Annotated in this window: 107 protein-coding genes, 2 tRNA genes and 1 riboswitch (2 of these 110 only partly in view); of the genes, 48 read left to right on the plus strand and 61 right to left on the minus strand. The window is 64.2% G+C overall.

Going from position 1 to position 112,520, the window contains the following annotated elements; all coding sequences use genetic code 11:
• From coaA to hisB, 7 genes are all read right to left on the minus strand, one after another.
• Positions 1–902 carry the 5' portion of a type I pantothenate kinase gene (coaA, locus tag GGD62_RS11955; RefSeq protein ID WP_018323521.1) on the minus strand. 55 nt of this gene lie to the left of the window's left edge, so only the first 902 of its 957 coding nucleotides appear in the window; the start codon lies at positions 900–902; the stop codon falls past the left edge of the window.
• A 27-nt stretch (positions 903–929) separates the two neighbouring features.
• Positions 930–1,250, minus strand: coding sequence for a phosphoribosyl-ATP diphosphatase (locus GGD62_RS11960; protein ID WP_018323522.1), 321 nt, complete (start codon positions 1,248–1,250; stop codon positions 930–932).
• Positions 1,251–1,340: 90 nt separating this feature from the next.
• Positions 1,341–2,114 carry an imidazole glycerol phosphate synthase subunit HisF gene (gene hisF, locus GGD62_RS11965; RefSeq protein ID WP_183708592.1) on the minus strand — a complete coding sequence of 258 codons (774 nt, stop codon included), beginning with the start codon at positions 2,112–2,114 and terminating at the stop codon, positions 1,341–1,343.
• 3 nt (positions 2,115–2,117) lie between these two features.
• Positions 2,118–2,855 (minus strand): 1-(5-phosphoribosyl)-5-[(5-phosphoribosylamino)methylideneamino]imidazole-4-carboxamide isomerase, encoded by a 738-nt coding sequence (gene hisA, locus GGD62_RS11970; protein ID WP_183708594.1) that lies wholly within the window; start codon positions 2,853–2,855, stop codon positions 2,118–2,120.
• 166 nt (positions 2,856–3,021) lie between these two features.
• Positions 3,022–3,672, minus strand: a complete 651-nt coding sequence (hisH, locus tag GGD62_RS11975) for an imidazole glycerol phosphate synthase subunit HisH (protein WP_183236541.1) — start codon at positions 3,670–3,672, stop codon at positions 3,022–3,024.
• A complete protein-coding gene (locus tag GGD62_RS11980) occupies positions 3,669–4,199 on the minus strand; it encodes a DUF2628 domain-containing protein (RefSeq protein ID WP_018323526.1) in 531 nt (176 codons plus the stop codon). Before GGD62_RS11980 ends, hisH begins: the two co-directional genes overlap by 4 nt.
• 67 nt (positions 4,200–4,266) lie before the next feature.
• Positions 4,267–4,860: an imidazoleglycerol-phosphate dehydratase HisB gene (hisB, locus tag GGD62_RS11985; protein ID WP_183708596.1), complete on the minus strand. Its 594-nt coding sequence runs from the start codon at positions 4,858–4,860 to the stop codon at positions 4,267–4,269.
• A gap of 191 nt (positions 4,861–5,051) precedes the next feature.
• Here hisB and hslV point away from each other — a divergent pair, with 191 nt between their 5' ends.
• From hslV to GGD62_RS12010, 5 genes are all read left to right on the plus strand, one after another.
• On the plus strand, positions 5,052–5,612 hold the full coding sequence (gene hslV / locus GGD62_RS11990; RefSeq protein ID WP_018323528.1) for an ATP-dependent protease subunit HslV: 561 nt from the start codon (positions 5,052–5,054) through the stop codon (positions 5,610–5,612).
• 3 nt (positions 5,613–5,615) lie between these two features.
• On the plus strand, positions 5,616–6,098 hold the full coding sequence (locus GGD62_RS11995) for a GNAT family N-acetyltransferase (RefSeq protein WP_183708598.1): 483 nt from the start codon (positions 5,616–5,618) through the stop codon (positions 6,096–6,098).
• The gene (locus GGD62_RS12000; RefSeq protein WP_018323530.1) at positions 6,095–6,712 is read left to right on the plus strand and encodes a DUF2585 domain-containing protein; all 618 of its coding nucleotides are present in this window, start codon (positions 6,095–6,097) and stop codon (positions 6,710–6,712) included. Before GGD62_RS11995 ends, GGD62_RS12000 begins: the two co-directional genes overlap by 4 nt.
• Before the next feature lie 49 nt (positions 6,713–6,761).
• On the plus strand, positions 6,762–8,066 hold the full coding sequence (gene hslU, locus GGD62_RS12005; RefSeq protein WP_092251328.1) for an ATP-dependent protease ATPase subunit HslU: 1,305 nt from the start codon (positions 6,762–6,764) through the stop codon (positions 8,064–8,066).
• A 212-nt stretch (positions 8,067–8,278) separates the two neighbouring features.
• Positions 8,279–9,403 (plus strand): hypothetical protein, encoded by a 1,125-nt coding sequence (locus GGD62_RS12010; protein WP_183708600.1) that lies wholly within the window; start codon positions 8,279–8,281, stop codon positions 9,401–9,403.
• Here the strand turns inward: GGD62_RS12010 and GGD62_RS12015 are convergent.
• The 3 genes from GGD62_RS12015 to GGD62_RS12025 are packed head-to-tail and all read right to left on the minus strand — an operon-like array spanning position 9,400 to position 12,210.
• Positions 9,400–9,990 (minus strand): Smr/MutS family protein, encoded by a 591-nt coding sequence (locus GGD62_RS12015; protein WP_018323533.1) that lies wholly within the window; start codon positions 9,988–9,990, stop codon positions 9,400–9,402. The genes GGD62_RS12010 and GGD62_RS12015 overlap by 4 nt on opposite strands.
• The gene (locus tag GGD62_RS12020) at positions 9,987–11,525 is read right to left on the minus strand and encodes a murein transglycosylase A (RefSeq protein WP_018323534.1); all 1,539 of its coding nucleotides are present in this window, start codon (positions 11,523–11,525) and stop codon (positions 9,987–9,989) included. The genes GGD62_RS12015 and GGD62_RS12020 overlap by 4 nt, the downstream gene beginning before the upstream one ends.
• A complete protein-coding gene (locus tag GGD62_RS12025) occupies positions 11,503–12,210 on the minus strand; it encodes a Tim44/TimA family putative adaptor protein (RefSeq protein ID WP_092251324.1) in 708 nt (235 codons plus the stop codon). Before GGD62_RS12025 ends, GGD62_RS12020 begins: the two co-directional genes overlap by 23 nt.
• Positions 12,211–12,608: 398 nt before the next feature.
• On the opposite strand from GGD62_RS12025, the gene secB reads away from it, so the two are divergent.
• The gene (gene secB, locus GGD62_RS12030; RefSeq protein ID WP_018323536.1) at positions 12,609–13,091 is read left to right on the plus strand and encodes a protein-export chaperone SecB; all 483 of its coding nucleotides are present in this window, start codon (positions 12,609–12,611) and stop codon (positions 13,089–13,091) included.
• On the opposite strand, the gene dnaQ is transcribed toward secB, so the two are convergent.
• From dnaQ to GGD62_RS12050, 4 genes are read right to left on the minus strand one after another with little or no spacing between them, the layout of a single operon-like run.
• Entirely contained in the window at positions 13,088–13,801 is a 714-nt protein-coding gene (gene dnaQ / locus GGD62_RS12035) for a DNA polymerase III subunit epsilon (RefSeq protein ID WP_018323537.1), read from the minus strand. The genes secB and dnaQ overlap by 4 nt on opposite strands.
• 55 nt (positions 13,802–13,856) lie before the next feature.
• On the minus strand, positions 13,857–14,456 hold the full coding sequence (gene coaE, locus GGD62_RS12040; protein WP_018323538.1) for a dephospho-CoA kinase: 600 nt from the start codon (positions 14,454–14,456) through the stop codon (positions 13,857–13,859).
• Positions 14,457–14,479: 23 nt separating this feature from the next.
• Positions 14,480–15,088, minus strand: coding sequence for a nucleoside triphosphate pyrophosphatase (locus GGD62_RS12045; protein ID WP_018323539.1), 609 nt, complete (start codon positions 15,086–15,088; stop codon positions 14,480–14,482).
• Positions 15,089–15,096: 8 nt separating this feature from the next.
• Positions 15,097–15,936 (minus strand): pyruvate, water dikinase regulatory protein, encoded by an 840-nt coding sequence (locus GGD62_RS12050; protein WP_018323540.1) that lies wholly within the window; start codon positions 15,934–15,936, stop codon positions 15,097–15,099.
• Positions 15,937–16,395: 459 nt separating this feature from the next.
• Between GGD62_RS12050 and hemJ the strand changes: the two genes are divergently transcribed.
• The 7 genes from hemJ to GGD62_RS12085 all read left to right on the plus strand — a co-directional run bounded on the left by hemJ (position 16,396) and on the right by GGD62_RS12085 (position 25,114).
• The gene (gene hemJ / locus GGD62_RS12055; protein ID WP_091965360.1) at positions 16,396–16,830 is read left to right on the plus strand and encodes a protoporphyrinogen oxidase HemJ; all 435 of its coding nucleotides are present in this window, start codon (positions 16,396–16,398) and stop codon (positions 16,828–16,830) included.
• A gap of 247 nt (positions 16,831–17,077) precedes the next feature.
• Entirely contained in the window at positions 17,078–18,343 is a 1,266-nt protein-coding gene (rho, locus tag GGD62_RS12060; RefSeq protein WP_008133567.1) for a transcription termination factor Rho, read from the plus strand.
• Between the two features lie 312 nt (positions 18,344–18,655).
• The gene (mnmE, locus tag GGD62_RS12065; protein WP_183708602.1) at positions 18,656–20,005 is read left to right on the plus strand and encodes a tRNA uridine-5-carboxymethylaminomethyl(34) synthesis GTPase MnmE; all 1,350 of its coding nucleotides are present in this window, start codon (positions 18,656–18,658) and stop codon (positions 20,003–20,005) included.
• Positions 20,006–20,497: 492 nt separating this feature from the next.
• Positions 20,498–22,378: a tRNA uridine-5-carboxymethylaminomethyl(34) synthesis enzyme MnmG gene (gene mnmG, locus GGD62_RS12070; RefSeq protein WP_183708604.1), complete on the plus strand. Its 1,881-nt coding sequence runs from the start codon at positions 20,498–20,500 to the stop codon at positions 22,376–22,378.
• A 108-nt stretch (positions 22,379–22,486) separates the two neighbouring features.
• On the plus strand, positions 22,487–23,158 hold the full coding sequence (gene rsmG, locus GGD62_RS12075) for a 16S rRNA (guanine(527)-N(7))-methyltransferase RsmG (RefSeq protein ID WP_409333943.1): 672 nt from the start codon (positions 22,487–22,489) through the stop codon (positions 23,156–23,158).
• A 31-nt stretch (positions 23,159–23,189) separates the two neighbouring features.
• On the plus strand, positions 23,190–24,068 hold the full coding sequence (locus GGD62_RS12080; RefSeq protein WP_210317804.1) for a ParA family protein: 879 nt from the start codon (positions 23,190–23,192) through the stop codon (positions 24,066–24,068).
• A 158-nt stretch (positions 24,069–24,226) separates the two neighbouring features.
• Positions 24,227–25,114 carry a ParB/RepB/Spo0J family partition protein gene (locus tag GGD62_RS12085; protein ID WP_183708606.1) on the plus strand — a complete coding sequence of 296 codons (888 nt, stop codon included), beginning with the start codon at positions 24,227–24,229 and terminating at the stop codon, positions 25,112–25,114.
• A gap of 150 nt (positions 25,115–25,264) precedes the next feature.
• Here GGD62_RS12085 and holA read toward each other — a convergent pair whose 3' ends face one another.
• From holA to leuS, 3 genes are all read right to left on the minus strand, one after another.
• Complete coding sequence (gene holA, locus GGD62_RS12090) at positions 25,265–26,293, minus strand: DNA polymerase III subunit delta (RefSeq protein ID WP_092251317.1); 1,029 nt, start codon at positions 26,291–26,293, stop codon at positions 25,265–25,267.
• 109 nt (positions 26,294–26,402) lie between these two features.
• Positions 26,403–26,954, minus strand: coding sequence for an LPS assembly lipoprotein LptE (gene lptE / locus GGD62_RS12095; RefSeq protein ID WP_018323549.1), 552 nt, complete (start codon positions 26,952–26,954; stop codon positions 26,403–26,405).
• Positions 26,941–29,565, minus strand: a complete 2,625-nt coding sequence (gene leuS, locus GGD62_RS12100) for a leucine--tRNA ligase (protein ID WP_183708608.1) — start codon at positions 29,563–29,565, stop codon at positions 26,941–26,943. Before leuS ends, lptE begins: the two co-directional genes overlap by 14 nt.
• Before the next feature lie 191 nt (positions 29,566–29,756).
• On the opposite strand from leuS, the gene GGD62_RS12105 reads away from it, so the two are divergent.
• Positions 29,757–30,803, plus strand: coding sequence for a GGDEF domain-containing protein (locus GGD62_RS12105; protein ID WP_183708793.1), 1,047 nt, complete (start codon positions 29,757–29,759; stop codon positions 30,801–30,803).
• Here the strand turns inward: GGD62_RS12105 and GGD62_RS12110 are convergent.
• Positions 30,800–32,503, minus strand: coding sequence for a diguanylate cyclase domain-containing protein (locus GGD62_RS12110; RefSeq protein WP_092251310.1), 1,704 nt, complete (start codon positions 32,501–32,503; stop codon positions 30,800–30,802). The two genes, GGD62_RS12105 and GGD62_RS12110, sit on opposite strands and share 4 nt — an antisense overlap.
• 108 nt (positions 32,504–32,611) lie before the next feature.
• Between GGD62_RS12110 and GGD62_RS12115 the strand changes: the two genes are divergently transcribed.
• Positions 32,612–33,301: a YggS family pyridoxal phosphate-dependent enzyme gene (locus GGD62_RS12115; protein ID WP_183708610.1), complete on the plus strand. Its 690-nt coding sequence runs from the start codon at positions 32,612–32,614 to the stop codon at positions 33,299–33,301.
• Positions 33,302–33,463: 162 nt separating this feature from the next.
• Here GGD62_RS12115 and GGD62_RS12120 read toward each other — a convergent pair whose 3' ends face one another.
• Together GGD62_RS12120 and GGD62_RS12125 are read right to left on the minus strand one after the other, a co-directional pair.
• Entirely contained in the window at positions 33,464–34,249 is a 786-nt protein-coding gene (locus GGD62_RS12120; protein WP_183708612.1) for a 2-keto-4-pentenoate hydratase, read from the minus strand.
• A 6-nt stretch (positions 34,250–34,255) separates the two neighbouring features.
• Positions 34,256–34,849, minus strand: coding sequence for a L,D-transpeptidase (locus GGD62_RS12125; protein WP_409333940.1), 594 nt, complete (start codon positions 34,847–34,849; stop codon positions 34,256–34,258).
• 178 nt (positions 34,850–35,027) lie between these two features.
• Here GGD62_RS12125 and GGD62_RS12130 point away from each other — a divergent pair, with 178 nt between their 5' ends.
• Positions 35,028–35,714: a response regulator transcription factor gene (locus GGD62_RS12130; protein ID WP_007598630.1), complete on the plus strand. Its 687-nt coding sequence runs from the start codon at positions 35,028–35,030 to the stop codon at positions 35,712–35,714.
• A gap of 58 nt (positions 35,715–35,772) precedes the next feature.
• A complete protein-coding gene (locus GGD62_RS12135) occupies positions 35,773–36,216 on the plus strand; it encodes a cyclic nucleotide-binding domain-containing protein (protein ID WP_018323556.1) in 444 nt (147 codons plus the stop codon).
• Positions 36,217–36,311: 95 nt separating this feature from the next.
• On the opposite strand, the gene xth is transcribed toward GGD62_RS12135, so the two are convergent.
• From xth to GGD62_RS12180, 9 genes are all read right to left on the minus strand, one after another.
• Complete coding sequence (xth, locus tag GGD62_RS12140) at positions 36,312–37,127, minus strand: exodeoxyribonuclease III (protein ID WP_183708614.1); 816 nt, start codon at positions 37,125–37,127, stop codon at positions 36,312–36,314.
• A gap of 153 nt (positions 37,128–37,280) precedes the next feature.
• Positions 37,281–38,036, minus strand: a complete 756-nt coding sequence (locus tag GGD62_RS12145) for an outer membrane lipoprotein carrier protein LolA (protein WP_026202947.1) — start codon at positions 38,034–38,036, stop codon at positions 37,281–37,283.
• Between the two features lie 151 nt (positions 38,037–38,187).
• Positions 38,188–40,665, minus strand: coding sequence for a DNA translocase FtsK (locus GGD62_RS12150; protein WP_018323559.1), 2,478 nt, complete (start codon positions 40,663–40,665; stop codon positions 38,188–38,190).
• Between the two features lie 9 nt (positions 40,666–40,674).
• On the minus strand, positions 40,675–41,889 hold the full coding sequence (locus GGD62_RS12155) for an aminotransferase class I/II-fold pyridoxal phosphate-dependent enzyme (protein WP_183708616.1): 1,215 nt from the start codon (positions 41,887–41,889) through the stop codon (positions 40,675–40,677).
• Positions 41,890–42,204: 315 nt separating this feature from the next.
• Positions 42,205–42,609: a GFA family protein gene (locus tag GGD62_RS12160; protein WP_179732460.1), complete on the minus strand. Its 405-nt coding sequence runs from the start codon at positions 42,607–42,609 to the stop codon at positions 42,205–42,207.
• A gap of 218 nt (positions 42,610–42,827) precedes the next feature.
• Positions 42,828–44,276, minus strand: a complete 1,449-nt coding sequence (locus GGD62_RS12165; RefSeq protein ID WP_018323562.1) for an ammonium transporter — start codon at positions 44,274–44,276, stop codon at positions 42,828–42,830.
• 38 nt (positions 44,277–44,314) lie between these two features.
• Entirely contained in the window at positions 44,315–44,653 is a 339-nt protein-coding gene (locus tag GGD62_RS12170) for a P-II family nitrogen regulator (RefSeq protein ID WP_008142813.1), read from the minus strand.
• A 310-nt stretch (positions 44,654–44,963) separates the two neighbouring features.
• Complete coding sequence (locus GGD62_RS12175) at positions 44,964–46,265, minus strand: ammonium transporter (protein ID WP_179732458.1); 1,302 nt, start codon at positions 46,263–46,265, stop codon at positions 44,964–44,966.
• A gap of 131 nt (positions 46,266–46,396) precedes the next feature.
• The gene (locus tag GGD62_RS12180) at positions 46,397–46,735 is read right to left on the minus strand and encodes a P-II family nitrogen regulator (protein ID WP_018323564.1); all 339 of its coding nucleotides are present in this window, start codon (positions 46,733–46,735) and stop codon (positions 46,397–46,399) included.
• Positions 46,736–46,971: 236 nt separating this feature from the next.
• Between GGD62_RS12180 and GGD62_RS12185 the strand changes: the two genes are divergently transcribed.
• Positions 46,972–47,871, plus strand: coding sequence for a DUF4339 domain-containing protein (locus GGD62_RS12185; protein WP_018323565.1), 900 nt, complete (start codon positions 46,972–46,974; stop codon positions 47,869–47,871).
• Between the two features lie 32 nt (positions 47,872–47,903).
• Positions 47,904–48,773 (plus strand): DUF4339 domain-containing protein, encoded by an 870-nt coding sequence (locus tag GGD62_RS12190; RefSeq protein ID WP_183708617.1) that lies wholly within the window; start codon positions 47,904–47,906, stop codon positions 48,771–48,773.
• Here GGD62_RS12190 and tesB read toward each other — a convergent pair.
• Positions 48,770–49,633, minus strand: a complete 864-nt coding sequence (tesB, locus tag GGD62_RS12195) for an acyl-CoA thioesterase II (RefSeq protein WP_018323567.1) — start codon at positions 49,631–49,633, stop codon at positions 48,770–48,772. The genes GGD62_RS12190 and tesB overlap by 4 nt on opposite strands.
• 137 nt (positions 49,634–49,770) lie before the next feature.
• On the opposite strand from tesB, the gene GGD62_RS12200 reads away from it, so the two are divergent.
• On the plus strand, positions 49,771–50,991 hold the full coding sequence (locus GGD62_RS12200; RefSeq protein ID WP_183708619.1) for a ubiquinone biosynthesis hydroxylase: 1,221 nt from the start codon (positions 49,771–49,773) through the stop codon (positions 50,989–50,991).
• 229 nt (positions 50,992–51,220) lie between these two features.
• Here the strand turns inward: GGD62_RS12200 and GGD62_RS12205 are convergent, their stop codons facing one another.
• Positions 51,221–51,418 carry a Trm112 family protein gene (locus GGD62_RS12205; protein ID WP_007598651.1) on the minus strand — a complete coding sequence of 66 codons (198 nt, stop codon included), beginning with the start codon at positions 51,416–51,418 and terminating at the stop codon, positions 51,221–51,223.
• Positions 51,419–51,476: 58 nt separating this feature from the next.
• Positions 51,477–52,007: a TetR/AcrR family transcriptional regulator gene (locus tag GGD62_RS12210; RefSeq protein ID WP_183708621.1), complete on the minus strand. Its 531-nt coding sequence runs from the start codon at positions 52,005–52,007 to the stop codon at positions 51,477–51,479.
• A gap of 104 nt (positions 52,008–52,111) precedes the next feature.
• Between GGD62_RS12210 and GGD62_RS12215 the strand changes: the two genes are divergently transcribed.
• The 5 genes from GGD62_RS12215 to GGD62_RS12235 all read left to right on the plus strand — a co-directional run bounded on the left by GGD62_RS12215 (position 52,112) and on the right by GGD62_RS12235 (position 56,581).
• Positions 52,112–52,462: a hypothetical protein gene (locus GGD62_RS12215; RefSeq protein ID WP_183236519.1), complete on the plus strand. Its 351-nt coding sequence runs from the start codon at positions 52,112–52,114 to the stop codon at positions 52,460–52,462.
• A gap of 56 nt (positions 52,463–52,518) precedes the next feature.
• Complete coding sequence (locus GGD62_RS12220) at positions 52,519–52,740, plus strand: hypothetical protein (RefSeq protein ID WP_183708804.1); 222 nt, start codon at positions 52,519–52,521, stop codon at positions 52,738–52,740.
• Positions 52,741–52,944: 204 nt separating this feature from the next.
• Complete coding sequence (locus GGD62_RS12225; RefSeq protein WP_018323571.1) at positions 52,945–53,223, plus strand: PepSY domain-containing protein; 279 nt, start codon at positions 52,945–52,947, stop codon at positions 53,221–53,223.
• Positions 53,224–53,298: 75 nt separating this feature from the next.
• Positions 53,299–53,877, plus strand: a complete 579-nt coding sequence (locus GGD62_RS12230) for a cytochrome b/b6 domain-containing protein (RefSeq protein ID WP_049815150.1) — start codon at positions 53,299–53,301, stop codon at positions 53,875–53,877.
• Between the two features lie 199 nt (positions 53,878–54,076).
• Positions 54,077–56,581, plus strand: coding sequence for an EAL domain-containing protein (locus GGD62_RS12235; protein WP_183708623.1), 2,505 nt, complete (start codon positions 54,077–54,079; stop codon positions 56,579–56,581).
• 12 nt (positions 56,582–56,593) lie between these two features.
• Here the strand turns inward: GGD62_RS12235 and GGD62_RS12240 are convergent, their stop codons facing one another.
• Together GGD62_RS12240 and trxA are read right to left on the minus strand one after the other, a co-directional pair.
• Complete coding sequence (locus tag GGD62_RS12240) at positions 56,594–57,271, minus strand: LON peptidase substrate-binding domain-containing protein (protein WP_018323574.1); 678 nt, start codon at positions 57,269–57,271, stop codon at positions 56,594–56,596.
• Between the two features lie 35 nt (positions 57,272–57,306).
• On the minus strand, positions 57,307–58,230 hold the full coding sequence (gene trxA / locus GGD62_RS12245; RefSeq protein ID WP_018323575.1) for a thioredoxin: 924 nt from the start codon (positions 58,228–58,230) through the stop codon (positions 57,307–57,309).
• A 275-nt stretch (positions 58,231–58,505) separates the two neighbouring features.
• Between trxA and GGD62_RS12250 the strand changes: the two genes are divergently transcribed.
• Together GGD62_RS12250 and GGD62_RS41515 are read left to right on the plus strand one after the other, a co-directional pair.
• Positions 58,506–58,580 (plus strand) — tRNA-Gly (locus tag GGD62_RS12250).
• A 187-nt stretch (positions 58,581–58,767) separates the two neighbouring features.
• On the plus strand, positions 58,768–58,902 hold the full coding sequence (locus tag GGD62_RS41515) for a hypothetical protein (protein WP_283813283.1): 135 nt from the start codon (positions 58,768–58,770) through the stop codon (positions 58,900–58,902).
• A 15-nt stretch (positions 58,903–58,917) separates the two neighbouring features.
• On the opposite strand, the gene GGD62_RS12255 is transcribed toward GGD62_RS41515, so the two are convergent.
• The gene (locus GGD62_RS12255) at positions 58,918–59,178 is read right to left on the minus strand and encodes a hypothetical protein (protein ID WP_018323579.1); all 261 of its coding nucleotides are present in this window, start codon (positions 59,176–59,178) and stop codon (positions 58,918–58,920) included.
• 166 nt (positions 59,179–59,344) lie between these two features.
• Here GGD62_RS12255 and GGD62_RS12260 point away from each other — a divergent pair, with 166 nt between their 5' ends.
• From GGD62_RS12260 to GGD62_RS12270, 3 genes are all read left to right on the plus strand, one after another.
• Positions 59,345–60,331 (plus strand): NAD(P)-dependent oxidoreductase, encoded by a 987-nt coding sequence (locus tag GGD62_RS12260; protein ID WP_183708625.1) that lies wholly within the window; start codon positions 59,345–59,347, stop codon positions 60,329–60,331.
• A gap of 374 nt (positions 60,332–60,705) precedes the next feature.
• Complete coding sequence (locus tag GGD62_RS12265; RefSeq protein ID WP_018323581.1) at positions 60,706–61,986, plus strand: sorbosone dehydrogenase family protein; 1,281 nt, start codon at positions 60,706–60,708, stop codon at positions 61,984–61,986.
• A gap of 207 nt (positions 61,987–62,193) precedes the next feature.
• Positions 62,194–62,787 (plus strand): cytochrome c, encoded by a 594-nt coding sequence (locus GGD62_RS12270; RefSeq protein ID WP_183236515.1) that lies wholly within the window; start codon positions 62,194–62,196, stop codon positions 62,785–62,787.
• Positions 62,788–62,969: 182 nt separating this feature from the next.
• Here the strand turns inward: GGD62_RS12270 and panE are convergent, their stop codons facing one another.
• The 4 genes from panE to GGD62_RS12290 all read right to left on the minus strand — a co-directional run bounded on the left by panE (position 62,970) and on the right by GGD62_RS12290 (position 66,758).
• Entirely contained in the window at positions 62,970–63,893 is a 924-nt protein-coding gene (gene panE, locus GGD62_RS12275; RefSeq protein ID WP_183708627.1) for a 2-dehydropantoate 2-reductase, read from the minus strand.
• A gap of 122 nt (positions 63,894–64,015) precedes the next feature.
• On the minus strand, positions 64,016–64,624 hold the full coding sequence (locus GGD62_RS12280) for a 2-hydroxychromene-2-carboxylate isomerase (protein ID WP_183708629.1): 609 nt from the start codon (positions 64,622–64,624) through the stop codon (positions 64,016–64,018).
• 103 nt (positions 64,625–64,727) lie between these two features.
• Entirely contained in the window at positions 64,728–66,077 is a 1,350-nt protein-coding gene (locus GGD62_RS12285) for an MATE family efflux transporter (protein WP_183708631.1), read from the minus strand.
• A gap of 84 nt (positions 66,078–66,161) precedes the next feature.
• On the minus strand, positions 66,162–66,758 hold the full coding sequence (locus GGD62_RS12290; protein ID WP_183708633.1) for a DUF2239 family protein: 597 nt from the start codon (positions 66,756–66,758) through the stop codon (positions 66,162–66,164).
• A gap of 164 nt (positions 66,759–66,922) precedes the next feature.
• On the opposite strand from GGD62_RS12290, the gene GGD62_RS12295 reads away from it, so the two are divergent.
• Positions 66,923–67,588, plus strand: a complete 666-nt coding sequence (locus tag GGD62_RS12295; RefSeq protein ID WP_183708634.1) for a glutathione S-transferase family protein — start codon at positions 66,923–66,925, stop codon at positions 67,586–67,588.
• Positions 67,589–67,723: 135 nt separating this feature from the next.
• Here GGD62_RS12295 and ggt read toward each other — a convergent pair whose 3' ends face one another.
• Entirely contained in the window at positions 67,724–69,475 is a 1,752-nt protein-coding gene (ggt, locus tag GGD62_RS12300; protein WP_183708636.1) for a gamma-glutamyltransferase, read from the minus strand.
• Positions 69,476–69,575: 100 nt separating this feature from the next.
• On the opposite strand from ggt, the gene GGD62_RS12305 reads away from it, so the two are divergent.
• Positions 69,576–70,964: an MFS transporter gene (locus GGD62_RS12305; protein ID WP_183708638.1), complete on the plus strand. Its 1,389-nt coding sequence runs from the start codon at positions 69,576–69,578 to the stop codon at positions 70,962–70,964.
• 115 nt (positions 70,965–71,079) lie between these two features.
• Here GGD62_RS12305 and purH read toward each other — a convergent pair whose 3' ends face one another.
• The 3 genes from purH to GGD62_RS12320 all read right to left on the minus strand — a co-directional run bounded on the left by purH (position 71,080) and on the right by GGD62_RS12320 (position 76,060).
• The gene (gene purH / locus GGD62_RS12310) at positions 71,080–72,672 is read right to left on the minus strand and encodes a bifunctional phosphoribosylaminoimidazolecarboxamide formyltransferase/IMP cyclohydrolase (RefSeq protein WP_183708640.1); all 1,593 of its coding nucleotides are present in this window, start codon (positions 72,670–72,672) and stop codon (positions 71,080–71,082) included.
• 25 nt (positions 72,673–72,697) lie between these two features.
• Positions 72,698–72,779: riboswitch (ZMP/ZTP riboswitch) on the minus strand.
• Positions 72,780–72,837: 58 nt separating this feature from the next.
• Positions 72,838–74,556, minus strand: a complete 1,719-nt coding sequence (locus GGD62_RS12315; protein ID WP_179732426.1) for a heparinase II/III family protein — start codon at positions 74,554–74,556, stop codon at positions 72,838–72,840.
• A gap of 157 nt (positions 74,557–74,713) precedes the next feature.
• Complete coding sequence (locus GGD62_RS12320) at positions 74,714–76,060, minus strand: RsmB/NOP family class I SAM-dependent RNA methyltransferase (RefSeq protein ID WP_183708642.1); 1,347 nt, start codon at positions 76,058–76,060, stop codon at positions 74,714–74,716.
• A gap of 189 nt (positions 76,061–76,249) precedes the next feature.
• Here GGD62_RS12320 and GGD62_RS12325 point away from each other — a divergent pair, with 189 nt between their 5' ends.
• Positions 76,250–76,459 (plus strand): DUF1674 domain-containing protein, encoded by a 210-nt coding sequence (locus GGD62_RS12325; protein WP_092251284.1) that lies wholly within the window; start codon positions 76,250–76,252, stop codon positions 76,457–76,459.
• A 65-nt stretch (positions 76,460–76,524) separates the two neighbouring features.
• Here the strand turns inward: GGD62_RS12325 and cysC are convergent, their stop codons facing one another.
• From cysC to GGD62_RS12345, 4 genes are all read right to left on the minus strand, one after another.
• Positions 76,525–78,420 (minus strand): adenylyl-sulfate kinase, encoded by a 1,896-nt coding sequence (cysC, locus tag GGD62_RS12330; RefSeq protein ID WP_183708644.1) that lies wholly within the window; start codon positions 78,418–78,420, stop codon positions 76,525–76,527.
• Positions 78,420–79,382, minus strand: a complete 963-nt coding sequence (gene cysD / locus GGD62_RS12335; RefSeq protein WP_183708646.1) for a sulfate adenylyltransferase subunit CysD — start codon at positions 79,380–79,382, stop codon at positions 78,420–78,422. The genes cysC and cysD overlap by 1 nt, the downstream gene beginning before the upstream one ends.
• A 5-nt stretch (positions 79,383–79,387) precedes the next feature.
• Entirely contained in the window at positions 79,388–80,407 is a 1,020-nt protein-coding gene (locus GGD62_RS12340) for a sulfotransferase family protein (RefSeq protein ID WP_183708648.1), read from the minus strand.
• A gap of 155 nt (positions 80,408–80,562) precedes the next feature.
• Positions 80,563–82,281 (minus strand): methyl-accepting chemotaxis protein, encoded by a 1,719-nt coding sequence (locus GGD62_RS12345; RefSeq protein WP_183708650.1) that lies wholly within the window; start codon positions 82,279–82,281, stop codon positions 80,563–80,565.
• A 181-nt stretch (positions 82,282–82,462) separates the two neighbouring features.
• Between GGD62_RS12345 and GGD62_RS12350 the strand changes: the two genes are divergently transcribed.
• Entirely contained in the window at positions 82,463–83,053 is a 591-nt protein-coding gene (locus GGD62_RS12350; protein ID WP_183708652.1) for a thermonuclease family protein, read from the plus strand.
• A gap of 56 nt (positions 83,054–83,109) precedes the next feature.
• Here GGD62_RS12350 and GGD62_RS12355 read toward each other — a convergent pair whose 3' ends face one another.
• On the minus strand, positions 83,110–83,625 hold the full coding sequence (locus GGD62_RS12355; RefSeq protein WP_018323598.1) for a L,D-transpeptidase: 516 nt from the start codon (positions 83,623–83,625) through the stop codon (positions 83,110–83,112).
• 435 nt (positions 83,626–84,060) lie between these two features.
• Entirely contained in the window at positions 84,061–86,007 is a 1,947-nt protein-coding gene (gene acs / locus GGD62_RS12360) for an acetate--CoA ligase (RefSeq protein ID WP_179732414.1), read from the minus strand.
• Positions 86,008–86,408: 401 nt separating this feature from the next.
• Between acs and GGD62_RS12365 the strand changes: the two genes are divergently transcribed.
• The gene (locus GGD62_RS12365) at positions 86,409–87,578 is read left to right on the plus strand and encodes a DNA topoisomerase IB (protein ID WP_183708654.1); all 1,170 of its coding nucleotides are present in this window, start codon (positions 86,409–86,411) and stop codon (positions 87,576–87,578) included.
• Positions 87,579–87,691: 113 nt separating this feature from the next.
• Here GGD62_RS12365 and GGD62_RS12370 read toward each other — a convergent pair whose 3' ends face one another.
• Positions 87,692–88,147, minus strand: a complete 456-nt coding sequence (locus GGD62_RS12370; RefSeq protein WP_018323601.1) for an SRPBCC domain-containing protein — start codon at positions 88,145–88,147, stop codon at positions 87,692–87,694.
• A gap of 101 nt (positions 88,148–88,248) precedes the next feature.
• Here GGD62_RS12370 and GGD62_RS12375 point away from each other — a divergent pair, with 101 nt between their 5' ends.
• The gene (locus GGD62_RS12375) at positions 88,249–89,343 is read left to right on the plus strand and encodes an adenylate/guanylate cyclase domain-containing protein (RefSeq protein WP_183708656.1); all 1,095 of its coding nucleotides are present in this window, start codon (positions 88,249–88,251) and stop codon (positions 89,341–89,343) included.
• 89 nt (positions 89,344–89,432) lie between these two features.
• Here the strand turns inward: GGD62_RS12375 and GGD62_RS12380 are convergent, their stop codons facing one another.
• The 3 genes from GGD62_RS12380 to tsaD are packed head-to-tail and all read right to left on the minus strand — an operon-like array spanning position 89,433 to position 91,905.
• Entirely contained in the window at positions 89,433–89,846 is a 414-nt protein-coding gene (locus tag GGD62_RS12380; protein ID WP_183708657.1) for an EVE domain-containing protein, read from the minus strand.
• Positions 89,847–89,848: 2 nt separating this feature from the next.
• Positions 89,849–90,829 carry an NAD(P)H-dependent glycerol-3-phosphate dehydrogenase gene (locus GGD62_RS12385; protein WP_183708658.1) on the minus strand — a complete coding sequence of 327 codons (981 nt, stop codon included), beginning with the start codon at positions 90,827–90,829 and terminating at the stop codon, positions 89,849–89,851.
• 2 nt (positions 90,830–90,831) lie between these two features.
• Complete coding sequence (gene tsaD, locus GGD62_RS12390) at positions 90,832–91,905, minus strand: tRNA (adenosine(37)-N6)-threonylcarbamoyltransferase complex transferase subunit TsaD (protein WP_183708659.1); 1,074 nt, start codon at positions 91,903–91,905, stop codon at positions 90,832–90,834.
• 150 nt (positions 91,906–92,055) lie between these two features.
• Between tsaD and GGD62_RS12395 the strand changes: the two genes are divergently transcribed.
• The 6 genes from GGD62_RS12395 to GGD62_RS12420 all read left to right on the plus strand — a co-directional run bounded on the left by GGD62_RS12395 (position 92,056) and on the right by GGD62_RS12420 (position 98,324).
• The gene (locus tag GGD62_RS12395) at positions 92,056–92,802 is read left to right on the plus strand and encodes a uroporphyrinogen-III synthase (RefSeq protein ID WP_092261502.1); all 747 of its coding nucleotides are present in this window, start codon (positions 92,056–92,058) and stop codon (positions 92,800–92,802) included.
• Between the two features lie 65 nt (positions 92,803–92,867).
• Entirely contained in the window at positions 92,868–94,079 is a 1,212-nt protein-coding gene (locus GGD62_RS12400; RefSeq protein WP_183236499.1) for a COG4223 family protein, read from the plus strand.
• Positions 94,080–94,115: 36 nt separating this feature from the next.
• Positions 94,116–95,864, plus strand: coding sequence for a heme biosynthesis protein HemY (locus GGD62_RS12405; protein ID WP_183708660.1), 1,749 nt, complete (start codon positions 94,116–94,118; stop codon positions 95,862–95,864).
• A 100-nt stretch (positions 95,865–95,964) separates the two neighbouring features.
• A tRNA-Thr gene (locus GGD62_RS12410) sits at positions 95,965–96,040 on the plus strand.
• Positions 96,041–96,167: 127 nt separating this feature from the next.
• Positions 96,168–97,814 (plus strand): hypothetical protein, encoded by a 1,647-nt coding sequence (locus GGD62_RS12415; RefSeq protein ID WP_183708661.1) that lies wholly within the window; start codon positions 96,168–96,170, stop codon positions 97,812–97,814.
• A gap of 108 nt (positions 97,815–97,922) precedes the next feature.
• Entirely contained in the window at positions 97,923–98,324 is a 402-nt protein-coding gene (locus tag GGD62_RS12420; protein WP_183708662.1) for a hypothetical protein, read from the plus strand.
• A 73-nt stretch (positions 98,325–98,397) separates the two neighbouring features.
• Here the strand turns inward: GGD62_RS12420 and GGD62_RS12425 are convergent, their stop codons facing one another.
• Positions 98,398–99,453: a polysaccharide deacetylase family protein gene (locus GGD62_RS12425; protein WP_092261497.1), complete on the minus strand. Its 1,056-nt coding sequence runs from the start codon at positions 99,451–99,453 to the stop codon at positions 98,398–98,400.
• Between the two features lie 253 nt (positions 99,454–99,706).
• Between GGD62_RS12425 and GGD62_RS12430 the strand changes: the two genes are divergently transcribed.
• A complete protein-coding gene (locus tag GGD62_RS12430) occupies positions 99,707–100,030 on the plus strand; it encodes a hypothetical protein (RefSeq protein ID WP_183708663.1) in 324 nt (107 codons plus the stop codon).
• 171 nt (positions 100,031–100,201) lie between these two features.
• On the plus strand, positions 100,202–100,417 hold the full coding sequence (locus GGD62_RS12435) for a cysteine rich repeat-containing protein (RefSeq protein ID WP_018318984.1): 216 nt from the start codon (positions 100,202–100,204) through the stop codon (positions 100,415–100,417).
• 80 nt (positions 100,418–100,497) lie between these two features.
• On the opposite strand, the gene GGD62_RS12440 is transcribed toward GGD62_RS12435, so the two are convergent.
• From GGD62_RS12440 to GGD62_RS12465, 6 genes are all read right to left on the minus strand, one after another.
• Positions 100,498–101,283, minus strand: coding sequence for an SDR family oxidoreductase (locus GGD62_RS12440; RefSeq protein ID WP_183708664.1), 786 nt, complete (start codon positions 101,281–101,283; stop codon positions 100,498–100,500).
• A 150-nt stretch (positions 101,284–101,433) separates the two neighbouring features.
• Positions 101,434–102,165, minus strand: coding sequence for an amino acid ABC transporter ATP-binding protein (locus GGD62_RS12445; protein ID WP_183708667.1), 732 nt, complete (start codon positions 102,163–102,165; stop codon positions 101,434–101,436).
• A gap of 8 nt (positions 102,166–102,173) precedes the next feature.
• Positions 102,174–102,866, minus strand: a complete 693-nt coding sequence (locus GGD62_RS12450) for an amino acid ABC transporter permease (protein WP_183708669.1) — start codon at positions 102,864–102,866, stop codon at positions 102,174–102,176.
• 2 nt (positions 102,867–102,868) lie between these two features.
• Positions 102,869–103,600: an amino acid ABC transporter permease gene (locus GGD62_RS12455; protein ID WP_183708671.1), complete on the minus strand. Its 732-nt coding sequence runs from the start codon at positions 103,598–103,600 to the stop codon at positions 102,869–102,871.
• Between the two features lie 283 nt (positions 103,601–103,883).
• Positions 103,884–104,795 (minus strand): amino acid ABC transporter substrate-binding protein, encoded by a 912-nt coding sequence (locus GGD62_RS12460; protein ID WP_183708673.1) that lies wholly within the window; start codon positions 104,793–104,795, stop codon positions 103,884–103,886.
• A gap of 535 nt (positions 104,796–105,330) precedes the next feature.
• Positions 105,331–106,224: a GntR family transcriptional regulator gene (locus tag GGD62_RS12465; RefSeq protein ID WP_183708675.1), complete on the minus strand. Its 894-nt coding sequence runs from the start codon at positions 106,222–106,224 to the stop codon at positions 105,331–105,333.
• A 334-nt stretch (positions 106,225–106,558) separates the two neighbouring features.
• Between GGD62_RS12465 and GGD62_RS12470 the strand changes: the two genes are divergently transcribed.
• Positions 106,559–107,503, plus strand: coding sequence for a dihydrodipicolinate synthase family protein (locus GGD62_RS12470; protein WP_183708676.1), 945 nt, complete (start codon positions 106,559–106,561; stop codon positions 107,501–107,503).
• A 46-nt stretch (positions 107,504–107,549) separates the two neighbouring features.
• Positions 107,550–109,178 (plus strand): methyl-accepting chemotaxis protein, encoded by a 1,629-nt coding sequence (locus GGD62_RS12475; protein ID WP_183708678.1) that lies wholly within the window; start codon positions 107,550–107,552, stop codon positions 109,176–109,178.
• Positions 109,179–109,228: 50 nt separating this feature from the next.
• On the opposite strand, the gene GGD62_RS12480 is transcribed toward GGD62_RS12475, so the two are convergent.
• Positions 109,229–110,917: an MFS transporter gene (locus GGD62_RS12480; RefSeq protein ID WP_183708679.1), complete on the minus strand. Its 1,689-nt coding sequence runs from the start codon at positions 110,915–110,917 to the stop codon at positions 109,229–109,231.
• 146 nt (positions 110,918–111,063) lie between these two features.
• Between GGD62_RS12480 and GGD62_RS12485 the strand changes: the two genes are divergently transcribed.
• Together GGD62_RS12485 and GGD62_RS12490 are read left to right on the plus strand one after the other, a co-directional pair.
• Positions 111,064–112,437, plus strand: coding sequence for a hydrolase (locus GGD62_RS12485; RefSeq protein WP_183708680.1), 1,374 nt, complete (start codon positions 111,064–111,066; stop codon positions 112,435–112,437).
• 35 nt (positions 112,438–112,472) lie between these two features.
• A protein-coding gene (locus GGD62_RS12490; protein ID WP_183708681.1) for a cytochrome P450 crosses the window boundary here: on the plus strand, positions 112,473–112,520 show its start. Its footprint extends 1,323 nt past the window's final position; the window shows 48 of its 1,371 coding nt (coding positions 1–48); it begins with the start codon at positions 112,473–112,475; the stop codon falls past the right edge of the window.

The raw sequence follows: 112,520 nt of genomic DNA on the forward strand, positions 1-112,520 counted from the left end.
ATCAGCGTCGCGCGAGGGCGGGTCGGCAGGATATTGTCCTCGAGATTGGCGAGGTTGGTGCGTTCCCAGATCGCGATCGCGGTGGCAGTGGCTTCCTCGTCCGACAACAGCGCATAGCGGTTGAAGTAGGACTTCGGATTGGTGAATGCGGTGTCGCGCAGCGCCAGGAAGCGCTTGATGTACCATTGCCGCAGCGCGGCTTCGTCGGCGTCGATATAGACCGAGAAATCGAAGAAGTCGGAGACTACGGGCACCGCCTTGCCGTCGCGCGGCAGCTTGCCGGTCTGCAGCACGTTGACGCCCTCGACGATCAGGATGTCGGGCTGGTCGATCTCGGCCCACTGGTTCGGCACGATGTCGTAGGTCAGATGCGAGTAGACCGGCGCACGCACATGGCGGCGTCCGGACTTGATGTCGGACAGGAAGCTGAGCAGCAGCGGCAGGTCGTAGCTTTCCGGAAAGCCCTTCTTCTGCATGATGCCCTGCCGGTCGAGCACGGCGTTCGGATAGAGGAATCCGTCGGTGGTGATGAGTTCGACCTTCGGGCGCGGCGACCAGCGCGCCAGCAGGGCCTGGAGCACGCGGGCCGTGGTTGATTTTCCGACCGCGACCGAGCCGGCGACGCCGATGATGTAGGGCACCTTGCGGTCGCGGATGTTGAGGAACTGGCGCTCTGCATAATACAGGCGCTGCATCGCATCGACATAGATCGAGAGCAGGCGTGACAACGGAAGATAAATATCCTCGACTTCCTTGAGATCGAGGCGATCGTGTAGCGAGCGCAGCCTGTCGAACTCGCCCGGCTCCAGCGTCATCGGCGTATCGTCGCGCAGACGCGCCCACTCCTCGCGCGAATAGATGCGGTACGGATTATACTGCTGCTCGGGTGCGCGGATATCCATAACGCGACCTTTCCGTTGCGGCTTATACTAGCCCTTACGCGACGCTTTCTCTTCCAACCCTGACATATTCGTACGCTTGTCGAGCGCCGCTTCCACCTCTTCCAGCTTTACGCCGCGGGCCTTGAGCAAGACAAGGAAGTGATAGAGCAGGTCGGCGCTCTCGGCGATCAGATGCGCGCGATCGTTTTCGACTGCTGCGATTACGGTTTCGACTGCTTCCTCACCGAACTTCTTGGCGCAATGCTCGGCGCCCTTGTCGAGGAGCTTGCGGGTATAGGACGCTTCGCCGCCCGCCGCCGCGCGGGCGTCGATGGTCTCGGCCAGATCGTGGATCGTGAAACGCGGCATCGGAATTACTCGGAAACACGCTTGGCAACACACTTGGCCACGGAGGCCATTCCCCGCTACCTCATGTAGCACTTTTATGAACGGGAGTCGTCATGCATCGAGGCGCATGGCCAGTCCGCGCCGGGCCATGTGCTCCTTGGCTTCGCGGATGGTGAATTCCCCGAAATGGAAGATCGAGGCGGCCAGCACGGCCGTGGCGTGGCCGTCGCGGATACCGTCAACGAGATGGTCGAGATTGCCGACGCCGCCCGAGGCGATCACGGGGACGGCAACGCTGTCGGCGATCGCCCGGATCAGCGGGATGTCGAATCCCTGCCTCGTGCCGTCGCGGTCCATCGACGTCAGCAGAATTTCACCGGCACCGAGCGAGACCACTTCCTGGGCATATTCGATCGCGTCGATGCCAGTCGAGTTGCGCCCGCCATGGGTGAAAATCTCCCAGCGGTCCCCGCCGGGGCGCTTGACGCGCTTGGCATCGATCGCAACCACCACGCACTGCTCGCCGAATTTTTCGGCCGCTTCCTTGACGAACTCGCGCCGGGATACAGCGGCGCTATTGATCGAGACCTTGTCCGCACCGGCGCGCAGCAGCGTCTTGATGTCGTTGACCTCACGCACGCCGCCGCCGACGGTCACAGGCATGAAGCAGGCTTCCGCCGTGCGCCGGACCACGTCCAGCATGATGCCGCGATTCTCATGGGTCGCGGTGATGTCGAGGAAAGTGAGCTCGTCAGCGCCGGCGGCGTCATAGGCGATGGCGGCTTCGACGGGGTCGCCGGCATCTCTGAGATCGACGAAGTTGACGCCCTTGACGACGCGGCCGTCCTTGACGTCGAGGCAAGGGATCACGCGCACCTTGAACATGTGTCAGCTCCTGCGCGCGTCGCGGATCAAGGTGAGGGCCGCAGCTGGATCGAGCCGGCCGTCATAGAGCGCCCGGCCGGCAATCGCGCCGGCGAGCTTCCTGGCGCGCGGCGTCAGCATGGCTTTCACATCTTCGATCGAGGCGAGGCCGCCGGAGGCGATCACGGGAATCGAGATGGCGTCGGCCAGCGCAATGGTCGCATCGAGGTTCAGGCCCTTGAGCAGGCCGTCACGCGCGATGTCGGTGAAGATGATGGCGGCAACGCCGGCATCCTCGAAGCGCTTTGCGATCTCCAGCACGGTCACTTGCGAGGTTTCGGCCCAGCCTTCGACCGCGACCTTGCCGTCGCGGGCGTCGAGCCCGACCGCAACACGGCCGGGGAATTTCTTCGCGGCAGCCTTCACCAGCTCCGGATCGCGCACCGCGGCGGTGCCGATGATGACGCGGGTGATGCCCTTGTCGAGCCAGGCTTCGACGGTGGCGAGATCGCGAATGCCGCCACCGAGCTGCACAGGGATCTTGATCGTCTTCAGCATCGCCTCGACGGCCTCGGCATTCACCGGCTTGCCGGCGAAGGCACCGTCGAGGTCGACGACGTGGAGATAATCAAAGCCCTGCTCGGCAAAGCTCTGCGCCTGCGCCGCAGGATTGAGGTTGAACACCGTCGCACGCGCCATGTCGCCTTGCTCGAGGCGCACGCATTGGCCGTTCTTGAGATCGATCGCGGGAAAGAGAATCATGATTGAGCCAGAATTTTTCTGCGCACACGGTGCGCTCCCTTCCCCCTTGTGGGGGAGGGTTGGGGAGGGGGATAAGCCACGGGCACCGCCGTTGCCGCTACCCCCCTCCCGAATGCTGCGCATTCGACCTCCTCCACAAGGGGGGAGGTAACAAGAGCGGTAGGCATCACGGTTTCCATCGCAAAAAGTTCGAGATCAGAGCGAGGCCAAAGCGCTGGCTCTTCTCGGGGTGGAATTGGGTGCCGATGGCGGTGTCCTTGCCGACGATCGCGGTGACAGGCCCGCCATAATCGGCGCGCGCGAGCACGTCCGCTTCGTTGGCGGCGTTGAGGTGGTAGGAGTGCACGAAATAAGCGTGCTGGCCCTTCGGACCGAGCGGCAGCTTGTTTAGCACCGGATGCTCCTGCAGCACGTCGAGCGTGTTCCAGCCCATGTGCGGGATCTTCAGGCTTTCGTCGCGCGGCGTGATCTTCTCGACATCGCCGCCGATCCAGTTCAGGCCATCGGTCGTGACATGCTCCTTGCCACGGGTCGCCATCAACTGCATGCCGACGCAGATGCCGAAGAACGGCCGCGCCTTGACGCGCACCGCTTCGGTGATCGCCTCGACCATGCCGTTGACGGCGTCGAGCCCGCGCCGGCAATCGGCAAAGGCGCCGACGCCCGGCAGCACCAGACGGTCGGCCTCATAGGCCTGATCGGGATCGCTGGTGACGAAGACCTTCTGCGGATTTTCGAGGCTGCGCGCGGCGCGCTCGAACGCCTTGGCGGCGGAATGCAGATTGCCGGAACCGTAATCGATGATGGCGACGCTCATCTTGACCCTCCCGGTTCTGGAAACAACCCGATGATGCCGCCGGCCGGAAGCGGCGGCGGATTCGAGAATTGCTGACCCGGCACGCTGCGGGTCGGCGGCGGGCCACCGCGATCGACCGCCCATTGATCGTTGACGATGCCGTGCTGCTTCTGGCTCCAGCGCTCGAAGAAGCGGCGCTCGGCGGTGTCCTCGTCATCGCCAACCACCACGTCGAGCTGCCGCCATTTGCCGCGCGACAGCGTCCAGCGACGCAGGCTCGAGGCCTCGAAGCCCATCAGCAGCGCGACGATGAGATCGGCGAAGAAGATCGAGCCGCGTCCGACGCCGAGGCTGGACAGTCCCGCATTGAACGCCGCGACGAAAACCACCCAGCCGATCAGCGCCAGCCACAGCCGATTCCACAGCAGCCAGAACGGACCGAGGATCATCGCCCAGAAATGGAATCCGTCGCGCACGAACACGAACTTGTCGGTCGCGCGCAGATCGGCTCCGGCAGGGGAGGGAGCATGAACTGTGTAGACAGGCATGGTGATGCCCCGTTCTTAAGGATTCAGTGATGCCGCAAGCGGCGCGCAGCCGCCCGGCCGAAAGAGGTCAGCCGCCGAGCGAGCCCTTGGTGGACGGGATTTCTCCCGCCGCTTTCGGATCGATCGCGACCGCGGTGCGCAGCGCCCGCGCCAGGCCCTTGAAGCAGGACTCGGCGATATGGTGGCTGTTATCGCCATATAGGGTCTCGACGTGGAGAGTCACGCCGGCGTTCATGGCGAAGGCCTGGAACCACTCGCGCACCAGCTCGGTATCGAACTCGCCGATCTTGTCGCGGGGGAAGTCGGCCTTGAACACCAGGAACGGGCGGCCCGAGATGTCGATGACCACGCGCGACAGCGTCTCGTCCATCGGCATGTGCACGCCGGCATAGCGGGTGATGCCCGCCATGTTGCCGAGCGCCTGCTTGACCGCCTGGCCGAGCGCGATGCCGGTGTCTTCGGTGGTATGGTGGTAATCAATGTGCAAATCGCCCACCGCCTTGACCGTGAGGTCGATACGGGAATGGCGGGCGAGGAGATCGAGCATATGGTCGAAAAAGCCAATGCCGGTCGCGATGCTGGCCACGCCGGTGCCATCGAGGTTCACGGAGACCTCGATGTCGGTTTCCTTGGTCTTGCGCTTGATCGTCGCGGTGCGCATTGAAACTAGCTCTCATCCTGGCTCGGGGCCGAAAACGCCGGTCTTTTAACAGCCAAATGACGCCTTCGCTACCGCGGGATCGCCTTGGCAGGCCGGCACTTCCACCTATGGTGAGCGAAATTCGGTCCGGAACGGCCCGTTGTGCCCCCGCCCCCGACCGCCTAAATCAGGCCGAACAACGAGGATCATTCATGCAGGATTCCCAGAACAGCTCGCCAGGCTGGCACGGCACCACGATCTTGACCGTCCGCAAGGGCGGCAAGGTGGTGGTCGGCGGCGACGGCCAGGTCTCGATCGGCCAGACCGTGATCAAGTCCAACGCCAAGAAGGTCCGAAAACTGGGCAAGGGCGACGTGATCGGCGGCTTTGCCGGGGCCACCGCCGACGCCTTTACCCTGTTTGAGCGGCTGGAAGCCAAGCTCGAGCAATATCCGGGGCAGCTGACCCGGGCCGCGGTCGAGCTGGCCAAGGACTGGCGTACCGACCGTTATTTGCGGCGGCTGGAGGCCATGATGATCGTGGCCGACAAGGACGTCTCCCTGGTGCTGACAGGCACCGGCGACGTGCTCGAACCCGAGGCCGGCGTGATGGCGATCGGCTCCGGCGGCAATTACGCGCTGGCGGCGGCACGGGCCCTGCTCGACACCGACAAGGACGCCGAGACCATCGTCCGCCGCTCCCTCGACATCGCCGCCGACATCTGCGTCTACACCAACCGGAATTTGACGATCGAGAGCCTGGCAGCGGGATAGGCCATGGCGCCCGCCTACACCTTCCGCCCGATGACCGCGGCCGATCTGCCGATGATCCGGCGCTGGCTGGACGCGCCGCATGTTGCCGAATGGTGGCATGATCCGGAGTCGCTCGAGTTCGTCGGCGGAGACCTCGAGCATCCCGACTTGGCGCAGTTCATCGTCAGCCTTGACGGCCGGTCTTTCGCCTATCTGCAGTGCTACCAGATGAGCGATTGGCATGTCAGCTTCGGCCCGCAGCCCGTAGGGACCCGCGGCCTCGATCAGTTCATCGGCGAGGCCGACATGCTCGGATGCGGCCACGGCTCCGCTTTCATCCGCGCTTTCATCGACCAGCTCTTTGCCCGCGGCGTGCCGCGCATCGTGATCGACCCCAGCCCCGCCAATCCGCGCGCAATTCGTGCCTATGAGAAGGCTGGATTCGTGCCGCAGCACGAGATCGTTACGCCCGATGGTCCCGCCCTCCTGATGATCCGAGAGCCATGACGCTTGCCGCAACCACCACCGTCAAGACGGCGTTTCCGCCGCTCGCCTGGGCCGGCATCGCGCTGCTGCTGCTGGCGCTGCAGGCCGCGATCCTGTTCGCGATGGGGCGGGTGCCGATCTGCACCTGCGGCTATGTCAAGCTGTGGCACGGCGTGGTGAACAGCTCGGAGAATTCCCAGCATATCGCCGACTGGTACAGCTTCTCGCATGTCCTCCACGGCTTCCTGTTCTACGGCCTGACCTGGCTGCTGTTTGCGCGATTGCCCCTGCTGTCTCTGTCCTGGCCGGCCCGCCTGATCATCGCCATGCTGATCGAAGGCGCCTGGGAGATCGTCGAGAACTCGCCCTTCATCATCGAACGCTACCGCGCCGGCACGATTTCGCTGGATTATTTCGGCGACAGCATCGTCAATTCGGTCTCCGACAATCTGGCCATGATGCTGGGGTTCCTCGCTGCACGCGCGCTGCCTGTCAGTGCGACGGTCCTGCTCGGGCTCGCATTCGAGATCATGCTGGCGCTGCACATTCGCGACAATCTGACGCTCAATATCCTGATGCTGATCCATCCGATCGAAGCCGTGAAGCAATGGCAATCGGGTCCGCCCATCATCTGACCTAAAAAGCGACTTGTCCTTAACCGCCTCCCGCCCTAGCTAGACAGACATGACAGACTTCTCTCCCCGCGAAATCGTTTCCGAACTCGACCGCTTCATCGTCGGCCAGGCCGACGCCAAGCGCGCCGTCTCGATCGCGCTGCGCAACCGTTGGCGCCGGCAGCAGCTCGAAGGCTCCTTGCGCGAGGAGGTGCTGCCGAAGAACATCCTGATGATCGGCCCCACCGGCGTCGGCAAGACGGAAATCGCGCGGCGGCTCGCCAAGCTGGCGAATGCGCCGTTCCTGAAGGTGGAAGCGACCAAATTCACCGAGGTCGGCTATGTCGGCCGCGACGTCGAGCAGATCGTGCGCGATCTCGTCGAGGTCGCGATCGCCCAGGTCCGCGAGAAGAAGCGCAAGGACGTGCACGCCCGCGCGCAGCTCGCCGCCGAGGAGCGCGTGCTCGACGCGCTGGTCGGCGCCAATGCCTCTTCCGCGACGCGTGAATCCTTCCGCAAGAAGCTGCGTGCCGGCGAGCTCAACGACAAGGAAATCGAGATCGAGACGCAAGGCGGCGGCAGCGGCATGCCGATGTTCGAGATCCCGGGCATGCCGGGCGCGCAGATGGGCGCGATCTCGATCGGCGACATCTTCGGCAAGCTGGGCGGCCGCAGCAAGACGCGGCGGCTGACGGTCGAGGGCTCGCACGAGATCCTCGTCAACGAGGAATCCGACAAGCTGCTGGACACCGATCAGCTGACGCTGGAGGCGATCAATGCGGTCGAGAACAATGGCATCGTGTTCCTCGACGAGATCGACAAGATCTGCGCGCGCGAAGGCCGTGCCGCCGGCGACGTCTCGCGCGAGGGCGTGCAGCGCGATCTGTTGCCCTTGATCGAGGGCACCACGGTCTCGACCAAGCACGGCGCGGTCAAGACCGACCACATCCTGTTCATCGCCTCCGGCGCCTTCCACGTCGCAAAGCCGTCGGACCTGCTGCCGGAATTGCAGGGCCGCCTGCCGATCCGCGTCGAATTGCAGGCGCTGACCCGCGACGACATGCGCCGCATCCTGACCGAGCCCGAGGCCTCGCTGATCAAGCAATATGTCGCCTTGATGCAGACCGAGGGCGTGACGCTCGACATCACCGACGGCGCCATCGACGCACTCGCTGACGTCGCGGTCGCCGTCAACTCCACCGTCGAGAACATCGGCGCGCGCCGGCTGCAGACCGTGATGGAGCGGGTGCTGGACGAGATCTCCTTCACCGCCCCCGACCGCAGCGGCGAGACCGTCAAGGTGGATGCGGATTTCGTGCAGAAGCACGTGGGTGATCTCGCCAAGAACGCCGATCTGAGCCGGTTTATTTTGTAATTTGGATTCAGTCCGCTATCTATTCCGCTGTCGTCCCCGCCTAGCGCGCTATTGCGCACGGGCGCAGGGACCCATAACCACCAGCGGTCCTTGTTAGAAAAGATGGCGGCTCCAGCCTTGGCTCAAACAGCGTCCTGTGGTTATGGGTCCCGGGTCGCGCTTCGCTTGCCCGGGACGACAGCGGTGGTCGATCGCGCCAGCTCAGGTGCGGCGTGATCGCTCAAATTCAGAAAAATCCCTGGCGCCTTCTGCTCGTGGTCAACGCCGCCATCCTCGTCGGCGTGTTCGTTCACAAGATCCAGCTGCCGCCTTACGTCCCCTACATCCATCTCGTGGTCGACTACCATTTCGGCTTCATCAAGCGCGCGCTGATCGGGGCCATCGTCGCGCTGTTCACGGACAAGGTGCCGGTCTGGTCGGTGTTCGCGATCGGCGGGGTGACCTGGCTGGTGACGCTGGCCCTCTACGCAAGGCTGTTTCAGAATAGCTTTGGCTTCACCGCGAAGACGCTGCCGCTGTTCGTCTTCGTCGCGGGCTCGCCGTTCTTCCTGAAGAACTTCATGCACACGCTCGGCCATTTCGACATCTATGGTTGTGCGCTGGCGATCGTCCTGCTGCTGATGCCGGCGGGATCGCTGCTGTTCGTGGCCACGGCTGCGCTGTTCGCGATCGTTCTCGTGCTGATCCACCACATTCACCTGCTGATGTATGTGCCGACGATCGTCACCATCGTCGTGATCAGGCACTATCTCGCTTGCGGGCTCAACCGCGGCAACGTCGCCTTCGGCATCGTCGCCCTGCTCATCGTCGCGGTGCTGTTCTTTGCGGCGCAATTTTTTGGAACGATGCCGATTCCTGAAGCGGATTTCGTCGCGTATCTGAAAACGCGGATGGCCGACCCGTCGCGAACCGACCTGCTGCAATTCGCTTACATCTGGTACCAGCCGCTGGCGAAGGAGGTCTCCGATACCTGGGGGCGCCTGCCGCACAACATCCTCGGCGTGCCCGTGTTCGCGCTGCTGATCTGGCTGCACACGCCGCTGTGGCGCTATTTTGCCAGGCTGATCGCCGCGCTCGCAAGCGAGACGCACCGCCGCCTGGTGCTCGCGGCGTTGATCGGCGTCAGCCTCGCGTATCTCGTGATGTTCGCGATGGTGTTCGACTATTCGCGCTGGATCTCGAACTGGGCGGTCTGCATGTTCCTGATCCTACATGCGGTGAAGATGCTGCCGGCCGCGCGTGAGGCGCCGCTGATTCCGGCAGAGGATCAGAAGACGAATATCTTCGGCCTGATCCTGACGCTGATCCCACGCGTCGGCATCATCCGGCCGTTCTAAAACCTCGCCCGCCTGATCCGGACATACAGCGCGCCCTCGCCGCCATGGCCGATATGCGCGGTCTCGAAGCCGACGACGAAGGCGCGGAATTCCGGCAGGCTCAGCCATTCCGGCACCAGGCGGCGCAGCACGCCGCTTTCGCCGCCGCTGCGGCCCTTGCCGGTGATGACGAGCACGAAGGTCATGCCGTCGTGATGAGCGCGGTGCAGGAAGCCGGTCAGGGCGCGATGCGCGCGGCTCTGGGTCATGCCGTGCAGATCGAGCCGCGCCTCGATCTCGCTGCGGCCGCGCGACAGTTTTGTACGCTCGCGCTTGCCGAGCGGCGCCAGAGGCGGGACGGCCGGTTTTGCGGCGCGCGGCGCCGGTGCAGCAGCGACCGGCCGTGGCGATGACGCAGGCCGCGTGACGAGGGCTGCGGGCAAAGGCTCTGTGCGCGGAGCGGCATGCGCCTTCGCCGCGCGGTGCTTCCGCAGCGGCTTGACCTGCTTGGCAACGACCTCCCACAGCGCGCGCTCCTCCTCGCTCAGCGCGCGGCGGCGCGGCGAGGGGCGAGGCTCCAGCACGGGCGGACGGGACGATCGCTTCATTGCTGCCGATGGGGACGTTTCTTCGCCGGCCGCTGCGGTTCGGAAGCGGGCTCGATCACGGGACGCGGCGTGGGCAGCGGGACTGGACCCGCGATAGCGACCGTGTCGGTCTTGGCTTCCACAGGACCGGCGGCAGCAGCGGGCTTGGCCGTCACCTTCCCAGGATCGGTCTGTGGAAACAGCTTTGCGATCTTCTCCGAGGGGCGCGGATCGGGCACCGGCAGCCGCACAGCCCGCGCCGAGGGATCGAGGCCCTTCGGCACCAGCATCACGAAATGCATGGGATGGCGCAGCCGGCCGGAGACGCGGCCGGCCTCTTGGCCCGCGCCGAAAAACAGATCGGCGCGCGCGGGTCCGATGATGGCCGAGCCGGTGTCCTGCGCGATCATCAGCCGATGGAACGGTGTCTTGGAGCGCTCCGAATCGATCGGCAGCTCGCCCTCGATGAAGAACGGCGTGCCGTAGACATGCAGCGCCTTGTCGACCGCGATCGAGCGTCCCGCCGTCAGCGGAATGCCTTGTGCGCCCACAGCCTCGTCCTTGTCGGAGAGATTGACCTCGCGGAAGAAGATGTAGGCGCGGTTCGCGCGCCGCAGCTCCTTGGCGCCATCAGGGTTTTGCGTCATCCACTCCCTGATCTTCTGCATCGACATCTCTTCCTTCGGAATGATGCCGCGCTCGATCAGGATGCGCCCGACGGCGGTGTAGGGATAACCGTTATAAGCGTCGTAATTGAGCCGAACCGAGCTGCCGTCGTCGAACTTGATCCGCGCCGAACCCTGGATCTGCGCGAACAGCAGATCGGTCGGATCCTTCAGCCAGGCGATCTCGAGCCCGCGGCCGGCGATCTTGCCGTCCTCGATCTCGCCGCGGTCGTAATAGGGCACCAGCTTGCGGCGGCCGATCTTGCGATAGACCGGGCCCTTGTTGGGCAGGCTCACCGAATCCTGCTTGTAGCCGCGCACGAACAGATTCGAGGGACGACGATAGACCGGAACGTTGTAGACGTCGGTCTGCGTGCGCGATCCCTCCAGCACCGGCTCGTAGTAGCCGGTGACGAAACCGTCGGGCTCGCCGAGGCGCGAGATCCGCAGCGGTGCGAAGTTCTCCTCGAAGAAGGTCTTTGCCTTGGCGTCGTCGGTGAGCTCAAGCGATTTCGCCGCGCGGCAAGGTTCGTTCAGCGAGCCTGCCAGCGCCTTCGGTTCAGCCGCGCCGGTTTGTGCATTGATCGTCTTGCAGCTGGCGCGGAACGTCTTGTACGCCGCGAGATGATTGTCATCGCTCCAGCCCTTCACGTCCGCCCAAGCCAGCGGCAGATATTGCGCGCCCGGAATTTCGAACGGCAGCGGGAGCTGCGGATAGGGCAAGGCCCGCGGCGGAGCGGCAGGCAACGCTGGAGCATGATGGTGATGGCTGCGATAGTGGCGCCGCGCCGCCTCGGCGCCGAGCGAAAACGACGACAGCACGACGACACCTGCGCAAAGCGCCGTCGCGCCGGTCTTCAGATAGACCTTAATTCGCGCTTCCGGTGCCAACCAGCTTCCAGTTCGGATCGCGAGAGGTGACGTCGCGGGCGAAAGTCCAGATGTCGGTGATGTCGGCGACCGTGTCGGCGCTGCCGTCGACGATGTTGCCGGCCTTGTCCCGGGTGGCCGAGATCATCTGCGAGACGAAGCGGATCGTGAGCTGGGCGGTACGGTCGCGCAGCTCGGCGCCGACGAGCTCCGCCTTGTCGATCGAGACGAAGCGGGTCTCGGTCTTCTGCTCGTTCTTCTCGCGTTCCTTGATCGCGGCCTCGAAGCTGTCATAGACGTCCGACGACAACAGGTCGCGCAGCGCGCGGCGGTCGCCATTGGCAAAGGCCAGCACGATCATCTCGTAGGCGCCGCGGGCGCCCGAGATGAAATGGCGTGGGTCGAAGGTGGAATCCTTTTCGACGATGGCATCGAGGCCCTGCGCCAGCGCGGTGCCCGGCTCGGTCAGGCCCTTCCAGCGATCGGAGGGCGGGGTCGGCTCGGCCGTCGGCGCCAGCGGGGCCTGGTCGATCACCTTGCCCGGCATGGTCACGACGTTGTTGTCCTGGGTACCCCCGAGCGCATTGCGCGCGGCAGTCCGATCGAACGGCGGCCGCTCGTTGCCGGTCCGCTGCCCGAGCACGCTGCGCAGCCGCAGAAAGATGAAGACCGCTAGCGCCAGGAAGATGATGGTGTAGATGTCCACGTCGGATTCGCTTTCTGGTCTTTGCTTTGGGGTCGTCGCCGGGAAAATCAATCCGGCCAGTAGACCGTCCCATACGGGAACGGCAAGTCTACATCACCATTTTAGGTCCGCGTCAGGTCCGTGGGATGTAGGCACGAAATCTTGCCCGGCCAATGGCGCCTTTTGGCACAGCACCGAGTGTAGCGCGTTTTATGCTTAAGGGGAAACCCGATCCTGCCCGGAAATCGCGCATCTTCAATCATTTAAGGCGCAGATTTGCGGAAAAGGCAGGATGAACGCGGCAGTTGCGGCGCGGCCGGAATCCCGCCTCCGGGACCGTTCGTCCTTGTGGAACGAGGCGGCCCTATGTTAGCCAACCGCCGCGAAATTCAGCCCAAATCGGGTAAGGAGAGACTCTCATGACCAACGGTAACGGCACCCCTCCCGAGGCGGCCCAGGCTCCCCAGCTCAACGTGCTGGCGCAATATACCAAGGACCTTTCGTTCGAAAATCCGAACGCGCCCAGCTCGCTCCAGCAGCAGAGCCAGCCCCCCCAGATCAACATCCAGATCAATGTCAGCGCCAACAATCTCAGCGAACAGGAGTTCGAGGTGACGTTGTCGGTCGAAGGCAAGGCCGAGACCGCGGGCAAGATCATGTTCTCGTTCGAGCTCGCCTATGCCGGCGTGTTCCGCATCGCCAACGTGCCGAAGGAGAATCTGCATCCGCTGGTCATGATCGAGTGCCCGCGCCTGCTGTTCCCGTTCGCCCGCGAGATCATCGCGACCGCGGTGCGCGACGGCGGGTTCCCGCCCCTGATGCTGGATCCGGTCGACTTCGTCGGTCTATACCGCCAGAACATGGAGCGGCAAATGGCCGCTCAGCCGAGCGGCCAGGCCTAACCAGCCGGAGGAGCTGGAGCGGGCAAAAACTCGTTCCAGATCGCCTTGTCGCCGAGCGTTGCAATGAAGGCCTTGTGGGCCTCGCGCTCGGCATCGGAAACCCGCGGCGCGAGCGGCACCAGCCGCTGCCGCCGCGGCGCATCACCCGCCGCATTGACGCGAATCTCCTGAGCGTCCGACGCCAGGAGCAACTGCGACTGCCGCGCCCCAACCAGATCGACATAGACCTCGGCCAGCAGCTCGGCGTCCAGCAGCGCGCCGTGTTTGGTGCGGTGTGAATTGTCGATCGCATAGCGCGAGCAGAGATCGTCGAGCCGGTTGGACACGCCGGGATGCTTGCGCCGCGCCAGCAGCAGCGTATCGACCAGCCGCTCGCGCGGGATCGCCGCGCGCTTGATCTTGTCGAGCTCGGCATTGATGAAGCCGATGTCGAACGAGGCATTGTGGATCACCAGCGGCGCATCGCCGATGAACTCCAGAAACGCATCGACGACCTCGTGGAACAGCGGCTTGGTCGACAGAAATTCGGCCGACAGCCCATGCACCGCAAAGGCTTCCGCCGGCATGTCCCGTTCAGGATTGATATAGACGTGGTACGTCTGCCCGGTCGGCATGCGATTGAGGATCTCGACGCAGCCGATTTCGACCAGACGATCGCCGCGAAGCGGATCGAGGCCGGTGGTTTCGGTATCGAGAACGATTTCGCGCATGTCTTGAGATCAGTGGCGTGAGAGCAGCGTCTTGAGAGTCGTGTGCGGCGGCGAATCAGGCCCGCCGCTGCGGCATCTTAACGACCTCGGCCAGGATGTGGGCGATTTGCGCGCGCACCGGGTCAAGTCCATGTGACGTATCCACCACGAAATCGGCCCGCTTGCGCTTCTCCGCGTCCGGCGTCTGCTTGGCGATGATCGCGTCGAGCTTGGCCTCGTCCATCGTGCCGCGGGCCAGCACTCGCTCGCGCTGGAGTTCCGGCGAGGTCGAGACCACGACCACGGCGTCGACCCGCTTCTCGCCGCCGGTCTCGAACAGCAGCGGGATGTCCAGCACCACGACCGGCGCCTTGGCGGCTTCCGCCGCGGCGAAGAACTTTTGCCGGGACGCACCGAGCATCGGATGGACGATCTGCTCGAGCTGCTTGATTGCGGCCGGATCGTGCACGACGCGCGCCGACAGTTTTGGCCGGTCCACCTTGCCGTTCGCGGTGGTGCCGGGAAAAGCTGCCTCGATGGCGGGCGCCGCTTCCCCCTCATAGAGCTGATGCACGGCTGCATCGGCATCGTAGACGGGCACGCCGGCCTCCGCGAACAGTTTCGCGGTGGTGGATTTTCCCATCCCGATCGAGCCGGTCAGTCCCAGGATCCGCATCAGCGCTCAGCCCTGTCTGTCATTCACACCGCAACTAGCCGCTCGCCTCGCAGGAACGCAAGCAGCGGCAGCAGCGGCAGACCGAGAATGGTGAAATGATCGCCTTCGATCCGCTCGAACAGATGGATGCCCAGGCTTTCAAGCTGATAGGCCCCGACGCTGGTGGTGACGGCGTCACCGGCAGCGTCCAGATAGGCTGAAAGCTCGTCCTCGGTCATCTCGCGCATGGTCATGCGGGCGACCGCGACGTCTTCGAAAACAATCTGGCCGTCATGTGCCACGGCCACGGCGGAATTCAGCTCATGGCTGTTGCCGGCGAGATCGCGCAATTGCGCCAATGCCTGCGGACGGCCTGCAGGCTTGTTGAAAAGACGGTTGCCAAGAGCCAGTGTCTGATCGGCTCCGATCACGTAGCTTCCGGGATGATTGGCCGAGATCGCCTTGGCCTTTTCGCGCGCCAGCAGCAGAGCGATCTCGCGCGGATTTGAAAGCGCTGAAGCGGCTTGAATACCGCGCTCGTCGATATCGGCGGTAACAGCCTTGAACTCCAGCCCGGCATTGGCCAGCAGCATTTTTCGCGCGCTGCTCTGCGAGGCCAGGATCAACGGAGATTTGCCGAGCCACAGACCCATGGCGAAAGCTATCCGGAAGGCCGGTTGCGCTGGCGATCGCTGTAGAGCTTCATGATCGCCGCCGCGGTTTCCTCAATCGAGCGTCGCGTGACGTCCAGCAGCGGCCAATCGTGCTTGGCGCTGAGCTTGCGCGCAAACGCAACTTCCTCGGTGACCGACTGCCTGTCGGTATAGGTGTCGTTGCCGGAATCGGTCCCCATCGAGAGCAGGCGATTCTGACGGATCTGGATCAGGCGTTCCGGCGTCGCGTGCAGGCTGACGACCAGCGGCCGCGTCAGCGTCTCCAGTTGCGAAGGCACCGGAATGCCGGGAACCAGTGGCACGTTGGCGGTGCGGATGCCGCGATTGGCCAGATAAATCGACGTCGGCGTCTTGGAAGTGCGGGACACACCGACCAGCACGACGTCGGCATCGTCGAGGCCTTCGACATGCTGACCATCGTCATGGATCATGGTGTAGTTCAGCGCATCGATGCGCTTGAAATATTCCGCGTTGAGGACGTGCTGGGCGCCGACGCGGCCGGTGGTCGCAGCCCCGAGATAGGCTTCGAACAGCTGCATCACCGGACCGATGATCGACAGGCTCGGAACATTGATCTCCTTGCACTTGTCCTCGAGCCTGGAGACCAGATCCTTCTCCAGCAGCGTGAACAGCACGATCCCCGGCGCTTCCTCGATTTCGTCGAGCACGCGGTCGAGCTGCTTCTGGCTGCGCACCAGCGGATAGACGTGCTCGACCGGGGTGACGTTGGCGTATTGCGCGGCGACGGCCCGCGCCACGGTGATCAGCGTCTCGCCGGTGGAGTCGGACACGAGGTGCAGATGGAAATAATTGTTCGAGGTCGGCACGAAAACTCTTTGGATGAAGGCGGGGTGGTTTGTGGATTTCTGTGGAGCTTAACCCCTCGGAAAGGGTTGCGCGACACCAGGGGCGGGACAAGTGCCAATTTTCTTCACACCGCTGCCCGTCAGGACAAGTCCGGCGCCCTCGCTGCAGGGAAACGGGATTGCGCGGACAACCCCCTTGATAAGCTGCCGACAGAAAGGCGCAAGCCTTTGAAGCTGGCCGACTTATCGCAAGTCGCCAGAGCGATCAGGGATATGTTGATGGATGTGAACAAGCGCGCGTGAACACGCGGACGGAATTGTGTGAGTCCAATCCACGGTCACATAGACTCAAACCTTAAGAATCTAAGATTCTAGATTTGAGGAAGGCGCTACGGACGGATATGTGTGCAGGCAAGACCTTAACGAGTTCTTACTATCCCCAGCGTTCCCTCGGCTGGGTCGGAAATCCGGAAGCAGAAAATGTTTGAAGACGTCTATCTCTGGATCAAGGCGCTGCACGTGATTGCCGTCATCGCCTGGATGGCGGGCATGCTCTATCTGCCGCGGCTGTTCGTCTATCACAGCGAGGCCGAAATCGGCTCGAAGCAGTCCGAGACGTTCAAGATCATGGAACGCCGGCTGCTCAAGGCCATCATCAACCCCGCCATGACCGTCACCTGGCTCGCCGGCCTTTATCTTGCCTGGTCCGGCCATTGGTTCTCATTCGGCTGGTTGCACGTAAAACTGGCACTGGTCCTGGCGATGTCGGCGGTCCACGGCTTTTTTTCCCGCTGGCTGAAGGATTTCGCTGCCGACCGGCGCCCCCGGACCCAGAAATTCTATAGAATTATCAATGAGGTGCCGACCGTTTTGATGATTTTCATCGTCATCATGGTGATCGTGAAGCCGTTCTAGGCAAGACGCGCGACGATTAGCTCAGCGCTTCGGCTTGCGGAGCGGGGAGCGATTTTCTATATTATCGATATCCCACCCAACGCAGGCGGATGTGGTTGTGTCTGAGCTTTCCAGAGGCCGGACACCGCATCAGGTTTGAAGCCTCATCGGCACTTAACCTTGCCAGACCTGCGGACCTTATCTTCTCACGTCCGCATTTCAGAGCCTCCTCGCACCCCTCCCAAGGTTACCCCACAGGACCACCCCAATGCGGGAAATTAAACTCGAAGACCTCAAGTCTAAAACGCCGGCCGAGCTCGTCTCGTTCGCGGAGGAGAATGGGGTCGAGAATGCCAGCACCATGCGCAAGCAGGAGCTGCTGTTCGCCATCCTCAAGCAGCTCGCGCTTGCCGAGACCGATATTGTCGGCCAGGGCGTCGTCGAGGTTCTCTCCGACGGCTTCGGCTTCCTCCGCTCGCCTGATGCGAATTATCTGCCGGGCCCGGACGACATCTACGTTTCGCCGTCGCAGATCCGCCGTTTCGGCCTGCGCACCGGCGATACCATCGAAGGCCACATCCGCAGCCCGAAAGAGGGCGAGCGCTATTTCGCGCTGCTGAAGGTCAATACGCTCAATTTCGAGGACCCGGAAAAGGCCAAGCACAAGGTCAATTTCGACAACCTCACGCCGCTGTTTCCGAATCAGCGTTTCCGCATGGAGATCGACGATCCGACGCGGAAAGACTTGTCTGCACGCGTGATCGACATCGTCGCGCCGATCGGCAAGGGCCAGCGCGCCTTGATCGTCGCGCCGCCGCGCACGGGTAAAACCGTGCTGATGCAGAACATCGCGCACTCGATCACGCACAATCATCCCGAATGCTATCTGATCGTGCTGTTGATCGACGAGCGTCCGGAAGAAGTCACGGACATGCAGCGCTCGGTGAAGGGCGAGGTCGTGTCATCGACCTTCGACGAACCGGCGGTGCGTCACGTCCAGGTCGCCGAGATGGTGATCGAAAAAGCAAAACGTCTGGTCGAGCATGGCCGCGACGTCGTGATCCTGCTCGATTCGATCACGCGGCTCGGTCGCGCCTACAACACCGTGGTGCCGTCATCCGGCAAGGTGCTGACCGGCGGTGTCGACGCCAACGCGCTGCAGCGCCCGAAGCGCTTCTTCGGTGCCGCCCGCAACATCGAGGAGGGCGGCTCGCTGACGATCATCGCGACCGCGCTGGTCGATACCGGCAGCCGCATGGACGAAGTCATCTTCGAAGAGTTCAAGGGCACCGGTAACTCGGAGCTGATCCTGGACCGCAAGGTCTCGGACAAGCGCACCTTCCCGGCGATCGACATCTCGCGCTCCGGCACCCGCAAGGAAGAGCTCATCACCGATCCGCAGGTGCTCAAGAAGATGTACGTGCTCCGCCGCATCCTCAACCCGATGGGCACGATGGACGCGATCGACTTCCTGCTCGACAAGCTGCGCTCGACCAAGAGCAATTCGGAGTTCTTCGACTCCATGAACACCTGATTGCAGTGCAGTATGAATTTTAGGGCGCCTTCGGGCGCCCTTTTCGTTGTGCAGCTTTGCTGCAGCGAAAGTGCAGCATGGAGCTATATCGAAGCGCAGATCCGGGCTGCTCGGAAGATGTTGATATGTCTACATAATAGTTGACACTCGTTGGGCGAACCTTCCAATCGGCGAGATTTTTGCAGCAAATTTCCGGATCTTTGCTGCAATGCAATATGATCTTTGCTGCGGCAAAAGCGCAGCAAAATCGACCCGCCGCGGTCTAAGGAATGGCCCCGTTTGCCTTTTCGTCGCGAGCCGGACAAATAGGCCATGCATCCGCGAGACCAGACCATCTTTGCGCTGTCGTCCGGCCGGGCGCCGAGTGCGATCGCCGTGGTGCGCATTTCGGGTCCACAGGCCGGCTTGGCGTTGACGACCCTGGCGGGGAAGCTGCCGGCGTCGAGGCAGGCCAGCCGCCGGCTGCTTCGTGACGGCGCGGGCCAGCCGATCGACGATGCGGTCGTGCTGTGGTTTCCGGGGCCGGCCAGCGCGACGGGCGAGGACGTCGCCGAATTCCACGTGCATGGCGGCCGCGCGGTCCTGGCCGCGCTGCTTGCTGCTATTTCTGTAATTCCGAATACGCGTGCGGCCGAGCCCGGCGAGTTCACGCGGCGCGCCTTCGAGAATGGCAAGCTCGACCTCACCGAAGCCGAGGGCCTCGACGATCTCATCCACGCGGACACCGACCGCCAGCGCCGTCAGGCGCTGCGCCAGCTGCAGGGCCTGCTCGGGGACCGTGCGCGCGACTGGCGCGAGCGCATCATCGAGGCGTCGGCGCTGATCGAGGCCGGCATCGATTTTTCCGATGAGGGCGATGTGCCGGCGGAGCTGAGGGCGCCGGCGGTGCAAGCGATCAAAGCGCTGTACGATGAAATTGCAGAAGTCCTTGCAGCACAGGGACATTCTGAACGTCTGCGCGAGGGCCTCGTGGTTGCGATCGCAGGGGAGCCGAATGTCGGCAAGTCGACGCTGATGAATCAGCTCGCGCGCCGCGAGGTCGCGATCGTCTCGCCGTATGCCGGCACGACGCGCGACGTGATCGAGGTCCAGCTCGATCTCGATGGTTATCCCGTCACGGTGATCGACACTGCCGGCATTCGCGAGACCGATGATCCGGTCGAGCAGGAGGGCGTGCGCCGGGCGAGAGCGCGGGCCGAAGACGCCGACCTCGTGCTGTGGCTGGTGGAGGGGGAGCAGGCCGTCGATCCCAGTGCGATGCGGTCGCCGCGGACGTCTGATGAGGGCGATCCGTCCGGTGGACCGGTCTGGATCGTCCGCAACAAGGTCGACCTGAGCGAGGGCGTCGTACCGCGGGCCGAGTTCGGGATCTCGGCGAGTCGGGGGGATGGTGTCCCGGACCTTGTGGACGCGCTGGTTAAATTCGCCTCTGAGTTTTTCGGAGCCACCGAGGGCGCGCTGGTGACCCGGGCTCGCCAGCGGGATCTGTTGGTCCGGACGTCAGAAAGCTTGCGCCGGAGCCTGGACCTTGTAGAAGACGGCGAGGAGCTTGCGGCCGAAGAGCTGCGCGCTGCCGCTTATGCCTTGGGCCGATTGCTGGGCCGGGTGGATGTCGAAGACGTCCTCGGAGCCATCTTCCAAAAGTTCTGTATCGGAAAGTAAGTCTAGTTCTTCATTGTAGAACTAGCCCTTGTTCCATTCTTTGTGTTTCACGTGAAACATTCCAGGGCTCGTTGTCGCTCGATATCTGGATCCGCTTTGAAGTTCGGATGGGCACAGCGCGAGCACGGCGAATGGAAGTTCCCTCTCTCTGTGCACAAAGGACCGCTTCAGCGGCGCTACGCTCACCCCAGTCATTGCGAGGAACCTCGCGACGAAGAGACCCAGACTGCCTTCTGAGGAGGGATTCTGGATTGCGCTTTGTTCGCAATGAAGAGTGTGGCGGCTAGCGGATCCAATATCCACCGGTCGGCACTTTGTCCGGGGAATGCCGATTTCGTTTCACGTGAAACACGAGCCAATCCAACTGTCATTCTACTGTGCATGGGGTTGTTTTCGCGAAATCGCTTGGGCCCCCTGATCCGTGTTTCACGTGAAACATCAGCCCACGAGTTTCTTCTTCCGGCTTTCCCGACACTGAGCTAGAAGTCCGCCATGCGAACAGTGCGAGAAAGCTTCGACGTCATCGTGATTGGCGGCGGCCACGCCGGCTGTGAAGCCGCGGCTGCGGCCGCCCGGATGGGCGCGACGACCGCTCTGGTGACGCATCGTTTCTCCACGATCGGTGCGATGTCCTGCAATCCCGCGATCGGCGGCCTCGGCAAGGGTCATCTGGTTCGGGAGGTCGATGCGCTGGACGGTCTGATGGGTCGCGTGGGCGATGCCGGCGGCATCCAGTTTCGCGTGCTCAATCGCCGCAAAGGTCCCGCCGTCCGCGGTCCTCGGGCCCAGGCAGACCGGAAGCTCTATGCCGCCGCGATGCAGGCCGCGATCCGGCAGACCGAGGGTCTCTCGGTCATCGAGGGCGAGGCTGACGAGCTGACCGTGGCCGATGGCCGCGTCACCGGTCTGCGCCTGGCCGATGGCCGTGAGCTCCGGGCAGGGGCTGTGGTTGTCACCACGGGCACCTTCCTCCGCGGTCTCATTCATCTCGGCGAGAAGAACTGGCCGGCCGGCCGCGTCGATGAGGCGCCCGCGATGGGTCTTTCCGGCTCGTTTGAGCGCGCCGGCTTCACCCTGGGACGGCTCAAGACTGGCACTCCGCCGCGTCTGGACGGCACCACGATCGACTGGTCGGCGGTCGAAATGCAGCCCGGAGACGAGCCGCCGGAGCCGTTCTCGGTGATGACCGAGCGGATCACGACCTCGCAGATCCAGTGCGGGATCACCCGGACCACGCCCGCGACCCATGAGGTGATCCGGGCCAATGTCCATCGCTCGCCGATGTACTCCGGCCAGATCAAGAGCTCTGGTCCCCGCTATTGCCCCTCGATCGAGGACAAGATCGTCCGCTTTGGCGATCGCGACGGTCATCAGATCTTCCTGGAGCCGGAAGGGCTCGACGACAGCACGGTCTACCCCAACGGCATCTCGACCTCGCTCCCTGAGGAGGTCCAGCTCGCGATCCTCGCCAGCATCCCTGGCCTGGAGCGGGTCAAGATGGTCCGCCCGGGCTATGCCATCGAATACGACCATATCGATCCCCGCGAGCTCGATCCGACCCTGCAGACCAAGCGTCTGCGCGGCCTGTTCCTGGCCGGACAGATCAACGGCACCACCGGATACGAAGAGGCCGCCGGGCAGGGCATCGTGGCCGGCCTGAACGCGGCACTGGCTGCGAGCGGGGCCGCACTGACCGTGTTCGACCGCGCAGACGGCTATCTCGGCGTGATGATCGACGACCTCGTGACCCGCGGGATCAGCGAGCCCTATCGGATGTTCACCTCGCGCGCCGAATACCGGCTGACGCTGCGGGCTGACAATGCCGATCAGCGCCTGACCGAGAAGGGCATCACTTTGGGGTGCGTCGGAAGTGATCGGACGCTGCATCACCGCGCCAAGATGGACGCCCTCAACGCCGCTCGGACGCTGTCGAAGTCGCTGACCATCACCCCGAACGAGGCGATCAAGCACGGGCTGTCCCTGAATCGGGACGGCCAGCGCCGCTCGGCGTTCGAGCTGATGGCCTATCCCGAGATTGGCTGGAGCCAGGTCCGCGCAATCTGGCCGGAGCTGTCGGCCATCGATCCCGTCATCGCCACCCATCTCGAGATCGACGCCAAGTACGATGTCTATCTGGAGCGCCAGAGCGCCGACGTCGAGGCCTTCCGGCGCGACGAGGGGCTGGTGCTGGCGGAGGTCGATTACCAGCAGGTGCCCGGGCTCTCCAACGAGGTGCGTGCCAAGCTGGAGAAGGCACGGCCGTTCACCGTGGGGCAGGCCGGCCGCATCGATGGCATGACGCCGGCCGCACTCGGTATTCTCGCGGCCTATCTCCGCCGCGAGGCCCGGAAGACTTCCCAGGCAATCGCATAGGCGTTTCACGTGAAACAGCGCGGACCGGGCGGGGACAGACCGCTATCGCGACGACCCGGAGCGGGTGAGGGCGCTGGGCGGCGTAGCGAACCGCCGGCAAGACCGAAGATCGACAAGGCCAGCGCCAATGATCAGTCGCTCGATGCCATCATCGCCGCGGACAAGATCGCGGCGCTCAAGCTCGCGCCCGTTTCACGTGAAACCGAGATACGGCTCGACCGCTACATTGCGCTGCTGCGGGAGTGGCAGGCCAAGACCAATCTCGTCGCGCCCTCGACCCTGCCAAACCTCTGGACCCGGCACATCGCCGATTCGCTCCAGCTCGTCGATCTCGCGCCCGCCGCAAAGCGCTGGGCCGATCTCGGCAGTGGCGGCGGTTTTCCCGGCGTCGTCCTGGCCTGCGCCATGGCGGCGTCGCCGGACGCGAAAGTTCACCTCGTCGAGCGAATCGCCAAGAAGGCGGCGTTTCTGCGCGAAGCAATTCGCGTCACCACATCTCCAGGAGTCGTACATCTCGCTGAGATCGGGGATAATGTGGATAGAATCACCGGCCCCGTCGATTGCGTCACCGCGCGTGCGCTGGCTCCGCTACATCAACTCATCGGCTTTGCGGAGCCGCTGATGCGCCAGGGCGCAAAGGCGTTATTTCCTAAGGGTCAAGATGTAGAGGCTGAATTGACCGAAGCCGCTAAATATTGGAATATCGAGCCTCGGCTCCACCCAAGCCGCACGGGTGACGGCTGGATCGTGGAGCTCGATGCCGCCGAACGGCGCAGCTGAGGCGCTCAGGGGTTGAGTGGGGAAAATTTCGATGACCGTGATTGACGAGCCGCAGCAAGAGCAGACCGAAGAGCCGACCCAGGAACCGACCAGCGAGGTGCCGCATGGCCATCCGCGCATCCTGGCGCTGGCGAATCAGAAGGGCGGTGTGGGAAAAACAACCACAGCGATCAACCTCGGCACGGCGCTCGCTGCGATCGGCGAGCGCGTCCTGATCGTCGATCTCGATCCGCAGGGCAACGCCTCGACCGGCCTCGGCATCGATCGCCGCAACCGCTCATGCTCGACCTATGACGTGCTGATTGGTGAAGCCCCGCTGCGCGAGGCCGTGGTCTCGACCGCGGTGCCGCGGCTGCACATCGCGCCCTCGACCATGGATCTCTCCGGCCTCGAGCTCGAGCTCGGCACCACCCCCGGCCGCGCCTTCAAGCTGCGCGACGCGATCGGCGCGCTCAACAACAACGTCTCGCCGGATGCCGACTACACCTATGTGCTGATCGACTGCCCGCCCTCGCTCAACCTGCTCACGGTGAACGCGATGGCGGCCTCCGACGCGATCCTGGTGCCGCTGCAGTGCGAGTTCTTCGCGCTCGAAGGTCTGTCGCAATTGCTGCAGACGGTGGAGCAGGTGCGCTCGACGCTCAATCCGAACCTGTCGATCCACGGCATCGTGCTGACCATGTTCGACTCGCGCAACAACCTCTCCAACCAGGTCGTCGCCGACGTCCGCCAGTTCATGGGCGAGAAGGTCTACAAGACCATGATCCCGCGCAACGTGCGCATCTCGGAGGCGCCGTCCTACGGCAAGCCGGTGCTGGTCTACGATCTCAAATGCGTCGGCAGCGAAGCGTATTTGCGGCTCGCCACCGAAGTGATCCAGCGCGAGCGCGAGCTGCGCGTCACGCATTGACGGAGAGATCCGTAGGGCGGGTTAGCGCAGCGTAACCCGCCGTCTATCTCGCCTCGAACAAGCCGGCGGCGGATTACGCTACGCTAATCCGCCCTACGTCCTACAAGTTTCGAAATTCAGTTCTGGAGTGCTGCACCGTGAATCCAAGGGAGCTGGCGATGGCCGACGAAGCGCGTTCGCGACTGGGCCGGGGTCTTGCAAGTCTGATCGGTGATGTCGGCGGCGAGGCCCAGCATGTCGATCGGCCGCGCGCGCAGCGCAAGGTGCCGATCGAGTTCATCAAGGCCAATCCGCGCAATCCGCGCCGCACCTTTTCGGACACCGAGCTGAAGGAGCTCAGCGAGTCGATCAGGCAGCACGGCGTGATCCAGCCGATCGTGGTGCGTCCGGTGAAGGGCGCACAGGATCGCTTCGAGATCATCGCCGGCGAGCGGCGGTGGCGCGCCTCGCAGATGGCCGGCCTGCACGAGGTGCCGATCGTTCCGGTCGACATCAGCGACAGCGACGCGCTGGAGTTCGCGATCGTCGAGAACGTGCAGCGCGAGGACCTCAACCCGATGGAAGAGGCGCAGGGCTACCACGCGCTCGCCAACGAGTTCAAACGCAGCCAGGACGACATCGCAAAAGTCGTCGGCAAGAGCCGCAGCCACGTCGCCAACATGATGCGGCTGACGAAGCTGCCGGCCGAGGTGCAGGCCTTCATCGCAACCGGCGAGCTGACGGCCGGTCACGCCCGCGCCCTGATCGGCGTGCCGGATCCGCTCGCCGCCGCCAAGCGCATCGTCGAGGAAGGACTCAACGTCCGCCAGGCCGAGGCGCTCGCGCATGAAGAGGGCGTGCCGGAGCGCAAGCCGCAGAAGGCGCGCGCCAGCGGGGGCAAGGAGAAAGACCCTGATACGATCGACCTCGAAAAGCGCGTCAGCGATGCGCTCGGTCTCAAGGTCACCGTCAATCACCGCGACCCCGGCGGTTCGGTCCAGATCAGCTACAGCAACCTCGATCAGCTCGATGAGGTGATGAAGCGGCTGGCCAAGGGCGCGCTGTAGGCCAAGCCCTCGCTGTCGTCCCCGCGAACGCGGGGACCCATACCGCGTGATTTAGCGATCGGGCCGGGGGCGCAGTACCGGACTGCAAGTCTTCGCCAAACCACTTCCTGTGATTATGGATCCCCGCGTTCGCGGGGATGACAGCGTGGCTCAGCCCCGCCGCTTTGCATTCGCAGCAATGGCCATCAATGTCCGCTGGGCGATGGCGGCGGCTAGCGTGGACTGCTTGCGGGTGTCGAGCGCCGCGGTTGCGAGCTGCTCGATAATGGCGGCGAGCCGCGCCACGCTGAAATTTCGCAGCGCCGTTTCGACCGCGGGCTTACGTGAGAAATGCAGGCGCGGATAGCCGCCGTCGAGCACAGCGGAGGCAGGCTGACCCTCGGCGATCGCGAGCGCGGATTTGTGCAGCCACGCAGCCTGGCGCTGCGCGGCGGAAATGATCACGCCGGGATAGGTGCCGGCGATCATGGCTTTTGCGAATTCGGTCTCGACGATGTCGGGCCGTCCGGCAAAGGCGCCGTCGACGATCGGGTCGAGCTTCAGCTCGGAGGCGTCGGCGACCACGGCCATCACGTCATCCAGCGTGACCTCGCCCTTGCCGTGGGCGTAGAGCGTCAGCTTGCGCAGCTCGTTGCGCGAGGCCTGGCGGTCGCCGCCGAGGAACGACATCAGCGCCGCACGGGCATCCTGCGCGATGCGCAAATTGGCGATGCGTAATTCGTCATCCATCAGCTTGGCGAGGTCGCGCTCCGTGTCGGGATAGCAGCCGATCGCCACCGCGGCCTTGGCCTTCTCGCAGGCTTTTCGCAGCGGCGAGTCCGGGCGCAGCTCGCCGGCCTCGATCACGATGCGGCAATCCTTCACGCTCATCTCGGCCAGCGTATCGATGCCGCTGGCAAAGCTGCGCGAGCCGGCGCGGATGCGGATGGCGCGGCGGCCGCCGAACAGCGGCACCGTCATGGCCTCGTCGACGAGGCGCGAGGGCTCGGCGGAGAGCTCGTCGCCGTCGAGCTTGACCAGCGAGAACGGATCGTTGGGATCATCGACTGCCGATGCGATCAGCGCATCGGCGCGCTCGCGCACCAGGCCGGCATCGGGACCGTAGAGCAGGATGATCGGACGGCCCGCATCGGGGCGGGCGAGGAAGGCGTCGATCTCTTTTCCACGCAGCGCGACCATCGGGCCCAACTGTCATTCCGGGGCGCGCGAAGCGCGAACCCGGAATCTCGATCTATAATCTCTGGATTCCGGGTTCGCCCTGCGGGCGCCCCGGAATGACGGGAATGCACTACGTGCCAGCGGTGAAGAACGAGGCGAGCCGGGTCGTGATGTTCTCGGCGATCTCGTTGGCGGCACGATCCTCCGCGTCGCGGACGGCGCGGGTGCGGGAGAAGCGCTGATAGGACCCGGGCATGTCATAGGACACGCGCGAGAACGTGGTGCCGGTCATCACCGACTTGCCGGTCGCGACCTCGATCAGATTGTACTGGGCGTCGATGCCGAGGTTTTCGCTGGTCGGCAATCCCGTCGTGGCGCTGACGATCAGCGAAGAACGGCTGGAGGTGAAGCGGATGTCCAGCCGATGGGTCGGCGGCATTCCGGTCGCGGTGCCGTAGAGCTTGAAGGCGAGAGCATTGCGGACTTCGACACCGACACGGGCCTCGCGGGAGGCATTGGGCTTGGCGATCGGCGGGAGCTCGACCCCCATCAGCTTCTCGCGCAAGCCGGGGGTGCCGTCGCCACGCTCGGCATACATCGGCTGGAAGCAACCAGCCGTCAGCGCCGCCAATGCGGCGACCGCCAGCAAGCGGGCTGCGATGCGGATCCTAGCCGACAACATTTACGATCCTCTTGGGGACGATGATCACCTTGCGGACGGGCTTGCCGTCCAGGGCCAGTTTTACCGCATCGAGAGCCAAAACGGCAGCCTCGATTTCCGGATTCTGGGCCGCTGTTGCAACTGTGACGTCACCCCGCTTCTTGCCGTTGACCTGGACCACGAGGGTCACGCTGTCTTCAACCAGCAAATCGCGTTCGATTTGCGGCCAATTGGCCTCGGAAACCAGCCCGCTCTGGCCCAGAGCTTGCCAGCACTCTTCGGCAAGGTGCGGCATCATCGGGGAGAACAGCTGGACCAGGATCTGGCCGGCTTCGCGGATCGCCCAAGCCAAATCGGGGGTTGGCTGGCCGGGGCGCTGCAGGATCTCCGAGAAGGTATTGGCGAATTCGCGGATATGGGCCAGGCAGACGTTGAAGTGCAGCCGCTCGATTCCGGTGGTGACCTTGTCGAGCGCGCCATGGGCGGCCTTGCGCAAGGCAGTCGCGTCCGGGCCGAAGCTGGCCGGCCGGGCCGCCGGCGCGGCTTTGCCGAGCTCGATGGAATCGTTCACCAGCCGCCACAGCCGCTGGACGAAGCGCGAGGCACCCTGGACGCGCTCGTCGCTCCAGATCACGTCGCGGTCGGGCGGGGAGTCCGACAGCATGAACCAGCGGGCGACATCGGCGCCGTAGGTCTCGATGATGTCGTCGGGATCGACCGTGTTCTTCTTCGATTTCGACATCTTCTCGATCGGGCCGATCTGGATGTCTTCGCCCGTCGTCAATAGCGTTGCACGGCGCCCATTTCCGCCGACCTCGACCTTGACCTCGGCCGGCTGCACATAGGTGCCGTCGGCTTTCTGGTAGGTCTCGTGCACCACCATGCCTTGCGTGAACATGCCGGCGAACGGCTCGTCCAGCGCGATGTGCCCGGTCGCCTTCATCGCGCGGGTGAAGAAGCGGCTGTAGAGCAGATGCAGGATCGCGTGCTCGACGCCGCCGATATATTGGTCGACCGGCAGCATCCGGTTGGCGACGGCGGGCGTCGTCGGCGCGGTCTCGTTCCAGGGATCGGTGAAGCGCGCAAAGTACCAGGACGAATCCACGAAGGTGTCCATGGTGTCGGTTTCGCGCTGGGCTTTGCCGCCGCATTTGGGGCAGGTGACGTGCTTCCAGGTCGGATGATGGTCGAGCGCATTGCCCGGCTTGTCGAAGGTCGCATCGTCAGGCAGCGTCACCGGCAAATCGGCATCCGGTACCGGCACCACATCACATTTCGGGCAATGGATGACGGGAATCGGGCAGCCCCAATAGCGCTGGCGTGAGATACCCCAGTCACGCAGGCGGAAATTCACCTGGCGCTCGCCGACCGGCGCGTTGCCGCGCAGCTCGCTTTCCAGACGTTTTGCGACCTCGTCCTTGGCCTGCTCGATGGTCATGCCGTCGAGGAAGCGCGAATTGATCATGCGGCCGTCACCGTCATAGGCGGTGTCGGTGATGACGAACGATTTTGGGTCCTGGCCCTCGGGGCACACCACCGGCGTATTGCCGAGATTGTACTTGTTGACGAAGTCGAGGTCGCGCTGATCGTGCGCCGGGCAGCCGAAGATCGCGCCGGTGCCGTATTCCATCAGCACGAAATTCGCGACATAGACCGGCAGCTTCCAATTCGGATCGAACGGGTGCACCGCACGGATGCCGGTGTCAAAGCCCTGCTTCTCCGCGGTGTCGATGATCGACTGCGCGGTGCCGATCTTCTTGATGTCGGCCATGAACTCCGCAAGCTCAGGGTTCTTCGCGGCGGCCGCCTGCGCCAGCGGATGATCTGCCGAGATCGCCATGAACTTTGCGCCGAACAGCGTGTCCGGGCGCGTCGTGAAGATCTTCAGCTCACTCTCGCCGGCGGGCGTCGTCGCCTGATCCAGCGCGAAGCGGACCAGCAGCCCTTCCGAGCGGCCGATCCAGTTGCGCTGCATCAGCCGCACCTTGTCGGGCCAGCGATCGAGCCCGTCGAGCGCGGACAGCAGCTCCTGCGAGTACTTCGTGATCTTGAAGACCCATTGGCTCATCTCACGCTGCTCGACGATCGCACCGGAGCGCCAGCCCCGGCCGTCGATCACTTGCTCGTTGGCGAGCACGGTCATGTCGACCGGATCCCAGTTGAGCTTGCGCTTCTCGCGCTCGGCGAGGCCGGCGCCAAGCATGTCCAGGAACATCTTCTGCTGATGCTTGTAGTAGCTGGGGTCGCAGGTCGCGAATTCGCGTGACCAGTCCAGTGACAGCCCGATCGAGCGGAGCTGCTTCTTCATCGCGGCGATGTTGTCGTAGGTCCAGGCTTTCGGCGCGACCTTGCGCTCGATCGCGGCATTCTCGGCCGGCAGGCCGAAAGCGTCCCAGCCCATCGGATGCAGCACGTTGAACCCCTTGGCGCGCATGAAGCGGGCCAGCACGTCGCCGAGCGTATAATTCCGGACATGGCCGATATGGATGCGCCCGGACGGGTAGGGGAACATCTCGAGCACATAGTATTTCGGCCGCGAATCGTCGTTCTTGGAGACGAAGATCGCCTGTTCGTCCCAGAGGCGTTGCCAGCGCGGTTCGGCGTCGCGGGCGTTATAGCGTTCGGAGGTCATGGAATCGTTGGGGTTTTCGTGGGTTCGGCCGTCTCAAGACGGCGGACTAGGCCATAGAAGTCCTTAGGGGGTCAATGGGTTGCCGCGGTTTGGAACCTTGCCGGCGCCTCCGCATAACTACGAAGGTCGGCGTTGGGGTGTGATTAAGGGGTCAATGCCAATTTGCGGCCCGACGAGACCGCATGAGTGCGATGGATTCCAGCTTCGACGAGCCCGATTACGACTATGCCGCGTCCATTGCCGGACGGGCGATGCGGAGCATGGCCGAACAGCGGATTGCGCCGACCCCGGCCAATTTTGCCGTCTGGTTCCTGTATTTCGGGGACGGCCATGAGGATCTGCGCAACGCGATCGATCTCCTGATCGACCACAATCGTCCGTTCGACGCCCGAACCAATCAGGACCTGTTCAAGACCTATGTCGCGCCCCAGGTGAGTGCCGCCGTGGTCGACACGTCCGAGCGGCTGCAGGCGCTCATGGGGGCCGCGAAGGAGTTTCTGGCGACCGCGATCGCCGACAATCATTCGCAGATGCAGGTCATCAGCGAGGTGGCGGACCAGGGCAAGGCCGGCGTCGATCCGAAGGCGTTGGTTGCCCAGCTCATGAACGAGCTGGCGCGGGCCGCCACACGGGCGACACGGCTGGAGGCAGGCTTTGCGGAAAAGACCCGCGAGCTCGACGTGATCCGCGATTCGCTATCGAGGTCCGAGGAGCGCGCCCGGACCGACACGCTGACCGGCCTCGCAAACCGGCGGGCGCTCGACGAATTCCTGCGCAAGGCGCGGGCGACTGCGGCGTGGGGCGAGCCGCTCAGCGTGCTGATGCTCGACATCGACCACTTCAAGACCTTCAACGACAATTTCGGCCACGGCGTCGGCGACCAGGTGCTGCGCCTGATGGCGAAGGTGCTGCGTGAAAAGGTTCGCGAGCAGGATCTGCCGGCCCGCTATGGCGGCGAGGAGCTGATCGCGGTGCTGCCGGATGCCGATCTCGCCACCTGTGCCGAGATTGCCGAGCGGATCAGGCACGCGCTCGCCGAGTGCACGATCACACGCCGCTCCACCGGCGAGGTCCTGCCCAGCATCAGCGTGTCGATCGGCGTGGCGCAGTACCGGGCCGGCGAAGCGATCACCGATCTCATCGAGCGTTGCGACCGCGCGCTCTATCTCGCCAAGGGCAGCGGCCGCAATCGCGTGGTGACGGAGACCGCGCTCGATCGCGTGGGGACTGCGGGTTAGGCGCTCGCCGCCATCATCATTTCGACGGCGCCGGTCTCGATCGCCTGCACGCCGTGCTCGACGACATTGTTGCGGCCGCGGTGTTTTGCGGCGTAGAGCGCGGCGTCGGCGGCTTCGATCAGGTCGCCGGGACGCAAGGCCTCGTTCGGCTTCGTCGCGGCAACGCCGATCGAGACGGTGACGATCATGTGGGCCGAGGTGATGTGCGGCAGGCACAGCTTCAGCACGGCCGCGCGGGCCAGCTCGCCGATTTCGACGGCGCGGTTCACGTCGGTGTTCGGCAGCAGCAGGCAGAACTCCTCGCCGCCATAGCGTGCCGCGAAGCCCATCGTGTCGGCGGCGATGCCGGACAGCGACTCGCCGAGTCTGGTCAGGCAGGAATCGCCTTCGAGATGGCCATAGGTGTCGTTGAACAGCTTGAAATGGTCGACGTCGATCATCAGCAGCGCGAGGTCGCTGCCATATTGCTGCGCGCGCATCCACTCGAAGTCGAGCCGGCTCTGGAAGCCGCGACGGTTGGCGAGCCCCGACAGCATGTCGATCGAGGCCATCACCGTCAGCCGGTCGTTGCTCGCGATCAGCTCGCGCTCGCGCTGGCTCAGCTGCGCCGCCATCGCGTTGAACGCGCGGGCCAGCGGCACGAACTCGGCCGGCAGGCGATTGCGCGCCGCGCGCGCCGACAGATCGCCCTCGCCGAGACGCTTGGCCATGTCGACGAGCATCTCGATCGGCTTGATGACGAGCTTTTCGGCGGCGATCAGCGCGCCGAGCAGGACGAACACGACGACAAAAGCGAGCTGGAGATAGGCGGTGCGGATGTCGCGGTTGACCGCCGCGGACACCTTGTCTTCGTCGATGCTGGCGATCAGGCGGGCGTTGGTGCCGGAGATGCGGATGTAGCTGACCGCGCGGCGCGAGCCGTCGGCGGCGAGGAAAGACAGTGAGCCTTCGTCCTGGTCGGAACGCAGTGCCCTGTCGGCGATCGCCGACATCAGCGGCATGTTGTCGAGCGGACGGCCGACTGCGCTGTGCTGATCGGCCGGCGCGGCCAGCACGGTGCCTGCGCTGTCGACCAGCACGGCCGTGATGCCGGCGCGGCCGCCCAGATTGCTCATGACCTTCGACATCCAGTCGAGATTGACCGTGGCAAGGACGACGGCATCGGACACGCCGCTGAAGGCCGATACGGGATAAGCCGCCATCACCGTCGGTGCTGCTATCGGCCGCGACAGGATGAAATCACTCAGCACGAAGCGGCCGCTCGTTTGGGCCTGCTGAAAGTAGGGCCGGTCGCTCAGGTCGAGGCCGACATACATATTGTTCGTCGCGCACTGGATGCGCCCGTCTGCGCCGGCGATCAAAAGCGTGCGGATCCAGGGCAGGTTCGACGGCAGGCTCGCGCGCAGCACGTCGCAGCTCTTGCTGACGCCGCCGGCGGAGGCGCGGATGAAGGCCTCCGATTTCAGAATGGTCTCGACCGACGAGATCACCTCGCGTTGCGCATCGGCGCTGTGCCGCGCGACGGTGGTGAATTCAACCGTGGCCTGTGCGATCTGCCGGGTGCGGGTATCTTCGAGCGAACGGATGCGCTCGAGCATCAAGGGCGCCACCAGAATCACCGCGAGCAATGCAAGCCGCGCCCGGATTCCGAGAACCTGCTTGAGTTTCGCTCGTTTGCGGTTGAGACTGATTGTTGCCATCTTCGCTACCCACCCCGTCGGCCAAGGTAAAGCGAAGGGTTCAAAAACTCTTTCTTGAACTCGGTAAAATTGGACTTACCTCGGTCAGGATCACAGCCAATCGACGTCATGACAGAAGCCAACGCCGCGCCGATAACCGGCCATTCACCAAACGCGCTCGCCGCGGTCGAAGCCGAAATCGCCCGTGCCTGCAAGGATGCGCGGCGCGATCGCGCCTCCGTGACGCTGATCGCGGTGTCCAAGACTTTCGCCGCGGATGCAATTACCCCGGTTATCGACGCCGGACAGCGCGTATTCGGCGAGAATCGGGTGCAGGAGGCCAAAGGCAAGTGGCCTGCGTTAACGTCTGTTTACTCGGGCATCGCGCTGCATCTGATCGGACCGTTGCAGTCCAACAAGGCGAAAGAGGCGGTCGCGCTGTTCGATGCGATCCATTCGGTCGACCGTCCGAGCATTTGCCAGGCGTTAGCCAAGGAAATCGAATCCCAGAACAAGCACCCGCAACTCTTCGTCCAGATCAACACCGGCGAGGAGCCGCAGAAGGCCGGCATCGCGCCCGGCGAGGCCGACGCCTTCCTCGCCAGCTGCCGCGACACCTATGGGCTGACGATCTCTGGATTGATGTGCATCCCGCCGGTCGACGAGCCGCCGGCGGCGCATTTCGCGCTGACCGCCAAGATCGCCGCGCGTAATGGATTGACCAATCTCTCGATGGGCATGAGCGCGGATTTCGCCAATGCCATCATGCTAGGTGCCACCCATGTGCGCGTGGGGAGTGCGATCTTCGGGCATAGATAGTTGTTGTCGTCCCTGCGAAGGCAGGGATCCATACCGCGTGATCTCCGATTGATAGGTGGTCTTCGTACCGGCGAAATTCAGGTAACTCCCAATCCTCGCCAAACTTCTCCCTGGGGTTATGGGTCCCTGCGTTCGCAGGGACGACGGCGGAGTGGGTCGGGCCTACACAAACCCCACCGATACCTTCCCGAGCACGCCAAAGTCCGCCGCGAGATGATCGCCGGCCTGGATCGGCAGCGGCGGATGGCACGTGCCTGTGGTCACCACCTCCCCTGCCCGCAAGGTCAGTCCAAGTCCGCGCAGCTCATTGGCGAGCCAGGCGAGCGCTACGCGGGGATCGCCGAGCACGTTCTTGCCGTGGCCGACATAGCGCTCGCCGCGCAGCATAATCTTTGGCCGCTCCTCGACGAGATCCATCCCACGCCAGTTCGCAGTCGTCGCCGCGCCCAGCACGAACAGATGCGCGCAGGCATTGTCGGCGATCAGCTGCGCCTCGCCCGCTCCAGCGAAATCGGCAAAGCGGGAATCGGGAATCTCGATCGCAGGATGGAAGGTGTCGACGGCGCCGAGCACCTCATCGACGCTGTAGGGCGTTGCACGCGGCGGCAGATCGCGTCCCATGCGGAAGGCGAATTCAGGCTCGCCGACGCGCATCTCGTTGCCCTTCATCGACGCAGTGCCGCCATCGGCAATCACGGTGTCGCTCATGATGCGACCGGCCAGCGGTCCCGTGACGTTGATGTGTTTCTGTCCTGATACGCTCGTGGCCGCGATCTTCCAGCCGAACAATGTCCCGTGCGACAGTGTTTCGAGCCCGGCCTGGATAGCATAGCCCTCCGTGCGGCTCTGCGGCCGCAACCGCGGCTCCAGCGCCTCAAGCTTGGTGCCGTCGCGCCAATGTTGAACGAGCACGCGCGAGGCGGCCGCGATCTGATCCCTGTCGAGCATGCGTCCTCACCCGATGATGATTCTTGTTCGTGGCCCCAATCGCCGCAGCAATTGCAGCATCGCAGATTTCGTCATGGAGACGCAGCCTGCGGTCGGGCCAAAATTGTCGCGGGCCAGGTGCAAGAATACCGCGCTGCCGCGGCCGGCGACCCGCGGTCGCGTGTTGTGGTCGATTTCGATGATGAAGTCATAGAGATGGTCCGCCCGCTTGAGCCGGTCACCGCCCTGCCCCTCGTCGAACCGGATTCCCTGGTTGTAATGGCGATCCCTGGGGTCCTCGCACCAGGCGTCTTCTGCGGTGATGATCCGGGCCGGCAGGAAGCTCTGCGGACGGCTGTGCCGGTCACCCCGCCACCACAAGCGCCTCGGACGGAAGCTGCCCCTGGGGGTGCCGCCGTCGCCCTCGCGCTTGTTGGCCAGGATGCCGCCCCGCCCCAGCGCAACCGGTATGGTCAGCGATCCCGCCGTCAGCCAGCCTCGGCGCGGATTCCCGGCCGCAGGCTTAACGCGGATCACAGAGAGCGGTCCGGCGCTTCGATTCTTGGTGTAACTGACTGAAGCTGCTTTATTTTTCATGTGAACGTGCAATGTCGAATTCATTACAGGACATTCATCAAACCGGCCTGCTATTCTGAGTTAGAGTGCTTCTGGCTTGTGAATCGGTAACAGCCCACTACTTCAACACGAACAACAATAATAACGGCGACCCCTAAACTTCCCCTCACGGCGGGTGCAGCATGGATGCGCGCCGAGCCGGACCCCAAAAGGATGACCCCCTATGGCCAATGCCCGCAAGATCCTGATCGTGGATGACGATACCGATCTGCGCGACACGTTGGTGGAGCAATTATCGCTACACGAAGAATTTGAAGCTTCCGCGGTCGATACCGGCGCCAAAGGCGCGAGCGCGGCCAAGGCCAATGCCCCCGATCTCGTCCTGATGGACGTCGGCCTGCCCGACACCGACGGCCGCGAAGTGGTCCGCTCCTTGCGCAAGGGCGGCTTCAAGGCTCCGATCATCATGCTGACCGGGCACGACACCGATTCCGATACGATTTTGGGGCTTGAATCCGGCGCCAACGACTATGTGGCAAAGCCCTTTCGTTTCGCCGTCCTGCTGGCCCGCATCCGCGCCCAGCTGCGCCAGCACGAGGCCAGCGAGGACGCGGTGTTCTCGGTCGGCCCCTACTCCTTCCGGCCCGGCTCTAAGATGCTCACCGCCGCCAATGCGCGCAAGGTGCGGCTGACGGAGAAGGAGACCGCGATCCTCCGCTTCCTCTACCGCGCCGGCCAGATGCCGGTCTCGCGCGAGACCCTGCTCCAGGAGGTCTGGGGTTATAATTCCGGCGTCACCACCCACACGCTGGAAACCCACATCTATCGCCTCCGCCAGAAGATCGAGAAGGATGCCGCCAACCCGGAAATCCTGGTCACGGAAGCCGGTGGCTACAAGCTGGTGCCGTGATACGCTCGAAGGGCGTGCGAATCGTTTTAGATCGCATGCCTTTGAGCCTCGGATCTGAATGTCAATCGACGACGACGTAGCGCTTCTCGAGCGTGTCCCGACATTGCGCCTGTTGGGAGACGCCTCGTTGCGCATGCTGGCGATCGGCTCCGAGCAGCGTAACTTCGTCCGCGGCGATACCCTGTTCAATCTCGGCGACGACGCCGATGCCGGCTTCGTGGTCCAGCGCGGCGCCTTTCGGGTCGATGACGGCGCCGGCGCCGAGATGATCGCAGGTCCCGGCGCGCTGATCGGCGAGCTTGCGCTGGTGGTGCCGATGAAGCGGCCGTCGAGCGCGATCGCGCTGGAGCATTCCTCCGTCATCCGCGTCGCACGCAGCCTGTTTCAGCGCGTGCTCGAAAGCGACCCCGCCGCAGCGGTTCGGCTGCGCGATGAATTCGCGGTCCGCTCCAGCCAGATCGCCAGTGACATCCTGATGGCGGGTGCGAAGCTGACGAGCTGACGTCGTAGCCCGGATGAAGCGCAGCGCAATCCGGGATTCTGGCGTGCGGAAAAACTGTCCCGGATTTCGCTGCGCTCCATCCGGGCTACGGGACCTCACACCTCCAGCGTCACCGTGACAGGCACGTGGTCCGACGGCCGCTCCCAGCTCCGCGCATCGCGAAGAATCCTGAAATCCCTGACCGCATCCTTCAACGCGCGCGAGACCCAGATGTGGTCGAGCCTGCGGCCGCGATCGCCGACGGTCCAGTCGGCGGAGCGGTAGCTCCACCACGTGTAGACTTTTTCCGACATCGGAATCCGCTCGCGCGCGACGTCGATCCATTCGCCGGCGGCCAGCGCGGCCTGCAGCTTCTCGGTTTCGATCGGCGTGTGCGAGACCACCTTCAGAAGCTGCTTGTGCGACCACACATCGTTCTCGTGCGGGGCGACGTTGAGATCGCCGACCAGGATGTGGCGATCCTCCCCGCGCGGATGCAACGGCTCGCACGCCTTCATCTCGTCGAGGAAGCGAAGCTTGTGGTCGAACTTCTCGTTCAGTGCGGGATCGGGAATGTCGCCGCCGGCGGGCACGTAGAAATTATGCACGACCAGCGGCTTTGCGACGTTGGCCTTCTCGCCGAACGATACGGAGATGTGACGCGAATCCACCTTGTCGCAGAAGGTGCGGATGTCCGTCGATTCGAACGGAATCTTCGAGACGATGGCGACGCCGTGATAGCCCTTCTGCCCGTTCAGCGCGACGTGCTCATAGCCGAGCCGCTTGAAGCGCTTCAGCGGAAAGGCATCGTCGATGCACTTGGTCTCCTGCAGGCACAGCACGTCCGGCCGCGCGCTCTTGAGGAATTTCGCGACCAGATCGATGCGCAGCCGCACCGAATTGATGTTCCAGGTTGTCAGGGAAAAACGCATGGAGGATGCGTCTTAGCATGGATTAGCGCGGGGAAAATGCTTGTCCACAGCGCGCTCTCGTAGGGTGGGCAAAGCGAAGCGTGCCCACGTGCCTGCCATGAGGCGAGAGATCGTGGGCACGGCGCAAGTGCGCCTTTACCCACCCTACGAGACCTATCCCGGTGCCGGGCCGTAATTGGTGAAATCGATCTTGAACATGCCGGGATCGAGCTTCTTGCTCGAGTCCAGATTGTAGACCGCGATCGTGGTGTCGTAGCCCTGCGGATCGGTGACGGTCCATTGCTTCAACTGACCGTCCTTGGCGCCGAACATCAAGAGGAGGCGGCTGGTGCCGACCAGCGCCTGCTTCTCCTCGATGGTGACGCTGACGAAGACGTCGTCGGCCGAGACGCCAACGACATTGGTGTCCTTCATCAGGTCGATGCGATCCGACAGCAGGAAACGCAGCGGCGTCTGCGACAGCGGATAGACGTCCTGGGTCGCGAGCTTGCGGTCGCGCACCACCAGCGAGGATCCGTCGGCGACAATGTCGATCGGGCTCGGCGCGTCATATTCGAAGCGCACCTTGCCCGGTTTCTGGATGTAGAAATCGCCTTGCGTCTTGCTGCCGTCGGGGCCGACCTGGACGAAATTCCCGACCAGCGTCGACAGCGATGACAGATAGGCACTGACCTTGGCCGCCTGCGCCTTCTGGTTGGCATCGAAGGTCTGGAAGATGCTGCTCGGCACGTTGCGGCGCGGATCCGGGATCACCGGATTCGGCGGCGCCTGAGTCGCACCGGTGACAGCGGGCCCGCCGGCGGACGTTCCGCCGTCGCGGCCCTTCGGCGCGGGTTTCGGCACCGGGACGTTCTGCGCGAACGAGGACGCCGTCACCATCGCAGCGGTGACGAGAAGCACGCCGGCCACGCGCGCGCTTCGCGCAGCAATGGTGGCAGCGAATCGAATGTCCGGATGTCTGATCAACGCGTCGTCCTAACGTGGCTGGGCGTCTTTTAGCGTGATTTCGGGCAAAAGCAGATAACGATTTCGCGTGAAATGATGTCTGGAGGCGGCTGCCTCACATATGGCTGTCTTCTTCCTCGACCAGAATCTCGCGTTTGCCGGCGTGGTTGGCAGGTCCGACGATGCCTTCCAGTTCCATGCGCTCCATCAAGGATGCGGCGCGGTTATAGCCGATCTGCAGGCGACGCTGGATGTAGCTGGTCGAGGCCTTGCGGTCGCGTTTGACGATCGCAACGGCCTGCTGGAAGAGGTCGCCGCCGCCATCGCCGCCCATGCCGGTGGCGTCGAACACCGCACCGTCCTCGTCCTCGGTGGGCTCTTCGGCCGTGACGGCTTCGAGATATTCCGGCTGGCCCTGCGTCTTGAGGTGACGCACCACCTTCTCGACTTCGTCGTCGGAGGCGAAAGGTCCGTGCACACGGCTGATGCGGCCGCCGCCCGCCATGTAGAGCATGTCGCCCTGGCCGAGCAGCTGCTCGGCGCCCATCTCGCCCAGAATGGTGCGGCTGTCGATCTTGGACGTGACCTGGAAGGCGATGCGGGTCGGGAAGTTCGCCTTGATGGTGCCGGTGATGACGTCGACCGACGGACGCTGCGTCGCGAGGATCACGTGCAGGCCGGCGGCGCGCGCCATCTGCGCGAGGCGCTGCACCGCGCCTTCGATGTCCTTGCCGGCGACCATCATCAGGTCGGCCATTTCGTCGACGATGATGACGATGTAGGGCAGCGGATCGAGCGAGAGCTTCTCTTCCTCGTAGATCGCCTTGCCGGTTTCCTTGTCGAAGCCGGTGTGAACCGTGCGCGTCGGCTCTTCGCCCTTGGCCTTCAATTCGAGCAGGCGCGTGTTGTAGCCGTCGATGTTGCGCACACCGAGCTTGGCCATGTTCTTGTAGCGCTCCTCCATCTCGCGCACGGCCCATTTCAGCGCGACCACCGCCTTCTTCGGGTCGGTCACGACGGGCGTGAGCAGATGGGGAATGCCGTCATAGACGGAGAGTTCGAGCATCTTCGGATCGACCATGATCAGGCGGCACTGGTCCGGACGCAGCCGGTAGACCAGGCTGAGGATCATGGTGTTGATGGCGACCGATTTGCCGGAGCCGGTGGTGCCGGCGATCAGCATGTGCGGCGTGCGCGCGAGGTCGATGATCACAGGATCGCCGCCGATGGTCTTGCCGAGGCAGAGCGGCAGCTTCGCCACCGTCTCGGTGGCTTCCTTGGCGATCAGCAGCTCGCGCAAATAGACCTTTTCGCGGTGCGCGTTCGGCAGCTCGATGCCGATGGCGTTGCGGCCGGGCACGACCGCGACGCGCGCCGACAGCGCGCTCATCGAGCGGGCTATGTCGTCGGCAAGCCCGATCACGCGCGACGATTTGATGCCGGGCGCCGGCTCCAGCTCGTACAGCGTGACCACGGGGCCCGGATTGGCTTTGACGATCTCGCCGCGCACGCCAAAGTCCTGGAGCACGCCTTCAAGGGAACGCGAATTGGCTTCCAGCTCGGCCTTGCTGAGCGGCTGGCGATCGCCGGCCTTCGGCGCGGCCAGCACGGAGACGGACGGAAGCTCGAACTTGTCGGAGGATTTCTTCGCGGCGGCTTTCGGGGCAGCCTTCTTGCGCGGGGCGCGCGCGGCGGGCTCCTCCTCTTCCTCCTCGTCTTCTTCCTCTTCCTCGTGCTGATCCTCGTAGTCCTCGTCCTCGGACTGCGGCGAGATCGAGGGGGCCGCGCGGCCGCCGCCCAGATTCGGCTCCTGGCGGCTGAACGCGACGGCCTTGGTCTTCGGGCCGCTCGAGACCAGCGAGCGGTAAGCGGCACCACACAGCCAGATCAGCCGCGCCTTCGTGCTCATCAGCGCATGGAACAGCCAGCCCAGCGACACCGAGCCGCGATCGTTCTCCTCGTCCTCGTCGAGCGGCTTGTCGTCGTCCTCGATCTCCGAGAGCTCGTCGTCGTGCTCGCGGGCGCCAAGACCGCATGCGATCAGGAATGTCGCGGCCATCGCAGCGAACAGGATCGTGCCCAGCACGATGCGATAGATCGTGCCGGCCGGCCCGAAAATCACTGCGGGCGCGCGTACGAGCGCATCGCCGACCACGCCGCCGAGGCCGGTCGGCAGCGGCCATGCGCCGCCATGCGGCCAGCAGCTGACGAAACCTGCCGCGATCACCGTGCAGAGAATCCAGGAGCCGAGCCGCAGCGCCTCGCGGTCGAACGGGCGGTGGGTCATCATGCGCCAGCCCCAGACCGCGACGGTCAGGACCAGCATGATGGCGCCGAGCCCGAGGATCTGCATCGCAAGGTCGGCGCCGATCGCGCCGGCATAACCGAGAATGTTGCGGATCGGCCTCGAGGTCGCGTGGCTCAGGCTGGGGTCCTGCACCGACCAGGTCATCAGCGCTGCCGAGGCGACGCCCGACAACGCGATCAGGCCGAAGCCGGTGAGCTCGCGCACGCGCCGCGCCAGCCCCTCGCGGATCGAGGGCGGCAGATGGCCGACCAGTGGAATGACACGTTCGATTGCCGACATGCTCATGGGCCCCGCCTAACCCAGAGTCTCGACCAGCCGGTGCAGCGCCTGCGCCGTGGTCTCGCCATCCTGCACCAGCGCCAGGCGAATATAGCCTGCACCGGGATTGAAGCCGTCGGGCTGTTGCCGCGCCAGAAAGCTGCCGGGCACCACGCGCACGCCTGCTTCCTTGAAGAGTTTCAGCGTCACCGACACGTCATCTCCAATCTCGGACGTGTTGAGCCAGACGCAGAAGCCGGCATCGGGCCGGCGATAGCCGTAGCGGTTGCCGATGATCTGGTCGGCGAGATCGAACTTGATCCGGTAGAGCCGGCGGTTCTCCTCGACATGCGCCTCGTCGCCATAGGCAAAGGTCGCGACATGCTGGAGCGGCACCGGCACCTGCGGCGCGGCGATGTTGCGCAGCTCCAGGAACATGCCGATGAATTTCTTGTCGCCGGCGGCAAAGCCGACGCGCAGGCCCGGCAGGTTGGAGCGCTTCGACAGTGACTGGAACGCAGCCACGCGGGTGAAATCGGGGCCGGCGCATTCGAGCGCACTGCCCGGCGCTTCGCGGGTATAGATCTCCGAATAGCATTCGTCGCTGAGGACCATGAAGCCATAGCGATCGGCGAGGCTCTTCAGGCGCGTGAAGTAGTCGCGCGAGGCGACCGAGCCCTGCGGATTGGCCGGCGAGGCCAGATAGAACGCCACCGTGCGCGCCAGCGTCGCCTCGTCGATGGCATCGAGGTCAGGCAGGAAGCCGTTCTCGACCGTGGTCGGCAGATAGACCGGCTCGCACGCTGCAGCACCCGCGCCGGCGCCGTAGACCGGATAGAACGGGTTCGGCATCAGGATCGCCGGTTTGCCGGGGCGCGGGCCGACATAGCGGACGGCCGCGATCGCGGCGAGGAACAGCCCCTCGCGGCTGCCATTGAGGACGAGCATCTCGCTCTTGGGGTCGAGCGGTCGCGGCAGCTTGAAGCGCGACGACAGCCAGTCGCTCGCGGCCTGGCGGAACGGGTCGGTGCCCTGATTCATCGGGTAGCGGCCGAAATCGGCGATGCGCTTGGCCAGCACCGGGCCGACGAAATCGGGCACGGGGTGCTGCGGCTCGCCGACCGCGAGCGAAATCAAGGGCTTGCCGGGTTGATGCGGCGCCAGCAGCTCGTTCAGCCGGACGAAGGGCGAGCGTCCGGTATCGGAGCTTCCACTGGCCTGTGGCGCACGGGATGAAGCGGTCATGACCATTCTGGGCGCCAGCACTCTCGGAACAGCCGGTCGCGCGAAGGCCCCGGCGGGAAGCGGTTCAGTTCACCATAGATAGGGCGAGGTTAAGACGCGATTAACCATCGGCGGGCGGGTCCGTCCAGAGCAGGAATAATGAGGCCGGATAACAACGGGATGCGGGGCCCCCAACCTCTCCCGCTTGCGGGAGAGGTCGGCGCGTAGCGCCGGGTGAGGGCTCTCTCCTCTTGGGGGTTCTCACCCGCGGAGGCACCCCCACCCCGCCCTCCCCCGCAAGCGGGAGAGGAAGCGCACCGTCACCTTGGTTTGATTCGAACTTCAGCGCCCCGGCAGCTTCTCGAACGTCTTCATGCCGGCCGGGATCGCATGGAATTCCTGGATGTCGCAGGTGTAGATCGCCATCTGCGGATGGAACTGGGTCGGATCATCCAGCGTGCCGACTTTCACGACCACCGCCGGCAGTCCCGGAACCTTGGTCACCAGATGCGTGCCGCACTCGGCGCAGAATTCGCGCGTGACGGCGCGTTCGAGATCCTTGCGCGTGAATTGCTTGGGCTGGCCCGTGATGTAGCTGAAGCCGGCCGCCGGCATCGCGATGAAGGTGTTGGGTGCGCCGCCCGAGATGTACTGGCACTCGCGGCAATGACACTGGGCCTGCATCATCGGATCACCTTCGGCCTTGTAACGCACTTCGCCGCAATAGCATCCGCCTTCCAAGCGCATGACGACCTCCCGATTATCGTTTCTTGTGGTCGATATTTCTGCGCCGGCGGTGCGGAATGGCAATCCTTTTCTTGGCTGTGAAATCAAAAAGCACCCTGCCAAAAAGAAAGGGGCTCCAGCTTGCGCTGGAGCCCCTCAACGGTCAGGGCATTGCCGGGTATGTGCCCGAACCGTAGTTCTGGACGTGGTCTCCGGGGAGACCACGTCCGGGAGGAGACTTACATGTTGTAGGCGCGCTCGGTGTGCTCGGTGATGTCGAGGCCTTCACGCTCGCTCTCGACATTGGTCCGCAGCCCAACGATCACGTCGACGACCTTGTAGAGGATCGCCGAACCGATGCCCGACCACACCAGCGTGGTGCCGACGCCCCAGATCTGGGACATCATCTGCGCCGCGAAGTCGTAGTCGCCGACCTTCGGCGGGATCGCGGTGTAGTCCATGACGCCAGCGCCACCGAGGGCGGGGTTGACGAGGATGCCGGTGCCGATGGCGCCGACGATGCCGCCGACGCAGTGCACGCCGAACACGTCGAGGCTGTCATCGTAGCCGAGCGCGTTCTTCACGACGGTGCAGAAGAACAGGCAGACCACGCCGACGATGAGGCCGAGGACGATCGCGCCCATGACGCCGGAGTAGCCGGCCGCAGGGGTGACCGCCACGAGGCCCGCGACAGCGCCGGAGATGACGCCGAGCACCGACGGGTGACCCTTGATGATCCACTCCGCGAACATCCACGACAGCGCGGCGGCTGCGGTGGCGACGAAGGAGTTGGTCATGGCGAGGGCGGCGCCGCCATTGGCTTCGAGGTTGGAGCCGGCGTTGAAGCCGAACCAGCCGACCCAGAGCAGCGAGGCGCCGATCATCGACATGGTCAGCGAGTGCGGGGCCATCAGCTCCTTGCCGTAGCCGACGCGCTTGCCGATCAGGAGAGCGCCGACGAGGCCTGCGATGCCGGCGTTGATGTGCACCACGGTGCCGCCCGCGAAGTCGATCGCGCCCTTCTTGAAGATCCAGCCGGCGTCGGCATTAATCTCGTCGAGCTTGGCCTGCGCCGCGGTCTTCGCGGCCGCATCAGTGGCGGCAGCGAGCGCCTTGGCCGCATCCTGGATCAGGTCCGGACCCTGCCAGTACCAGACCATGTGCGCGATCGGGAAGTAGATCAGCGTGACCCAAAGCGGGATAAACAGGGCGATCGCCGAGAACTTCATGCGCTCGGCGAAGGCGCCGACGATGAGGGCGGGCGTGATCGCCGCGAAGGTCATCTGGAAGCACACATAGATGAGCTCCGAGATGTTGGCGTCGACCGAGAAGGTCGCGGCCTTCGTATCGGTGGTGACGCCCATCATGAAGGCCTTGGAGAAGCCGCCGATGAAGTCGGAACCGCCGGTGAAGGTGAGGCTGTAGCCGTACACGGCCCAGATCACGGTGACGACGCAGACGGTGTAGAACACCTGCATCAGGACGGAGAGCATGTTCTTGGAACGGACGAGACCGCCGTAGAACAGCGCGAGGCCGGGGATCGTCATCAACAGCACCAGCACTGTCGATGTCAGCATCCAGGCGTTGTCTCCCTTGTTGACCGTTGGCTCGGCGTAGGCCGCGGTCGCAGCGAACAGGCCGACTGCGAGAGCCGCCAATCCCGCGCCATAGGGACGCTTGAACGTCATATTATTCACTCCTGATTGGATAAAGGTTGAGCGCGAAATCAAAGGGCCGCGGCATCGGCCTCGCCGGTGCGGATGCGCACCGCGTGGTCGAGGTTGATGACGAAGATCTTGCCGTCGCCGATCTGTCCGGTTTTCGCGGCGGACGTGATGGCGTCGATGGTCTTGTCGACCTGGTCGGAGGCGACAGCGACCTCGATCTTGATCTTGGGCAGGAAGCTCACGGCATATTCGGCGCCGCGATAGATTTCCGTATGGCCCTTCTGGCGGCCATATCCCTTGACTTCCGTCACCGTGAGACCGTGAACGCCGATGGCGGTCAGGGCGTCACGGACTTCTTCCAGCTTGAATGGCTTGATAATCGCCATAACAATTTTCATGGGTCCTATCCCCGCTTGGGCCCGGTCCGGACGTGGCCGGGCGTTCTCGACTGGTTCGCCACGAGGGAGAAAGTTCACTACGCGGGCACAGCCTGGACCCTTAGAATCAAATGCCGTGCCAGATCGGGCGCATTGCCTAACGGACTATGAAAACGGGTGTTTTCGCGATGAACGCGTATTGCGGTGCAGTGCGCTATTCCGTCGCGCCCAAAACGTGGTCATGCCTGCTTAAAATGCGAGCATGACAGGCTGCCGACACAATATTGCTCATGCGTCGGGCAGTGTAGAGGTAATTAAGTAGCGTCGCCGCTTACTGCAGGGCTTCGCCGTGCTGCGAAATATCGAGCCCCTCGAGTTCGTGCTCACGGGATACGCGCAAGGGCACGAACAGGCCGACCAGCTTGAGCAGGATGAAGCTCAGGCCAGCCGACCAGACGAAGGTGACGGCGACGCCATAGAACTGGATCAGGAGCTGCTGCGGGTGGCCCTCCAGCAGGCCGGCGGTGCCGCCGATGGCGCTGGTTGCGAACACGCCGGCGAGCAGGGTTCCGGTCAGGCCGCCGATGCCGTGGACGCCGAACACGTCGAGCGAATCGTCATAGTTGAAGCGATGCTTCAGCCAGGTGCAGGCCCAATAGCAAACCGCCCCCGCAATGATGCCGATGACGATGCCGTGCCAGGGTGCGACGAAGCCGGAGGCCGGCGTGATGGTGCCGAGCCCGGCCACCGCGCCGGAAATCATGCCGAGCACGGACGGCTTGCGCCGCGTCGACCACTCGATCGCGCCCCAGGTCAGCGCGCCGGAGCAGGCGGCAAGATGGGTCGCGATGATCGCCATTACGGCGCGTGAATTGGCCGCGCCCGCCGAGCCGCCGTTGAAACCGAACCAGCCGACCCACAACAGGCCGGTGCCCATCACCGCGAGCGAAAGATCGAACGGCGAGAGATTTTCGGTGCCGTAGCCGTGACGGCGCCCCATCACCTTTGCCGCAACGAGGCCGCCGGTGCCGGCCGACAGATGCACCACGAGACCGCCGGCGAAATCCAACACGCCCATGCTGGCGAGGAAGCCGCCGCCCCACACCCAATGCGCCAGCGGAATGTAGACGAAGATGAACCAGGCGACGGAGAACAGGAGATAGGCGGAGAACCGCATCCGGTCCGCCACCGAGCCCGCGACCAGCGCCACCGTGATGATGGCAAACGTCATCTGATACAGCATGAACAGCGCTTCCGGGATGGTCTTCGCGGCCGGATTGACGCTGTCCATGGTCATGCCGGCGAGAAACCAGCGGTCGAGCGTGCCGATCCACGGGCCGTCGCCGACGAAGCACAGCGAATAGCCGAACGCGACCCAGAGAATGGAGATCAAAGTCACCGCGGCGAGGCTCTGCGCCATGGTGGCGAGCACGTTCTTCTTGCGCACCATGCCGGAATAGAACAGCGCCAGGCCCGGGATCGTCATCATCAGCACCAGCGCGGTGGCGACGATCATCCAGGCGGTGTCGGCCGTGTTGATCTCGGAGGCCGCGGCGCGCGCCGGCGAAGCCATGATCGACACAAGTCCGATCGGCGCAGCCATGGCAGCTGCGCGGCGCAAATATCCCGCCATGTCGTTCCCCCCGGCATCAATTGGCGTCGCACATTGTGGCGTCGTTGCCCGGTGCGATCGAAGAAGATCAAAGCGTTTTCAAGCGAAGTGGATATCGGTTCGCGTGAAGAAAACGCGTCAAAAACTAAGATCTAGAGCGCGTCGCTGTCGGTCTCGCCGGTGCGGATGCGCAGCGCGTGGTCGATCGGCGTGACGAAGATCTTGCCGTCGCCGATCTGCCCGGTGCGCGCGGTCGAGGTGATCACGGCGACCGCCTTGTCGGCGACGTCGGAGGCGACCGCGATCTCGATGCGCAGCTTCGGCAGGAAGTTCACGACATATTCGGCGCCGCGGTAGATTTCGGTGTGACCCTTTTGCCGGCCATAACCCTTCACCTCGGTCACGGTCATGCCGTGGACGCCGATCGCCGTCAGGGCCTGGCGGACCTCATCGAGCTTGAAAGGTTTGATGATCGCGACGACGAGTTTCATGGTCAGGCCTATTCCCCGGGATGCGCCGCGCCGTATGTCCCCGGCGCAGCGTCAATCTGGCATCTTTCCGGGCAAATGGCACAAAAAAGTTGCAGACTGAAGCGGAAAAACGTTTGAGCTTATGAACGGCCGCCTCTGTACAGGGCATCCGTTCATCCTTCACAATGCATTTTTGGCATGGATGCGGTGAACCCGCGCCTGCCAAGCGGTACATAAGTATTTTGAGGGGACGCTTCATGGCGAGTTGGTTCTACGCATCCGAGGGCAAGCAGCAGGGGCCCTTTCCGGAAGGGCAATTCCGCGATCTCGTCGCCCAGGGCGTCGTGCGCCCGGATACGCTGGTGTGGACCGAGGGCATGGCCGGCTGGCAAAAGGCCGCCGAAATCCCCGGCCTGGTCGGGGGCGGCGGCGCGCCGCCAATGATCCCCGCGGGCGGCCCGCCGATGATGGGCTCCGGTGGTTATGCCGGCGGCGGAGGCGGAGTGGCGGGATCGCTGGCGGTCGATTTCGGCGTCCTCGAGTTCACCTGGCGCAGCATCGTCTTGATGATCGGAATGATCTTCGTCATTCCGGCGCCGTGGGCGTTCGTCTGGTACACGCAATGGATCGTGTCCTGCGTCAAGGTCCCGGGGCGGCCGAACCTCAGCTTCACCGGCAGTGCGATGACGCTGGTGCCGTGGTATTTCGGCTTCATCGTTCTCGCCATCGCGCTAGCTTTCGTCGGCAGCCAGCTGCTGAGCAATCTGCTCTTCATCGTCCAGATCGTGCTCTACTGGCTCCTGATCAAATGGATGGTCGCGAACCTCGCCTCCAACGGACAGCCGCTGGGCTTGAGCTTCACGGGTTCGATCTGGGCCTATATCGGCTGGAGCCTGCTGTTCGGGATCTCCATCATCACCATCATCGGTTGGGCCTGGGTTGCCGCAGCCCAGATGCGCTGGTTCTGCCGCAGCATCGAAGGCACGCGGCGCGAAATCGTGTTCAAGGGCAGTGGTCTCGGCATCCTGTGGCGCGGCATCGTCGCCGCGATCCTGTGCAGCCTGATCATCCCGATTCCGTGGGTGTATCGCTGGATCATGAACTGGTTCGCGTCGGAGACCGTTCTTGCGCCGCGCGGGTCGCAAGCGGCCATGTAATGGCTGCTGGACGCTTGTAGCGAACGGACAAGATGTCGAACCGCATCTGGTTTCACGCGTCGGGCGGCCAGCAGAAGGGGCCATTTCCCGAGCCGCAGTTTCGCGACCTCATCGCCCAGGGCATCGTGCGCGCCGATACGCTGGTCTGGGCGGAAGGGATGGCGGGTTGGCAGAAAGCCGGCGAGGTGCCGGGCCTCATCTCCGGCGCCGCAGCGCCGCCGTCATTGCCGGTCGGTGGAAGTCCGGGCAGCGACAGCGGCGGTCCGCTATCGGTGGACCTGCCGGTCTGGTCGTTCACGGGATGGTGGATCCTGGTGATGATCGGCAGTCTGCTGGTGATCCCGTCGCCCTGGACCGGGACAGGATATTATCGCTGGCTGTTTCCGCGCATGCACGTTCCGCAGCGGCCGAACCTCGCCTTCACCGGACAGGTCGGAGACATCTGGTACGTCTTCATCGCGATGGGACTGGCGGGCTGTCTGGGCTATATCGACAGCCTCCTCCAGATTTTCGGAGTGCTAATTCAGGCCGTTTTATCCGGGGTGCTCATTCGCTGGGTGGTCGCCAATATCAGCTCGAACGGTCAGCCGATGCGGATGACGTTCACAGGCAGCGTCTGGGGCTTCGTCGGCTGGCAGATCTTGACGTTCCTCGCGGTCTTCACGATCATCGGCTGGGCTTGGGTCATGGCCGCGTGGACGCGGTGGATTTGCCGCAACGTCAGCGGGACGCGCCGCGAGATGGTCTTCACCGCCACCGGTCTTGATCTGCTTTGGCGCACAGTCGCGTTTTGCCTCGGCTGTCTTTTCATCATTCCGATCCCGTGGCTGCTGCGCTGGTATTTTACCTGGGGCACGACGCAATTCGTGCTCATTGAGCGCAGCACTGCCGCCAATGTCTAGGACTTCCGTTCGCGCACGGAGCCTTCCTGCGCGACAGAGGCGACCAGCGTACCGTCCGGCTTGAAGATCGAGCCGCGGGTCAGGCCGCGGCCGCCGCGCGCACTCGGCGAATCCTGTGCGTAGAGCAGCCATTCGTCGGCGCGGAACGGGCGGTGAAACCACATCGCGTGGTCGAGACTGGCCGGCATCATGCGCTTGTCGAACAGCGTGCGGCCATAGCGTGCCATGATTGCATCCAGCAGCGAGAAGTCCGAGGCGTAGGCGAGCGCGCACATGTGCAGCGCTGGATCGTCAGGCAGCTTCGCGGCGGTCTTGATCCAGACGTGGATGCGGCCGTCGTCGATCTTCTGGCCGAAATAACGGCCGAGCTCGACCGGACGCAGCTCGATCGGACGGTCGGATTCATAGTAGCGGCGGATGAATTCCGGCATCTCCTTGAACATCGGCTGCTTCGCCACCTCCTCCGCCGTGAGCTTCTCCGGCGGTGGCACGTCGGGCATCTTGTCCTGATGGTCGAACGCACTCTCCTCTTCGGCGTGGAACGACACCATGATCGAGAAGATCGCGTTGCCGTGCTGGATCGCCGTGACGCGGCGGGTCGAATAGCTCTTGCCGTCGCGCAGGCGTTCGACCTGGTAGATGATCGGGATCTGCGGATCGCCCGGCAGGACGAAATAGCAGTGCAGCGAATGCGGCAGCCGGCCCTCGACCGTGCGGCAGGCCGCGACCATCGCCTGCCCGATCACCTGGCCGCCGAACACCCGCTGCCAGCTGGTCTTCGGGCTGTTGCCCCGGAACAGATTCACCTCGAGCTGCTCGAGGTCGAGGATCGAAATGAGGTCGATCAGGCTTTTGGACATGGAGTGAGCTTTCTCGCCGTCGTTCCGGGGCGGATGGTCCGGAATGACACAATGGGCCGTTCCGCCCTTGTTTCACCGCACTGTTTCGCCCACCTCAAGTCTGCTAGCAAGACCAGGATTTGACCGGGAATTTGGGTATGTCGGTACAGGGTAGCATTGTCATTGGTGGCGGCGCGTTTGCAGGGCTTGCGCTGGCCCTGGCGCTGCGACAGGGGCTCGGGCCCGAGATTCCCGTCATCGTCGCCGACCCCGCGCTCGCCACCCGGCCGAGCCGCGACCCCCGCGCCACCGCGATCGTGGCCGCCTGCCGTCGCCTGTTCGAGGCGATCGGCGCCTGGGACGACGTCAGGAGCGAGGCGCAGCCGATCCTCGACATGGTCGTCACAGACTCGAAACTCGAAGATGCCACTCGTCCGGTCTTCCTCAATTTTGCCGGCGATGTCGCGCCGGGCGAGCCCTTCGCGCACATGGTCGAGAACCGCCGCCTGATTGATGCGCTGGTGGTGCGTGCCGAGGCCGAGGGCATCGATCTGCGCGCCACCACGGTCGCATCCTACGATGCGCGCGCCGAGGGCATCGACGTGACGCTCGGGGACGGCAGCGTCATCGCGGCCAGCCTGCTGGTTGCCGCCGATGGTGCAAGATCAAAGCTGCGCGAGCGCGCCGGCATCGCCACCCATGGCTGGGAGTATGACCAATCCGGCATCGTCGTCACGGTCGGCCATGAGCGTGATCACGAGGGCCGCGCCGAAGAGCATTTTCTGCCGGCAGGCCCATTCGCGATCCTGCCGCTCTCGGGAAAACGCTCGTCGCTGGTGTGGACCGAGCGGCGAGCTGAGGCCGCGCGCATCATTGCTCTCAGCGACGAAGAGTTTCACGCCGAGCTCGAGCAGCGTTTCGGCCTGCATCTCGGCGAGGTGAAGGCGCTCGACAAGCCGCGCGCGTTTCCGCTGTCCTATTTCGTCGCGCGCTCCTTCATCGCCACCCGCCTCGCGCTGGTCGGCGATGCCGCGCATGTCATCCATCCCATTGCGGGCCAGGGCCTCAACATGGGGCTGAAGGATGTCGCGGCGCTGGCCGAAGTCGTGGTTGATGCCGCGCGGCTCGGCATGGATCTCGGCGCCGTCGACGTGCTCGAGCGTTACCAGCGCTGGCGCCGCTTCGACACCATGGCGATGGGCGTTGCCACCAACTCGCTGAACTTCCTGTTCTCCAACCAGTCGACGCTGCTGCGCACCGTCCGCGACATCGGCCTCGGCCTCGTCGACCGCGCCCCGCCGCTGAAGAACCTCTTCATCCGCCAGGCCGCGGGATTGACGGGCGAGGTGCCGCGGCTGCTGAAGGGCGAGGCGTTGTAGGTTTCGCTGGCGCCACACACCCCGTCGTCGTCCCGGCGAAGGCCGGGACCCATACTCCGCAGCAAGAGTGTTGCGAGGACTCGGAGTTACCAGCGCGTACAACAACGCAATTCGGTGGTTATGGGTCCTGGCTTTCGCCAGGACGACACCGAGGATGTTGCGCGGCTATCGCACACCAACTTCGTAGCCCGGATGGAGCGAAGCGTAATCCGGGGCAGTCGTCACGACCTCAATCGATCTTTCTTGCCTCTTCCGGCAGCATGATCGGGATGCCGTCACGGATCGGATAAGCCAGCTTGGCGCTGCGCGAGATCAGCTCCTGCTTTGCGGAATCGAACTCCAGCGGGCCCTTGGTCAGCGGGCAGACCAGAATCTCCAGCAATTTGGGATCGACGCTGGCTTCGGGACGTTCGGTAGGCGCGTTCATTGGGGTCTCCGGCATCGCTTGCCTCTAGCACAGAAATTCGCGTCCGCCCATCGCGGGCTCAGGCTGCGATCATCGTCAAGACCTCGTCGAGCAGGGCCTGGAGCCGTGCTGCCGGCACCGGCGCGCCCGACAGGGCGAAGCCGAGGAACGTCCAATACAGGATCTGCGCCCGGGCCTGCGCAGTTGCCGGGGTGAGCCCGCGTTTTTCCAGCAGCCCCTCGATATAGTCGAGCCGGCGGCGGTCGATTGCGCGCACGGCCCCTTGCGCGGCCGCATCGAAGGCCGCCCAATTGCGTACCGCGCGCTCGAGCTCGAGCCGCGCGCCGAACGACCTCCGCAGCAGCGCCTTGAGCGGTTCGTCGCCGGCGGCTTCGACATCGGCGATGATCTGCTCGGCCGCGATCTCGCGCCAGCGCTTCAGCACGGCGGCCTGGAACGCGCCGAGATCGGCGAAATGCCAATAGAAGCTGCCGCGCGACACGCCCATGGATTTTGCCAGCGGATCGGCCTTGAGCGCGGTGAAGCCGCTTTTGGCGAGCGCCTTGAGACCTTCCTTGATCCAGTCGTCGGCGGAGAGCTGTTCGGTCATCTCGGGTTCCCGGAGGCGAACCATACACTAGTGTATTGACAGGCCGCAGGCCAGCGCCTATCTCACCATACATAACTGTATGGAGAGATAGGCGAGGTCTGCTGATGCGTGATCTGCTGTTGCAATGTGCCGGCGTCGCCGGAATTGTCGTCGCCCTAATCCATGGCGTGCTGGGCGAAACCAAGGTGTTCGCCAAGGCGACCATCACCCCGGAAAGCCTGCGCACGCTGATCCGGCTGGTCTGGCAGGCCGGGACGGTCGCCTGGATCGGCGGCGGTGTGCTCCTGCTTGCGGCACCTATGTTGGGATCGGACAGCGCGCGGCATTGGATCGTGGCGACCATCGTCGCCGTCTACAGCTTTGCGGCCGCCGCTAACGCCTGGTGGTCGCGCGGACGCGGCTTTGGCTGGAAGGCGCTCACCGCCGTGGTCGCGCTCGCGGTCGCCGGATACTGAACCTGCCGACGCGAGCGAGCCGCTGCTTCCGCCCCTCGACTTGACGCGCCGGACCCATGATATCGCAAACCTTGCGCAGCACATTTGTCTGGCTGTGGCGCGAGCTGCCCGTGCCGGTGATTGCAGCGGTGCGTGCCGGGCGCCGTCATGTCTTCGCTCGGGCCGAGCTCTTCGCCGAAGACGAAGGCGGCGAGCTTTCCCTGGTCGCGACCGGCGAGACCCTGCTTGTCCCGACCGGCCAGCGGTCGTCCAGGATTGACGACGATCCGGCCGGGTGAAGCGCGGATTCCAACCCGTGAGGCGTAAGGCCGCAGCGCCCGTGCGAAGGCGGGCTGCCTGCGGACAGCGCTGATCTTTTGGCGGTCGTTAGAACAACTCTAAATCCAATTGGCCCCGTACCGGATTGACTTCACCATCACCTTTGCTTCCTTCAGTCCGGCTTCGCGGCTCGCGTAGCGCGCACGACAGAGGAGGAGACGTTCGTGAAGGTCATTCGTGTTGTTGCCATTGCACTGACGGTTGGAATGGGCATGGGGTCGGCGGCCATGGCCGACGGATTCAAGGACTGCACCAAGCTCGACAAGGCGTCATGGAAGCCGGCCAGCGAGGCCGAAGCCAAGGCCAAGGCGCTCGGCTACGAGGTGCGGCGCTCCAAGATCGAAGGCTCCTGCTATGAGGTCTACGGCGTCAAGGAAGGCAAGCTTTATGAGCTGTTCTACAGCCCCGAAGATCTCAGCCTGAAGCACACGATCGCCAAGTAAACCGCGAAGTAAACTGCGCGAGTTGATCCGCGCAAAGCAAGGCTTGAGGATGGTCTTCGCTTGATCGAAGAAGCGATGCCAAAAGCGCGCGGGGTGTCCGACCGGACCCCCGCGGATCGAACCGCTTCGCGGACGGTCGCGGTCTGGGACCTCCCGCTGCGCCTCTGGCACTGGGCTCTCGCGGCGAGCGTTCTGGCCGCGTGGTTCACGCCGACCGTTTACGACCGGACTCACCGCATCATCGGCTATGCGGTGCTCGGACTTCTCGCCTTTCGCCTGGCCTGGGGGTTTTGGGGAAGTCGCTATTCGCGTTTCCGCATGATCAGAGTGAGGCTTCGGGCGGCGCCAAGCTATCTCTGGAATCTGCGCCGCGGCATCACCGGCCGCTATATCGGACTCAATCCCGCCGGCACCCTGATGCTGGTGGCGCTGCTGGCCTCGCTCGCCGTCTCGACGATCACGGGCGCGATGTCGGTCACCACCACCTTCTTCGGCGTCTGGTGGGTCGAGGACACCCACCATTATTCATCGGATGCGGTCATCGTCCTGGTCGTGCTGCACGTGCTCGGTGTGGTGCTGATGGGGCTACTCCAGCGCGAGAGCCTGGTCCGCGCGATGATCACCGGGCGCAAGCGCATCCGCGGCCATTCCTAAATATCGTTGCCGATCGTTGCACGCGTCCTGCACCCCGCTCGGGCACGGTCGCCGCATGGCCCCAGGCCGTTCGTCGGATCAAGTTGTACGAGTACCGTTAACATGCCGGTAAGCATGCAATCATGCACGGCACAAAATTAACGTGAATGGCGTCTAGCCGATCCACCATCGATAACAATCGACGATGGAGCGCTGCTGAATGTTCCGCGTTTTCTCCTGCCTTGCGGTCGAGCACGATTGGCGGCTCGTTGTACTCGCTGGTCTGGTCTGCTTCGCTGCAAGTATTGTCGCGGTCAGCATCTTTCATCGTGCGATCGCGACGCGCGCAAGAAGGCGGTGGATCTGGATCACGATTGCCGGCGCGGCCATCGGATACGGCATCTGGGCAACGCATTTCGTCGCGATGCTCGCCTACGAGCCGGGCGTTCCAACGGGCTACGGCATCGTGCCGACCGCGTTTTCTCTCGCTGCGGCAATGCTCCTGACCTCGGTCGGCTTCGGCGTTGCAGTCGGCACGTCCGGCCTGTGGCGCGCGATGGCAGGGGGCGTCATCATCGGCGGCGGCATTGCCAGCATGCACTATCTCGGGATGTGGGCACTTGAAGTGCCGGGTCGAGTCGCCTGGTCGATGGATCTCGTGTTCGTCTCGATCATTCTAGGCATGTGTCTCGGCTGCGCCGCGCTAGCTGTCGCGCTCAGGTACCAGGGCTACCGGGGCACGCTTGCGGCGGCAGTCCTGCTGACACTTGCCATCGTATCGCATCATTTCACGGCCATGGGGGCGGTGCAGATCACGCCAGATCCAACGCGAGCGACGACGGATAGCCTTTCGCTTTCTCCGGCCTTCCTCGCGCTTGCTATCGCCGGCGTGGCGCTGTCCGTGCTGGGAATGAGCCTGATCGGCGTGCTGGCCGATCGTCGCCTGGCGACCCGGACCGCCAGGTTCGAGGAGATCATCAACCAGCTTTCGGTCGCCCGGCAGCAGCTCGAAGGCTCGCAGAACGAACTGCAGGACCAGAAGCTCAGGCTGGATACGGCCATCAACAACATGGTCGAGGCTCTCTGCATGTTCGATGCGGAGAAGCGACTTGTGGTCTGCAACGAGCGCTATGCCCGGCTCTATCGGTTGCCGCCGGAACTGCTGACGACGGGGACCCCGCACGCCGACATCATCAGGCATCGAGTCGTGACCGGCATTCTCAAGAGCGACACCAGCGAGGGCGCGGCCGAGCAGTTCCTGTCGAAATTGGCAGCGTTGCCGTTCGATGCAGTCTCGAGCAGAATCGACGAGTTCGCGGATGGTCGGTTGATCTGCGTGACGCGACAGCCAATGGCCGGCGGCGGGTGGGTGGCCACGCATCTTGACGTCACCGAGCAACGCCGGTCCGAGGCCAGGATCGCTCATATGGCGCAACACGATGCGTTGACCGATCTGCCAAATCGCGTGCTGCTCAGGGAGCGGATGGAGCACGCCATTGCGGTTACGCGTAGCGGCGGCGTCGATCTGGCCGTGCTCATGCTCGACCTCGATCGCTTCAAGGAAGTCAACGATACGCTCGGACATCCGGCAGGCGATTCCCTGCTACGCGCCGTTTCTGCGCGTCTGCGCGAGTGCACCACGGAAACCGCGCTGATCGCGCGACTGGGTGGCGACGAGTTCGCGGTGATCGACTACGTGACCAACCCGGCCGTCGAGGCCGCCACCCTCGCCGAGAACATCAGAAAGGCGCTTTGTGAACCCTTTGATCTCGGCGATCACCGGGTCACGGTGGGCACCAGCATCGGCATTGCCATCGCGCCGCGCGATGGCAGTGATTCCGACGTGCTGATGAAGAGCGCGGATCTCGCCCTCTACTCGGCCAAGAGCGGTGGACGTGGCGCATTCCGCTTCTTCGAGCCGGAACTCGACCAGCTCATGCATGCGCGACGCAACCTGGAGCGCGACATGCGGGATGCGCTTGCTGGCCGCGAATTCGAGCTGCACTACCAGCCATTCGTCAATACCGCGACCGGCGAGATCCGCGGCTTCGAAGCCCTGCTGCGCTGGCATCACCCGAGGCGTGGTCTGGTCTTGCCCGGCGAATTCATTCCGCTCGCCGAGGAGGCCGGCTTGATCGTGCCGCTGGGAGAATGGATCTTGAGGACGGCGTGTGCGGAAGCCGCCAAATGGCCTGCCCATCTCAGGATCGCGATCAACCTGTCTCCCGCTCAATTCAGGAGCAAGGAGCTCGTTCCGGTCATTGTCGATGCACTGGCGAACTCGGGAATTGCGCCACACCGGCTCGAGCTCGAGGTCACCGAGACGGTGATCATGCATGACAGCGAAGCCGTATTCGCAGCACTTGGTCAACTGCGCGAGCTCGGCGTGCGAATCGCCCTGGACGACTTCGGCACCGGCTATTCGTCGCTGAGCTTTCTGCAAAGATTTCCGTTCGACAAGATCAAGGTCGACCGCAGCTTCGTCAACGAACTGTCCAGCGCAAGGGCGGACGCGCACCATCTCGCGCGAGCAGTCGTTCGCTTCGCAGTCAGCCTCGGCAAGACGACCACCGCCGAAGGCGTCGAGACGAAGGAGCAGCTGGACGTCCTCCGTGAAGAGGGGTGCGTCGAAACGCAAGGCTACTATTTCGGTCGGCCGATGCCTGCATCCAACATTGCGAAAATGCTGAGGCGAGGTACCCAGGCAGCCGTCTGCGCTGCGTGAGCACCCGCATCCTCACTGCAGCGGAGGATCGCCGCTGGTGCGCTTCTTGGCGAGGTCCATCTCCGTCACCGCGATCAGAATCTCGGCGCGAGTCTTCAAGTCGGGCGCTTCCAGCATGGCCTGCTTCTCCGCGGGGCCATAGGGCGACATCATCGCCAGCGCGTTGACGAGTGCTTCGTTGGGCGCGCTTTCGACGCCTTCCCAGTCAACCTTGAGATTGTTGGCCTTCAGGAAGTCCGCCAGCACGGCCAGCAGCGCCTCGCGGTCGACCTCGTCCTCGCCCATGCGCGCGGTGAAGTCGTCGACGAAGGCGAAGAAATCCACCTTGCATTGCCGGTAGGCGGTGAGCACCTCGAGCTCCTCGACCACCTTGAAGCGCGAAACGCCGGTGAGCTCGAGGATGTAGCGGCCATCGCCGGATTCGGCGAGCTGGGTGATGCGGCCGACGCAGCCGACGCGGAACAGCGTTGGCTTGTCGGAATTTTTCGGCGAGTGCGCGACATCAGGCTGGATCATGCCGATCAGGCGATGGCCGTCGCGGAAGGAATCATCGACCATCGACAGGTAGCGCGGCTCGAAGATATTGAGCGGCATCTGTCCGCGGGGCAGCAGCAGCGCGCCCGGCAGCGGAAACACCGGAATGATCTCCGGGAGGTCGGCGGGTCCGCGATATTCGATGTTGATCGGCATCTGGTCCCGGTCCCCGCTGACTTGGTCAACCGCGCCTACGAAAACAGGATCGTCGACAAGCGCTTGCGCCCCTCGACGGTTGCATCATCCGTGCCGCCCCAGGCCTCGAAGAACTGCACCAGCTGCTTGCGGGCGCCGTCGTCGTTCCATTTGCGGTCGCGCTTGACGATCGCGAGCAGCTGCTCGGTAGCGGCCGCACGATTGCCTTGCGCGTTCAGCGCGGTCGCGAGGTCGAATCGGGCCTGATGATCGAGCGGGTTTGCGGCGACTTTCTGTTCCAGCTCGGCGACCGGTCCGAGCGATTGCGCCTGCTCGGCGAGATCGATCGCGGTCTGCACGGCCTTCACCGCGGGGTCGCTGCGCTTGGATTCCGGCACCATGGCGAGCGTCTGCTTGGCCTGCTCCATCGCGCCGGAGACGGCATAGCATTTTGCGAGGCCCGCGAGCGCCGCGATGTTGGTGGCATCATGCTGGAGCACCTCGGCGTAGATCTGCGCTGCTGCGGCCGGGTCGCCCTCGGCGAGCACGGCTTCAGCCTCCTGCAGGATCTCGGCGATATTGGGCTCGCCCGGCGCGGTCACGCCTTTTGTCAGCTTTTCGATGAAGGCGTTGAGCTGGCTCTCGGGCACCGCGCCCATGAAGCCGTCGGCCGGCTGGCCGTTGACGAAGGCGATCACGGCCGGGATCGACTGGATGCCCATCTGGCCCGGGATCGCCGGATGCTGGTCGATGTTCATCTTGACCAGCTTGACCTTGCCCTTGGCGGCCTTGACCGCCTTTTCGAGCAGAGGGGTAAGCTGCTTGCAGGGGCCGCACCACTCCGCCCAGAAATCGATCAGCACCGGCTGGCGCTTCGATTCCTCGATGACGTCCTTCACGAAGGTCTGGGTGGTCGTGTCCTTGATCAGATCGGCCGCAGCCGGGCCCGCCGCTCCGTTACCCTGGTCGATGATCGTCACGGGGATCCCCTCGTCTATGTCCGGAATGGCGGGTCTTTAGCACGTTGCCATTTCATATGCTTCGCTGTCGGCTCCTAAATTGGGCCGGGACGGCCGAATTTCAATCCACCGAGGCCGATTCGCCAGTTCCGGGGCAGTTTCGGGCCATTTGGCCGCATTCAGGCTCCATATGGGGTCCCAAGAACCGAATCTAGGTCGCCGGTAGCTGTTGCATTCCCCTCCCGCTTTTGGCATACGACAGCCGTTGCCGGCGCGTCACGCGACCGACACAGGATGCGGGTGTAGCTCAGTGGTAGAGCACGACCTTGCCAAGGTCGGGGTCGAGGGTTCGAGCCCCTTCGCCCGCTCCAATTTTTCCCAGAGCATCCAGCAATAGCTATTTGTCCGTCGGGGCGAGTCGCTGTGCCGTTTTGGCGAGGCTGTGAGGGCTGCTCCAGGTCCCAAGGCTGGATTGGACGCCGATCCGGAATTCGGGTTGGTCGACCCCAGCTATATAGCGCGCAGCAGCTGAGGATCCGGGAGAAAGATATCGACATCGTGGCTTATCCGATGATGCGATTTGCAGCATCATCGCCTGCCGCCGCCGAACGTCCAACGATCGATGATTTCTTGTTCGGCGTTCACCTGCCGAATCATCGCGACGGCAATGCGAAACAGTTGCGCCCAATCTGATTGAGCGCTCACCGGCTACGCCGCAAGCGGATAGGTTTGTCCCGAAAACTCTGCAAACGCCTTCGCCGCGGCAACCAATTGCTCGTGGCTGATGCCATGCATCTCAGCGAAGGCGACTTGCAAGTCGGGGTGGACATCCCCAAAAAACGATGACATCGGACCGCAGGCGGCCTTCGCGGAAGAGTGGTCCAGCAGGCAATGAACAAGCTCCTGCACGCTCAGCCTCTTGCGATACGGCGCATTCACGGTTGCCATAACCAGGACGGGGATATTCATCTGCGTCACTATCTGATTGCCTGGTCAATATAGGATCGACTGAACGGGCTTGGCAATCGATTGGTTTCCTTTTTGTTCCGTTCGCAGGGGTCGCTGGCAGCGCGCCTCGCCAGAATTCCTCAGCGGAACGTCCTTCCGCCGTTCAGATAGGGGCAGTTGGGATCCCATGACAATTCTGGTCACCGGCAGTGCCGGCCATCTCGGCGAAGCCATCCTCCGCACCCTGCGCGGGTGCGGTTCCCCAGCGCGCGGGATCGACCTGAAGCCCTCGCCCTTCACCGACGCGGTCGGCTCAATCGTCGATCCCGGCTTCGTGCGCAGCCAGATCCACGGCGTCACCGCCGTCATCCACACCGCGACGCTGCACATGCCGCATGTGGCGACCCATGGCAAGCAGGATTTTGTCGACAGCAACGTCACCGGCACGCTCAACCTGCTCGAGGCGGCAGCGAGCGCGGGCGTGCGCAGCTTCGTCTTCACCAGCACCACCAGCGCGTTCGGCTCGCAGCTCCGCTCCGGGGCGGGACAGGCCGCCGTGTGGGTCACCGAGGATCTGCCGCCGGTGCCGAAGAACATCTACGGCACCACAAAACTGATGGCGGAGACCCTGTGCGAGCTGTTCTATCGCGAGCGCGCCCTGCCGGTCGTCGTCTTGCGGACCTCGCGCTTCTTTCCGGAAGACGATGACGATCCGGCGATGCGCTCGGCTTACACGCTGGAGAACGCGCAGGCCAACGAGCTGCTCTATCGCCGGCTGGATATCGCGGACGCCGTGAGCGCGCATCTGCTCGCCGCCGAACGCGCCCCGAAGATCGGCTTCGCCCGCTACATCGTCTCCGCCACCAGCCCGTTCGAGCCGCGCCATCTCGCCGCGCTTGCGCGCGATGCGGCCGGTGTCGTGCGCGAGCTCTACCCGGATTGCGCGCGGCTTTACGCGGCGCGGGGCTGGAACCTCCTCCCCGAGATCGACCGTGTCTATGTCAACGAACGCGCGCGGCGCGAGCTGGGCTGGCGGCCGGAATTCGATTTCGCGCATGTGTTGCACAGCCTGCGCACGGAGCGCGATTTCCGTAGCCCGCTGGCGCGTGAGATCGGCTCGAAGGGCTATCATGACGCGGTGTTCGACGACGGACCCTACCCGGTCGCCTCTTAGGCGCCGGATTTGCTGTTTTGCTCGACGCGTCAGATGTCTGTCTGGTCTCGCCGGGAGCAAGCCGCTTGAGCCGTTCTACTGTGCATGGGGTTGTTTTCGCGTTTTTGTAGGTCCACCCCCTCCCGCCGGCTGCGAACGATCCGCGCGCCAATTGATTCCGCGCTGCAGCGAGAGCGGTGTCGCGGCGTTCGTCCGTTGACATTCCGTCTCAATTTTTCCGGAGCGCAACGGCGGCGCACGCGGCGCGCTTCTCACCGGTCGCAGATGTGCTAACCTTTTTGCGTCTGTCGTGCCGACGGACTTAAAACTTCGCCTCTCGACTAGCAAAATAAAATAATGCGCAGCCCTGACGGCTGCCTTAGGGGAGTGACGCGATGAAATTCCATCGATCCGTCTTTCAATCCGTTCTGGCGCTTGCAGCGGTTGCCTTTCTCGCGGGGACCAGCGCTGGCAATGCGCAGCAGCAGGACAAGAACCGGGCGCTGAAGAAATACGAATCCGGCACCAAGGAGTTCTGGACCCATCCGCCCGATGACTGGTTCCTCGGCGACGAGACCGAGGCGCAGAAGGGCCTCGCGCCGCCCTCGGGACCGCCGACCGGCGCGTCCGATGCCGAGCTCGCCAACATCGTCAAGAAGATCAAGCTGCCGGCAGGCTTCAAGATCGAGGTCTACGCCTCCGGCGTGCTGGCCGCGCGGCAGATGGCCTGGGGTGACAAGGGCACGCTGTTCGTGGGCTCGTTCGGCCTCGGCAACGTCTATGCCATCAAGGACAACAACGGGAAGAAGGAGGTCAAGACCGTCCTTAAGGGCCTGAACATGCCCACCGGTCTCGCCTTCAAGGACGGTGCGCTCTACGTCATCGCCGTCGACAAGCTGATCCGCTACGACAATGCGGAGGCCAATCTCGACAAGCTCGGCGACGGCAAGGTCGTCTATGACGACATGCCGTCCTATGCCGCGCATGGCTGGAAATACATCGCGGTCGACAAGGAAGGCTGGTTCTTCCTGCCGTTCGGACCTCCCTTCAACGTCGGCATCCCTCCGACCAGCGTGTCGCAGATCCGGCGTGTCGATCCCAAGACCGGCAACGCCGAAATCTGGGCGCTGGGCGTCCGCAACTCGGTCGGCGGCGACGTCGATCCGCGCACCGGCAAGCTCTGGTTCACCGAGAATGCCCGCGACTGGATCAGCGATGATCTGCCCTCGGACAAGCTGAACATGATCAACCGGATCGGCGAGCATTTCGGCTATCCCTATTGCCACCAGGGCAACCTGCCGGACGACAAGTTCGCCATGGGCCACAAATGCTCCGAGTTCACGCCGCCGGTGCTGAATCTCGGCGCGCATGTTGCTCCGCTCGGCATGAAGTTCTACACCGGCAATCAATTCCCCGCCGATTACAAGAACAACATCCTGATCGCCGAGCACGGCTCCTGGAATCGTCACAAGTACCAGGGCGCGCGCATCGTGCGCGTAATCGTCGGGCCCGACGGCAAGAATCCCAAGCAGGAGATCTTCGCCTCCGGCTGGCTCGAGGGTGACCAGGGCTATCTCGGCCGTCCCAATGACATCCTGCTCGACAAGGATGGTTCGATCCTCGTCGCGGACGACTGGGCCGGCGCGATCTACCGCATCAGCTACAGCAAGAAGTAGCACGGGTACGATACGAGGCTGCGGTGGCCGGAAGGTGCCGCAGTCTCTTTCATTTCAAAGCCACGCTGTCGTTCCGGATTGCGCGCCAGCGCAAGTCCGGAACCCATAACCACGAATCGGGGTTATGGAGTCTCAGCTGCGCAATTGCGCATCTTAGCTCGTGCTTCGCACGCCCTGGAATGAGCTAGATAGATCGGAATTCCCACGATGCGCCGCCAGTTTTCTTCGTACGCCATCGGCGCGCTTTCGCTTGCAGCGCTCGCATTCGTCCCGGCTCAGGCTGCGGACAACGCTGCGATCAAGGAGAAGGCAGCCGTCTGCTCCGGCTGTCACGGCGAGAACGGCATTTCGCAGACCGAGAACATCCCCTCGCTGGCCGGCCAGCCTGATCAGTTCATCCAGTGGCAGCTCGTGTTCTTCCGCGCGGGCTCGCGCAAGAACGATCAGATGCAGCCGATCGTCGAGGAGATCACCAATGAGGACATCCGCAATCTCGGCGCCTATTTCTCGCAGCTGACGCCGCCGAAGGGACCGGAGGACAGCGATCCGGACCTGTCGAAGAAAGGCGCGCAAGTTTCCGCCGGCCGCCGCTGCGCCTCATGCCATACGGACAGCTTCGCCGGGACCAAGGGAGTGGCGCGACTGGCTGGCCAGCGCGAGGAATATCTGGTCAAGGCGTTGCGCGACTACAAAGCTGGCCAGCGCGTCGGCGGCGGCGTCGCCGCGATGGCCGATGTCGCCTATCACATGAGCGACGAGGAAATCACCGCCGTCTCGCACTATCTCGCGCATTTGAAGTAGTGCGGATCCGTTGCCACAAGCTCCGCTGTCGTCCCGGACAAGCGAAGCGCAGAGCCGGGACCCATACCCACAGGATGCTGTTTTTGCGAAGAGTCGGAGTGGGAGGGTCGCGTCACACTGCTCCGTGTGGTGGGTCCCGGGTTCGCGCTTAGCGCGCCCCGGGACGACGACCGAGTGCTGAGCTACTCCGCCCGCTGCTTCTCATAGGCCTTCAAATGCGTGTAGGCGATGCGCAGCTTGGGTACCGGCACCTTGGCGGCATCGGCGCGCGCGATGAGATCTCCGATGACGTGATCGGCTTCGACCGGCAGCCCCGCCTTGATGTCGCGGAACATCGAGGCCGTCATCGGCGAGCCCTCGGCGGTGAGGTTGCCCTTCACCCGCTCGAAGAACGGCCCGCCCGGCGTATAGCCCGACGCGGTGGCGATGGCGGTGGTCTCGTCCAGCATGCCGAGCAGGAAATCGCGACCGCCGGGCGCGGCGAGGATGTTGCCGACAGAGGTGCGCATCAGGCTGGTGGAGGCCGCAAGCGAGGACAGGAACACCCACTTCTCCCACATGTCCTGCATGATGTTCTGGCTGGCGGCGGCGCCGGTGATGCCGCTCTTGAAGGCCTCGTCGATCGCCTTGACGCGATCTGACAGCTTTCCGTCGCGCTCGCCGTAGTTCAGCGACTGCATCGGTTGGAGCTGCACCACCTCGCGCTTCTCGTTCAGGGTCGCCGCGATGGCGCAGAGGCCGCCGAGCACGCGCTCCTTGCCGAATTTGGCATCGAGGATATCGAGATGCTTCATGCCGTTGAGCATCGGGATGATCGCCGTGTCAGGTCCGACCGCTGGCGCAAACGATTTGATGGCGTCGTCGAGATCGAATGCCTTGCAGCTCAAGAGCACGACGTCGAACTTGTCCTTGAGCGCGTCGGCCTGCACGGTCGGGGGATTCTTCAAGGTCACGTCGCCATTCGGGCTCTTGATGACGAGGCCGGCGCTTGCGAGCTCACCGGCGCGGCGCGGCCGGACCAGGAAGGTGACGTCGCGGCCGGCCTGCAAGAGCCTGCCGCCAAAATAGCCGCCAATGGCGCCGGCGCCGACCACGAGGATACGCATGGGATACTCCATTGTTGCTCTTGATTATTGCTGTTGGCGGCCACTTATAATCGTCATTGCGAGCGAAGCGAAGCAGTCCAGAATGTTGCGGCGATCACATTCTGTCGCCGGAGAATGAGCGGCTAGGTCCCGAGCACCATCTCCTCGACCTCGCGCAGCTGCTCCTTGCCGAAGAACATCTCGTTGCCGACGAAGAAGGTCGGCGAGCCGAACGCGCCCCGGGCGACCGCTTCCTCGGTGTTCTTGATCAGCCTGCCCTTCACCTCGGGCTCTCCGGCACGGGCAAACAGCTTCTGGGCTTCGAGGCCGGAGGACGCCAGCGCCTTCGCCGCAATCTCGGGATCGTCCATTTTCTTCGGCTCGCGCCACATGTGGTGGAAGGCCGCCTCGACGTATCTTTCGAACACGCCTTCGAGCTGCGCGGCGATCGCCGTGCGCATCAGATTCAGCGTGTTGACGGGGAAATGCGGATTCCAGACATAGGGCTGGACATGGAAGCGCTTGATGAAGCGCTCGGTCTCGACCTGCTGGAATTCACGCTTGTTCTTGATGCCCGCGAGCGTCTCGGCGGGCGACTTGTTGTTGGTCGACTTGAAGATGCCTCCGAGCAGAATCGGGACGTATTCGAACTTGACGCCGATGCGCTGCTCGATCGCGGGGATCGCGAGGTGGCTGAGATAGGCATTCGGGCTGCCGAAATCGAACAGGAACTGCGGGGCTGTGCGGGGCAAATCGTTCTCCGTGACCTAACTTTTTTGATCTGGCTTTTCCCGCATTGTGACGCAGCGTGCCCTGCGGGTCTACCGTTTAATGATGAGCATAATACTTTGGGAATCAGACCAGCCGCCGGATCGCCCGCTTGCGCCAGACCAGGAGGTAATAGCCCATCTGCAAAACAAACATGGCGCAGAACACGATGGGATAGGCGGCCCACACGCCCGCAAGGCCGATCGTGTGGCTCAGGATCACCGCGGCCGGCAGCTCGATCGCGAGGATCGCGAAGATCGAGAGCAGCATGGGCGTCAATGCGACGCCGGCCGCGCGCATGGCATCTGAGAACACTGTGGCGAGGCCAAACGGCACCGAGCTCCACAGGGCGATGTCGAGCAGGCCTTTTGCCAGATCGACCACGGCGGCATCGGTGATGAAGATGCCGAGGATCGCGCGCGGCGCGAGATAGATCAGCGCCACGAGCCCGCCGGTCAAAACGAGGTTGAACGCGAGCCCGGTCCGCACGATGCCGTCGAGCCGGGCTCTGTCACCGCTGCCGACAGCCTGTGCACCGAGGATCGAGACCGCGATCGAAATCGACATCGCCGTGAACTGGGTGTAGCCCATCACCTGGTTGACGGCGCCATAGGCCGCAGTGGCGTCCGATCCAAACCCGTTGACGAGGCCGAGCAAGACCAGCTCTGCGATCGCCATCACCACCATGCCGATAGCGCTCGGCAATCCGATGCCGAGAATCTTTCCGAGCATGGCGCGGTTGAGCCGCAGGTGACGCAGCAGCGCCGCGTCCGGCGCGAGCGCGTGTTTCTTTCGCAGCAGATAGAACGCCAGCACGATCAGCGTGAGCGCGTTCGATATCGCCGCCGCCCACGCCGGGCTGGTGATGCCGGCCGCCGGCAGTCCGAACGACCCACGGATCAACAACGGTGTCAGGATCAGGCCGATCGCGGTCGACAACGCCAACGCCAGCAGCGGCGTCAGCGCATCGCCGACCCCGCGGATCATCGCCGTCATCAGCAGGAAGACGAAGCCGAGCGGCATCGTCAGCAGCATGATCTGCGCATACGCGCTGGCCTGGTCGAGAATGTCCGCGGGCGTGGCGAGCGCCATCATCAGCTGACGGCTGAGGAGCCCGCCGATCAGCGCCACTGAGATTGAAAGCAGAAGGCCGATCGCGAGCGTCGTGCCGACGACGCTCTTGATCCGGCCGTGCTCGCCCGCGCCAAAGGCCTGGCCGATCAGCACGGTCGCGCCGGTGCTCAGCCCCATGACGAAGGCGAACAGGAAGAACATCACCGGGAAGAACGCCGAGGCAGCTGCGAGCGCATCAATGCCGATCATCTGGCCGAGATAGACGTTGCTGACGGTGCCGAACAGCGATTGCAGCGCGTTGCTCAGCATCAAGGGTGCGAGGAAGCGGAGGAATGTCGTCCAGAGCGGCTTGGGGGCAGACATGGATTGGCCTTTCATCAGGGCGTGCGAAGCCGTTGCCGCGCAATGCGCGGCTCGGCCGTCGATGGGAACGCGAGACAGAGCGCCTTAAGCGCGGTCGCTGTAGGCGAGCTTGACGATGTGGTCGCGGATATCGACAGGCCAGTCTGCGATCAACCCGGTGAAGCGTCGCCGGTCATCGGCAAACAGCGCGCGCGAGGCTTCCTCGAACTGCGGCAGGTTGCCCGCCATGGTCGACATGAAGTGATAGGCCGCATCGCGCGCCTGCCGTTCGCGGCCCTTATCGCCGCTCGCGCGCCTGGCCTCATCGACGAGCTTGCGCAGCGCGACCGAGGCGCCGCCCGGCTGCGTGCCGAGCCACTCCCAGTGTCGCGGCAGCAACGTCACCTCGCGCGCGACCACGCCGAGCTTCGGCCGCCCGCGCCCGCGCGGCTCGCTCGGCGGCGTGCTCTCCTCGACCGGCGGCGGCACAAGCTTCGCCAACCGCGCCAGGACCTCGCGATCCCCGCCGCGCAGATCGAAGTCGATCGATCGACCCGTGCCGTCCTCGAAGATGATGATGGGCTCGTCCGGCCGCGTCGCCACCCGCTTGACGACCAGCGCGACCTCGCCTGCCGGCCCGGACACCAGGCGGCGCTGCCCCTGGAAGGCGGTGAAAATCTTCTGCATTGGAATCATTGCCATTTTGACGACGTTGGGCCATTTAATACCCGGGTAAATTATCGACGTCAATATACCCGGGTGAAAATATCCGTCCTGATGGCTCGACATTGTGATCGCGGGCTGGCACGAACGGCGCCGCCGACCGACCACGCCTAGCCACCACGCCTAGCCCGGGGACCTCGCCAATGCTGACCGTTCACCACCTCAACAATTCCCGCTCGCAGCGCGTGCTGTGGCTGCTCGAAGAGTTGGGCGTGCCCTACGAGATCGTGCGCTATCAGCGCCAGCCGGACATGCGCGCGCCGATGGAGCTGCGCGCCATTCATCCGCTCGGCAAGTCGCCCGTCATCACCGACAACGGCAACACCATCGCCGAGTCCGGCGCGATCATCGAATATCTCATCGCGACCTATGGCAACGGCCGGCTGATTCCGCCGCCGAACACGCCGGAGCGGCTGCGCTTCACCTATTGGCTGCATTATGCCGAGGGATCTGCGATGCAGCCGTTGCTGCTGAAGCTGCTGTTCACGCTGATGCCGAAGCGCGCGCCTGCGCTGCTTCGTCCGCTGGTGCGCAAGGTCTCGAACCAGGCGCTCACCACGCTGGTCAACCCGCAGCTCAAGCAGCACATGGATTACTGGGAAGGCGAGCTCGGCAAGAGCGAATGGTTTGCCGGCAACGAATTCACCGTAGCCGACATCCAGATGAGCTTTCCGCTGGAAGCGGCGCAGGCGCGCGGCGGGCTCGAGCAGGGCCATCCCAAGGCGATGGCGTTTCTCGAGCGCATCCACGCGCGCCCGGCCTATGCGCGCGCGCTTGAAAAGGGCGGGCCATACCAGGTGGGACGGTAGTTAGTCATGCCGTCGAGCGCCTAGCCCGCCGCGTAGGCCCAGTACGTCCGGCGCTCCGGCGTGTTCATGTCGCGATAGCACGCGTGACAGCGAGAGCTAGCGGATCCGCGCTCCCGTGCCATGCAGATGACGTTGTTACTGCCCCGCAGCTTCTGCGCCCCGCGTGCGCGGATCGGGCGCGCCGAGCGGTCCGTTGGGTGTCACGACAATCGAGTTGGCCGACGTCTGCCCCATCGGCTCGACGATGACGTGGCCCATCGCCTTCAGCTTATCCAGAACATCGCTGGGAAAGCCGCGCTCGACGCGCACTTCATCGGGCAACCATTGGTGATGCAGCCGTGGCGCTGCGACGGCGGCCGCAACATCCATCTTGTAGTCGAGCACGTTGACGATGACCTGCAGCACGCTTGAAATGATGCGGCTGCCGCCGGGCGAGCCCGTCACCAGCACCGGCTTGCCGTCCCTGAGCACGATGGTCGGTGACATCGAGGACAGCGGCCGCTTGCCGGGGCCCGGCAGATTGGCCTCGAAGCCGACGAGACCGTAGGCATTGGAGGCGCCGATTGCGGCGGTGAAATCGTCGAGCTCGTTGTTGAGCAGCACGCCGGTGCCGTCGGCAACGAGGCCCACGCCGTAGCTGAAGTTCAGCGTATAGGTGTTGCTGACGGCATTGCCGCGTCCATCGACGACGGAGAAATGCGTGGTGTTGCTGCCCTCGCGCGGCGAGGGAGCCGCGGAAACGAGCTCCTTCGACGGCGTGGCACGTTCGGGAGAGATGCCGGCGCGCAGCTTGGCGGCGTAGTCCTTCGCGACGAGCGTCTCGATCGGTGCGTTGACGAAGGCGGGATCGCCGAGATAGCGCGCGCGGTCGGCATAGGCGCGCTTCATGGCCTCGATCAGAAGATGCAGCGAGGCCGGTGAGCCCTGCTTCAGATCGGCAAGCTGAAAGCCCTCGAGGATGTTGAGGGTCTCTACCAGCACGACGCCGCCCGACGAAGGCAGCGGCATCGACACGATGTCATAGCCGCGATAGGTGCCGCGCACCGGCGTGCGGGTCACGGCCTGATAGGCCTTCAAATCGGCTGGCGTCATGATGCCGCCGGCATCCGTCACGGCCTTGGCGAGCTTTTCCGCGACCGGTCCCTCATAGAAGCCGCGTGGCCCCAGTGCGGCGATGGCCGACAGGGTTTCAGCGAGATCGCCCTGCACCAGCCTGTCGCCTTCACCGATCGGCGTGCCGTCGGGCCGCGAGAAGATTTTGGCCGAAGACGGCCAGCGAGCCAGCCGCCGGTGCCAGGCCGGCATCGTGTCGGCCATGTCGTCACCGACGACGAAGCCGTCGCGGGCAAGCGCGATGGCGGGCGCGAGCAATTGCGCCAGCGTGAACTGGCCGGAGCCGTATTTTTCCAGCGCGAGGGAAAGACCGGCAACCGTGCCGGGCACGCCGACGCCGAGGGCGGAATCCCGTGACTTCGCAATATCGGGCTTGCCGTCGGCGCCGAGGAAGATTTGCGGCGTGGTCGCTGCCGGCGCCGTCTCGCGGTAATCGATCGTGATGTCTTCGTTGCGGTCCGCGGAATGGATCACCATGAAGCCGCCGCCGCCGATATTGCCGGCACGCGGATAGGTCACGGCCATCGCAAAGCCGGTCGCGACCGCAGCATCGACCGCATTGCCACCGCTCCGCAGGATATCGGCACCGATCTGCGCGGATATCTTCTCCTGCGCTACGACCATGCCGTGCTCGGCGGCGACGGCGCGTACCGTGTCAGGCGCGGCTGGGACATAGGCCCGTCGCGCATCCTGGGCGGCTGCCGGTGACAGACCAAACGCCAGGGCGGCTATGAAGGCGAAAAATGTCCGCCTTGTCGAATATGACGACATCATCAAGCTTCCGCCGTGGCTTCGAACCAGTTCACATGCCTCGCTGCAATGCTATACGGTTTGCCCCAAGAGAGGCAAAACTGTTCGTGATGAGGACTGCGCGATGACGACGATCGCCCCGGATGTGCGCATGGCCGGCGTGGCGCGGACCTATCCGCCGCGCGCCGCCGTCGTCAGCTGGATTTTCTTCGACTGGGCCGCGCAGCCGTATTTCACGCTGATCACGACCTTCGTGTTCGCGCCCTATTTCGCCACCAGCATTGCGCCGAACCCCGCCACCGGCCAATCGCTGTGGGGATTTGCGATGGCGGCCGCGGGCCTTGCGATCGCGTTGATGTCGCCGGTGCTGGGGGCCATCGCGGACGCCTCGGGCCGCCGGAAGCCGTGGATCGCGGGGTTCGGTGCGCTGCTGGTGGCGGCATCCTGCACGCTGTGGATCGGCAAGCCCGGCGATCCCTCCATCATTCCGCCCCTGCTCACCGCAGTCGCGCTCGCCAGCGTCGGCGCGGAATTCGCCACCCTCTTCAACAATGCGATGATGCCGACGCTGGTGCCGCCGGAGCGGATCGGACGGCTCTCCGGCACCGGCTGGGCCACCGGCTATGTCGGCGGGATCGTCAGCCTGATCATCGTGCTCGGCTTCCTCGCGGCCAACCCGCAGACCGGCCGCACATTGCTGGGCTTCACGCCGCTATTCGGGCTCGATCCGGTCAGCCATCAGGGCGATCGCATTGTGGGGCCGCTGACCGGGCTGTGGTTCATCGTCTTCGTGACACCGCTGTTCCTGTTCACGCCGGATTATCCGGCGAAGCGCCCGGTGCGCGAGGCGTTGCGCGAGGGGCTGTGGGAGCTGAGGCAATCGATCAGAGGCTTGCCGCAGCAGAGATCGCTGGCGGCATTTCTGCTCGCCAATATGATCTATACGGATGGTCTGGTGTCGCTGTTCGCCTTCGGCGGCATCTATGCCGCGGGCACCTTCGGCTGGCACACCATCCAGATCGGCACCTTCGGCATCATGCTCGCGATTGCCGGCGCATTTGGCGCATGGTTCGGCGGCAAGCTGGATGATCGTCTCGGGCCGAAGCGCGTCATCGCCGGCAGCTTGCTCGTGCTGCTGCTGTCCGTGGCGGCGATTCTCCTGGTCGACAAGGACAGTGTGTTGTTCATCAAGGTCGCGCCGCCGCCGCAAGCAGACGCTCCCTTGTTCTCGAGCGCGGCCGAGCGCGCCTATCTCGTGCTGGGCTGCTTCATCGGTGCGGCCGGCGGCCCCCTCCAGGCGGCCTCGCGCACGCTGCTGATTCACCTCGCTCCGAAGGACCGCATCGCGCAGTATTTCGGCCTGTTCGCGCTGACCGGAAAGGTGACGTCCTTCATCGGACCGTTGCTGATCGGCACGATCACGGCGGTGACCGCGAGCCAGAAGGCCGGCATGGCCGTGCTGGTGGTGTTCTTCGTCGCTGGGCTGGGGCTGTTGATGCGGGTGCGGGATTAGCCGCGGGCCTTCGTAGCCCGGATGAAGCGCAGCGCAATCCGGGAAACCTGTTTCCGTGGAGGCGCTGACCCGGATTTCGCTTCGCTCCATCCGGGCTACGCTTGTGGTGAAAGGCTCAGTGCCGGAAATGCCGCGTGCCCGTGAACACCATGGCGATGCCGTGCTCGTCGGCGGCCTTGATCACCTCGTCGTCGCGCATCGAGCCGCCGGGCTGCACCACCGCGGTGGCGCCGGCCTCGATGCAGGCGAGCATGCCGTCGGCGAAGGGGAAGAACGCATCCGACGCCACCACCGAGCCCTTGGTGAGCGGCTCGGCGAGCTTCAGCTCGCTCGCCGCATCCTGGGCCTTGCGCGCGGCGATGCGGGCCGAATCCACCCGGCTCATCTGGCCGGCGCCGATGCCGACGGTGGCGAGATCCTTGGCGTAGATGATGGTGTTGGACTTGACGTGTTTTGCGACCCGGAACGCAAACTTGAGGTCACGCATCTCCGTGTCCGTGGGCGCACGCTTGGTCACGATCTTGAACGTCATGTCGTCGACGACGGCGTTGTCGCGGCTCTGCACCAGCAGGCCGCCGGCGACCGTCTTGGCGGTGATGCCAGGCGCGCGCGGATCGGGCAGGCTGCCGGCGAGCAGGAGGCGGAGGTTCTTCTTGCCGCCGATGATGGCGATCGCCTCCTCGGTGGCGTCGGGCGCGATGATCACCTCGGTGAAGATCTTTGTGATCTCGCGGGCCGTATCTGCGTCCAGCGGACGATTCATCGCGATGATGCCGCCGAAGGCCGAGGTGGAATCGCAGGCCAGCGCCTTGCGATAGGCGTCGACGAGGTTCGATCCCTCCGCGACGCCGCAGGGGTTGGCGTGCTTGACGATGACGCAGGCGGCGGTGCGTCTGGCGTCGAACTCACCGATGCATTCATAGGCGGCGTCAGTGTCGTTGATGTTGTTGTAGGAGAGCTCCTTGCCCTGGAGCTGCCGTGCGGTGGAGACGCCCGGGCGCTTGTCGGGGGTCGCGTAGAAGGCCGCGGTCTGGTGCGGGTTCTCGCCGTAGCGCAGCGACTGGATCAACTTGCCGCCGAAGGCACGGAAGTCGGGCGCGTCGATCTCGAGCTGGCGATTGAACCAGTTCGAGATCGCGGCATCGTAAGCGCCGGTGCGCGCATAGGCCTTCGCGGCAAGCCGCCGCCGCAGTTTCAGCGTGGTCGCGCCCTTGTTGGCGGCGAGCTCGTCGAGCACGGCCTTGTAGTCATCTGCCTCGACGACAACGGCGACGTCATCATGGTTCTTCGCGGCGGCGCGGATCATCGCGGGGCCGCCGATGTCGATATTCTCGATGCAATCCTCGAAGCCGGCGCCTTTGTCGACGGTCGCCTCGAACGGATAGAGATTGACGACGAGAAGATCGATCGGCGCGATGCCGTGCGCCTTCATCGCGTCCGCGTGCTCCCTATTGTCGCGGATCGCGAGCAGGCCGCCATGCACCTTCGGATGCAAGGTCTTGACGCGGCCGTCCATCATCTCGGGGAAGCCGGTGAGGTCGGAAACGTCCTTCACCTTGAGGCCGGCCGCGGCGATCGCTTTTGCCGTGCCGCCGGTCGAAACCAGCTCGACATCATGGGCGGCGAGCGCCTTTGCGAATTCGATCAGGCCGGTTTTGTCGGAGACGGAAAGAAGCGCGCGGGTGGCGCGGCGGGGATGGTCAGTCATGAGCAAGATCCTCTGTCTTAAGGAGTGTCTATGCCCAGGCGCGCGGCAGATATGTGTCGCGCTTCCCGATGGTGCTCCATCCAAGGTCGCCAGTCGCGCGAGCGAGGGCTCGATAGCAGTTTTCGGCGTGCTTCACAACGATCAGATAGGGCTGAATCCGCGCGTTTACAGCGGAAGTTCCGGTTCGCGCCGGGCGTTGCGGCGGGCATTGGTGACGGTCGGCGATGCCGTGGAGCGGACAAAGCTCCAGCGGATCGAAGGCGCCTGCCTCGCGTCCTGCCGGATCACGATCTGGGCAGTGCGGCGCGGCCCGTCATTGCCGGCCAGGAACACGCTGTCCTCGAGGTCGACCTTGTCGTCGAGCGCCTCGAAGGTCCAGACGTCGCGGTTCGGCAGCACCAGCATGACGCCGCGCGCATCCGACAGCCGGCTCGCCTTCACTGCCGGATGCAGATGGAAGCGCAGCGCAAAGTCAGCGTCGGCGCCCTTGAAGCGCCCGCCCTGCGGCGGCGACAGCGTGTCCTCGCCGTCGATGCGCGCGCCGTCATTGGCGATCATCAGCACGCGGCGGTGGATCGCGCCGAATTTGGAGAGATAGCCGTCATGCGAGGTCGTGAGCAGCGTGCCGTTCTGCACGATCTCGCGATAGCTCTCGACCTCGACGGGCCCGCTGGTAACAGGCGAGCCGTGCAAGAGCCGCTTCATCGCCGACATCTCGACGAACTGGCACGACGAAGTATCGTGATAGGTCAGCGTCGAATGCGCCGCGGTGCCGCGGGCGAACGGCCGCCAATTGTCGCGGCCCGTGGTCGGCATGCCGCAATTGGTGACGATGCGGCTGATGCCGGAAGACAGTTCGAACGACAGGCAGCCGGCGTGGGCGTCGTGGCTGACGCCGGCTGGCGGCGGCGGGCCGGTGTCGATGATCACAGTGGTCTGGCCGGCATCGAGGCGCTGAAAGCCGGTATGCGGCATGTTTGCCATCGGCGCGCCGTGGGTGTCGTCATAGGCGAGCAGCGTTGCGAGCAGGTCGGACGATGTCGCGCTCATGCCGTTGAACAGCGCGAAATTTCCGTCGCCGTGGCGGAAGAAGCGCAGCATCGGCATCATGCGGTCGATCGCGTTGAGCAGCGCCGGTGGCGGCGCGATGTTGCGCGCAGCAAACGTCTGCCGCAGCGGCAACAGGTCGATCAGGAGTTCAATCAGCGCCCCCGGATTGCGCGAGATGTGTCCGCCGTCGGGCAGGATCTGCCGCTGCAATTCGTCCGACAGCTTCTTCGATGCGCTGCGGATTTGGCCGGCCTGGTTGGCAAGGCACAAGGCCGCATAGCACAGCGCCATCAGCACCTGGAGCTTCGGCACCCCGTCGGGAATGTTGACCATGGTGTAGCGCAGGAAGCGGATCTCGCGCGCGAGGGCGCGCAGGTAACGGCGGTAGAACTTGTTGTCGGTCTCGTTGAGCACCAACGGCGCCTGCGACAGCAGCGAGATCACGCGCCGGGCCAGCACGTCGGCACGTCGGGCGACCGGCCGGCGCTTGTTGGCGGGGTTGGCGATCCAGTCCTCGATCAGCGCGCGCGCATTCGCCCGTGTCAGCGCGGTGTCGGCGGCGCGCAAATGGCGCAGCCAGCCGAAGCCGAGCAGCGCGACTTCCCAATCCTCCGACGGCGGCTCGAGATCGAAGATCGAACGGCCGTGGCAATTGACGATCTTGCCGGCGAAGACGAAGCGGCCGGCATAGATTTCGGCGGCGCGAGTCGCATCCGCGGTGCGCAGATCATGCGGCGCGATGATCAGCCGGTCGGTGCGGCCGGGCCAGACCCGCGACAGCGCAACGGAACCGCCGCTCGCGCGCGCGAGCATGTTCCGCGCGAAGCGGTTCATGACCAGCGTCGAGATACGTCTGCGTTGAGCGACCGACACGCTTTGCCTTGAAGGGGGAGAGGATTCCGACGAATCCCTATTAATCCCAAAATCGGACGTCTGACACCACCTTGAACGTGTGCGAATCAGCGTCGCGGCCGCAAAATCCGGTGCAAAATCAGGATTTAACGAGCCGGGTCGCGAAAAACCCGTCGAGCCCGCCGAGCTTGGGATCGGCGTTCGGCAGATGGCTGGGCAGGGTACGCAGATCACCGTCCCCTGTGATGATTTCGTCCAGGCCCGCGACTTCCGACGCCTCGATCGGGACGCGGCGAAGCGCGGGCTCGCTTGCCAGCAGCGTGGCCACGGCCTGCTCGCCCTCTTCGGGTTCCAGCGAGCAGGTACAGTAGACCAGCGTGCCGCCCGGCTTTAGCAACGATACCGATTTTCGCAGCAGCCGCTGCTGCAGCACAGTCATGGCGGTGACATCGGATTCCTGCCGCAGCCACGCCACATCGGGATGACGGCGGATCGTGCCGGTCGACGTGCAGGGCGCATCGATCAAAATACCGTCGAAGCCTTCGGCAGGGCCGGCCCATTCCACGGCGTCAGCGACGACGGTCTCGGCCTGGAGCGACAGCCGCGCCAGGTTTTCACGCAGCCGCGTCACCCGGGCTGGCGAGCGGTCGATCGCCGTGACCTGCGCGCCGGCATGCACCAGTTGCGCGGTCTTGCCGCCGGGGGCGGCGCAGAGATCGGCAATGGACTTGCCCTTGACGTCGCCGAACAACAGGGCCGGCAGCGCGGCGGCGGCGTCCTGCACCCACCATTGTCCCTCGGCGAAGCCGGGCAGCATGGTCACCGAGCCGTGCAGCAGCATCCGCACCGTCCCGGTCGGCAGCGTCTCGCCGTGCAGGCGGCTCGCCCATTGCGCGGCATCGGATTTCACCGTGAGATCGAGCGACGGCTCGTGGCCGAGCGCCAGCGCCATCTCCCTTGCGGTTGCTTCGCCATAATGCGCGCTCCAGCGCGCGAGCAGCCATGGCGGCAGATCCAGCGATTGCGCGGCGACCTCCTCGACCAGCGCCGTGCCCTCGCGCGCGCAGCGGCGCAGCACGGCATTGACGAGGCCGGCATAGCGCGCGGCGCGCCGGTCGGATTGCACCAGGCGAACGGAGAGGTCGACGGCCGCGTGATCCGGCACGTCCATCCAGAGGATCTGCGCCGCGCCGATCAGGAGCGCGCTTTGCGCGCGCGGCGCATCGGAGGGGATGCCCTTGTCGAGCAGGCGGGACAGTACATGACCGAGCGTGCCGAGCCGGCGCAGCACCGTGGCGACCAGGCGCCGCATCAGCGCGCGGTCGCGGTCGGCCAGCGTCTTCAGTCCGGGATGGGCGCCGCCGCCGTCGAGTTGGTCATCGAGCGTACGGTGCTTGTGCAGCACGCCGTCGACGATGTCGGCGGCAATCCGTCGCGCCGCGAGACCGGGCACTTCGGACGGAGGGGCGAAACGTTGAGATGGCATGCGGAAGCAAGGTTCTGAGCGAGCGGCAGTTCCGCCGCAATGGGCGCATGCCTTGAGAACCCAATCTCTGGCACGCGAATATGCCAAATGTAAGAATCGCTTCCGGCTTTTTCAGCCCTTCCGGGCCGATTTCAGGAATGCGTTATTGGACATCGCGTTGCGGCTCGTCCTGCGCTAGAAAGCCTGGCGATGAGTGACCAGTCTCCCGTTTCCGACCGCAAGCAGCTCACGCCGGCAGCCAAGCGCGCGCTGGCCGAAGCCGAGGCGCGCCGGCAGGCCGCAGCCGTGCAGGCCAAGGAGGACGGCAAGGCGGCGCCGAAGGAATTGCAGGGACCCAAGGGACCCGAGCCGACCCGCTACGGCGACTGGGAGCGCAAGGGCATCGCCTCCGACTTCTGAGCGATCGCCGGTCCTAAGGCTGTCCGCCCTTGCTGCTAAAGGTCTTGCCACTAAAGGTCCTGCCACTAAAGGTAATGATTCTCCCTGAGATAGCGGATGATGCGCTCGCAGGCCGCGTCAGTCGACATTTCTGACGTGTCGACGGTGATCTCCGGCGCCTGCGGCGTCTCGTAGGGATGATCGATGCCGGTGAACGACGGCAGCTCTCCCGCCCGTGCCTTGCGATAGAGCCCCTTGGGATCGCGATGCTCACATTCGGCGAGCGGGGTCGCGACATGGATCTCAATGAACTCGCCTGTCTCGACCCGCCCGCGCGCCAGCTCGCGCTCGCTGCGGAACGGTGAGATCAGCGCGACCAGCGCGATCATGCCGGCGTCGACGAACAGCGCCGCGATCTCCGCGGTGCGTCGGACGTTCTCCGCCCTGTCGGCGGTGGAGAAGCTGAGGTCGCGGTTGATGCCGTGGCGGAGATTGTCGCCGTCGAGCAGTGCGGCGTGGCGTCCGAGTTCGGCAAGCCTGCGATCGACGAGATCGGCGATTGTCGATTTGCCGGCACCGCTCAGCCCTGTGAACCAGAGCACGCAGGGCCGCTGCTGCTTCAGCCGCGCCCGCACGGATTTGTCGACGGCAAGCCGCTGCCAATGAATGTTGGTGGCGCGGCGGAGCGAGAGATCGATCATTCCCGCGGCGGCGGTGCGGTGGCTGATCGGATCGACGAGAATGAAGCTGCCCATGTCGCGGTCGTCGCGATAGGCCTCGAACACCAAGGGACGGTCGAGGCTGAGATGGGCGTAGCCGATCTGGTTGGCGTCGAGCGTGGCGGCGCTTTCATGCGCCATGGTGTCGATGGCGATGCGGTGCTTGAGCGTCGTGATCACCGCGCCGGTCGAGGCCGCGCCGCATTTGAGCAAATAGCGACGGCCCGCGACCATGGCCTCGTCGTCGAACCAGACCAGATGCGCCGCCAGTTGATCGGAGACCTGTGGCGCGGGTCCCGCCGTCAGCACGTCGCCGCGACTGACGTCGATCTCGTCGGTCAATGTGAGCGTCACCGATTCGCCCGCCGCAGCCCGATCGCGCTCGCCGCCGGGCGTGAGAATGCGCGCGATGCGCGTCTGACGGCCCGACGGCTGCACGGCGATGGTCTCGCCGGTCGCGATCGTTCCGCTGGCGATCCGGCCGCAGAAGCCGCGAAACTCGGCATGCGGCCGGTTGACCCATTGCACCGGCAACCGGAACGGCCGCTGCGAGACATCGCCGGAAACGTCGACCGATTCCAGATAGGCCGTCACCGTCGGCCCGGTGTACCAGGGCATCCGCGCGCTGGCCGTGACGATGTTGTCGCCGTCGGGTGCGACGACCGGAATGCACTGGACCTGCGGGATTCCGAGCTGTCCGGCCATGGTCAGGTATTCGGCAGTGATGGCCGCAAAGCGACCCCCGTCGAATCCGATCAGGTCCATCTTGTTCACGGTGAGCACGACGTGACGGATACCCAACAGCGACAGGATGTGGCTGTGGCGCCGCGTCTGCGTGATCACGCCCTTGCGGGCATCGACCAGCACCACGGCAAGATCGGCGTTGGAGGCGCCGGTCGCCATGTTGCGCGTGTACTGCGCATGCCCCGGCGTGTCGGCGACGATGAAGCGGCGCAGCCTGGTGGCGAAGAAGCGGTAGGCGACGTCGATCGTGATGCCCTGCTCGCGCTCGGCCTGCAAGCCGTCGACGAGCAGCGCGAAGTCGAAATCGCCACCGGTGGTGCCGACCGTCCGGCTCTCGGACGCCAGCGCGTCGATCTGGTCGTCGAGCAGCGTCTTGGAATCGTAGAGCAGCCGGCCGACCAGCGTGCTCTTGCCGTCGTCGACGCTGCCGCAAGTGACGAAGCGCAGCGTCGGACGATCATCCTGTTCGAGTCGCGGCGCACCGGAGGCGGCGATCGTGGGGGCCTCGTGATAGGACATCAGAAGTAGCCTTCCGCTTTCTTGCGCTCCATCGATGCGGCACTGTCCCGGTCGATCATGCGTCCCTGCCGCTCGGAGGTGCGCGAGGCCATCATCTCGCGCACGATCTCTGGCAATGTTGCCGCGGTCGAGACCGTGGCGCCGCTGAGCGGATAGCAGCCGAGGGTGCGAAACCTGACGGAGCGCCATCGCGGCTCTTCGCCTGCAAGCAGCGGCATCCGTTCGTCGTCCACCATGATCAGCGCGCCGTCGCGCTCGACCACCGGGCGCGAAGCCGCCAGATAGAGCGGAACGATCGGGATGTCCTCGGCGAGGATGTAGTCCCAGACGTCGAGTTCGGTCCAGTTCGACAGCGGAAACACCCGCATGCTCTCGCCGGGCGCCAGCGTCGTGTTGTACAGGCTCCACAGCTCGGGCCGCTGGTTCTTCGGATCCCAGCGATGCGCCGCGCTCCGGTGCGAGAACACGCGCTCCTTGGCGCGCGATTTCTCCTCGTCGCGCCGCGCGCCTCCGATCGCGGCGTCGAAGCCGTGGAGGTCCAGCGCCTGCCGCAACGCCTGCGTCTTCATGACGTCGGTGTAGCGGGCCGAGCCGTGGGTGAAGGGGTCGATGCCCTGGCTCAAGCCGTCATTGTTGGTATGGACGATCAGGTCGATGCCGAGTTCGCGCGCGCGGCGGTCGCGAAACGCGATCATCTCGCGGAATTTCCATGTCGTGTCGACATGCAGCAGCGGAAACGGCGGCTTGCCGGGATGAAAGGCCTTCATCGCCAGGTGCAGCAGAACCGAGGAGTCCTTGCCGATGGAATACAGCATCACCGGCTTGCGGAATTCGGCCGCCGTCTCCCGCAAGATGTGGATGCTTTCCGCCTCGAGGCGCCGGAGATGACTGGCGGTGTGAAGCTGCTTGCGGCCGGTTCTTTCAAGGAGGGCGGGCTCGGTGCTCGTGGGAATGTCCAGCATGCTGATCACGCGGCCTCGGCGAACCATTCGCCGAACAGATGCGCCGACGTTGAGGCATTCAGGCCGAGATCGCGAACGCACGCCGCGACCGAAGCTCGATAGGCGTCATTGACCCCGCAGCGCTCCAGAATCTCCAGCTGAGCTTCGCTCATCGAGGCCGTCGCGCGGCGCTGGTAGCGATAGGCGCTATCGGAGGTGTGCAGATTGGGCACCTTGTAGATCGTCGCTTCGCTCGGGAAGATGACGCGCGCGTTGTTTGCCTGCACGTCTCCCGGTTCCTGCCATGACGTCACGGCATTCTCGGTAAAGCTGCTCGAAAGGCCGAGGCGGTCGAACAAGATGCGCACCGACGACAGCGCCTCCTTGCTTACCTCGTAGACGTAGTGCGTGACGGGAACGCCGTGTTGTTGCGCGTAACTCGCGACGCGGGCTGCGCTGAGTGCGGCAACGACATAGTGCCGCAGCAATGTGTCTTCGGGCGCGCGAGAAATCAGCTTCTCGAGCCATGACGCCAGCGAACTCGCCGGCTCGCGGTCGAGCATGATGAGATGCAGACGGTGGCGCGGATAGCCTGCTTCGACCAAGAGCTGCAGCGGATTGAACAAGCTCTCGGCAAGGACGTAGGGCCCGATCGTTTCCTTGCTGAAGATGTGCGGCTCGTCGCTTGCCGAGGGGATGATCCAGGGCGCCAGCGGGCGGCCGACGAGCGCGTCGCGCAGGATCGCCTTCAGCGGTTGATAATATGAAGGCATGCCGGTCATGCCGAACAGATTGCTGAGGGCGGTCGATCCGACTCTGGCCTTGCCACATGCAAAATAGAGCATCGGAAAGTCCTGCGCCGGACGATGCAGGAAATCCTCGGCGAGGCAGTCCGTCACTTCACGCATCAACGTCGCGAGCGTGACGGCTCTGGTCTGGAATTCGCCCACCGGGGACAGCAGCATGGTGTCGAGGGAACTATGCTGCTGCCGAACGAGATCGGCCATTCGTTCGAGCGAATCGGCGGAGATTGCGTCGATGTTCATGTCGGGGGCCTACTGCAGGGAGTTCCACGAGCGATTGCTCGTGAGATCTATTCCAACCTACAGTTGTCCATGGTGCCGGACAATTCCGGGGAATCCCGGAGGCGCTATCCATATGCGACGAGCATTGAAGAACTGCTCGTCGCCGCTACGCCGTTTCATGCCGCGCGCACGGTGGTGAGGAACTTCTCGACTTCCGTCTTCAAGAGGCTGCTTTCACTCGACAGCGATCGCGCCGATGCCAACACCTGCCCCGACGCCGCGCCGGTCGCGCTCGCGCCATGACTGACCTGGGCGATCTTGTCTGCGACTTCGACGGTTCCCTTGGCGGCTTCGCTGACGTTGCGCGCAATCTCGGCCGTCGCTGCACCCTGTTCTTCGATCGTCGCTGCAATGGTGGACGAAATGTCTGAAATGCGGGCGATGGTCGCGCCGATTTCCTTGATCGCTCCGACGGAGTCCTCGGTTGCCGATTGCATGCCGGCGATCTGCGCGCTGATCTCTTCGGTCGCTCGCGCGGTTTGCGCTGCGAGCGCCTTCACCTCGCTCGCCACGACTGCAAAGCCGCGGCCGGATTCGCCGGCGCGCGCCGCCTCGATCGTTGCGTTCAGCGCCAGGAGGTTGGTCTGTTCGGCAATCGCGGTGATCAATTTGACGACGTCGCCAATTCGGCCCGCCGCCTTGAGCAGTTCATTGATCCGGACGTCGGTGCGCTCCGCCTGCCTGACCGCTTCGCTGGCGATGCGGCTGGAATCGTGGACCTGGCGACCGATCTCGACGACCGAGGTACTCATTTCCTCGGCGGCGGACGCGACCGCTCCGACGTTGGTGGACGCTTCCTCCGAGGCCGCCGCGACCATTCCGGAGAGTTGCTGGGTCTCTTCGGCGGTTCCCGACAGCGTGCCGGCGGCTGCCTCGAGCTGCTGGGAGGCTGCTGACACGGAGTCGATGATGCCGCCGACCGCGGCTTCGAACACGCCGGCGAGCTGGGCCATTTCTTCCTTGCGCTGAGCGGCCGCAGCGGCTTCCTGATTCTTCTGTTCGACCTCCATCTGCTCGATACGGATCAGGTTTTCCTTGAAGGTCTGAGCCGCGCGAGCGTTGTCGCCGACCTCATCGCCGCGGCGCGTGTAGGGAATCTCGACCGCCTTGTTGCCGCCGGCGAGCTGAAGAAGCACGTCGCCGATGCGCCGGATCGGCCGGGCGATGTTCGACACGGAAAAGACGGCGGACCCGATCAACGTCAGAACGACGAAGACGCCGACGATCAATGCGAAGGTGGCGACGCGGTCGAGTTCGGCCAGCATCTCGCCCTTGCGGCGCGCCGCGAATTCGTTGGCAACGCCGACCAGATCGTCGATCCGTTTGCTGACTTCCAGGGCTGCCGGACGCATGCGCTCTGCGAGAATGGTTGCCTTCGTCGACTCTGCCGCAGTCCTGGCGCCGCCGGTGGGGGCGCCAATGACGGACTTTTGCGCCCCCGCCAGTTCAATGCCGCTGGCCAGATACGCATCGACGAATTTCTTGGTCTCACGATAGGCGTCCTGGGTGACCTTGCGGGTCGCCCGGTCGGTCGCCGCATCGATTTCCGCGCCGGCTTCGCCTGCTCGCGCGCGGAGATTCTCGAGGAGCTTGTCAACCTCTCCGGCTGACGAGGCGGAGCTGATCTCGAGAGCTGCGAGCTGCGCCCGCGCCATGGCCGTCTGCGCCGCTTGCGCATTGCCTTTGTTGAGATAGTTGATCGTGACCAGGCGATTGGATTCGGCGATCGACCGGTTGCCGAGCATCTGGTTGGTCAGCATGCCGCAGACCAGCACAACGCTCACGCCGGTGACGATGCCGAGCTTTGTTCCAATGCGAAACCTGAATGACCCCACCGCTCTCTCCTCGCGTTGCTGTATAACAGGTATTCGCAACCAATGATTGAGATTTGGGTAATATTCGCGGATCTCCAGTAGAACTACGGCCGACGTATCCGACAATGGAATTTTCCTGCATGGTTCCGCTATGTGCGCGCTCGTGCTTTGAGTTCCCCCGACTCTGTCCTAGCGTGAGTTGATGCGTTTCCAGGACCGACCCAATCCCTATCGGCCGCAATTCGGCGGCTCGCCGTTCGGTCGGCGCTTCTCCGGATTATTGCCGTGGATGTTCGTGGTGGGCATCGCGCTGGCCGTCGTGCTCACCTTCCGCCACGGAATGGGCTGGCTAATTCCGGACACGGATGGCGATCGCACGCGGAACGCCGAGATCGTTCTCGAGCAAGCGCGCCATCCCGATGTTCGCGAGCCGGTCGACGTCATTCGCACCGTCGACGGCGACACCTTTCTCGCGCGGGTTCGTCAGCGCGGCGGCCGCGATCTCGTCGTGCGGGTTCGGTTGCGCGGCATCGACGCGCCCGAGATGAAAGCGTCTTGCCGGGAGGAGCAGGACAAGGCCGAAGCCGCGGCCCGCGCATTGCGCGATCTGCTCGGTCAGGGCGACGTGACGATCGCCAATCTCGGCCCTGACAGATACGGCCGCGTTCTCGCCGACGTCGCGACCCGGCGGACTGCGAACGTTTCGGCGGCATTGCTCGCCGGCGGTTTTGCGCGAAGCTACAATGGCGGCCATCGCGACGGCTGGTGCGCGCGCAGCTGGCGCTTCTGGTAACAAAAAAGCCGCGTCTCCGGACGCGGCCTTTTCTTGTCTTGCCTTGATCCCGGCGATCAGCGCGTCACGACCACCGTCGTGCCGACCGAGACGCGGCCATAGAGATCGGTGATGTCATCGTTGAGCATGCGGATGCAGCCATAGGAGACGAAACCGCCGATCGAGCCCGGCACGTTGGTGCCGTGGATGGCGTATTCACCGCCGGCCAGCGTCATCGCCGCGACGCCCATCGGGTTGCGCGGCGAGCCGCCGGGAATGACGTCAGGGATGCTCGGCTTGTCGCGCTTCACCTCGGCGGGCGGCGACCAGGCCGGATTGCGGTACTTGCCGTCGATGCGGGTGGTGCCGGCCCACTGCTTGCCGGACTTGCCGACGCCGACCGGATAGCGCACGGCGTGGCCGTTATCGAGGACGAGATAAAGCCGCCGCTCGCTGGTTTTGACCACGATCGTGCCCGGAGAATAGTCGGCCAGATGTGCCCCAACCATTTCCGGCCGCGCCTGCGCCGCCGTCGACATCAAGACCCCAGCCCCGATGGTGGCAGCGAGCGCCACAGCAATCCTTATCGACATCGATTTTCCCCTAGCCCGAACGGATCGTCCAAAATTACGCAGAACCGGCAATCGCCAGCTGGCCACGTCCTTGTCAGGGGACATTCTTAACCGCGCCCGTTAACCGGTTGGTTTCCACGCACGGCTGCCAAGGGCCAGTCAGCAGGGGGAACAAAGGAAATGTTCGAAATAAAGTAAATGACCTGAAAACAACACTCGGCGGGAAAGATGCGGCCGCACCGGCCCGCCCGCTGACGAGTGCGTGAGGATGTGAACGGCTGTTGTTTTGGGGCCTCGGTGCGAAAGGCAGTCTCGTGTCCCGGACAACGCGCAGCGCGCAGCGGTGCGCCGCAGAGCCGGGACCAAGTTCTTCTCTTCGTGCGCGGCTCGATGGGCCCCGGCTCAGCAGCGCACCGCGAAGTGCGCGCTGCGCTGCGTCCGGGGCACGAGCTTGCCTTACGCCGGCTTCCGGTTCTGCCGGTTCTTGACGAGATCATCGACCACGGCGGGATCGGCCAGCGTCGAGGTATCGCCTAGGCTGCCCGGTTCGTCCTCGGCGATCTTGCGCAGGATGCGGCGCATGATCTTGCCGGAGCGGGTCTTGGGCAGACCCGGCGCGAACTGGATCTGATCCGGGGATGCGATCGGGCCGATCTCCTTGCGAACCCAGGTGACGAGCTCCTTGCGCAGATCCTCGGTCGGCTGCACGCCGGCCATCAGGGTGACGTAGGCGTAGATGCCCTGGCCCTTGATGTCGTGCGGGAAGCCGACCACCGCGGCCTCCGAGACTTTCTCATGCGCCACCAGCGCGCTCTCGACTTCCGCGGTGCCCATGCGATGGCCGGACACGTTGATGACGTCGTCGACACGGCCGGTGATCCAGTAATAGCCGTCGGCATCACGCCGGCAGCCGTCGCCGGTGAAGTACTTGCCCTTGTAGGTCGAGAAATAGGTCTGCTCGAAGCGGGCGTGATCGCCGTAGACCGTGCGCATCTGGCCGGGCCAGGACCGCGTCAGGCAGAGATTGCCCGAGGTCTCGCCGTCCAGCACCTTGCCGTCGGCGTCGACGATCTCAGGCGCCACGCCGAAGAACGGCTGCGTCGCCGAGCCCGGCTTGAGCTTGGTCGCGCCCGGCAGCGGCGTGATCAGGATGCCGCCGGTCTCGGTCTGCCACCAGGTGTCGACGATCGGGCAGCGGTCGTCGCCGACGACGCGGTGATACCACTCCCACGCTTCCGGATTGATCGGCTCGCCGACCGAGCCGAGCAGGCGGAGCGAGGCGCGCGATGTCTTCTTCACCGGTTCGTCGCCGGACTGCATCAGCGCGCGGATCGCGGTCGGTGCGGTGTAGAAGATGTTGACCTTGTGCTTGTCGATGACGTTCCAGAACCTGGAATTATCCGGGTAATTCGGCACGCCTTCGAACATCAGCGTGGTCGCGCCATTGGCGAGCGGCCCGTAGAGGATGTAGCTGTGGCCGGTGACCCAGCCGACATCGGCGGTGCACCAGTAGATGTCGCCGTCGTGATAATCGAAGACGTATTGATGCGTCATCGAGGCGAACACGAGATAGCCGGCGGAGGTGTGCAACACGCCCTTGGGCTGGCCGGTCGAGCCTGAAGTGTAGAGGATGAACAGCGGATCCTCGGCATGCATGTGCTCGACCGGGCATTCCGTCGTCACCATCGCCGCTGCCTCGTGATACCAGAGGTCGCGCGTCGGGTTCATGTCGATCTTGCCGCCGGTGCGCTTGACCACCACGACCCAGTCAACGTCGTCGGCCTTCGCGAGCGCGGCGTCGACGTTGGCCTTCAACGGCACCTTCTTGCCGCCGCGCAGGCCTTCGTCCGCGGTGATGATGACCTTGGATTTGCAGTCATTGATGCGCTGGGCGAGGCTGTCCGGCGAGAATCCCGCGAACACCACGGAGTGGATCGCGCCGATGCGCGCGCAGGCGAGCATCGCATAGGCCGCTTCCGGAATCATCGGCAGGTAGATGGTGACGCGGTCGCCCTTCTTGACGTTGCGGGTGCGCAGGATGTTGGCCATCCGGCAGACCTCGTCGTGCAGCTCCTGATAGGTGATGTGCTTGGACTGCGAGGGATCGTCGCCTTCCCAGATGATCGCGGTCTGATTGCCGCGCTTGGCGAGATGGCGGTCGATGCAGTTGTAGGCGACGTTGAGGATGCCGTCCTCGAACCATTTGATCGAGATGTTGCCGGGCGCGAACGAGACGTTCTCGATTTTCGTCGGCGCGTGCATCCAGTCGATGCGCTTGGCCTGCTCCGCCCAGAAACCGTTCGGGTCCGAGATCGAGCGAGCGTACATCTCCTTGTACTTGGCCTGGTCGATCCAGGCGCGCTTCGCCCACTCCGCCGGGACGTCGTAGATCTTCTCGGACATGCTTCCCTCCACATACGGCAGGCCGAACGCTGGCGACCGGCGAGCCGACTTGATCATTGACTGATTATGCGTCGGGCTAACCGGGCCCGACAAGGAGCACAAGCTGGACCTTCGGCGGGCGGCCGGCCATGCGGAGGATCAAGCCCGCCTGCTGCGACTGTCGCAGATCTGAAACAAGCCGGCGGGCGGCTTTCGGGGTCTTGACCCAGCTCCGCGGAATAGGCCGGCGCAGGGGCCCCATGCATTAGTAGAGGTATTTGGAAACCGCCTCTCACTGATTCGGGACTCGCAATACGGTTCGGAACACCCTAAATGGCCAACCCGGGTCCAAAGAGACCCTTCGGAACAAAAATAAGAACAGCGGCATTGACCGGTAACAGACAGGGCTAAGGCATAAGGCTATGATGGATCAGCAGAATCTCGGGACGATACGGCCCGCTTCAGCCGATCCTGCAGCTATTGCGCTGGCCAAGGCCCTCGGACAATGGCCGAAACCGGCCCCTTTCAGGCGTCCGAGCCCGAAGAAGGCCTTCGACACGGCGCCCGCGGCGACGGTCGAAGCGCTCGCCAGGGAGCTCGGCCTGCGGCTCGGCGACCAGAACGAGCTGACCATTCGCCGCATCCGGCGCGGCAAGGGCTATTCCTTCGTGCGTCCCAATGGCGCACATATCCGCGACGCCCGCACCATCCGCCGGCTGCACGCCATGGCGGTGCCGCCGGCCTATCGCGAGGTGCGCTATTCGTCCGATCCGAGCTCGCATCTCCAGGCCGTGGGCCGCGATGCCGCGGGCCGGCTGCAATATCGCTATCACGCCGATTGGGAGAAGGTCCGCGAGCACCGCAAGGCGCATCGTCTGGAAAAGCTCGTCGGCGCGCTGCCAAAAATCCGGCGCAAGGTCTCGGCGTTCCTGTCGGGCGACGAGCCGACGCGTGAATTCGCGCTCTCGGCCGTGATCGAGCTGATCGCGCGCACCGCGATCCGCCCCGGCAATGAATCCTATGCCCGTCTCAACGGCACCCGCGGTGCGACCACGCTGCTGAAGTCCAACGTCACGCTGGAGGACGATTGCTTCGTGCTGACCTTCAAGGCGAAGGGCGGCAAGGCGGTGCGCAAGGAGTGCGACGCGGCCAAGCTGGTGCGCGCCATCGGCATTTTGCAGGAGGTCCCCGGCAAGCGCATGTTCCAGTATCGCGATGCCTACGGGATCGTGCGCGCGGTCAACACCACGCAGGTCAACGCTTTCTTGCGCGAGATCGCCGGCATCAAGATTTCGCTGAAGGATTTCCGTACGCTGATGGCGTCTGCCGTCGTCGTGGAATCGCTGTCGCGGATCACGCCGGCGACCAGCCAGCGCGGCCGCAAGAAGCAGGTGCTGGACGCAATCCGCGCCGCTGCCGACAAGCTCTCCAACACGCCGGCGATCTGCCGCAAGAGCTACGTCCACGACACCATCGTCACGGCGTTCGAGGACGGCATCCTCGAGCGCTTCGCCGCGACCATGAAGGGCCAGCGCTCGCAGGCGAGGCGCGAGCAGTTGCTGGCGCAGGTGGTGGCGACCGCCGCGGTGTAACGACACGTCGCGCTGCCGTAGGGTGGGCAAAGCGCAAGCGTGCCCACCATTTGCTCATGGTGAAAGGTGGTGGGCACGGCGCGAAGAGCGCGCCTTTGCCCACCCTACGAGAGCTACTTCTTATCTGACACACCCATGTCCGGACCGGGATCGCCGCCTGCGGCTGCGGTCGTGAGCCGTTCCATATAATGCGCCCACCCCGTCGCGTGCGCGGCGGCCTGCGCTTCGCTCGGCAGGCCGCTATGGGTCATGCGCAGCAGCGTGCCGCCGTCACGCTCGATCAGGTCGATCTCGATTAGGCTTGAGCCGGGCGGTACTTCCTGGCCGCCTTCCCATCCGAACGTGTAGGCCAGACGATGCACCGGCACGACCTCGCGGAAGGCGCCGCGGGCGACGCCGCCGCGCGGGCCGACGCCCTTGAGCAGATAGAGCCCGCCCGGATGCGGCTCCGTGGTGGCATCGGAGCCCATCCAGCTCAGGATTTTCTCGGGGTCAGTCAGGTAGGCGAAAACGGTGGCACGTGGTGCCGCGATCTGGGTCTCGCGTCGCACTATGAACGGTTCGGTCATCGGCGATCATCCCTTCGCTGACACCAGGACATGGCGTCGCCAAAGCGGCGCGTCAAGGATTGCCCGTGACAAAGGCCGCCTGCCTTCGCCATGATCGAGCCATGCAGCTCTCCCCGACCCTCGCCTGGCTCGTCGATGCCGCCTCGGATAGCGCCGGAGCTGATCGCCTGCTTGCGGAACTCGGCGCTCATCTGGTCGCCGACGGCGTGCCGCTTGCGGCGGGCGCCCTGACGCTGGAGGTGCCGCATCCTCTGATCGCAAAGCGGACCTGGCTGTGGCGTGCAGACAGCGGCCAAGTGATCGAAGCACTCGGCTTCGCGCCCGGCGGATTGGCGCCCGATCCGCCCAACGATGCCGGCCGCCGCTGGCTGCGCGACATCGCGCGGGGCGAGGTCCACGAAGACGTCATCGGGCGGCCCGATGGGCCGCAGCTTTGTTGGATCGGGCCGCGTCCCTTCACTGCCGACGACATCGGGCAATTGCGCCAGGCCGCGCGTTTTGCAGCGACGCCCCTCGCCGTGCTCGCCGCGCGCGCCACGCTGCGCGCGACGTTAGACGCATATCTCGGCAAGCGCAGCGCGGAGCGGGTGCTGGCGGCACCTCTGCGCCGCGATCTCGGCGAGACCATTCAGGCCGCGCTGCTCTATGCAGACCTCCGCAACTTCACGACGTTGTCGGAAACCTCACCGCCTGCACAGGTCATCGCCGCGCTCGATGCCTGGTTCGACCGCATCGCCGGTGCCGTTCACGCCTTCGGCGGCGAAGTGCTGAAATTCATCGGCGACGGCGTGCTCGCGATCTTTCCGGTGGTCGATGCATCGCCCCGCCGGGCCTGCGAGGCCGCCCTGCGTGCCGCAGGCGCGGCGGAGGCCGGCATGGTCTATCTCAACAAGGAGCGCGGCGCTCAACGGTTGCCGCCGCTGGCATTCGGCGCTGCGCTCCATCTGGGCGAGATGCTGTGGGGCAATATCGGCGCCGCCAACCGGCTCGACTTCACGGCGATCGGTCCCGCTGTCAATCTCGCCAGCCGGCTCGAAGGATTGTGCAAGCCGCTGGGGCGGGCCGTGCTGGTGTCGGGAGCGCTCGCCGCGGAAACGGACATGCCGCTGGTCGCGCTCGGATCGCATTCGCTGCGCGGCATTGCTGCGCCATGCGAGGTGTTTGCGCTGCCGGAGATGCAGAACCGGACATCGTAGCCCGGATGGAGCGCAGCGTAATCCGGGATCGGTGCATACGGAAAGACTGTCCCGGATTTCGCTGCGCTCCATCCGGGCTACGGCAGCGCCTACATCCCGCCCATCTTGCAGACGAGCTTCCACTCCTCCGCTGTCACCGGCTGCACCGACAGGCGCGAATATTTCACCAGCGCCATGTCGGCCAGCTTCTTCTCGGCCTTGATCGTGGCCATCGTCACCGGCGTCTTCAACGGCTTGTCGGCCTTGATGTCGACGCAGACGAATTTATCGGTCTTGTCGGTCGGATCGGGATAGGCCTCCTTGATGATCTCCGCGATGCCGACGATCTCCTTGCCCTCGTTGGAATGATAGAAGAACGCCTTGTCGCCCTTCTTCATGGCGACAAGGTTCTGGCGCGCGGTGTAATTGCGCACCCCGGTCCAGGCCTCGCCCTTGGCGGCCTTCGCCACTTGCTGGTCCCAGGACCACACCGATGGTTCGGATTTCACCAGCCAGTACGCCATGTTTATTCCTCTGACTTGAAGGGGCGCGTCAGCAGCCCCGAGATAGCCGCGTCGATCGTGCTTCGGCCGCTCAGGATCGACGCGACCGCTTCTGATACCGGCAGCTCGATGCCCTGCGAAGCTGCGAATTCAATCAGCACCGGCGCGGTGAACTCACCCTCGGCAAGCTTGCCGGCAGGCGGTTGCTCGCCGCGGCCGAGTGCAAGGCCAAGGGCGAAGTTGCGTGACTGCGGGCTCGCGCAGGTCAGGATCAAATCGCCAAGACCGGAGAGGCCGGCGAGTGTCTCGCTGCGTGCGCCGAGCGCACGGCCGAGGCGCGTCAGCTCGGCAAAGCCGCGGGTCGTCAGGGCAGCCTGGGCGGAGGCGCCGAGCTTGCGCCCGACCGCGATGCCGACTGCGATTGCAAGCACGTTCTTGGCCGCGCCGCCGATCTCGACGCCGCGAATGTCCGTGGAGTGATAGGGACGGAACGTCGGCGAGCCCAGCGCCTGCACCAGTGCGCGCGCCAACGTCTCATCGCCTGCCGCCAGCGTCACCGCCGTGGGCAAGCCGCGCGCGACATCGTCGGCAAAGCTTGGACCCGACAGGATCGCGGGCTGGGCGTGCGGCGCGGCCTCCGCGATCACGTCGGTCATGAATTTGTGGGTGCCGTGCTCGATGCCCTTGGCGCAGGCGACGATCGGCACCGGCCCTGTCAAATGCGAGGCCAGCATGTTGACGGCGCCACGCATATGCTGCGCAGGTGTTGCGATCAGCAACATGTCGGCGTGCGCGGTGAGCGCCAGATCGCTGGTCACGACGATCTCCGCCGCGAGCCGCACCCCGGGCAGGCGCGGATTATCGCGTGTCGAGGCGATCCGCGCGGCATGCTCGGCATTGCGTGCCCAGAGCGTGACGCTCCTTCCCGCCCGCGCCGCCACGGTCGCCAGCGCCGTGCCCCAGGCGCCTGCCCCGATCACCGCGACGGATTGGAATGCAGTCATGGCTAGTATCCCGCCCGGGTCTTGCCGTAGCCCGCCGGTGCCGTTGCGTTGGCGTCGAGCAGCCAGCGCGCGCGGGGCTGCGCTTCCATCGTGTCGGTCAGGCCGAGCGCGAGGCGTTCGGCACCGGCCCAGGCGATCATCGCGCCGTTGTCGGTGCAGAGCGCCGGCGGCGGCATGATCAGCTGGGTCCCGGCTTGCTGCGCGACGGCATCGAGGGCGCCGCGGATCGCCTGATTGGCGGCGACGCCGCCGGCCGCGACCAGGGCGCGCGGCGCGCCGAATTTTTCGCGGAACAGCCTGAGGCCGACGCTCAACCGGTCGGCGGTCGAATCCAGCACGGCGGCCTGAAAGCTCGCGCAGAGATCACTGATGTCCTGCGGCGTGATCTCGGCCAGCCGGCTCGCTTCGGTGCGCACTGCCGTCTTCAATCCCGACAGCGAGAAATTGGCGTCGGGACGCCCTTGCATCGGCCGCGGAAACGCAAAGCGCGTGGCATCGCCGCTTGCCGCCGCGCGCTCGACCTGCGGCCCGCCGGGATAGGGCAGGCCCAGCATCTTCGCGACCTTGTCGAAGGCCTCGCCGATCGCATCGTCGACGGTGGTGCCGAGCCGTACATACTGGCCGACGCCGGTGACCGCGACGATCTGGGTATGGCCACCCGAGGCGAGGAACAGGCAGTAGGGAAATTCGATTCCGTCGGTGAGGCGCGGCGTCAGCGCGTGCGCCTCCAGATGGTTCACCGCGACCAGCGGCGTGTCGTGCACCATCGCGATCGCCTTCGCGGTGGTGAGCCCGACGATGACGCCGCCGATCAGGCCCGGCCCCGCAGCGGCAGCAACACCGCCCAGCTGAGCGAAGCCGACGCCGGCCTCCTGCATCGCGCGCTCGATGATGCCATCGAGCAGGTCGACATGGGCGCGGGCGGCGATCTCCGGCACCACGCCGCCGAAGCGGGCGTGCTCCTCGATTTGCGACCGCACGATGTTGGACAGGATCTTGCCGCTGCCGTCAGGCGAGCGTTCGACCACCGCCGCGGCGGTCTCGTCGCAGGTGGTTTCAATGCCCAGTACCAGCATTGGCGAATTGTTATCCAATTTGCGCCCTTGCGCTCATCCGTAAAGCAGAGTTCTGGTACGTCCGGTAGCATTCCGGGGCCAGATTGCGCAATCGCGACGCGCGGCTTCCTCACGAATGCGTCGCCGCCAATTGGTCCGGGAACACCAGCGATGTCCATCCTTGTCACACGGCCGCATCCCGACAATGAGGCGACGGCGGAAAGCCTGCGTGCGCGGGGCCTTGCGGTGCTGCTTGCGCCGGTGCTCAAGTTCGAGCCGGTCGCCTTCCATGACGAGAGTGAAGCTCCCTACGGTGCCATCCTCGTCACATCGGCCAACGCGATCCGTGCCGTCGCGCCACAATTGCGGGATCTTGGTCTGTTGGAGCTGCCGTTGTTTGCGGTCGGCGAGCATACGGCTGCTGCGGCGCGCGACGCCGGCTTTGCCGAGGTGATCGTCGCCGGCGGCGATGCCGCGTCCTTGCGCGACAAGGTGATGCAGAGCGCGCGCGACAAGGTGCTGAAGAAAAAGAGCACGCTGCTGTATCTCGCAGGCGCGGATCTGTCGCGCGACCTCGGCGGCGAGCTCGGTGCGGAGGGGTTTAGCGTGGTCACGCAGACGACCTATCGCATGGCGCCGGTCAAGCATCTGCCGCGCGAGGTCTGCGAGGGCTTTGCCGCCCACGGCGTCGAGGCGGTGCTGCACTACTCCCGGCGCAGCGCCCGGGCGTTCCTGGATGCGGCCAGGGACGAAGGCGTCGAAATCTCGGCGCTGGCCATACCGCAATGCTGCCTGTCCGAGACGGTGGCCAGCGTGCTGCGTGATGCCGGCGCGTCGCAGGTTCTGGTGGCTGCGACACCGGACGAAAATGCCTTATTTACCACCTTGGAGCGTGCGTTACGCACCCGTTTGGCGTAAGAGGTCGAGCCGAATCCGACGTAATCGGGTCCGTCCCGCGTATGGAAGTGTGAGGAACCGTCACGATGGCCGACGACAAGCCTGAAGACGCAGGATTGGCTCCTGAGTCCGGCCGTGCCAAGCGCACTCCGCCCACCATCGACCTCGAAGCCACCGAAGTCTCGACCCAGCCGCAGGAGCCGGCAGTCGAGCCCGAGGCACCGCCGGCGCCGGAGCACGCCGAGCCTGAGCAGGCAAAATCCGACCAGGTTGACGCAGAGCCGGAGCGGACCGAACCGCAGGCCGCGGTTGCGCCGGCTCCCGTGTCTGCGCCGATGTCGCCCTGGGTCATCGCGCCGTTCTCCGGCGCTGTCGCGGCGGCGGTCGTGATCGCGGTCGGCTGGATGCTGGGCTGGCCCGCCGTGCAGGCACCGCCGGCCACCCCGCAAGTCACGAGCGCGACGGTCGATGCGCTGAGCGGTCGCGTTGCGGCAGTTGAAGCCAAGGCCGGCAAGCCCGTCGCCGATCCGGCCATGGCGGCGCGGATCGACGCGCTGGAGAAATCCGCGAGCGGCTTGCGCAGCGACGTCGCCAATCTGCGTACGCAGTTCGACAAGACCGCGAGCACATTGAACGATGCGAAATCCGCCCCCCGCGCTGCCGCACCCGACCTCGCCGCTCTGAGCGACCGCATCGCCCAGCTCGAGCGCGCCAGCAAGGCCGAACGTGCCGAGCTCGCGCAGCAGGGCGAGAAGATCGCCGATGCGAAGACGTTGGACGACAAGCCGCTGCGCCATGTGGTGGCGGCGGCCCTGCTCGACGTCGCCGTTCGTCACGGCGATGCTTACGAGTCGCAATTGGCCGCAGCGCGGGCGATGGTGACAAAGCCCGATATGCTGAAGCCGCTCGACACCTTTGCCGCGTCAGGTATCCCGACGCCGGTGGCGCTGAGCCGCGAGCTGCTCAACATCGTGCCGAAGCTGTCGCCGCCGGCGGAAGCCCAGACCAGCGGCACGGGCATCGTCGAGCGTCTCCAGGCAGGAGCCTCAAAGCTGGTCCGCATCGAGCGCACCGACGGGGTCGGCAACGATCGTGGCGCCATCGTCGCACGGGTGACGGCGGCGGCGCTTCGCAATGATTTCGTGGAAGCGCGGCGCGAGCTCAAGACGCTGGCCGAGGCCGATCGTGCGCCGGCGCAGGCCTGGCTCGACAAGGCCGATGCCCGCGACGCTGCGCTCGCCGCTTCCCGCAAGTTCGCCGACGATGCCATGGCGGATCTCGTCAAGCCTGCTCAATAAAGCTTCGCGCAATACTAAGCGCGTATAGGGATCGCCATGCTTCGCATCGTCCTCTTCCTTGTCCTGATCGCGCTGGCGGCGGCCGGCGCGGCCTGGGTTGCCGACCAGCCCGGCGATCTCGTCCTGACTGCGGGCAGTTTCCGCGCCTCGACCACGCTTCCCAAATTCGTGTTCCTGCTTGGCCTGTTTGCCGCGGCCGTCGTGCTGGTCTGGAGCATCGTGACGACGATCTGGCGCACGCCGGGGCGTCTGCGCCGCCGCCGCCACGACAAGCGCCACGCGCGGGGCCGCCACGCCATCACCCACGGCCTGCTCGCGATCGGTCATGGTGATACCGCACTCGCCCGCCGGCACGCGGAAACGGCGCGGCGGCATGCGCCGAATGATCCGCTCGCGCTGCTCCTGCATGCGCAGTCGGCGCAGCTCGAAGGCAATCGCGACGAGGCGCAGCGCGTCTTCCGCGCCATGGCCGAGCGCGAGGACACGCGCCTGCTCGGCCTGCGCGGCCTGTTCATCGAGGCGCAGCGCGCCGACGATGCGGTCGGCGCCGTGATGATCGCGGAGGAAGCGATCAAGCTGTCGCCGTCCTCGACCTGGGCCTCGCAAGCGGTGCTCGGCTTCCGCTGCGCGCGCGGCGACTGGAGCGGCGCGCTCGCGATCCTCGATTCGAATTTGTCCGCAGGCCTGATCGACAAGCAGGCCTATCGCCGGCAGCGCGGTGTGTTGCTCACGGCGCGCGCGCTCGAATTGCAGACGATGGACCGCGACGTCGCGCGCGAGAGCGTGATGGAGGCGGTGAAGCTTGCGCCAACCTTGGTGCCCGCGGCCGTGCTTGCGGCAAAATTCGACAGCGAGGCACATCAGGTGCGCCGCGCCATGAAGCGGGTGGAAGCTGCCTGGCTCGCCAATCCGCATCCGGATCTCGCGGATGCCTATGCCCATGTGAAGCTCGGCGATACCGCCTGGCACCGCTTGCAGCGGGTCGAGACGCTCGCGGCGAAGACGCCTGCCGACAAGCCCGGCCATATCGAGGGCCAGCTCGCGATCGCGCGTGCCGCGATCGACGCCTCCGAGTTCGCCCGCGCGCGCGAAGTGCTCGCGCCTTATCTCAGCGATCCGACCCAGCGCGTCGCGCTGCTGATGGCCGAGATCGAGCGTGCCGAGCATGGCGATAGCGGCCGCGCCCGCGCGTGGACCCTGCGGGCGGTGCGCGCCCGTCACGATCCGGCCTGGACTGCGGACGGCTACGTTAGCGACCGCTGGCGCCCGGTCTCGCCGGTCACCGGCCGGCTCGATGCGTTCCAGTGGCAGACCCCGGTCGCGAGCCTGCCTTCGGACAAGGGGACCACGATCGAATCCTCGGCCTTCGAGGAGGCCATGCTGGCGGCCCCGCCGCCGAAGCGGGTGACGGTGGCTCCCAGCGAACGCCCGGCGGAACCGCCCGCGACAGCACCGGCACCAGCACCGGCGCCAGTGCCGGCCGCGCAGGACAATTCGCCCCCGATGGCCAAAGAAGAGCCGGCCGTTGTGACCGCCGAACCGGTCCAACCGGCCCCGGAGCCCGCCGAATCACCGCCGCCGGCGGCGACACCGGTGTTCCGGAGCCGCGCCGACCTCGGCAAACCCGCGCCAGCGCCGATTCCCGCGGTCATTCCGATCGTCCGGGCCCCCGACGATCCCGGGATCGATGACGAGGGTCCGAGTGATGAATTTACGGAACAAATCGGTACACCCAAGGCCCAGGCCGGCGGCTGGCGCGGATTCTGGTCCCGCTGGGGCGCCTGAGCCGCATTTCGAACCCGGCTTGTCCTTGCCAATTCGGGCCATGCCCGATATCAGGAGCGCGCGTATCGGGGCCGGCATCGCCTTGGCCCCGGCAGGGTTCGCCGCAATAGCTCAGTTGGTAGAGCACGTCATTCGTAATGACGGGGTCGGGGGTTCGAATCCCTCTTGCGGCACCAGCGCTCAAGTGTCCGATCCAAGAAGCGCAAGCCTAGGTCCCGGCCATTGCATCCGGCGCATTGCGCGCGATGCCGGTGTCCTTACGATGCTGCCTGGCTGGTGTGTGGGCGTTGGGGCAGGCAGGGCATGGCGAACGGAACCGGGGCCGCGGATCGGAGCGACTGGGTCCGGCTGCCCGGTCTCGTCATCCCAGCGGCGCTGATCACCGCCATCGTCGCCTCCAAATCGCTCGACGCGTCGCGGCTGCACAGCCGGCTGTCCGTTCCCCCGCTCTATGACGACGTCGCCTATTTCGAAGACGCGGTCAGATGGGTGAATGCCTTTGGAAGCCGCGGCGTCGCCGGCAGCGTCTGGGACTTGCTGCATCACCATGCGCCGTTTTCGACGCTGGTGGCGGCCACCGGTTTTTGGTCGTTTCCCGGAAGCTATGTCGGTCCCTATCTCGTTCATGCCGTGATCGTCTTCGGCTTCCTGCTCGGGATCATCTGGCTGGTTCGGCGACGGCCGGTCCTCGAGATCGCATCGTGTCTGGTCGCAGCATTGTGCGTGCCGGTGCTGTGGCACACGATTACCGAGGCGCGTCCCGATCTGCCCTCGGGACTTACCGTCGGCCTTGCCGCCGGTGCCATCGTCTACCGCGGCGTGCTCCGGCGCAGCGCCCGGTCGCTGGCTGGCCTCGGCGTTGCCTGCGCACTCGCCGCCTGCATCAAGCCGACATCGTTCCCGGCTGCGCTTGCTCTGCTCGGCAGTGCATTCGCGATCCGGCTGGTCGTCGATTGCATCCAGGCCGGCGGATTGCGCCTGTCGATCAGGACTGCGCTCGGCGCGCTCGCGTGGTTTGTGCTGCCGTTGATCGCGACCACGGCCGTGCTGATCGGACCCGCATTGGTCGAGACCGTCACCTACATCCTCATGGTGTTCGTCGGCCAGCGCGACCTCTGGACGACGGGCGAAGGATTCTGGCCCGGGCTGCTACGTTTCTCCATCGGTGGAGAGGGACAGTTCGGCCTGCACTATTGGCTCGCCATCGGGTTGGCCTTGATGCTGCTGCGCTTCGTGCTCGCTGCGATCCAGGGCTCGGCCGCGGTGCTGGATGCGGTCGTTCTGCTCGCGACCGTGCTGATTGCCTACGCCATTCCGTCCGTTGCCGAGATCAAGACCTACTTTTTCGGCGCAATGTTCTACGGCGTGTTCATCGTCGCGATGGTCCTCAATGGCTGCGCCAGCATGGCGTCCATGGAATCGCTGCTTGCGCGCACGGCCCTTGCGACGAAGATTCGTCGCGATCTGCTGACGGCGGGCCGGGTGCTTGCGCTTGCAATCGCCCTTGCGCTGTTCGTCAAGCACGTCGTGATCGGTCAGCTCAGCGTGGCGACGCCGCTGAGCGCACAGCAGCAGGACAGCATCCGCGCATCGACCGAGCGTCTCTGGTCGCTTTTGCGCGACGTCAAACCGCCGCCGTCGGTCCCGCTTTACGTCGGCTTTTCGAGTCCCTATCCGGTGACGCCCGCGACCATTCAGTTGTATGCGGCGCAGGCGCGGATGAATCTGGTCGTCCGTGGCGAGATGCTGCATCGAACGGCAGCGGCCACCGCAGAAGCGCTTCTGCAGTCGAATATCCTCGTCGTATCGAGCTCGATCCAGCATACGCTGGTCGGACCGCGGGTCGGCGATGAGCTCATCGCCCGCATGGACGCGGAAAAGGGCGTCTGCCTGCTCGACAGCATGAGCTTTCCGGACGTGACGCTGCGGGTTTATCGGCGGGGGTGTTGATCGCAGCCGGCCGGTTCGAAATTGCTCCGCGATTGTGTGAGGCCAATCACTTAACCCAGGACACCTTCCCCGTAATGTCCCGGGTACGCCAACACGGGGAGATTTCACATGCGCAAGATCATTCTGGTTGCCGCCATGGTCCTGGCTTCCGCTTCTGCCCAGGCAGACGGCTCCCGCAGCCTGTCGCTGTCCGCGGCAGGCGCCCAGGCTCCCGCTCCACTGACCACGCCAACCTCGGCGACCACCTCCACGCCGCAGGCGAGCGAAGCTGCGCCGGCCACCGAGGCGCCGAAATATTCCGATCGTCCGCCGGCAGTGTCGCTCTCTGCGCCGGCCGCCACGGCCACTCCGACCGCTCCGGCGGCGACCACGCCCACGACCACCCCGGCGCCGGTCGCGATAACCAAGCCCGCCACCAAGAAAACGGCAAGGGCGGACAAGCCGAGGTCCAAGCGCTGGACCGAGCGCCGCATCATCAGCGAGCTGCACCGCCACGGCATCTATTGGTAAGCCGCTCGCCAAAAGCAAATGGCCGGGACGAGCCCGGCCATGACGCAAGAGTTTTGGATTGGATAGATGGCGTTTACTGCGAGACCGTCTGCACCACGCTTCCGATCGGACGCGTGTTCGTGCTCGCGGTCGGCACCTTCATGTCCTTCATGATCGCTTCGTCATATTCCGGCAGCGTCTGCAGCGTCGTCTTGGCCTTCATCTGCACGACCTTGTAGCCGCCGGCCTTCAACCGCGCGAGCAGCGTCGGCAGGGCTATGCCGGTATTCTTCTGGAAATCGTGCATCAGGATGATGCCCTTGCCGAGCTTGTCGAGCCGGGTCATCACCGTCTCGATGATCTTTTCCGGCGTCGCGCCCTTGCGGAAGTCGAAGGAGTCGACGTCGGTCGAGAACATCGCGACGTTGCGGGTGCCGAAATAGCTCACGATCGCCGGATTATGCTGGAGCTGCGGAAAGCGGAAGAAAGGCGCCGGGTTGGCACCAAGCGCGAATTTCACCGCGCTGATGCCCTTTTCGACCTCGTCCTTGGCCATCTGCTCGGTCATCTTCTTGCCGTTCAGATTGACGTGCGACCAGGTGTGCGTGCCGACCGTGTGGCCCTGGGCCAGCACCTGGCGCAGGATTTCCGGATGATAGGTCGCGTGCTTGCCGACCGAGAAGAACAGGCCCTTGGTGCATTCATCCGCCAGCGCCTTCAGCACATTAGGCGTGTTCACGGGCCAGGGACCGTCGTCGAAGGTCAGCACGACCTCCTTGTCGGTGAGGAAGTCGAATTGCTTGAAATGGTCGAAGCCGAAGCCGGGGCCGCCGGTGGTGTCGATCTCGACCACGCGGGAGACGCCCAGCGCGTTCGGATTGGCGCAGGTCGATTTCTGCTGAACCGGCATGGCCGGGGCGGGCGCGGGTGCCTGAGCAACCGTTGTCGGCCTGGCCGCGATCGTCGCGGTGGTCTCGACGTCATCCCTGGCGGCGAGCTTCGCCGGTGCCGGCAATGGATCGGCGGCACGGGCGGCAATTGTCTTGGGAGCGGCCTGATCGGCGCGCGAGGAATAATAAAACCAACCGCCGGCGGCGATCACGACCGCCGCAACTACACTGGCCAACATCAGGCCCAACGCATTACGCATCGCTACTCTTTCCAATTACGCAACCAAACCGGCGGAATTTCCCGCGCGACGAGCCATTAATGCGAAGTAACAGTTAACGTGACACCAACACGACGGCGGTTGTGGAGGAATTTCAGGGAGGTGCGCCAAAGTGACCGACGTCACAGTCGGGGTGCCGCCCGTGACCATCATCACAGTGGAAACTGTTTTGCTGGAGCATCGTAGTTCCCATCAACAACGGGCACCGTTGCGACGGTGCCAATGGGAGCTTCAAATGACCAAGTCTCTTGACACCAAGCCTCTTGACACCAAGTCCTTCTCTGCCAGTCTCCGTGACGCCAGCCTGGCGCTCGGCTTGGCCGCCATCGTCTCACTCGTCGCGACGAGTTCGAGCTTCGCCTTCTCGGCCGAGGCGCAGCAGCAGTGCACCGGCGACGCCTTCCGCCTGTGCTCGTCGGAAATCCCCAACATCCCGAAGATCACGGCGTGCATGATGAAGCATCGCTTGGATCTCAGCGCTGGCTGCCGCGCGGTGATGGACAAGGATCTCGCCAAGGGCGCGTCGCGCAAGGTCGCTGACGCCCAGGACAAGCAGTAAGAGCACGCAACACTGCAATCGTTGCGTCGGTTAGCTCCCCTCGCGATACGCCCCGGCGTCAAGCCGGGGTCACGCGGCGGCGCCATGCAGCCCGCCAATAAAGCCGTTGCGGCTGAGGGATCGTCGCACTAGCTTCGCCCGCACATTCTTCCGGGTAAGAGGCATTACGCGATGACCAGATTTCTTTTCATTCTTCCTTTGCTGCTCGGCGCATCGGTCGCATCCGCGCAGCAGCAGCCGGGCCACGATGCCTGCGCGCGCGACGTCACCCGCTTCTGCCGTGCCGTGATGAACAATGGCGATGGCGCCGTGCTCGCCTGCCTCAAGCAGCACCGCACGAAGCTGAGCAAAGGCTGCGACAAGGTGCTGACCGAGCACGGGCAGTGATTGTCGTCCCGGCCTAGATCGCAACATTTCGGGCCCTACGGAGCGTCCATGGTCATTCCCAACTGCCGCTTACCTGATCGTCATATGCTTGCGATCAAGCCGCCGTCAACGCGAATGACGCTTCCCGTGATGTAGCTAGCTCGATCACTCGCCAAGAACGTGACGACGTCGGCATATTCTTCAGGCCGACCGTAACGACCAAGAGGAATCGACGCCACGCTCTCTTCGGTGACTTTGTCGACACTCCGCCCCTCCTTCTTCGCTTTCGTTTCGTCCAGGAAGCGGATCCGACTGGTTGCAATGCGGCCAGGCAACACGATGTTCGCGGTAATGCCGTCGTCTCCAACTTCCCGAGCGAGAGTTTTCGACCATCCGACGAGCGACAGCCGCAGCGCGTTCGAAATGCCGAGGTTCGGAATCGGCGAGACGACGCCTGAGGAAGTACTGGTGATCACCCGGCCCCATTTTCGCGCGCGCATGCCTGGTAGAACCCTGTCAGTCAAGGCAACAACCGAGAGCACCATGGAATGGAAATTGGACGACCAAAGCGCCGGGTCTTGACCGGCAGCAGGCGTCGGCGGCGGGCCACCGGTGTTGTTGACGAGAATGTCCACCGGGCCGAACGCCTTCTCGATCGCACTGACGTTCCGGTCGATAGCCGAAAGATCGGCAAGATTCCAGGGTAGTGCCAGGCTTGCACCGTTCTCGCGCAAGATCGCGGCTCTCCGCTGCTCGAGAGCCGCCACATCAATATCGCCGAGCGCCACGCGAACACCCTCATGAGCCAAGGCGCTCGCGATCGCACCGCCGAGGCCACCGCCGGCGCCCAATATGAGTGCGGTTTTTCCCGCTAGACCCAAATCCATTTCGATTATCCTTCGGCTTGGTTGAAGTTAGTTTGATTAGTTGAGCCAATATTCGCCGGATGATCTGACCACGCGATCGCGGCAGACGCTGGACCCGCGACAGGAACCCACGCGAGCTTGGTGCGCAAATTCACAGCCAAGATTGCTCGATCAGTGAGAGAGTATCTTCGACAGAAACTTCTGCGCGCGATCGCTCCGCGGCTTATCAAAGAAGTCAGCCTTGTCCGCGTCTTCGACGATTTCGCCGCGATCCATGAAGATCACTCGATTGGCTACCTTTCGGGCAAATCCCATTTCGTGGGTCACCACCATCATGGTCATACCTTCACGTGCGAGGTCCACCATGACGTCGAGCACTTCGCTGATCATCTCAGGATCAAGCGCAGAGGTCGGCTCGTCGAACAGCATGGCGATTGGATCCATTGCCAGCGCGCGTGCGATAGCCACGCGCTGCTGCTGGCCGCCGGAGAGTTGGGCCGGGAATTTCTGCGCGTGCTCCTTCAGGCCGACACGATCCAACAGAGCCATACCCTTCACCACCGCCTTTTCATGCGATCTGGCCAGCACCTTTTCCTGAGCCAGGCAGAGATTGTCGATGATCTTGAGGTGAGGGAAAAGTTCGAAATGTTGGAAGACCATGCCGACGCGCGATCGGAGCTTCGGCAGGTTGGTCTTGGCATCATTGACGTTCGTTCCATCGATTATGATGTCGCCGCCCTGGAAAGGCTCTAGGGCGTTGACGCACTTGATTAGCGTGGATTTCCCCGAACCGGAGGGACCGCAGACCACGACCACCTCGCCCTTGGCGACGTTCGTGGTGCAATTCTTGAGCACCTGAAAGGTGGTGCCGTACCATTTATCGACGCGTCTGATTTCGATCATGATTGGCTCTATCGAATGATGGCAATGCGCGACTGCAGGCGGCGGACGCCAAAGGATGCGACGCAGGAGATGACGAAGTAGACGATTGCTGCGAACAGATACATTTCGACCAGCCGGCCATCGCGTTGTGCGACCTTGCTCGCAGCACCGAGAAAGTCCGGAATCGAAAGCACGTAGACCAGCGACGTGTCCTGGAACAGCACGATGGTCTGGGTCAGAAGAACCGGGAGCATGTTCCGGAAAGCTTGCGGCAGAACGACGTACCGCATGCTTTGGGCATAGGTCAGGCCGAGCGCACTTGCAGCTGCCGGCTGTCCGCGCGAGATCGACTGGATTCCAGCCCGCATGATCTCGGAGAAATATGCGGCCTCGAACATGATGAATGTGGTAAGCGAGGACGCGAACGCGCCGATGCTGATCGGGCGCGAGGCGCCGGTCACCCATTGGCCAATGTACGGGACCAGGAAATAGAACCAGAAGATGACGAGTACCAGCGGCAGCGACCTCATGAAGTCGACATAGAGGCCCGCGATACGTCCGAGCGGCGCGCGACCGGACAACCGCATCAGGGCGATGGCGGTGCCGAAAATCAGTCCACCTAGGGCTGAGAATGCCGTCAGCATGAGCGTGAAGGTCATCCCCTCGTAGAACAGATACGGCAGGGCGCGGCGGATGACGTCGAAATCCAGATTTGCGAGCATCCTCATTTCCCCGTGATGTAGCCGGGTATCGCGACGTAGCGCTCGAGCACGCGCATTCCGATCACTACGACCACGTTGACCAGAAGGTATAGAATGGTCGCCGCTGTGAACGCTTCGAAGACCTGGAATGAAAACTCCTGCATCGAGCGCGCTTCCCCGGTCAGTTCGAGCAGACCAATGGTGATCGCGACGGAGGTGTTCTTTATCGTACTTAGGAACTCGGAGGTCAGCGGCGGCAGGATGATGCGAAATGCGATAGGCAACAGGACATAGCGATAGCCCTGCACTGTAGTCAGCCCAAGCGCTGTCGCCGCCTGCCTCTGGCCGCGGGGTAGCGAGCTGATGCCGGCCTGAAGCTGCACCGCAATGCGTGCCGACATGAAGAAGCCGATGCCGATCGCGGCAGTCCAGAACGGCGCATTCGGCAGGTGTTTGAGCCACAATCCCGCGGACTTCGGCAGAAATTCCGGCAGGACGAAGAACCACAGGAATAGCTGCACCAAAATCGGGATGTTGCGGAAGAACTCGACGTAAGCAAAGCCCACCCAATTAGCGCGCTGCGATGGCAGCGTGCGCATCACGCCGACCACAGCCCCTGTGACCAGCGCGATGAACCAGGCTAAGAGTGCCGTTTCGAGAGTGACCACCAATCCCGACAGCAACATATCTAGATAGGTGCCAGTCCCCAACGGATTTGGCTGGAAGAAGATCATCAAATTCCAATTGTAGTTCACGATCCCCCCACGCCGACGGACATGTTGCAACTCCTCCTTTCGTGCTGATCTACGATCGAGAGATGCGTTCTCCTTTCGAAAAGACCCATCACCTCCAAGGCGAGCTTTCGCGCCGCGTCGAAGAGCAGGTGCCCCAGAGCTCGGTCAGCGCGACGCGTATTCCTCATCCGCCGCACAACCGACGCCGCCCTCCGCCGTCAGAACTTTGGGCTCGTGGCCCATCGCAGAGGAGGTCTTAATCCGTGAATCCAAGTCCGTCCGCGCTCCCGAGCGCTCCCCCCGATCACTTGTAGTCGTCCGGATTTGGGGAATCAGAAGGCTTGGCGAACTCGTGCTTCAGCTCCGTCGATATCGGCGTGTTGAAGTTCAAGCCTTTCGGCGGGATGTTCTGGGTGAACCATTTGTCGTAGAGCCTCTGGCCTTCTCCGCTTGTGTAGAGCTCTGCGGTCGCGGCATCGACGACCTTCTTGAAGGGCACGTCGTCCCTGCGAAGCATGATGCCGTACGGCTCGGGCTTCGAAAACGCGTCGCTCGAGATGACGTAGTCCGACGGGCTCTTTGAAGTCGCAATGAGACCGGCGAGCAGGACGTCGTCCATGACGTAGGCGACGGCGCGATCAGTCTCGACCATCAGAAATGCTTCAGCGTGGTCCTTGGCCTGAATGATGGTAGCGCCGAGATGGCGGGTGAGATTTGCTTCGATGAGCTGCTTGACGTTGGTGCTGCCGGCTGCCGATACGATCGCCTTACCCTTCAGGTCGTCGATCGATTTGATGCCGCTGGACTTCTTCGTCAGATATCGGCTGGCGGTGAGGAAGTGTGTGTTGGTGAACCAAACCTGCTTTTGCCGTTCAGCATTGTTGGTCGTCGAACCGCACTCGAGATCTATCGTTCCATTAGCCAAAAGCGGGATGCGTGTTGCCGCAGTCACCGGGTTGAGCTTGACTTCGAGCTTGTCGAGTTTGAGATCCTTCTTCAGAGCGTCGATGACCTTGTAACAAATATCCATCGCGAAGCCGATCGGCTTCTGATTGTCGTCCAGATAGGAAAAGGGGATCGAAAAATCCCGGTAGCCCAACGTAATCGAGCCGGTGTCCTTGATGTTCTTGAGAGTGCCCGTCAGCTCCTCGGCGCCTGCCGCTCCAGCGGTAAAGGTGGCAACGAGCGCGAACCCGAGATTGCAGAAATACTTCACTTCATGTCCCTCCTTTGATGGAGCCGCCCGGACCGCGTTGAAAGGCCAGGCAACCACGACCGCCGACGATGCCGCTACACGAGCGAAGGCTCGTCCGATCGGCCGTCATTTCCGCCCCGTGCTTAAGTCGGCCGCTTTCGAAACAGGCATCACAAGGCGACAGGGCCGGTGAGCTCATGACGTTGCAGCCCCGAAGCCGTGTCGTCCCCGAGCGAATACCGACCTGATTTCCGTGAAAACGCCGGCCTCGATAAGTGACCTTGATTGCTCTAATTGATATCAACAGTACAATTGCGAATGTGATCGCGTCAAGGGTTTTCATGCAGATTCGGCTCAATTCGTCGCGCAGGAGCGCCGGAGCCGCATCATAGTATTGTATTATTGATGCATCCGGGTCGCGCCTGATGCGTGCGCGAGCACAACTTGGACGGCGCTTCGTAGGAGATGCGCTCGTTATGCGGCCGTGTCAGCAAGGCGGAGCTTGCTCACGTGCATGCCCTTCGTGCGGGGGCGTACGTTCCGCGACGTCGAACCGCTAGCTCCGTGCGATATCCAAGTGCTTCTTAGGCGCAGCCCTGAAAGCCGCATTGAGGTGCTCCGCCATCAGTTGCGCGGCCGCGCGCCTGTCGCCGGAGCCAATCGCGTCCAGGATCTTCAGGTGCTCTCGACACCAATCTTTCACACGCCGGCGGTTTGCATATCCGCCGAATTCCAAGAGCCGACGCATGCGGTTCTGCTGCTGGATCGCCTGCACGAAAAAATTGTTGCCGCTAAACTCGGCGATCATCTCGTGGAACTGAGCGTCTGTTTCGAACAGCAGCGTAGACCTAACCGTTCCGATATTTGGATGTGCCTCCAGGAAAAGGTGCTGACGTCGAGCCTTTTCTAGCGCAACGCTGTCTACTTGGAATGTGTCGAGCAGAATTCCGGCAGGCTCGATCGTCTTTCTGAAATCATAGCTGCTGCGTAGAGCAATTTGCGAGTCTATGGTCGGCTGAAAGGTCCAGCCGCGGCCGCTATTTCGCGAGAGCAGCCCATCGTTTTCTAATTGCGTAAGTACTTTCTGGAGCAATGCACGATCGACCTCGTATCGCCGCGCGATTTCGGACTGAGTGAAGGATTCGTTCAATTTGCCCGATAACCGCTCATCGACAATTTTGGCATAGAGATCCTGCTCTGCCGTCGTGGGCACCTCCATGTCTACGGCATGAAGCTCTTGGGGCCCCGCCTTTAGAAAAAAGCCCTGATTTTTCCTGGATTCCAGAATCCCCTGCTTCTCGAGCAAGCTGAGCGCCGCCCGAGCCGGCGTTCTGGACACTCCCAGCATTTCGCTGACGTGTTGTTCACGCAGGTGATGTCCGGGCCCAAAGCGAGCGTCGCGCACAAAATCCAGTATTTGATTAGCGAGTCGATAGCTGGATCGAGACATCAGTTCGAGCCTACCTCTAGTTGAGACCGCGCTGTCCAGGTGACTTAGAGTCCACGGCTCGCATCCTATGTGTGGTTGTCCGAGCGCATTCCAAAGCAGCGAACACCAGATACTGATCTTCTAGGCAATACAGCTCTAAAAAACGAGTGTCGGAAAGCCTACGGCGGGATTTTGCATAGGAAACCCATCTCCGCTTTCAGCGCCAATCCTATCCGGAGCGCCGATCGCCAGACGCCTGGGGCAACGCCGAGCCTTGACTCAATCTCTTCGTAATTGTACTATATGTCTACATTAGAACAATTACTATTCCGACCAGCCCCACAATGGAGACATCATGAAGCTCGAGACTAGCGCCAGCGGCGTCTATCCGATCGCGCCGACGCCATTTCATGAAGATGGCCGAATTGACTTTGCATCCATCGATCGCTTGAGCGACTTCTATACGGAGATCGGGGCGACGGGGATGACCGTACTGGGTGTGCTGGGGGAGGCACCCAAACTCGACGGCGCTGAAGCATTGGAAGTCGCCGCCCGCTTCGTCAAGCGCGCCCCCAAGCTTCCGGTGATCGTCGGGGTCACTTCTGCCGGTTTCGCTGCGATGCGCACGTTGGCGTCCGCCGCTATGGATGCCGGCGCCGCCGGCGTCATGATCGCTCCGCCCAACACCTTGCGGACCGACGATCAGATCGTGACGTACTATGCTCAGTCGGCAGACGCGATCGGGTCCGACACGCCGTTTTGCATCCAGGATTACCCGCTGAACTATTCAGTCGTGATGTCGCCCACCGTCCTGAAGCGCATCATCACGGACAATCCGTCTTGCGTGATGGTGAAGCATGAGGATTGGCCCGGCCTGGAGAAGATTACGACGCTGCGCAAATGGGAAGCAGACGGAGCTCTGCGTCACGTTTCCATTCTCTGCGGCAACAACGGTCTCTTCCTCGATTTCGAGATCGAGCGCGGCGCGGACGGCGCGATGACCGGCTATCCATTTGCCGACATGCTCGTGGAGCTCATAAACCTGGCTCGGTCCGGGCAACGCGACGCCGCTCACGATCTGTTCGACCTCCACCTGCCTCTTCTCAAGTACGAACAGCAGCCTGTTGTCGGGCTGAGTGCCCGCAAATACATTCTGGCTCGCAGAGGTCTCATTTCTTCGCCAGCTCAGCGTAAACCCGCCGGCGCGTTCACGGAAGCAGCGCGCTCCGAGGTCGACTACCTGCTTTCTCGGATCGCGCGCTCAGACAAGCGTGGAGCCTGCAACCCGCTGAAGATCTGAGCCTCATAGGCTGGCATCGACGTTCTGATTCTAAGGAAGATCGCCAATGACGCTCCGGCTGCGGATGACACTCGGCTTCACGATTATTGTGGCCGTCTTCATTGTCATGGTGGGCGCCACGATGTTCGCACTGACGGCTTTCCGGACGGAGGATAGCACGCTCGCAACCAACATGGCTGCACTTACTTCGTTGAAGAACGTCGAAACAGCTTTGCTGAGGGAAGAAGCCGCACTCGATGGCTATATAGCCGGAGCAGATAAAGCTCTAAAGGCAGACTTTGAGGGTCCGGCACGATCATCAACCGACGAAGCGTTCGCCGCTTCGTCGACCGTTCTGTCCGACCGCTCGTTGCTGGACGAACTCCACCAACGGATCTTGGCGTGGCGAAAGAAAACCGAGATTGATCTTCTGGCGCTCGCTCGCCAGCCCTCAACTCAAGAGGCCAAGGAAGCCGTTCATCAAACGATAGCAACTGTAGTCCACGCCATGCAGCAAGAAATAACGGCGGTCCAAGGGCGAAAGGAGCGCATGGCGGATCAGACTACCGCGATCGTACTGGGAGCCACAGCAGCAGCATTCGTGATTGCACTCTTGGCGGCAGGATGGTTGACCCGAACCGTGCAGCGACCGATCGTCGCCTTGACCGCGACAGTAGATGCGCTGGCCGCCGGTGACTTGACCGCGGTCGTAAGCGGCACCGAACGCAAAGACGAGATCGCGAGACTTGCACGCAGAATGGAGACCTTCCGGGCCAGCGCGATCGAGAATCGTCGTCTTCAGGAGGAGCAGGAAACATTGAAGCAACGTGCCTCCTCCGAGCGTGCCGACGTATTGCGAGGTACAGCGGACGCGCTAGACGGAAGGATTGCGGGGCTTATGGCCACGCTGACCGAACTCAGTTCGGCTCTGAACAACGCCGTATCGACAATGAGTACAGTTGCCGATCGTACCGCAGAACGCTCGAGCACCGCGACAAATGCCGCCGAGCAAACCACGGCACACGTTGAGTCAGTGGCTGCAGCAACCACGGAGCTGTTCGCCTCGGGCTCCGAAATCGGACGACAAGTGGCACTGTCATCCGAGATCTCGCACCAGGCGGCACAAGAGGCGGAGCAGGCAAATACCATAATGAACGGACTTGCCGACGCCGTCGGACGCATCGGAGAGGTTGTGCAATTGATCGAAGCAATTACATCCCAAACCAACTTACTAGCCCTGAATGCGACGATCGAGGCTGCCAAGGCGGGAGAAACGGGCAAGGGTTTCGCCGTCGTTGCTGGAGAGGTCAAGGCACTGGCAAATCAAACCAAGAACGCCACTCATGAGATTGCCACGCAAATTGTAGCGGTTCAGACCGAAACGAATGCTGCCGTGAGCGCTATCCGGCGGATATTCGACGTCATTAATCGGGTTGGCGAAACGACCACATCGATCGTGAGCATTCTCGACGAACAAAATGCTGCGATCGGCGACATCAGTCGCAGTGCCGAATCCGCTGCTGTCGGAGCTCGCGCGGTCGCTGGGCACGTGCTCGAAGTGTCCGGCGACGCGGCAACCAGCCGCGGAGCGGCCGATGACGTCGCGCGCACAGTTCAGGACCTGATGGATCGCAACCGTGCACTGGGCCAGGCTATCGCTGCGTTTGTCGACGAGATGCGCCAAGCTGCGCCTTAGCGCGCGATTGCGCCCGGGGGGCGGGACGATGGCGGAGTGGTGACGAGAACCTACGTGCTGCTCCCCGCCGCGGTCGCGACCACCGGCAGCACCTCGGCACTGGCACGATCCGGCGTCTCCTCCTTCCAGCGCACCGAACCGAACGGACGCTCCAGCATGCGGCGGATCCGCACCGGCTCGGGACCGATATGGAAATCGATCGCCTGCTGATGCAGCGCGCGTTCTGACTGGGTCGAGCGGTTGCGCTGGCGCAAATAGTCGAACCAGGTCGGGCAATGATAGCGCTCGGTCCACAATTCGGGGTCGGCGATGTCGCGGGCGATCGACCAGCCATAGGCGCCGTTGCGCTGCCGGGAGAGCTGCACGTCCTGCATCACGTTGTGGAACGCGCGCGCGTTCTCCTGGGCGACGCGATATTCGATCTCGACCACCAGAGGTCCGCTGCGTCCCGTCAGGGACAGCTTCACCTCGGGATCGGCCAGCACGTCGGCATCCTCGTTGCGGGCACCGACGCGCGGCATCGTCAGCCAGATCCCGAGCAACGGCGAGATCAGCATCAGGCCAGCCGCAGTCAGCAATGCGATCTCGACGCCGGCATAGTCGGTGAGATGGCCCCAGCCCCAGGCACCGATGGCGATGCCGCCCGAGATCGAGGCCTGGAACGCCGCGAGCGAGCGGCCGGCGACCCAGCGCGGCGCCGAGAGCTGCACGCCGATATTGAACAGCGCGATCGCGGCCATCCAGACCGCCCCGGCCAATACCAGCGCGGTCGCCGTCAGCACCGGCTCGGTGCTCAGGGCAAGCGCGGCCATCGCAAACGCCATCGAGATGGTGCAGGCGCGGATCGCAGCCTCGCCGCTCATGCGCTTGCGCAATTCGTGGATGTTGAGCGCACCGATCACGGCGCCCATGCCGAAGGCGCCCAGCATGATGCCGTAAGTCTGCGCACCGCCATGCAGCAGGTCGCGCGCGACCAGCGGCATCAGCGCCATGATGGCGCCGCCGATCAGGCCCATCACCAGCGTGCGCAACAGCACGATCTTGATCGGCGGTGAATTGGTGATGTAGCGGAAGCCCGAGACCATGGCGCGGTTGAGCTTTTCCCGCGGCAGGCGCGAGGGCTCGGTGCTGCGCCGCCACAGCAGCAGCACCACCAGCAGCGGCAGATAGAGGATCGCGTTACAGGCGAAAGCGGCCACCGCGCCGAGCGCGGCGACGATGACGCCGCCGACTGCGGGACCGAAGCTGCGCGCGATGTTGTAGCTGATGCCGTTCAAGGCGACGGCCGAAGGCAACGCATCGGGCGGCACCTGTTCGCTGACCGAAGACTGCCACGCCGGGCCGAACAGCGCGTTGCCGCTGCCGACCACGAAGCAGAAGGCGAGCAGCGTCTCCGGGGTGATGAGATTGAACCCTGCCAGCACCGTCAGTACCGTCGCGCCGGCGAGCGCGACCATCAGCGAGACCAGGGTGACGATGCGGCGGTCATACATGTCCGCGATGGCGCCGGCCGGCATCGAGATCAGCATGATCGGCAGCATCAAGGCAGTCTGCACCAGCGCCACCTTGTCCGCCGAGGCCGCCATCTGCGTCATCGCCCAGGCCGCGCCGACGCCCTGGATCAGGAGGCCGAGATTGGAGAGCAGGCTGGCGAGCCAGATGCGCCGGAACACCGTGTACCGCAGAGGCGCGGTGATGCCGTCGGCGGCGATTTTCTGGCGGTTCGTCTGCTCGGTCATATCCCCTTCCAAACGGGCTGGCAGAATGGTCTTGGAGTGATCCTGGGCGATTCCGGCAAATTCAGTGATGCCCGCGAAAGTCCTTCGCTGTCCAGTGGTTAGGCCGCTATAAGCAGTGCAAAGAGTTGGTTTGCCGGGAGGAACAAATGAAGCTGTCGCGACGGACGATCCTGCAGGGGGCCGGCAGCTTGCCTTTCGCAATTGCGAGCTTGCGGACCGGCGCATCGGCCCAATCCGCGCCCGCTGCGGCGCCGGGCACCGAGGTGCCGCCGATCCTATTCGTCCACGGCAATGGCGACTACGACGCGCTCTGGATGACGACCTTGTGGCGGATGGAATCCAACGGCATCGCGCGCGATCGCATGATGGCGATCAATTTCACCGATCCCAACGCGCGCAGCGACGACAAGGTCGAGCAGGCGAACCGCTCCTCGACCGAGGACCAGCGCCGCGAGCTCGCCGCTGCCATCGCTGAGCTGAAGCGCCGCACCGGCGCGGCGCGCGTGGCGCTGGTCGGCAGCTCGCGCGGCGGCTATTCGATCCGCAACGTGATCAAGAATGGCGGTGCCGGCGACGTCAGCCACGCGGTCTTGTGCGGCACGCCCAATCACGGCGTGTTCGCCACCGACGACCAGCCCAACAACGAGTTCAACGGCCGTGGCGTATTCCTGCGTGGCCTGAACGAGGGCGAGAGTGAGGTGACGCCGGGTGTCGCCTTCCTCACCTTGCGCAGCGACGGCATGGACAAATACGCCCAGGCCGACGGCCGCTTCATCGGCAAGCCCGGCACGCCGACCGGTGTCACCAATGAAGGGCCGGAGCTGAAGGGCGCCACCAATCTCGTGCTCGGCGCGCTCGACCATCGCGAGGTGGCATTCCACCCGCGCGCCTTCCGCGAGATCTACAAATTCATCGCGGGACGCGAGCCCGCGCGCATCGCGATCGTGCCGGAGCCAAGCGTCCGGCTGAGCGGCCTCGTCACGGGGACGCCGGGCGGCGTGCCGACCAATCGCCCGGTGGCGGGCGCAACCGTCGATATCTTCCGCGTCGATCCGGAAACCGGAGAGCGCAAGGGCGGTGCGCTGCACAGCGCGAAGACCGGTGCCGACGGCCGCTGGGGGCCGGCTCAGGTCGACCCCGCCTGGTCGCTCGAATTCGTGCTGGCATCGCCCGACACGCCGACGACGCACATCTACCGCTCGCCCTTCCCGCGCTCATCCGATGTCGTGCATTTGCGGGCCGCGCGCCCACTCGGGCCGGCCGACAAGGACGCAGGCGCGGTCGTGATCATGTCGCGGCCGAGGGGCTATTTCGGCCTGCCGCGGGACGTGGTGCTCTTCGACGGCAAGGAGCCGGCCGACGTCAAGCCAGGCGTGCCCACGGATGCGGCAGCAACCCTGCGGCTTCCCGCCAGCGAGGTTGGGCGTAACATTGTGGCCGAGTTCGGCGAAGAACGAATTGTGGCGCGCGCCTGGCCCGCCCTGGAGAACAGGATTGCGGTCGCCGAGCTGACTTATTAGCTATTTGCCTGCGTCACATCTTGCGGGAGAGAGCCATGAATATCGCCAGCGTGCGTAGGCCCATCATCCCCCCGGCTCCCCCG

The organism is Bradyrhizobium sp. ERR14 (assembly GCF_014198235.1).
GTDB lineage: Bacteria > Pseudomonadota > Alphaproteobacteria > Rhizobiales > Xanthobacteraceae > Bradyrhizobium.

Bases quoted from the DNA above. Each gene is read 5' to 3' on its own strand.
- GGD62_RS11960 (WP_018323522.1), bottom strand. From the start codon at position 1,250: ATGCCGCGTTTCACGATCCACGATCTGGCCGAGACCATCGACGCCCGC.
- hisF (WP_183708592.1), bottom strand. From the start codon at position 2,114: ATGTTCAAGGTGCGCGTGATCCCTTGCCTCGACGTCAAGGACGGCCGC.
- hisA (WP_183708594.1), bottom strand. From the start codon at position 2,855: ATGATTCTCTTTCCCGCGATCGATCTCAAGAACGGCCAATGCGTGCGC.
- hisH (WP_183236541.1), bottom strand. From the start codon at position 3,672: ATGAGCGTCGCCATCATCGATTACGGTTCCGGCAATCTGCATTCCGCC.
- GGD62_RS11980 (WP_018323526.1), bottom strand. From the start codon at position 4,199: ATGCCTGTCTACACAGTTCATGCTCCCTCCCCTGCCGGAGCCGATCTG.
- hisB (WP_183708596.1), bottom strand. From the start codon at position 4,860: ATGCGCACCGCGACGATCAAGCGCAAGACCAAGGAAACCGACATCGAG.
- hslV (WP_018323528.1), top strand. From the start codon at position 5,052: ATGCAGGATTCCCAGAACAGCTCGCCAGGCTGGCACGGCACCACGATC.
- GGD62_RS11995 (WP_183708598.1), top strand. From the start codon at position 5,616: ATGGCGCCCGCCTACACCTTCCGCCCGATGACCGCGGCCGATCTGCCG.
- GGD62_RS12000 (WP_018323530.1), top strand. From the start codon at position 6,095: ATGACGCTTGCCGCAACCACCACCGTCAAGACGGCGTTTCCGCCGCTC.
- hslU (WP_092251328.1), top strand. From the start codon at position 6,762: ATGACAGACTTCTCTCCCCGCGAAATCGTTTCCGAACTCGACCGCTTC.
- GGD62_RS12015 (WP_018323533.1), bottom strand. From the start codon at position 9,990: ATGAAGCGATCGTCCCGTCCGCCCGTGCTGGAGCCTCGCCCCTCGCCG.
- secB (WP_018323536.1), top strand. From the start codon at position 12,609: ATGACCAACGGTAACGGCACCCCTCCCGAGGCGGCCCAGGCTCCCCAG.
- dnaQ (WP_018323537.1), bottom strand. From the start codon at position 13,801: ATGCGCGAAATCGTTCTCGATACCGAAACCACCGGCCTCGATCCGCTT.
- coaE (WP_018323538.1), bottom strand. From the start codon at position 14,456: ATGCGGATCCTGGGACTGACCGGCTCGATCGGGATGGGAAAATCCACC.
- GGD62_RS12045 (WP_018323539.1), bottom strand. From the start codon at position 15,088: ATGGGTCTGTGGCTCGGCAAATCTCCGTTGATCCTGGCCTCGCAGAGC.
- hemJ (WP_091965360.1), top strand. From the start codon at position 16,396: ATGTTTGAAGACGTCTATCTCTGGATCAAGGCGCTGCACGTGATTGCC.
- rho (WP_008133567.1), top strand. From the start codon at position 17,078: ATGCGGGAAATTAAACTCGAAGACCTCAAGTCTAAAACGCCGGCCGAG.
- mnmE (WP_183708602.1), top strand. From the start codon at position 18,656: ATGCATCCGCGAGACCAGACCATCTTTGCGCTGTCGTCCGGCCGGGCG.
- mnmG (WP_183708604.1), top strand. From the start codon at position 20,498: ATGCGAACAGTGCGAGAAAGCTTCGACGTCATCGTGATTGGCGGCGGC.
- GGD62_RS12080 (WP_210317804.1), top strand. From the start codon at position 23,190: ATGACCGTGATTGACGAGCCGCAGCAAGAGCAGACCGAAGAGCCGACC.
- GGD62_RS12085 (WP_183708606.1), top strand. From the start codon at position 24,227: ATGGCCGACGAAGCGCGTTCGCGACTGGGCCGGGGTCTTGCAAGTCTG.
- holA (WP_092251317.1), bottom strand. From the start codon at position 26,293: ATGGTCGCGCTGCGTGGAAAAGAGATCGACGCCTTCCTCGCCCGCCCC.
- lptE (WP_018323549.1), bottom strand. From the start codon at position 26,954: ATGTTGTCGGCTAGGATCCGCATCGCAGCCCGCTTGCTGGCGGTCGCC.
- leuS (WP_183708608.1), bottom strand. From the start codon at position 29,565: ATGACCTCCGAACGCTATAACGCCCGCGACGCCGAACCGCGCTGGCAA.
- GGD62_RS12105 (WP_183708793.1), top strand. From the start codon at position 29,757: ATGGATTCCAGCTTCGACGAGCCCGATTACGACTATGCCGCGTCCATT.
- GGD62_RS12110 (WP_092251310.1), bottom strand. From the start codon at position 32,503: ATGGCAACAATCAGTCTCAACCGCAAACGAGCGAAACTCAAGCAGGTT.
- GGD62_RS12115 (WP_183708610.1), top strand. From the start codon at position 32,612: ATGACAGAAGCCAACGCCGCGCCGATAACCGGCCATTCACCAAACGCG.
- GGD62_RS12120 (WP_183708612.1), bottom strand. From the start codon at position 34,249: ATGCTCGACAGGGATCAGATCGCGGCCGCCTCGCGCGTGCTCGTTCAA.
- GGD62_RS12125 (WP_409333940.1), bottom strand. From the start codon at position 34,849: ATGAATTCGACATTGCACGTTCACATGAAAAATAAAGCAGCTTCAGTC.
- GGD62_RS12130 (WP_007598630.1), top strand. From the start codon at position 35,028: ATGGCCAATGCCCGCAAGATCCTGATCGTGGATGACGATACCGATCTG.
- GGD62_RS12135 (WP_018323556.1), top strand. From the start codon at position 35,773: ATGTCAATCGACGACGACGTAGCGCTTCTCGAGCGTGTCCCGACATTG.
- xth (WP_183708614.1), bottom strand. From the start codon at position 37,127: ATGCGTTTTTCCCTGACAACCTGGAACATCAATTCGGTGCGGCTGCGC.
- GGD62_RS12150 (WP_018323559.1), bottom strand. From the start codon at position 40,665: ATGAGCATGTCGGCAATCGAACGTGTCATTCCACTGGTCGGCCATCTG.
- GGD62_RS12155 (WP_183708616.1), bottom strand. From the start codon at position 41,889: ATGGTCATGACCGCTTCATCCCGTGCGCCACAGGCCAGTGGAAGCTCC.
- GGD62_RS12160 (WP_179732460.1), bottom strand. From the start codon at position 42,609: ATGCGCTTGGAAGGCGGATGCTATTGCGGCGAAGTGCGTTACAAGGCC.
- GGD62_RS12165 (WP_018323562.1), bottom strand. From the start codon at position 44,276: ATGACGTTCAAGCGTCCCTATGGCGCGGGATTGGCGGCTCTCGCAGTC.
- GGD62_RS12170 (WP_008142813.1), bottom strand. From the start codon at position 44,653: ATGAAAATTGTTATGGCGATTATCAAGCCATTCAAGCTGGAAGAAGTC.
- GGD62_RS12175 (WP_179732458.1), bottom strand. From the start codon at position 46,265: ATGGCGGGATATTTGCGCCGCGCAGCTGCCATGGCTGCGCCGATCGGA.
- GGD62_RS12180 (WP_018323564.1), bottom strand. From the start codon at position 46,735: ATGAAACTCGTCGTCGCGATCATCAAACCTTTCAAGCTCGATGAGGTC.
- GGD62_RS12185 (WP_018323565.1), top strand. From the start codon at position 46,972: ATGGCGAGTTGGTTCTACGCATCCGAGGGCAAGCAGCAGGGGCCCTTT.
- GGD62_RS12190 (WP_183708617.1), top strand. From the start codon at position 47,904: ATGTCGAACCGCATCTGGTTTCACGCGTCGGGCGGCCAGCAGAAGGGG.
- tesB (WP_018323567.1), bottom strand. From the start codon at position 49,633: ATGTCCAAAAGCCTGATCGACCTCATTTCGATCCTCGACCTCGAGCAG.
- GGD62_RS12200 (WP_183708619.1), top strand. From the start codon at position 49,771: ATGTCGGTACAGGGTAGCATTGTCATTGGTGGCGGCGCGTTTGCAGGG.
- GGD62_RS12205 (WP_007598651.1), bottom strand. From the start codon at position 51,418: ATGAACGCGCCTACCGAACGTCCCGAAGCCAGCGTCGATCCCAAATTG.
- GGD62_RS12210 (WP_183708621.1), bottom strand. From the start codon at position 52,007: ATGACCGAACAGCTCTCCGCCGACGACTGGATCAAGGAAGGTCTCAAG.
- GGD62_RS12215 (WP_183236519.1), top strand. From the start codon at position 52,112: ATGCGTGATCTGCTGTTGCAATGTGCCGGCGTCGCCGGAATTGTCGTC.
- GGD62_RS12220 (WP_183708804.1), top strand. From the start codon at position 52,519: ATGATATCGCAAACCTTGCGCAGCACATTTGTCTGGCTGTGGCGCGAG.
- GGD62_RS12230 (WP_049815150.1), top strand. From the start codon at position 53,299: ATGCCAAAAGCGCGCGGGGTGTCCGACCGGACCCCCGCGGATCGAACC.
- GGD62_RS12235 (WP_183708623.1), top strand. From the start codon at position 54,077: ATGTTCCGCGTTTTCTCCTGCCTTGCGGTCGAGCACGATTGGCGGCTC.
- GGD62_RS12240 (WP_018323574.1), bottom strand. From the start codon at position 57,271: ATGCCGATCAACATCGAATATCGCGGACCCGCCGACCTCCCGGAGATC.
- GGD62_RS12255 (WP_018323579.1), bottom strand. From the start codon at position 59,178: ATGAATATCCCCGTCCTGGTTATGGCAACCGTGAATGCGCCGTATCGC.
- GGD62_RS12260 (WP_183708625.1), top strand. From the start codon at position 59,345: ATGACAATTCTGGTCACCGGCAGTGCCGGCCATCTCGGCGAAGCCATC.
- GGD62_RS12265 (WP_018323581.1), top strand. From the start codon at position 60,706: ATGAAATTCCATCGATCCGTCTTTCAATCCGTTCTGGCGCTTGCAGCG.
- GGD62_RS12270 (WP_183236515.1), top strand. From the start codon at position 62,194: ATGCGCCGCCAGTTTTCTTCGTACGCCATCGGCGCGCTTTCGCTTGCA.
- panE (WP_183708627.1), bottom strand. From the start codon at position 63,893: ATGCGTATCCTCGTGGTCGGCGCCGGCGCCATTGGCGGCTATTTTGGC.
- GGD62_RS12285 (WP_183708631.1), bottom strand. From the start codon at position 66,077: ATGTCTGCCCCCAAGCCGCTCTGGACGACATTCCTCCGCTTCCTCGCA.
- GGD62_RS12290 (WP_183708633.1), bottom strand. From the start codon at position 66,758: ATGGCAATGATTCCAATGCAGAAGATTTTCACCGCCTTCCAGGGGCAG.
- GGD62_RS12295 (WP_183708634.1), top strand. From the start codon at position 66,923: ATGCTGACCGTTCACCACCTCAACAATTCCCGCTCGCAGCGCGTGCTG.
- ggt (WP_183708636.1), bottom strand. From the start codon at position 69,475: ATGATGTCGTCATATTCGACAAGGCGGACATTTTTCGCCTTCATAGCC.
- GGD62_RS12305 (WP_183708638.1), top strand. From the start codon at position 69,576: ATGACGACGATCGCCCCGGATGTGCGCATGGCCGGCGTGGCGCGGACC.
- purH (WP_183708640.1), bottom strand. From the start codon at position 72,672: ATGACTGACCATCCCCGCCGCGCCACCCGCGCGCTTCTTTCCGTCTCC.
- GGD62_RS12315 (WP_179732426.1), bottom strand. From the start codon at position 74,556: ATGAACCGCTTCGCGCGGAACATGCTCGCGCGCGCGAGCGGCGGTTCC.
- GGD62_RS12320 (WP_183708642.1), bottom strand. From the start codon at position 76,060: ATGCCATCTCAACGTTTCGCCCCTCCGTCCGAAGTGCCCGGTCTCGCG.
- GGD62_RS12325 (WP_092251284.1), top strand. From the start codon at position 76,250: ATGAGTGACCAGTCTCCCGTTTCCGACCGCAAGCAGCTCACGCCGGCA.
- cysC (WP_183708644.1), bottom strand. From the start codon at position 78,420: ATGTCCTATCACGAGGCCCCCACGATCGCCGCCTCCGGTGCGCCGCGA.
- cysD (WP_183708646.1), bottom strand. From the start codon at position 79,382: ATGCTGGACATTCCCACGAGCACCGAGCCCGCCCTCCTTGAAAGAACC.
- GGD62_RS12340 (WP_183708648.1), bottom strand. From the start codon at position 80,407: ATGAACATCGACGCAATCTCCGCCGATTCGCTCGAACGAATGGCCGAT.
- GGD62_RS12350 (WP_183708652.1), top strand. From the start codon at position 82,463: ATGCGTTTCCAGGACCGACCCAATCCCTATCGGCCGCAATTCGGCGGC.
- GGD62_RS12355 (WP_018323598.1), bottom strand. From the start codon at position 83,625: ATGTCGATAAGGATTGCTGTGGCGCTCGCTGCCACCATCGGGGCTGGG.
- acs (WP_179732414.1), bottom strand. From the start codon at position 86,007: ATGTCCGAGAAGATCTACGACGTCCCGGCGGAGTGGGCGAAGCGCGCC.
- GGD62_RS12365 (WP_183708654.1), top strand. From the start codon at position 86,409: ATGATGGATCAGCAGAATCTCGGGACGATACGGCCCGCTTCAGCCGAT.
- GGD62_RS12370 (WP_018323601.1), bottom strand. From the start codon at position 88,147: ATGACCGAACCGTTCATAGTGCGACGCGAGACCCAGATCGCGGCACCA.
- GGD62_RS12375 (WP_183708656.1), top strand. From the start codon at position 88,249: ATGCAGCTCTCCCCGACCCTCGCCTGGCTCGTCGATGCCGCCTCGGAT.
- GGD62_RS12380 (WP_183708657.1), bottom strand. From the start codon at position 89,846: ATGGCGTACTGGCTGGTGAAATCCGAACCATCGGTGTGGTCCTGGGAC.
- GGD62_RS12385 (WP_183708658.1), bottom strand. From the start codon at position 90,829: ATGACTGCATTCCAATCCGTCGCGGTGATCGGGGCAGGCGCCTGGGGC.
- tsaD (WP_183708659.1), bottom strand. From the start codon at position 91,905: ATGCTGGTACTGGGCATTGAAACCACCTGCGACGAGACCGCCGCGGCG.
- GGD62_RS12395 (WP_092261502.1), top strand. From the start codon at position 92,056: ATGTCCATCCTTGTCACACGGCCGCATCCCGACAATGAGGCGACGGCG.
- GGD62_RS12400 (WP_183236499.1), top strand. From the start codon at position 92,868: ATGGCCGACGACAAGCCTGAAGACGCAGGATTGGCTCCTGAGTCCGGC.
- GGD62_RS12405 (WP_183708660.1), top strand. From the start codon at position 94,116: ATGCTTCGCATCGTCCTCTTCCTTGTCCTGATCGCGCTGGCGGCGGCC.
- GGD62_RS12415 (WP_183708661.1), top strand. From the start codon at position 96,168: ATGGCGAACGGAACCGGGGCCGCGGATCGGAGCGACTGGGTCCGGCTG.
- GGD62_RS12420 (WP_183708662.1), top strand. From the start codon at position 97,923: ATGCGCAAGATCATTCTGGTTGCCGCCATGGTCCTGGCTTCCGCTTCT.
- GGD62_RS12425 (WP_092261497.1), bottom strand. From the start codon at position 99,453: ATGCGTAATGCGTTGGGCCTGATGTTGGCCAGTGTAGTTGCGGCGGTC.
- GGD62_RS12430 (WP_183708663.1), top strand. From the start codon at position 99,707: ATGACCAAGTCTCTTGACACCAAGCCTCTTGACACCAAGTCCTTCTCT.
- GGD62_RS12435 (WP_018318984.1), top strand. From the start codon at position 100,202: ATGACCAGATTTCTTTTCATTCTTCCTTTGCTGCTCGGCGCATCGGTC.
- GGD62_RS12440 (WP_183708664.1), bottom strand. From the start codon at position 101,283: ATGGATTTGGGTCTAGCGGGAAAAACCGCACTCATATTGGGCGCCGGC.
- GGD62_RS12445 (WP_183708667.1), bottom strand. From the start codon at position 102,165: ATGATCGAAATCAGACGCGTCGATAAATGGTACGGCACCACCTTTCAG.
- GGD62_RS12450 (WP_183708669.1), bottom strand. From the start codon at position 102,866: ATGCTCGCAAATCTGGATTTCGACGTCATCCGCCGCGCCCTGCCGTAT.
- GGD62_RS12465 (WP_183708675.1), bottom strand. From the start codon at position 106,224: ATGTCTCGATCCAGCTATCGACTCGCTAATCAAATACTGGATTTTGTG.
- GGD62_RS12470 (WP_183708676.1), top strand. From the start codon at position 106,559: ATGAAGCTCGAGACTAGCGCCAGCGGCGTCTATCCGATCGCGCCGACG.
- GGD62_RS12475 (WP_183708678.1), top strand. From the start codon at position 107,550: ATGACGCTCCGGCTGCGGATGACACTCGGCTTCACGATTATTGTGGCC.
- GGD62_RS12480 (WP_183708679.1), bottom strand. From the start codon at position 110,917: ATGACCGAGCAGACGAACCGCCAGAAAATCGCCGCCGACGGCATCACC.
- GGD62_RS12485 (WP_183708680.1), top strand. From the start codon at position 111,064: ATGAAGCTGTCGCGACGGACGATCCTGCAGGGGGCCGGCAGCTTGCCT.